The organism is Selenomonas sp. oral taxon 136 (genome assembly GCF_001554015.1).
Lineage (GTDB): Bacteria > Bacillota > Negativicutes > Selenomonadales > Selenomonadaceae > Centipeda > Centipeda felix.
On record NZ_CP014239.1, the window covers coordinates 842,501 to 950,425 of the forward strand.

Consider the following 107,925-nt stretch of genomic DNA (forward strand, 5'->3'; position numbering starts at 1 on the left):
TTCGAGCGGGGAGAGTGCGCCATGCAGGACGTGGTACACGCCGTCATAGTCGTTCATGCGCTCCATCGCCGCAACATCCTGCGGCTGCTCGACGACACAGATCGTCGTGTGGTCGCGTTTTTCCGCCATGCAGATGGCGCACGGGTCACTGTCCGTGAGGTTGAAGCAGACGGAACAAAAGCCGATCTTCTCCTTCGCCCCCGTAATGGCAGCGGCAAGACGATGCGCTCGCTCCATATCCATGTCCAGGATATGGTAGGCGAGCCGCGTCGCCGTCTTTGCCCCGATGCCGGGGAGGGTGCGCAGCTGCTCGATGAGCTGCGCGAGGGGTGCGATCTGCTGCATATTAGAGCAGTCCGGGCGGCAGGCCGAGGCCGCTCGTCAGTTTGCCCATCTCCTGCGCCATCATGTCGTCCACCTTTTTCGTTGCCTCGTTGAACGCCGCCGAGATGAGATCCTGCAGCATCTCGATGTCCTCAGGATCAACCGCCGCGGGAGCGATAATAAGGCTCTGTACCTGCTTCTCGCCATCCATGACGACCTTTACCGCGCCGCCGCCTGAGGAGACCTCGACCGTTTTCTTGCGCAGCTCGTCCTGCATCTTCTTCATGTCCGCCTGCATTTTCTGGACTTTCTTCATCATGCCGGCCATATTTCCGCCGCCGTTAAACATAGTATCTCTCCTTTATCTTATATCCTATGGCGTGAATTCTTCTATTGCTTCCCTAGCCTAGCAAAATCCGTCCGCAACGTCAAGCCTGCGTATCGGGTGGAAGCTCATCATCAAACATCTCAGCTTCCTCATCGGGCGTCGGCTCATACGGCTCGTAGTCACCCTCTTCCGCTGCGCTCTCCTGCGGGGGCGTGGCAGGTTTCTTCTGCGCCGCACGCGGCGGCGCCGTCACTTCCTCCACACGAGCCTCCTCGCCTGCGACTTCGAGCAGCGCCGCCACAGGCGCAGGATAGTCCGGCTCTTTTGGGGGCGGAGGTGGCGGGACATCCTCCTCGCCACCCGTACAGACGACGGCGAGCGGGCGTCCCGCGAGTTCCGTCATCACCTCATCAAACACGGCACGATGGCGTTTCTTGATATAGTCACGCGCCATATCCGAGGATGGACGGATGAAAAAATGTGTCTCCGTCATCCCCTCGTATGCTGCCCCCGAAAGAAGCGATGCCGCGAGCCGATTCCGCTCCTTGAGCCGCACCTGAAAGCTCTGCCAGACCTTCATGTCGAGCTGACGCGGCGCACCGTCCGCCACTTCTTTTGCGGCAGACGATATCGCTTTCTTCGGCGCAGTTTTGGCTGCTGCGCCGTCCGCCTTCGCTGCATGTGGGTGCAGCGAAGGTACAGCATTCGCTGTGGCAGAAGCGGAGGCGGATACAGGCGTGACACCTGTGGCAAGGCGCGCCGCCAGCTCCTCGACCTGTGCCTCGAGCCGCGCGATCCGCGCAGCATCCGCGCCGCCCGTAGGGGGCGCAGTCGATTCTCCCGAAGGAGCAGCCCCCTCCGTATGGCAGAGGCCGATCAGCAGCGTCTCCACCGCAATGCGCGGCTGCGGCGAGGTACGCAGCTCCTGCATCGTCTCATTGAGACGACGCAGAATCGACATGATCTCCTCCTGCGTGAACTGAGCCGCGTCCATGCGCAGCTCCTCCGCATCGCCCGCGCAGAGCTCCGCTGCGCTGACCGCGCCGCCGACGCCCGCGATCATCAGCCGGCGGAAGTACTGCGCGAGCTCGGCGAGCACCTGCTTCAACTCGCGCCCGCTCTGCAGGAGCTCACTGAGCTGTGCGATCAGTGCCGCCGCATCGCGCGCAGCGATCTCTCCCGCCATGTGCCGAATCCACGCACGCCCGACAAGCCCCAACGTCTCCTGCACGCGCTCCGCCGTCAGCGTCCCCTCCGTGAGTGCCATACACTGGTCGAGAATCGAGAGTGCGTCGCGCATCCCGCCGTCCGCCTGCTCAGCGATGATACCGAGCGCATCCTCCTCCGCCGCAATGTCCGATTCCTTACAGACATAGATGAGACGGTCGCGGATCTCCGTCACCGTAATGCGGTGAAAGTCATAGCGCTGGCAGCGCGACTGAATCGTCGCGGGCACTTTGTGCGGCTCCGTCGTCGCGAGGATGAAGATCACACGTTCGGGCGGCTCCTCCAACGTTTTGAGAAGAGCGTTGAACGCCTCCGTCGTGAGCATGTGCACTTCGTCGATGATGTAGATCTTATAATGCCCCTCCGTCGGAGCGAACTTCACCGACTCGCGCAGATCGCGGATCTCGTCGATGCCGCGGTTGGACGCTGCGTCGATCTCAAAGACATCCATCGACGAGCCGTCGCTGATGCTGCGGCAGGAGTCACAGATGCCGCACGGCGTGAGCGTCGGCCCCTCGGCGCAGTTCAGTGCGCGCGCGAGGATCTTTGCCGTGCTCGTCTTGCCCGTGCCACGTGGCCCTGTAAAGAGGTAGGCGTGGCTGGTCTGCCCGCTCGTCACCGCACGGGAAAGCGTGCGGCTGATATGCTCCTGCCCCACAAGATCGGCAAAACTCTCCGGCCGCCACCGCCGATAGAGTGCAACGTATGCCATCGCGCACCTCCTTTTTGACAAACAAAAAACAGCCCACACGGGCTGCGCTGTTCCGATTTCTCCCACGGCAGACCGCAGTTCCCAGGCACCCTCGCGGCACATGAAACGATCCGCTTACCGCTGCTTCCTTCCGGACCTGACGGGGTTCACAGGGCTCCATTGCGCGAGACCAAGGCACTGCAGCCCGCCCTGAGAAAAATCAATAAAAATGGCGGAGAGTGAGAGATTCGAACTCTCGGTACGGTATCACCGCACACACGCTTTCCAGGCGTGCTCCTTCAACCACTCGGACAACTCTCCACAGTGCTCTCACATGAGAAGCTATTCATTTATGGGATAACAACATAGGGTAGTCTACATGGTTTACGGAATCTTGTCAAGAGGAAAATAAAGGACTGCGGCACATGGGCACCGCAGCCCCTCAAAAGCATCATTATGCCAGCACGCGCGAGAGCCGCACGAGCTCTGGATCGAGTGTCTTGCTGTTATTGACCGCCTCGAAGAGGTTGACCCCCACGACCTGCCCCTCGTTAAAGCTGTAGACCACGTCGGTTACTCCCGAAATGATCGCGAGTGCCGCCTTCTCACCGAGCATCGACGCCTTGATGCGGTCCTCCACCGTCGGCGAGCCGCCGCGCTGAATGTGTCCGAGCACCGAGACGCGCGTATCGATCTGCGTCTTTTCGCCGATGATCTTGCCGATTTCAACGCCCGAGCCCGCGCCCTCTGCAACGACGATGATGCTGTAGCGCTTGCCGCTCTCGTACATCTCCTTCAGCTCAAGACTGATCTCCTCGAGATCGAATGCAACCTCCGGTACGAGGATATACTCCGCACCGCCCGCGATGCCCGACATCATTGCCAGCCAACCCGAGTGACGTCCCATGACCTCGACGATGATGATGCGGCGATGTGCCGACGCCGTATCGCGCAGCTTATTGATCGCATCGACGATCGTATTGCACGCCGTATCGCAGCCAATCGTATAGTCCATGCCCCAGACATCGTTATCGATCGTGCCCGGCAGCCCGACGATCGGCATTCCCGTCTCCTTGCTGAGGAGTGAGCCGCCCGTCAGCGAGCCGTCGCCGCCGATGATCACAAGTCCCTCGATGTTGCGTTTGCGGAGATTCTCGTAGGCCGTCTTGCGCCCCTCGGGCGTCATGAACGTCTTGCTGCGCGCCGTGCCGAGGAATGTGCCGCCGCGCTGGATGAGATCGCTGACGCTGCGCGATGTGAGCTGCTCAATATCATCGTGCACCATACCGCTGTATCCGTTGTGCACACCGTAGACATCGACGCCCTCATAGAGCGCCGTACGCACCACAGCGCGTGCCGCCGCATTCATGCCGGGGCTGTCTCCCCCCGACGTGACGACCGCGATTGCCTTTTTCAGCATAAAACCATCCCCCGTCTCGATCCTGCGCTCACGCGCGTATTGTTCTTGCTCTCTATTCTACGAAAGCACGCATCAAAAGTAAAGACTTTCATAGAAAAAAGAAGGAGGAACTGCCGCACGAAGTTTTCGCTTCGCAGAGCGCTCCCCCAAATATTTTATTCGTATTTCTGTGCGCGGAACTCATCCTCGTTCCATGCCATCACACCGCGCTGATTGGGGAGAATGGCCGGATCAAAAATTGGATTCTTCCCTGCCGCCTTCTGCGCGAAATAGTCCCGCAGTGCCATCCGCGCATAGGGCGCGAGCCGCGTAATCGCGTAGAGGTTCGTGAGGCAGATCATCGCCATGAAGAGATCCGCGAGGTTCCAGACGAGCTGGAACGCAGCGACGCAGCCGAAGAACACCATCGCGACCACGGCGGCGCGATAGAGATTGAGCGCCGTCTTTACATTCGCACCGAAAAAGTGGATGTTGATCTCGCCGTAGTAGTAGTTGCCGACGACCGAGCTGAACGCAAAGAGGAAGATCAGAATCGAGAGAAGCGACGAAGCCCACGTGCCGAAGACGCTCGCGAGCGAATCCTGTGCAAGTGCGATGCCACTCACGTCACCGCCGACCGTATACTGCCCCGTGAGGAGCACGATGAACGCCGTCGCCGAGCAGACAATCCACGTATCGACGTAGACACCGAACGCCTGCACTAGTCCCTGCTTAACAGGATGGGTCACGCTCGCCGTCGCCGCCGCATTCGGGATCGAGCCTTCGCCCGCCTCATTCGAGAACAGACCGCGGCGGATTCCCGTGAGGATCACCGTGCCGATGCCGCCGCCGACCGCCGCCTGCGGGCTGAACGCATCGTGCAGAATGAGGGCAAACATCCCCGGCACGGCATCGATGTGCATGACGACAATGATGAGCGCGATGAGGAGATACAGCCCCGCCATGATCGGCACGAGGAACGTCGTAAACGTCGCGATGCGGCTGAGACCTCCAAAGATCACGAGCGCCGCCAGCACCGAGAGGGCGATGCCCATGATCCACGTCTCCACGCCGAACGCCTTCTCCACCGACAGCGCAATCGTATTCGCCTGTACCGAGACGTAGATCAGGCCGAACGTCACGGAGATCAGCACGGCAAAGAGCTTCGCCACGGCGGGCTGACCGAGTGCATTCTGGATGTAGTAGGCAGGGCCGCCGTGAAAGAGCCCGTGGCCGCGCGGAATCTTATAGATCTGCGCGAGCGTGCTCTCTACGAACCCCGTCGCCGTCCCGACAAAGGCAATCGCCCACATCCAGAACACCGCGCCGGGGCCGCCCGTCACAATGGCGATGGCAACGCCTGCGATATTGCCGACGCCGACGCGCGACGCCGTACTGACGCAGAACGCCTGAAACGACGAGATTGCCTTGCGCCCGCTCGGGCGGCGACCGAGATCCCCCGTGAGGAGGCGCACCATCTCGGGCAGCGCACACAGCTGGACGAGCTTCGTCGAGAGTGTGAACCACAGCCCGCAGCCAACGAGGACGACGATGATGATATAAGTCCACAAAAAGTCATTGATCGTCCCCACGGCCGAATTGAGAAAATCCATAGTATCACCCTTTCCTATAAAAACAGTCTCCATCATACGCGAAAAAAAAGCCTCTTGTCAAATTGCATCCGTGTATTCTTCTTCAAAAGGAACAGAACATAACACATACTTCTTTTCTCATTGAACTCTTTATGGCAATATGCTAGGATAACTCTGTAAGAAAATTTGATAGAAAGAGAGCGTATTCTTATGCGGAAAAACGTCCTTGTAGCCCCTATTGTAAAATGGGTCGGTGGCAAGCGTCAACTCATAAACGATCTAACCCCGCTGTTCCCTAAGAGAATCACCTCCTATTGTGAACCATTCGTGGGCGGCGGTGCTGTTTTGTTCTCATTGCAACCTAAAATTGCTTATATCAACGATATAAATGCAGAGCTTATTAATATCTACGAAGTGATCCGAGATGATGTAGACGCACTTATTACCGCATTGAGCGAACACAAAAACGAGGAGAAATACTTTTACTCTGTCAGAGATTGGGACAGGAATAGTGAAACCTACCTCCAACGTTCCAGTGTGCAACGTGCCGCTCGTATCATCTATTTGAACAAGACCTGTTATAATGGACTTTTTCGTGTAAATAATGCCGGGGAATTTAACGCGCCATACGGTCATTACAAAAAGCCAACCATTGTAAGTGCGCCTACATTAAGAGCCGTCAGCAACTATTTCCAAAGTGCACAGTTAACCTTCACCAATATAGACTATGCCGAAGTCCTGTCTACTGTACCTAAGGGAACCTTTGTTTATTTAGACCCCCCATACGATCCAGTCTCTGATACCGCTAACTTCACAGGATATACAAGAAGTGGATTTGATCGTACGGAGCAGATTCGCCTGAGAGAATGCTGTGACGAACTAACCCGACGCAAAATTAAATTTATGCTCTCCAACTCAGCAACAAAGTTCATCCGTGAACAATACGCCGCTTACGACATCACTCCCGTTCGTGCAAAGCGTGCAATAAACTCCAACGCCTCTAAGCGAGGTCACGTTGATGAAGTGGTGATAAGAAATTATGAGTAACACTACCGGTAAACAAAATGACCGTGCATGGGAATCCTTGTTTCAAGAATACGAAGTTCTTTCGCATATCGAGAAGAACGGTTCTTTTATCGTTTCAGCTGCTCAGATGAGAACTTTCCGTGAACCTAGACTTATGGCAAAAATAGACCATAAGATCAATTTGCCACAGATATTCACGGACAACAATCTGGCGATTTTACCGATATCACGCGGTGAATACATCATCGCTCATATGGAAGCCTATCAACCATTTCAAACACTCGATCGTATGATAACAAAGGCATCCCTGCCAGCTCATATACAAAGTCTTGATGCCTCTCATATTTCAAGCGAGGCAATTGCAATAAATTGTGCACTCGCCTCCGGCATACTTGCAGATTTCTTAGAAGATGAAGATCTCATCGCTACCGTATCGGGACGCATGGGTTCTGGAGAGTTCTCATTTGGAATACAAAATACAAGCAGTGATGCCGTCAACCAACTTACTGTAGCAAACGCACAAGTCGAAATTGATGCAGCATTTGAGGGTATTCATAGTTTATCCATCATTGAAGCAAAGATGGACTTGGCAGAAGACTTTCTGATACGTCAGCTATATTATCCCTATCGCATTTGGCACAGCCGTATCAGCAAGCCTGTTCATCCAATCTTTTTCGTGTATTCCAACGGAATATACCATCTGTATAAATATCAGTTCCAAAATCCGACCTATTATAATTCCTTGGAGCTTATCAAACACAAAAGCTATTCATTCGAAGATACAAACATTCAACTTTCCGAAATACAGGAAATTGCAACCAAGGTGCAAATAGTACCGGAGCCGCATATACCGTTTCCACAGGCAAATAACTTTGATCGTGTCATCAACCTATGTGAAATACTTGACACACACGAATTATCATGCGAGCAAATTACAGAGGAGTATGCTTTCGATTTGCGGCAAGCAGATTATTATACCAACGCCGCAAGATATCTTGGACTTGTTGATAAGCGTTGTAGCGACGGTCTGCCATCTCTATTTTACTTAACTGCAAAGGGTAAAAAAATCATAAATTCAAATTACAAACAACGTCACTTGGCTTTTTGCACAGCAATCTTACAACACGAAGTCTTTAGGAAAGTATTTATTCGTTATATGGATTGGGGCGTGACTCCAACCATTCAAGAAATTATGAACATTATGCACCGTTCTCATCTTTACAATCTCAAGAGTGAAAACACATACAAACGCCGTTCATCCACAGTGATAGCATGGGTAACTTGGATAATCAGAGTGACACAATTATAAAAATTAATTGTTTCTTGAACTGGATGTGAGAGCATGGTATTCTATTAATATCGAAAGAGCGTGATTATTTAGGATCGGAGGTAGATTTGTATGCTATGTAGACATTGTAAAAAACCGTTAAATGAGTCTCAAGTCATTGGAGACTATAAATCCTGTCCCAGTTGTTCTACAAACAGCAAAGTAGGGGAGCACATTTTCTATCCCAAGGATGCCTTTGGATTCACAGAAAAAAGAGAAACGACGACGAACCCTGACGGCATTCATAGTTGGTGCACCCGATGCCGAAGCAGAAGCAATAACATTGGGCCTCATCCAGGAGGTATAAAATGCAGTGATATGCCGCTCGCTCCACAAATGGCTGTGTAAATTAGCTTATCCCTTCCTTTACTTCTCCTTAAGAAGAAACGTTCACGCAAGGAGGCGATATAACAAATCATAGAGCGAACCGATAACCACAATAACGACGGGGCTTTACAAGAATAACACAGTATTTTTTACACAAAGACGAAATAGCTATACAGAAAGGCGAATCATGGTGTTTTGTAGACAAATTGTAGACAAGAAAAAGGGGACGGCGCACGAAACGCTGTCCCCTTTATTCTTTTATAACGTCACCACTCCGCGACGTTATACATGACCGTCGCGCCCTTGTACTTGCCGCCGTCGAAATGCGCAAGGGCTTCAAATCGCCCTTGCTCGTAGCCAACGGACATGAGTGCCTTGCCGTCAATCATCGTTGCCCCCGCCTTGATGCGGTGATCTTTGCGCAGGTTGATCTTATACACATCAACCTTCTGCTGATCTGCTGGCAGGTCTTTTCCGTCCACATCCTTAGTAATCGGCGTGACGACGGTGCGGTCGGAATTCTCCCGCGCTGCCATAGGTAGTGCCGCATCATCCGTGCGTATCTGCCGCTCTACCACCTGTGCCGCCCGCTCCACTGTAGGGGCGGTAACGTAGTACATCGTTGTCGGCGCACGCTGCCCCGCTTGTATCGTCGTGATGCGCTTTTCGAGCGCGTTGGCGTTCGCCGTGGATATGTCTAGGCGGTTTTTCAGTTCCTTTACGTCCTGCGTCTGCTCCTGCGTCATGAGGGCGGGCTTTTCCGTCGCCGTCTGCTCCGCTGCGGAGTATCTGCCAACGGCATACGCAAGCCCGACGATCAGGAGACACAGGATCACCAGCAGGCCTGTTTTGTGCGTTGTAACCGTCTGTTTGACTCGTTCGAGCATGTTTTGCACCTCCTCTGCGCACTATGCGTAATCCGTCACCCCACGTGCAATGGCGCGGGCGAAATCGTCCTGCCTGTCTCTCAGCAGCTCCTCATCCTCCGCATTACTGATAAAGGCAAGCTCCACGAGGACGGCGGGCATGTCCGTTGCATGGAGGACGGTGAGTTCTGGACGCTCTTTGAGTCCACGGTCAACGGTGCCGAGGCTGTCTACAATCTGCCGCTGGATACAGTCGGCGAGACGCTCAGCACGTCCGCCCATGTTGTGCACGAGTGTCTCCGTGCCCTGTGCGCTTGTACTGCCCGCACTGTTGCAGTGGATGGAAATGAAAATGTCCGCCGGCCACTGATTGGCACAGTCGCACACGGAGCAGTCCTGCCGATCTGCGTAGTCGCTGTCCCAGTTAAGGTTATCGCTCTGCCACATGCGAACTTCGTAGCCGACGGCTTCGAGGTAGCCTTTGACAAGCTCCCCGACTGCCGCCGCGACGTCGCACTCACGCAGTCCCGTCACGGGGCTCACGGCTCCGCTGTCATGCTCAAGGTCATGCCCGGGATTCAAAAATACTCTCATTTGTCTCCTCCTTTTCCGATGCCTTCCCGACGACGCGCCATGTCAACGAGCTCTCCTGCTTCCTTGATGCCCGCCGTCTGCATGTTTTCGAGGATGGAGATAAACTCTGTCAGTGATAGATACCCGATGACAAGCGTCGTGGCAAAGGCGGGTGCGTGTGCTTTGAGAAGGATAAAGTCAAGTACCGCCGCCGCGCTGACGACGCCGAAGTAGGTCAGTATCTTCGGGACAAAACGCTTCCGCATGATGTCACTTTTGATATACCCTGCACGACGTGCCGCCTTCATGTTCCAGATTGCATGCCAGAGGGACGGCTCATCTGCCCCCGTGTCAACGAGATGTTGACGCGAGAGGGAAAGCCATTTTGTCACGAGATCAGCGCACACGAGCACAAAGAACACCGCGAAGATCTGTGCGTGATCTTCGTAGGCGATGGTAACGACAAGTGATACGCCGAGTTTTTCCGCCCATCCGTCCACAAGGCGGTCAAGGACGGGCATGATATATTCTAGCAAGTTGCATCTCCTTTCCGTGCACAGAAAAAGCCGCCACGCGTTATGACGGCTATTCTGCGCTTCTCATCATCCTACGGGGTGCTCAACGATCCACTCTGCGACCTTCTCGCGATACGTCTCCGGTACAACGCGCAGGTTCTTCGGGTTGTCCTCCGGGGACAGTGCAAATTTTCCTCCCTGCACGAGGACGCCATAAGCGACGACGATGTAGCTATAGATTGTTGCTGCCATTGTTATTTTCCTCCTTTGAGTTTTGCGAGTTCTGCCTCAAGAGCCGCGATGCGGCTCTGCATATCTACCATGCCCTCCATGACGGCAAGCTCTGTTTCGGGTACGTTTGCCGTTGGCTCTTCTGTTGCCTGCACAGGCGGAGCCGGAGGAGCGGAGACTGGCTTTCCTGTCTTTGGGTCGCGGAGGTAGCCCGTACCGTTGTCGCCCATCCCTCGATTACCAATGTAGTGCTGGTAGTCTTCATCGGAGATGGGGATGTACCCATCGTCAATGTACGCCTGACGCTCTTCGTCGGTCGTGTAGTGCACACCGCTGACGACTGTTGTCTCACGACACCCAGAGGAATTAAATTTAGCAAGATATTCCGTTTTCATATGTCCTTCCTTTCTATATCCGATTTCACACACCAATTGCGATATATGTAGGCTTCGTTCTTCCAACATCACCGGGGGAAAAATATTGATGGAAAAGCACAGCTCTTTCTCTCTCCACTGTTGCTACCTGCCACATAGAATCATTATGGCTTCCAGACGCCGAAAGTATCGTTCCAGTAATTAGAGAAAAACATCCTCTTGAAAACGTAATTGGGAAAATTACAGTCTGAGCATCCTCCGATGTCTGTTCCGAGCCCATCCCCTACTGAACGATTAACCCATTGGCAAACTTGACCCAGCCATTTTGCTCAAGATTTCCTGCAACAATCCCTGTTTTTGCGGCATTGATCTGATCGACGATCCATTGTAGGGATTGCCCGCCAAGATGGTCTGCATTTCCTGCATAATCTGCTTTCCCTTTGAGATTCGAGTGCAGCCCCTCTGGCGTAAATAGATGCCCGATAAAACCGCCTTCCCCGTCTGCGACGCGGATTTCATACATGGTTTTTTTGCGTGGAGGCGGGAGGGTGTCATATGCATGTACATATGTAGTACTCCCATCAAACAATCTGTGATAATAGTGCGCGGGGAAGATACTCATTTCGGTGTTCTCGTTTTCATCGAACTTGAGCGCACCCGTAATCGTATCGCCGGACTTGCTGACCTTACCCGCCAGCGCATTTGTCACTGTCGCCGCAAAGTTTGCATCATTACCAAGCGCCGCAGCGAGTTCCTGCAAGGTGTCAAGAGCTCCCGGTGCAGAGTTCACGAGCGCGGCGATTGCCTGTGCGACAAAGGCGGTGCTTGCGATCTGTCCGTTATTTGTCCCACGCCCCGCCGTCGGTGCAGTAGGTGTGCCCGTGAGTGCAGGGGATTCGTATGCGTCCTGATGCAGGTGCTTTTTATGCACGGATTTCTCCGGATGGTCGAGTTCGGGGGCGGTACGATGATCGTCGAATTCGATTCTTGTGGCATATGCGCCGTTTTGCGTCTCGATGGTGACGTGCGTAGCGTTGCCAATGACGATATGCAGGTCAATGATCTCGCTGTCGATCGGCGTGTCCTTGCTCGGGATATAGTCAGCATAATTCCCGGCGTTCGTGTATGCGTAGAGTTTTTCCTCACCGCCCTCGATTTTCGCGACAATCCCGACCTCACGGTTGAAAAAACCAGACGTGAGCGCACTGTTGTCGACCACGAAGCGCAGACGTGCCTTGCCGTTGCCCTCATTCAGATACCCTTGCAGGGGCAACTGCATAACGCGGTGCTTCAACGCATGCAGCATCTCAACGGATTCCGCCTCTCCAAGCTGCCCATCGCCGAGCTCAGCACGGACAAAGATGAGTTTTCCTCCACCTTGACTCATACCAACCAAATCCTGCCCTGCGCGTGTCAAACGCAGAATTGGGAATTGTGCCATATCATTCACTCCTTATCACAATGTGTTTGGTCCGTTTGACCATCCCTGCAAATCCCAACTGTGCACCGGGCACGTTGTAGGAAATATCCCCGCCGGAATCGATGACGGTGATCTTTTTGCGCGCCACATAGCCCGCAAAGTACAAATTCTCCGTAACAGCTACCATACTCGAGATATTGACCGTGAGATTCGCAGGTACGATGACGCGGGCAAAGCGCCTCGCCTCGTTCGCGCGGAAGATGTGTGCGCGTGCGATGTCAAGCCACAGCTCGTACTTTGCGAACACCTCGCTCGGCAGGGCAACGCCCGCGCCAAACATCGCATCCAGCATAGAGCGAAAGGCGCGTATACTATACGGCGTCATCGCATTGATTCGGGCGAGGATTCGTTGCCTCCGCGTCTCAAGGGGGAGATTGTCGCCGCGAATCATGCGCAGCACGTCCTCCCAGCGTGCGGCGCCGACTTCGTCGATCTCATAGACAAATGTATTCGCAAAGCGCCGCCACAGATGTTCCCACAGCACTTTATACTCGGGGTTCTCGATGCCGGCGAGCGTCTTAAACTCGTCAGACGGTGCGACAACGGACGGATAATAGCGCTCAACGCGTACATCTCGCACAATCTTATCCATTCTGCACCGCCCCCCGTACTGCCAGCTCATCAAGTCCGAGCGTCAGATTCTCCTCATGCCCGTTCAGCGTCGTGTGCTGGATGTCCTCGATGCCGGAGATCGCAAGGATGCGGCTCTCGATCTGAGAGATGCGGATCGTGATGCCGCTGTTGCTCACGTTGTTAATCTCTGCCCGCTGCGTCGCCTGCCAGCCTTTGTTGAGTTCCGCAAAATACGTATCTATTGTCTCCTCCACCTGCCTCTGGTGCGTCGGATATGCGGTGCCGAGTGCAAAGGACAGGTGCAAACCGATGCGCACCGCTGCATTCCTCGCTCCCTCGACCGTGACTGTGTGCCCAATCGGTGCGATGCCGATGCCATCCCCGTGATTGCGTTCGGGGTCAATCGCCGTCTGTACCTTTTGCACGAGTTCTGCCGTCGGCGGCTTGAAATCGCTCGTCATGAATGTGATGCGTACCGTCCCGCCACCCTTCCATACGGGGTAGACCTTCACGCCGCCAACACCGTGGATCGCGTTCACCTTGAGCCGATAGTCGGCGATATTTCCGCCGTATGCCTGACTGTCAAAGCTCGCCAGATAACGCGCGCGGAAATGCTCCGTCTCCTCCTCGGGCTCGTCCGGAATCGTAATCTCAACAAGATCTGCCGTCTGCAATCCCTCAACGTAGTCAATCGGCACAAGCCGTCCCGCAGGAAGATTCCCTTCTGTTCCGACCGTCTCACAGGTCAGCAGGTATTCTCCGCTCGTCAGTTTCTCCGTCACGGCGTAGTTCACCGCTCCGCAGGAGTAACGCGTACCGAGCGGGATATTCAGCGTCGGCGGGGTAAACTTTCCCTTTACGACGGCAGATGTCGCCCCCTTCGGCTTTAGTCCGCGCTCGCGGGCACGCTGGATGAGATATATCCGTTCTGCTGTATCGCCGAAGGTGTTCTTCAGGAAATAATCCAACTCCGCATAGAGCAGCATGAACTCAATCGATGCAGGTGCCGCCGCGTCAAAGATAATGCTCCCCTCACGCTTATCCACGTCGCGTGGGACGTTTTTCAGCATCCGCGCAAGGATTGCCTCTTGTGTCTCTTTTTCATACATTAGATGCTCACCCCCTTCTCCATGGCGATGTCCCCGTAGATGCTCCGCACCCTAAAACGTGCGAGCACATCACCGCGCCGCCCCTGCTCATTACTGCGCACATAGCGGATGTCAAAATCCGTCACATCATTGATGCGGTCATCCTGCACCAGTGCCTCACGGATGCGGCGCGGAATCTCCGAGAGGACATACGGGATTGGCTTGCCGAATAGCTCAGCGAGCTCCACACCGTAGTTCCAGCTATAGATGACGTATTCATATCGCTCCGTATTGAGGATTTTATACGCCGCCTGTTCGACCGCCGCGAGTCGTTCCGTGAGTGCGCCTTGAATCCGCTCCTCTTCGATCTGCATCCGATACGTCGTGTTCGGCTGCAAATCAGCGCCCGCGAGTGTCTCGCCGAGGCTTGACGTACTCGTATCAGGTAGCAGTGCCATCGTATCACCCCCATTGTCCCGAAAGATTCGTATGGTCGCGGTTGCGCGAAAGGACAACAAAGCTCTGCCCTCCCGACTGCCGCAGGAGAATCACCGTCTCACCGACATGCAGGCCGTTGTACACGGTGATTTTCTTGCGCCCCTTGTAATCGTGGTTATGACTCGCGAACTCCGCAAAACCGCCGCCTCCTGCGCGGTTTTCCGTCGTGTGGCTGACGGATATGTCCACATCGTAGTCGCGCACGGCGTCGGTCAGCTCGAGAAATTCCTCCGTCACTTCGTCCTTGCCCTCAATGCGGATCGTCAGCGGTGCGACGCCGATCACCTCACCGAGGCACCAATCCGAGAGGTCGCTGCTCCCCTGCGTCTGCTGGACAAGCCGTTGCATCGTCTGTAACAGCTGTGCGCTCATCCCGTAATCACATCTCCCTTCACGGTCAAGTCCATCGTGTGATGACCCTGCGTCAGCGTGTGTTTCACGTTCTCGACGATGATGCGCTTTGTCAGCGTCTGATCGCCGAGCCGCAGACTGATGTAGAGCATCGAGCCGCCGCGCACACGCAGATCACCGAACGCGTTCTTGATTGTGAGCGTACGCTTCACGCGGTCGTACATCTTGAGCTTTGTATCTGCCATCTGCCCAAAGTTCATCGCCTTCTGCGGATTCACAGATTCGGTCAGCTGCAGCACGCCCCAGCGCTTGATATCCGCGCTGTTAACCGCCATCCACACGTCGCGCTTGCCCGTGTCTTTGTTATCATAGTAGAGCTTGATGCGGTTGTACGTGTCCTTGTCAATCGACGTCTCATACGCGAAATCCTCGGCCGTCTCCGCGTCGATCAGGAGGTCAATCTTCATCGTCTCCAAGTCCTTGACGGTGAGTTTGCCAAAATCGTCATAGAGCACATAGAGCCGCCCCGTGTTCTCCGTAGTCATGTCAAGAAGCGACTGCATGATGTCCATGAGCGTCTTGTTCGCCCCGCGAAATTTCGGAATGGTGTAGCCTGTATCGGCCAGCTCGCCAACGGCCAGCTGAAAGTCCTCCGCGATGCGCTTGATCTCCTTGCCCGCCGTTAGGTTGACGAAATTATAGGTGTCCTTGTTTTTGAGATAGCGCATCTGGTCGTAGGCAGTCACATCAATCACGTTGTCCTTGCTGTGCTTCTGCGCGAATACATAGCCGTGGAAGAAATTCACGCCGCCATAGTTCGCCTGCACAACGTCGCCCTCATGGAAATCGAGTGCCTCGTCCTTAACGACCTTGAACGTGAGTTTCCCCGGCTGTCCCTTCCAGCACGTCTCCCAGCACACATCATCGAGCACCGCAGGCCAGTAATACTTATCTGTCTCCTTATTGTGGATGATGAGCTGGAGCTGTTTGTCATTTTTGGGAGTAGCAGCACCGAGAGACGGCTTGTCTCCCGAGACAAAATCAGCCAATGTGCATCACCGCCCCTGCAGGAAGCCCCGCAACAGGATTCGAGATCCCATTGCTACTCATGATGTCGCGCCAGTCGATACCGCCGTTCGATATCCCCTTTGCAACCTCCCAGATGGATTTTTCATTGCGCACTTTGTACGCCGTCGGAATCGTCCGCCCGATGGCAGGGCGCGTCTCCTTCACCGTCAAATGTTCAACGCCGTTCTCATCCTTCGTCACCTCGCACTCTTTCGTCCCGTAGGGGCGGTATTGCTTGAATTTTAGTGGGCACGTCACATCGAGCCCGTCCTTTGCGTCCTCGTTGATGCTGTAGTCCTCAAGCGTCACAAGCATATTCGTGTCAAAGAGCATGGAAAACGCCCCCGACATGCGGCAGATAATGAGCTGCATCGGATACTGCGTTTCCTTCGCTTTTTTGAACGCCGAGAGGAAATGCGACGCCTTTTTGAAACTAAAACTGCTTCCGAAGAGCATCCCTGCAAGGGAGTCCGTGAGTGATGTGTCGTAATCCGCATACGGATAGGGACGGTTCGGCAGACGCGCATCAAAGGCGATCTCCGTCAGCCCGGTTTTTTTGATGATGTTGACCTCGCCCTCGTTGATGAGGTTGATGGTCTTGTTCTTCCCCTTGATCTTGATGGACATCTTTGCGGGCGGCACGGGGAGCATCGTGTCACCGACGAAAAAGTAATAGCTCATGTCGGATGCACCCCCTCCGCGCCCGCCGCCATCGCCTGAATGAGGCTGTCATTCATATAGGTCATCATGCCGTCCACATCAACGCCGCTCGCGATATTGTTGCTCACGCCGCCCATGTCGATCTGCACCGTCGCCGTCGTATACTTATTGATCGCCTCCTGCTCTGCTGCCTCGCGCAAGTATTTCAGATCCTCCTCCGTGATCTCCATAGCGTCCTTGATGGCGCCCGTATTGTCTGCCGTCTCCTTGCCCGCTTTGCCGATGTCGCCCGTCGGGTCAAACGGTGTGCCGCCCGCAGGGGTATATCCCGAGGCGTCAGGCGTCAGCCCATCGGAAATCCAGGGAATATAGTTATGGATGTCAAAGTTCTGCACAAAATCCCCTGCATCTTTACTCCATTGCCCCGGATCGGCGCGGTACTCAATCTCTCCGACGGCACCGATATTTGTGCCAAAGAGCCCGTTGATGCCCTCTGCCGCCTTGTTGATCAGCTGAATCAGATTGTTGATGCGGTCAATCATAAAGTTCACGGCGTTTGCAACAATCCCTGCCATCGCGCTGAATGCGCTCGCGAGTGCATTTCGTAGCCCGTATGTATGCATGACCCACGCAGCGAAAACGCCAATCGCAACGAGTACAAGCCCTATGACGAGCCCGATCGGGTTCATATACATGATGATGTTCAGGACACGCCACGCGGCGCTTAATCCCTCCGTCACAAATGCCCACGCAGCGGTAGCCGCAGTGGCAAGCGTAGTGCGTAGATTGATGATTGCCAAAACGGCAGCATACGCCGTGCTTGCCGCGTGGAGTGCCCACTGTGCCGCCGTAGCCGCGAGCTGCGAGAGAACATAGGAATCAATCAATACATTTGTTGCTATCCAGTACCCCGCATAGACAGCAAGCCCCGCTATCGCGAAATCAATGAATGCCTCGAAAGACTGGTACGCAATCATGAAGCCTGCGCCGAGCCACGAGCCAATATACGCACCGACTTGATAAATCACATTGCCGAGCCATTCGATATTATTGATGATGCCGAAGATTGCCGCCGCTGCAACGCCAAGCCACCAGACAACGGCGTTAGCGAGCCGCTGCGCCCCCTCTGTATTGGCAAGACGATTGATCTCTACCAGTACAGGTGTAAAAGCACGAAGCCCTGCATTCCTTATGACCCGCATATTCTGTTCCCACGTGCGCCCCATTGCGCCGAACTGGTCATTGATGAGGTCGAGGTTCGTGAGGATTGAATTCTTTAGGATGTCAGCGGTGATCTTCCCCTCGCTCGAGATTGCCTTTAGCTGTCCAGGGTCAATCTGCATGTACTTCGCGACCATCTGCTCAATGAGCGGCGCGGCTTCCGCGATAGAGCGGAATTCGTCGCCCTGCAGCTTACCTGAGCCGAGTGCCTGCGTCAGCTGCAGCATGGCGTCTTTCTGCTGCTCTACCCCCGTGCCGCCGATGACAAATAGCTTCTGGATCCCCTCCATGAATGGAACAACATCATGCGCATCGGGGAATGCCTTCTTCGCCGTCATGGCGATCTTCGAGACAGAATCTGCCATCTCCTCATAGCTGCCGCGTGCCCGCTGCGCCGATGCGTAGATGAGATCATTGAGTTCTGCCGCTTGCTGGGCTCCGCCCGCCACCATGCGCAGACGTGCTTGTATGCCTGCGTATGCGTCGCTCGCACGTACAAGCCGATCAGGAAGTCCCGATATGTAGCTGAGTGCAGACATAAAGGCACTCGCTGCAACCGTCGCAAGCGCGAATTGTCCGACCATACCCGATAGTCCCGATTTGATCTTGCTGAATGAACCGTCACCGACACTGCGTATCTTTTGCCCCAATCCGTCGACGAGTCCGCCGAGCAAGTGAATCGGGGATGCCGCACGCTCCGCGCCCATCCGCACACCGTTCGCGCCGACCTCTGCCGCCGTCTCCATGCCCGAGGCGGCTTTTGCCGCACGGTCGAATTTGCCGATGGTCTTATCCACCGTACGGTCAATCTTATTCAGCACGGGTGACACACCGTCGATCAGTTCAAACATTTGCTTGATTGTTGCCACAGAACCCCTCCTTTCAAAATGTGTGCATCAAAAAACCCGCCCAGATTGAGCGGGTTCATGATGAAGTTATTGTTTACTGCTGATTGCGCTTGCGGCGGGCGCGTTCCATGCGCTTGCCCATGATGACGCCGAGCGTATAGCTGCGCATCATCTCCCAAACATCAATCGGGCGTTTCTCATCAATCAGACCGTAAATCTCTGACATTGTGTTATCATCTGGAAGAAACTGATGCCCAAGCAGTTCTGAGGTCGTCATAACTACGCCGCCTCCCGTCCAAAAATCTTTTCAAACACAGGAATAACACTCTCGTAGTACCGCCACGTCTCGACCTCCTTGACGCTGTGCTCCGACTTGCTGTAGAACAGCTTGCCGTACGCGTCAGTCTTGAGGTTGTGCTTGTTGGCGACTTTGCCGATCTTGTTTGCCGACACGCCGAACATCGCACCGATTTCCGTCGCGGAATAGGTCTTGTGCTCTGCAACGGGCAACGGAAGAATCAGCTCACCTGTAACCATCTCGGCAGCTTTCGCGTTGCACACGGCTTTGTATTCGGGAATGTTCGTGCGCTCGGCAATCTTGAGAAGCAGGTTTGCTGCGCGGGTGCGGGCATTGCGTTCCATAACTTCAAGCCGCTTGGACTGCATCGCATCATCGGGCTTCGCGTGTTTCGCAGTGTAGCTGCCCGTCTTGCGGATGGAAGGTAGCACTTCCGATGTGACCCAACGCTTGAACTTCTTCACGGCAGGAAGTTTCGAGGAGAGAATGAGCGAGTAAAGCCCCGATTCGTTGATGATGGTTGCCGTCTGTGTTCCGCGAGACGGGGTGGTGATTTGCCACCCCGTCTTATCTTCCTCGTCGACGTGGGCTTTCAGTGCGTTCACAGTGTCTTTATATCCCAGAATCTCCGCAACGTCCTTCCCAACAAAATACGGTTCATCCTTCACAATAACAGTCCGCACCTTGCCGAACTCGACATTCTCAAAAATCTGTACTTCGTTTGCCATTATGCAATTCTCCTTCCATTTTCCTCGAAAGGATGCTATAATGATTATGCAATCCTTTCGAGGTTGTGAACATATAGAGTGAGTTGTCTCGTTCAAAAGCAAACTCACTCTATTTTTTTGTGTTCAGAGGCAAATACGCCTCCTCTCTCGGCACGTCTTCCATCCACTGCGGATAACGCTTTTTCAAGTCGTCATACACTAAATTTCCGACATACTCCGCCGTTGAAATCCCATTCATAGCACTGTGAGCTTTTGCAAGCCCGCCAAGTCTGAGGCTCAATCGGACATTCGGTCTTATGATTTTCATTTTTCTCACCTCTTTTCTATGTATAAAATACACTATGATTCTTTTTATGTCAATAGTGTATTTATTTTGCGTTTGATTTTTTTCTTCTGGTAGTTATAATACATGGTAGAGAGGTGATGTATATGTCGTTCGCTAGTACTCTAAGATCACTGCGAAAAAAACATAATTTGACTCAAAGTGACCTTGCAAAAGAGCTTGGAGTAACACAGAGAACTATCAGTTATTATGAATCTGGAAAGGGAACTCCTAGCGACACAAAGATTCTCAACGCATTGGTAAAGCTATTCAATGTGACTTTAGATGAACTTCTTTTAGATTCACAGGGCGTTTCTAAGCTCACTTTGCTAGTAAACAAGTTAATTGATGACACAAAAAACAACAAACTCGAATGGGAACCTTTTGTTCTAGCAAGAAATGAGTACACTACAGACAATGGCTTTCATGGTTTTTCTCTCTATGCAGATATATTCCATCTAGATAGTTTTTCTCAATATGATAACTATAGTTTTCTGATATCCGATTCTTTTTTTGCCTCCTATAAGGATGGTGGATATTTAGTTGCAAAAATCTTATCACCAACAAACGATATAGACATTGCCTTGTTTATTCTCCATAATGATAAGTTCTCATATATAGCAAATAAGGACTCAATCAAGCAGTTAGATGATTTATACTTCATCCTTACCAATCCATCACTTGGGGTTTCTACATTTATTGACGAATATCTAGGTGACGACTTATCCAATAAAGGCTCTTCTCCTACATCAGTCTTTGCTCCCGATAAAGATTGCCCCTTCTAAACTACCCAAAAATTTCTACGCGAAATTTCTGCCTAACCACAGAATCTATATATAAAAACCGCCTCGTTTGTGCGAAGCGGTTTTCTTTCCTACTACTTCTTTTTAGGAATTTTGGGGGTAAATCTGTTCCCGCAATGGCGGCAAAGGCATTTCACATCCTTATATCCAATCCCGCCAGCCAGAGCACCTAACGGACCAAAAAGAACCACACCCGCAATCCCCTTTCCAAAACCATACCCCTTCCGTTCAATTTCAATATTTGTCGATTTGCAGGCAGGACAAGTCAACGGAGGGGTTTCTTCTTCCGGAGAAGCCTCCGTAGGTTCTTGATATTCTGCAACCCTCTTCATAAAATCTGAGTCCTTGTAATGAGCATCAACGAAAGAGGCGATCTCTTTAGGTTTTGCATTCGTGAGCGTGCCTATTTCGATTGCAATTGTCATTCTTCCCGTAAACCCTTTATGCGCCGCAAATATCGGCACAGGATCGAACGAGACACCGTTCAGCGTCTCCTGCGGAACGACAGGAACAGCCGCCGATTCGCCTTCCGTTGGATGACCACAGTTGCTGCAAAACTTGCCCGTCACCTCAGTGCCGCAATTGATACAGAACTTACCCATCATCGTCACTCCTCTCGTCGATACTATAGTAATTCGACGAAAAAGAGCGGCTTCCTGCAAACAAAAAGACAGCACCGCGCTGTCCTATATGATATAATGTCTTTAGGTGCTATCGATACGGTAGGCGGTCGATTCTGAGCCCCTGAAAGGGGGCGATGCCCATGACGATCAACGATTTACTCGCGTTGCTCCTTGTAACGCTGTTTATCCTCGTCGCCATCAAAGCATAAGAAAACCCGCCTGCTCCTGACAAGTTCGGGCGGGTTTTCTCGTTCAACCAATGGGGCTGACCGTTTACACGATAGCACCTTTTCTATGCCTATTATAGGATAAAATCCCGTCCACGTCAAATCTTTCGCCTTGCCTCTGCTGCCGCTTTCTTATCCGCCTTTATCTTGAGCGAAATTACCGCATAGACAAAGGCACGCTCGTTCTCCGGCAAGGAGAATAGAACGTGCGGCAGGATATGAAACTTTAGGAGCGCGAAATATGCCATGTTGGCATAGAACTCGCCCTCCTTAATTAGTTTTTTACGGCTTTGATCTTCTCATCCATGCCCGCCTCAAAGTTGTTCGCCTGCATGACCGCCTGAAAGAGGTCACTGTACTCGCCCGGCGTCAGCATGAGCCGTACGAGCTCACCAGCTCCGACAGCATTGTAGGAGTTCTGCAGCTCCTCACTGTTGAGGTTCGGATAGGTCACACACGCACAGATGAGGTCGTTCACGTACTGATCCTGATCGAGATGCACCTGCGTCTCACGCGTGCCGGGGACGAACGACTTCTTGCGATTGCGGTCAGCGATTGCCCTGTTCTCGTCGTTGGAGATCGGCGTGATCTGCCATGCGATTGGCTTGCCGTTCGCGCCCTTGAACCGTTTCGATGCCACGAACTCCACGCATGCGGGCTTGATCGCGTTTTCGGAAAGAAATCCTGTCAGTGTCATGTTTTCCATTCTGTTTCTCCTTTACTGCATACCGTCGAGCATCTTGAACTGCGTCGGCTGCTCCACGTCCTCAAAGGTAAAGTCTACGTCCTGCTCGAGCCATTCGCCGTCAGCGTCAAATGCGGCAATAATGCCGCTGTCAATGTTGCAGTCCTTGAGGATGGTCACCTGCCGCCCTGCCTCCGAGGTCGGATCCTCGTTTGTGATCTGCAGGTCAAAATAGGTATCCTTGCCCGTGGACTTAAATTCGAGCAACATCCGATCAAAGAGCGGCGTGTTCTTGTAGATCGTCATGCTCCCCGTGCCGTTGACGCTCGTCGCCTTGTGCCCCTTTGCCATACGCCCGAGGATGGCAACCTCCTCTTTCTTCTTCTCGAGCTTTGCCTCGAGTTTTTTTGCCTGAAAGAGCAGGAACCGCTCTCCCTTAACAGACACGTACGCAGATGCGAGTTTTGCCGAGATGACATCCTTCGCGTGCATCGTGCGGATCGCACTTAGTGCCATAGTGTTTCACTCCTTTCCTTATGCTACCTCGATGGTCATATAGAGGCGTTCCATACAGCACGTCGGCTGCACAGAGTAGTTCATGAGCACGTCCGTCTTTTTCTCGCCCTGTGTCGGAATCGGCACGTCTTTCGGGTCGAAGTTCTGAATGGCACGCACACGCTGATACTCCTTGTGCAATGCAACAATGTCGCCCCAGAGTGCCGTGCGCCCGTCCTCATCGTTCTGCTCCTTGCCGAGATACGTCCGATTAAAGAGACGCGCCACGTCGATGGCGATCTGATCGAGGACGCGGATGACCTGATTCAGAGCGAAATCAGCGTTCTTCTTTTTCGAGAAGCTCGTAAATGTGTTGATGTCGCTGAGAACATTTGTCTTGCCGACCACATCCCCCGAGACCGAGTCCGCGACGTTGTGGAACATCATCATGCCCGAGACCATCGCACGTTCGAGCTCCGACTGACTGTACTTCGTGTTGATCTTGTACTCGCCGTCATAGGTCTTGTTCGTGCACGATGCATTGACCGCGCAGCTTGCCTCCGCGCCCGTCAGCCAGTAGACCGCTGCGCCCGGCTGTGCGCCCTCGTCGCGCACAGCGTTTTTGAGCGAGATGACGCCCTCATAGTCGACATTCTCACGGCCGTGGATGATGAGCTGGAACTTCGCGCCCGTCGCCTCGCGCATCCGCTTCGTGAACTGGATCAAAAGCTGCTGGATCGTCGCGTCCGAGCCTGCATAGCCCATGATGTTGAAATAGTACGGCTCGATGGCGTCAAGATAGCTCTGATATTGGAGCCCCGTGACCGCCGCACCGTTTGTGCCGCCCTTCAGCTTCTCGCCCGCCTTCGCCTCGAGATTCCCCGTACGCGTCCATGTCACATAGTCGTTATCCGCAACATCCGCCCATGCCTTGACGTTCTTTTGCTCACCCACCTTTGCGGGCGAGCCGTCAACGATCATATAGGTTGTCACGTCAAATGCGCTCGTGTTGTCAACGTTTGCCGCTACAGACACCGTGATGTCATTCCCTCGTTTGCCCGGATACTTTGCCTTCGCCAGTGCGCAGGATGCCGCCACCGCGCCGTTGTCGAGGCGGTAGAAGTACCCCGTTTTGAGGTTGAGGAAGAGATCACGCAGGGACTTGAGCTCCGGCGCGGTATATGCATAGCCGAAGATCGAAAGGCTGCGCTCCTGAAAGTCCTCTGCCGTTACGGCAAACACACTGCCAACGGGGCCCCAGTCCAGCTCAAGCGGCATCGTTGCATAGCCGCGATCTGCAATATCCGTCGATGCGCGCACACGCGACACAAAATTGATATACGTCCCAGGCAGTTTCTTGTTTTGAAACAGCCAAGTACCGCCGCCCAGTGCCATAAAATCACTCCTTTCCGACCGTCGCCTCAGTGACAGTCCTGCCGTTAAACTCCTCCACCATCTGATCGACCTCGGTGAAGGTGTATTCCTTCCCCTCCTCGAGGAGGATCATGAGCGCGTCGCAGCACGGGCGATACTTCGCCGATGCCGCAAGTGCCTCACGTGTATAGCGTGCCTCCTTCTGCACTGCTTTCTCTTCGTCCATATATTCATCATCCTTTCACGCGCTGACGCTGCGTCAGCGTCTCCATCGGCGGGACTTTCTCACGCTCACAGAGGACGAGCACGTCATAGTCCGCCATGAAGTGAAGCACGCCGTCATGTATCTCTGCCTCCGTGCGGGCTGCGCGGATAAGATCGTCGCCCATACGGATGTATTCGAGCCCCATGAGAAGCATATCTATGACCTCCTGCATCTCCTCGGACGCGCCCTCCGTGCGTGGGAAATAATGCACATCAAAGCTGTGTCGCCGATAATAGCGGTTGCCGAGCTTTGCCTCCTGCGCCATGCGAAGCGGCAAAATGAAAAAGCAAGGTTCTTCAAACCCCTGTCCGATTTCATCCCGATGCACTTCAATATCGGGAAACAGCTCGCCAAGACGGACGGCGATCCCGTCCACAATGTCATTTCCCATGGATCCTCTCCTCGAAATACCGCTGAATCTTTCGCGCCAGAATCGCAGGTGCCGTACTCTCCACCTCGCGGGCAGAGAGTGTCATTGGAAATTGACCCTCCACCCATGCCGCCTTAAGGCGCTTCCCGAGGGCGGGCACATACCGCCCCGGTGTCTGCCGATGTCCGTATTCAACATAGGAGGCATATTCTGTGTTATTGACGAGCTCAACCCGATAGGTATTGCCGATCCTCTGCACGCGAATTTTGCCCTTGAGCAGCATCGACCATCCGCGCCGCAGTGTCCCACCGCCTGAGAGCCGTCGGAGCTTCACTTCGCCTTTGCGCTTTCCGCGCCGATGCGTTGCGGGACTTCCGTCCTTTTCCCTCATCGGCTCATAAGCAGTTTTCCCGACGGGCGTGCGCTTGATGACCTTCCGCAGAAAACGCGCTGTAAGATCGCCGAGGCAGTCCTCGTAGAACCGCTGCCGCTCTGCAGGTGCCGCGATCTGCTGCAGCTGTGCCTGGAACTTTTTCAGCTCGCTTGTGTCGATCTTTGCCATTACGGATGCTCCTCCCACCTTGTCAGCGGAACCTCTTGATGCGACTCGTAGACCGCAGGAACGCCCGCGCAGGAAAAATGCATCGTGTGCCCGCGCTGCACAACGGTCACGCGGCTGCCGGGCTTGATGTCAATATCAGGCGCGGTAAAGAGCGTGATCGTCTGCGCGGTGCTGTCCACCGTGTCCGACCGTCCCGCGGGAGCGATGGTCTTATAGCTGACACGGCAGGGTACATCCTCAATGACTGCACTCCATACGAGCGCGGTGATGTTCTTTGCATTCTTCTCCTTGCGCGCCTCCTCAACGGTCATTCTGCCATCATAGAGATGCTCTACCGCGCGTCTTACCAGCGAAATTTTCGGTAACATGAGAGATCACGCTCCCTTGTGAGCACCTGCACGAGCGCATCATACCGCTGTTCGGGCGTTGTTCCGCCGATCTCAACGGTTGTATCCCCTTCGCGGATGGACTTTACGACGTCAAGCCCGTCCGCAGCGAGAATCACGCCCTTTTGCAGGGCGAGAAATTTGCCTGCCGTCAGTTCATCCAGAACCGTCTGCAAGCCCTCGGGGATCTCTGCCACGTTGCAGTCATTCTTGATGTGCTGCTCAACGTCGCTGTAGATGTACGATAGGACGGGCAGGTCAATATCCTGCACCTCGTAGCCAACGGATGCCTTAATCAGCATCCGTACATCGGCGAGCATTATTTGCCGCCCTTCTTGCCATCGGCGGGTTCGGGGTTCTCCAGCGCAGGATTCGGCTCAGGTATTGTCTCCTCCGTTGGTGCAGCGAGATCCTCCTCATGGAAGCCCTGCGCCATCAGCCCTGCGACTTGATGCTCCGTCTCTGCGTACTGCACCTCGTTCAGCCGTACCAGTCTTGTCATGATGTACCTCCTTACGCACCGAGATTCGCCCAGACGCCCGCGAGCTTATTCGTCGGGATCCAGATATCGTGGAATTTGCGATAGTCGAGCTTCCACGCGTCCGCCTTCTGGTTGACGTCAGGTGTGAAAATGCGTACCTTGTCCGTCTTGGAGATCGCAATCGGCGCACGCCGCGAGATGATGATCCAGTTGATGGACTTCGCACCCGTATCCGCCTTGAATCCGCCTGCCTCCTGCCCTGTCGTCTTGCCGTCTGCAAAGACATATGCTGTCTTCATGCGCAGCGAGGGCACAGAGAAAATCGGGATCTCGTTGTATGTCTTGACCCTCGTGTTGATTTCCCCCGCCTTGAACTGCGTCACGTCAAGACGCCGCTCGATATTCTTCACGTTGTTGAGCACCGTGCGGATCGGCGTCGCCATGAGGATCACCAGCTGCTCTGCCTCGCCGATGGCATCCTGCAGGTCGGTGATCTCCTTGTCAAGCTGCGCAAGGATATTCGTCTCGCTCGGCGTGAATCCGTCCGTCGTGCGATGCGCGTTCTTCGCGAGCGCGGCAATGCGGCTGTAGCGGTACGCATCGACCTCGGGGACAACCTGCAGCCGCTGGAACTCGCCCATGACCGTCCCTGCCGAGGCGATAAAATTGCTCTCATCCACGTCCATGGAGTCAAGCTGGAACGTGCGGCCGCGATCCTGCGTCAGCTTGTAGTCGTCATAGGTCAGCGTCACAGAGCCCTGATTGAATCCGTTGTCGCGATCGTACTTCGCCATGCCCGTGGTCGAGATGCGCGGCATACGCACCGTGTCGCCGCCGTTGTACTTCACATTCTGTGCATTGCTCTCCATCCAGCCCGATGTCGCCTCGATGCCCATCTGCTTGTCGAGCGACTGCTGGAAAATCTTTGCCATCTCAAGCGTATTGATTGCCATAAAATTTACTCCTTTCGCTTACAGCCCCATCGCTGTCTCAAACTGTTGCTGAACCGTCGGTGCGGGCGTACCGCCGCCGTTGCCACCGGGCGGGTTCAGCCCTTCTACCCGCACCGTGCCCTCTGTCTCAAAGAGATACGCATCGGATTCTTTGAGCTTTTTGATCTGATCGTCAAGCCCCTTGATCTTGCCGTCCTCCGCCTCTGCGCCCTCGAGCTTCAGGAGTGCACGCACAGCGGCGGTGTTCTTCGCCTTCGCCCCGAGCAGGGACTTTTCAACGATGGAATCAATCTCCATCGCCTTGACCTTCGCTGCGTGCTCCTTGTCGCGTGCATCGGCGGCCGCCTTGAGCTCGTCGATCTGCTTGACGAGTTCGGCGTTGTCCTTGTGATCCTTCTTCAGCTTGTCGAGCTCCCCGCGTGCGGTCTTACTCTCGTCCTTGGCCGCCTTGAGCTCGTCCTCCTTGGCAGTGAAGCGGCTCTTTTCGACGTAGTTCTTTTCGTAGTCCTCCGCGACCTTCGCCGCCTGTTCATCGGAGAGCCCGAGAGCCTTGAGTTCGTCTTTTGTCATAGATTCCTCCATTCTGCTAGATTGCTATATCGGTATGATTCAGTGCGCCACGGCACCACCTCCTTGAAAATTGGGCATAAGAAAAGCACTCACGACGATTCGTAAGTGCTTTATGCGCCGGGAATGATATCTTTGATTCCCTTGATAACGCGGTACGCCTTCTTCATGCTGCTGTTTTCCTCGAGGTAGTCAATGCCCTTCGGCGTGATGTTGACTGCCTCCGTAATGCGCGGCTGTGCGTTGAGCCGACCGAGGACAGAAACGAATGAAAGCCCCTCGATATAGCCGTCATCCGCCAGATGTTTCAACACATAGTTCCAATACCGCTCATTCACTTTCACGGCGGCGTGCGCCTCGTTCCAATACACCTGCTCAACGTCGGGCGCCTCGCCGCGCCGCAGGCAGTCATAGAGGTATGAGAGCAGCTGATAGGCGAGAACGTGGTAGTCATCTTTCGACATAGTATGCCTCCTCTCCGTCCGGTGTCAAAAATTGGATGTACTTGATACCGAGATCAAACCCGAATATTTTCATGTGCGCCCTCCTGCATTGCACGCTTGAGTTCGGCAGTAATATTCCCTATAACCTTGCCCACATCCACCTGCGGCGATTCTTCAAGGCGAAGGATCGCCGCTATTTCGTCCTTCGTCCCTTCAATGATGATTCGCATGATTACCCCCTATTGATTTTCAAATTGGACTATTGTATAATACAAGTAACAGGAGTGAGCACGACCCTCTGCCCATATTGGCGGGGGGGGGGGATGGGTTCACTCCTTCTTTGTGTATTTTAATACTTGCACGATAGCATCATCTTTCCCAATGATGAGCTTCAAAATGGGCATAAGAAAAGCACTTACAATGATTCGCAAGTGCTTTGTGTTTGATTGTCAAGGAATCAGAGGATTCTCCGCATCTACGAGTTTTCTCTGTTCAGGTGTCAGCTTCTCATAATCCTGAAACAGGTTATACTCTCGTTTCTTGTCGAAACTAAAAACGAACTCACCAATAACCCCAGGAATATTCTTCCACCAAATTTTACTGCCCTTGTATCTTTTTTCCCAAACAGACGTATCATTTGACATTTCCAGTAACCCCCTTCATCTGAGCGTTCACATCCGTATTGATATATCCAAGGGTGCTCCTTATTTCCGGATTATTTAAGAAAGAATCTATTTCAATAAGTATCGCACGGCTCGCAACAGTCTTTTTACACCCAAACCGACGATATAGGCACGCCGCAACATTGCCGTATCTATCAAAACGATTCCATCCGTTTTTTACGTGACCTGTTGTTTCCGGTGATTGTAATTCCAGATATTCAAGAACCCCATTCAACCGCCTTATAATTGACGCATGCGCCCCCGCAATTAAGCAGTACTCCTTCCCGTCAACGACCTCATTTCCTTTGAGATATTTGGCCAAATCCGTTGCGCATCTCTTAAGGGTAATTTCCCTTGACACAACACCAGAAAAATGCGCTATGTTATTCAGGTTGTAATATCTTGAGAAAAAGCTTTGACTCAGCCCGCCCCTAAAATCGATTACGTCTAATCCCGCCTTATTTCCTGCGTATGCGAGCGCAAGTGACGCACAAGAGCCCTTGGTTTTATCCCCACCGGCCAATCGTGATATGATTTCATCATCGGTCGGCAACTTAGCAAATGTGCTGACGCTCCTATATTCAACCCCGCTCGCCTTAGCAGAGTTCATAATGTACTTGTATCCGCTAGACATTTGCCAACCATTTGGCGTACTCCATAGGTTTGATTTTATTGTACCACTTTGCGCACCCGCATTCAATGTACCGGGAGCATTTGTCGCCTGTGAAGCGACATTTTCTTTCCACTCGTCAAGCGTCTGCGTCTTGTCGACGAAAATGTTCTTCCAGTTTTCATACGTCAGCCTACTATCCACCTGCACGGTCTTCCCCGTCTCAGGATCGCGCGCCGCCCGTGTCTCTCCCTCCGTAAACTCATCATCGAAGTACGGGCAGGTGGTTGATCGGCAGTGACAGTGGAGCGGCGGGGCGGTGATGCCGGGTTTGAACTCTGATAGGGGAAGCACCTTGCCGTCCATCTCGCGGCATGTCTCTGATGTCCTGCTGTCGAGCGTCGCCACGAACTCATATTGCTCTACGCCGAGGTCGCGGAATGCGTCCAGCTGTCCCCGCGAGGAGAAAAAAGCCGCCTCCGTCTCTACAAGCCGCGCCGCCGCGCTGCGGGCGACACCCATGCGCCCCGCGATCCGCTGTGCAATCTTGCCGTATGGCTCGCCGCGTATCAGTCCGCGCGTCAGCTCTCCTTGCAGGGTATTCAGCAGGCGTTCTTTGTCGCGCCAAATGCGGTCGGAGAAGTTCAGCCCATCGGATACCCACGGTTTCTTTAGGATGCGGTCAACATCTGCCTCGGGGATGCGGGCGAAGGGTTCAAACCCCTTTTTCTTTTGCACCTCGTACGCTGTGCGCATCTGCGCGTCGGGGTAGATGTCGCGCAGCACGTCCGTGAGGCGTGCATTCCCCTTTGCCGCAAGCTTTTCGACGTGCTGTGCCATCTGCATCCGTATCGCCTCGAGGCGGTCAATGTGGACACGCGCGGAGGCATTCTTTAGCTTCTGGATATATGCCTCGGAAAGATCCGCTTTCTTGGCATATTTAATGTATTCGTCCACCGTCCAGCGGAACTCAGCAAGTTCTCGCCCCGTCAGTACACGCCGTGCCTCGGCAAGGCTCATTTTGTTCTCAGCGGCGAATCGTGCATACCAACGCTGAATATCGTCATTCAGGTCTTGCGCGGTCTGTCGGTACTCCTTGACCATCTCCGCGCTGAGATCGTCCGCCTTGCGCAGCTCCGCCTCCGTCAGCTGCTCGAATCGCTCTGCCCAGTACTTATCGTGCTCCATGCTCCTCACCTACCGGATACATGCCCCGCATCTCCTCCGCCTAATCGGCGCGCTCTTTTTTGAGACGCTCGAGCTCTGCTTTCGTATCCTTCGTCCACGGATGATTTGCGATGATGGTCTCCCGACTGATTACGCCCTCGGAATCACGACAGTCCGCAATCGCCTCCGCCTCGTTGATGAGGATGTCGCGGTTAAAGACAAACTCCACCGCGCCGGGCTCGACCTTTTTCAGTCGCAGAGCAACACCGACAAACCACATCAGACGCTCCAACGCCGCTTGAAATTCAAGCTCCATATCATTGGCGTCAAGGTCGATATCCGAGTACATCGACTGGATGTTCATCTGATTTGGATTGTTCGATAGACGGTCATCCTTCGCGTCGAATCCGCAGCCGTTCTCGATGATGGCGCGCTTGAGGAGACGCAGGACGAGCTCATAGTTCTGCGCATTGACCTCGATGGAAAGCGTCTCCACGCCGCCCTTGGCGGTCTCAGAGTCTCGAACTTTGATTGCGCCAAAAGTTGAGAGGTTCTTGCGGAATCCGCCGAGCTCCTCGCCGTCATAGTTGTGGATGACGAGGATTGTGCTCCGTGCGTCCTCCTGCAAGTTGTCCGCGAATGTCGAAAGCAGTGTGTTGAGTGCGTCCTGCAAGGATTTTACGCGTGAGATCAACGGACGCTCGGCACTGTTCGCGCGAAACACGATAAGCGGAACGCGATCCCAATTCATCGGCACGCCGCCCACCTGCAAATACGGTGAATCCTCCGCCTCCGCATCCGGCAGGAGCTTGCCCGAATCAAATGTAAAGTACCGCACGCCCTCTTTCGAGAAGTACTGCACCTTGATGCTCTCTTTTTTCGTGCGCCCCTCGTAATAATCGAGGGTGTAGACGCGCAGGAATGAAGCAAGCTCCTCATGCGCATCGTCCATCCAGAACGGCAGAATCTCCTCGGGGGCGAATCGCCGAAAGCGCAGCTCGTTATCCGCAAAGTACGGGTAGAGATACCCGACGCCCGCATTGAGGCAATCCTCGCCGATCTGCTTGAGCGTGCGACGAAATGCCTGGTTGAATACGCTCTGCAGCTGTGCGCCGAACCTATCGTCCTCCGTCTTTACTTCAAAGGGCTTGGCGAGCAGGTAGCTCGCTTTCTGATTGACGAGCTTGCCGTACTGGTTGTCGATGATGATGTTGTTCGGCAGATTACGCACGGTGGTCTTTTTGCCGCCGTCACCGATCGCGCTGCGGGTCTTGTAGAGCACATCATGCTCTCCGCGCGCATACGCCTCGCCGATCATCATCTGGCGGCGTTTTTCAGATGCCAGCCATGCCGCCGTCTCGACCTCGATAAATTCATCCTCGCTCATGACGGACTCAGCACCGCGACGAATGATGTATCGTACCACGTCCATAAAGGACATTGCCCCACCTCCTTACTCAAAACTATACAGATCACCCGCGCCAATCTTCTCGGCAATGCCTGTTGTCGCATCGGGCGCATCATCGTGCTTGTTCTTGCCCTCACGCTGATACCGTGTCATAGCGTCATAGTACTCCGGCCAGCGGTCACGCCAGTTGGTTGGGAAATAAACATGCTCCATCACCCACGTCGCATTGGAGAGAATCCGTGCTGCCTTGTTCCGCGACTGGTGAAACGGTCGAATGACAGTTTTGTTGCTCCCGAACGTCTCGCGCAGATGCCGCTCCACCGAACGCGCGAATCCGCGCCCGCCCGAGTTGGACTCAATATCAGCGATATTGACACCGTTCTTGTGAAGCATCTGCGCCGCCAATGGCTCCGTCTCCTCCATCGGGGCTTTCGTATAGAGAACGTCGAGCACATAGGCCTCCTTGGCGTATGCGCCATACACGATGGCGCATAGGTAATCCTCGCCCGTGTCCGCTGTGTCGACATACGCCTTGACCGACGTGAAGAGCGGATGCCCGCAGGTGTTACGCGGCACGTCATCGTATGTCTTGAGCGTACTGTATAGCCGCCCTTTGATGTCGATCGGCTCCTGCTGATAGTTCGCAGAGGCAATATCCGCGCCCATCGCCCGTACTTTGTCCTCGTAGGACTTGCGCGAGAGAATTTCATCGCAGAGCATCGTCCCGTCGCCCTGCAGTGCCTTCATGGAGATGTGGCGGATGCGGCGGTCAGCGAAATGTCTGAGCACATTGCCCGCAAGGTCATCCGATGCCCAGCGCGTCATAATGACGATGATCTTGCCGCCCTCCTCAAGACGCGAGAGCATGGTATTCGTGAACCAATCCCAATACTTTTCCTTGACCGTCTCGTTATATGCCTCTTCCGCGTTCTTGATGAGGTCGTCGATGATCATCAGCGAGCAGCCGAAGCCCGTCGCTGTGCCCGTCGGAGAGGTCGCAAGATAGCTGTTATAGCCGCCCGCAAGACTCCATAGATTCATCGCCGCGTCACCCGCCTTTATCGCTACGCCAGGAAAGATGTCACTATAGACGATGCGTGCTGCGTCCGCCTTGATCTCCTGAATACTGTTGCGAACGTTCTTCGAGAACACCGTCGAGAGCGTTTCGTTGTACGATCCTGTCATGATCTTCTCTTTCGGATTCCTGCCGAGGATCCACTCCACGAACAGCCCCGCCGTGCGGCTCTTGCCGTGACGCGGCGGCTCGTTGATGACAAGTACCTCATCCCCGCCCTCGTAGAACTCCTGCAGCGCATCACAGAGCTCACGAAGATAGGAACGCTCGGGCTTATAGAAATCGGGTGCACGCAGACAGCAATAAAAAAAGAACTCGCGCCGTGCAAGTTCCAGTTTTGCTTGAAGAATCAGCCTGCTATCCACTGTCGATCACGTTCCGAAGCTCCTCCGTCGAAAGCCCTGCAAAGGGATTCTCAACGGTCGCCTTGACCTCGAGCTTGTCGTTAAACATACCGATGTGCCTCCCCAGAAGCTCAAGTGCCTTGATCTTGTCGTGCAGCTTTAGTTCAACCCCGTTGGCCCCTTGTTTGATGCTTGCAATAGCCGCGCGCTGGTCAGCAGAAAGCTCAGCGGTCTCCTTGTGTACAGCCAACTCGAGCGGAACCTCTATGTCCCCCCTATTGATTATCCGGGTCTCGACTTGTACAAAGTCCGTCGCATCCGCAAAAGCAACGCGTGCAAGCTCCTTGACAACGCGCTCTTGCGTCACCTCTGTGCGTCGTTGGAGGTCTTTTTGACGACGCGAAATTTCGGCTTGGATGTTATCTTTTGTCAACAGTCTGCCCGCAATACTTCTTGCCGAGCGTTCGCTGTATCCTGCACGAATTGCCGCCTGTGTCCCGTTGAAGTCAATTAACCACTCATCCACGAAACGATCCTGCATTGGTGGCAGCTTCACGTCGTCACCTCCTTTCCACTCATGCAAAAAGGGCACTGCCGCAGCTATGCCCTCAAAATTTATACTTCCCACAAACGAAACATAAAAAAAAACAGAGAAATTTATATCTCAACCTCCGCCCAACAGAAAAGCCGCCTCGCATGAGACGGCTCTGTGTTAGGGAAGGGATTGAAGGAAGTAGTGGCGGCTCGTTCCAAACCGGCCACATTAACAGTATAGCAGGTTTTTCTGCGAAAAAAAGGAAGTAAAACAGAACAAAAACCCGGTTAAAAATACCGTTGGGAAGGCAATTGAGTTATCCACAAGGCAACTATTTGAAGAAGTTTATTATGGCGTTTATTATCCCCCCTGATATGTGTTGTTCGCTTATTTTTATATTTCTTCCTTCAATTTCCCCAACATACCAAAAGCAAACTGTCATTCCCATAATGATAAAAAGCACACCATTTGATATCAATAATGGTATAGCTGATGCTCTTTTATTCTCGTCACGAACCAAATGGTTAATATAGTAAAAAAGTCCAAAAAGAATATTGATTAGCACCACCCCTATAAGAGAGACAACAAAAGCTAACCTATAAATACTTGCCTTGTCGATATTTTGAAATACTGAGTTGGAAAAAGTAATGCCCGCAGTAAATGACAGCATAATTGCTGCAAATATTCCAAGAATGGCAATATATTCTTTCTGCAGACCTCTCAAACGTATCTCAAGCTTTTTTGCCTTTTCTCTGGTTTCAGTTGATATAGCATTAAGTTGTTCAGAAAAGTTCTTCTCTGTGCATTGCATCTGTTCATGTAATCTAATATATTCTTCACCACCAGAAGCTTTCCAAAATATTTCTTTTGAATAATTAAGTCTTGCTATATCTAAATTAACATGATCATATAATTTTCTTAAACAATCTGTAATATCGATGAACATTTCATCTTGCTTTTCTGGTTTATAATTAGCACGCAACAATGAAAGATTTTGTCCCAAAATATCTATATTTCCTAAAGCCGGATCACGTGTTATTTGAGCTAATATCGAAAAAATTTCGGAATATAAATGATGAAATTTTTGACTATTAGGTGGAGAATAATATATCCTCTCCAGACGCTCATATATAGCCTTTTCCCTATCTGATGTTTGTAAAATATCTTGTGTCTTAGCCAAATCAAATAAGAGCTTCCTCAAATCCTTTTGACGAATCTCTTCTTCAACAGAATCCATTCTTATCCTCGCTCCACAATCATTTTAACAGGAATGACATCACTAGCGCCTCTTCCATCTCGATAAATTGAATCCCATGCACCATTGGGTCTATGTGTATCTTCTACCATTTCCCATGGATTCAACGATCTCTTTTCTTCTACTATTGAATCAATTAACTTTTCGTCATCCTTGCCAATTTTTATATTGTACTGCATCAAAATAGGCATTGAACCCGCACCACTAAAAAAGTAATAAACTCTTGGGACAACAGGTCCAAACTGCCACGCCTCTATACTATCATTAAAGGCAATAGTTCCCCGTTTATGTAAAAACTCTTTTTGAATATAATATAATATTTTCTGAAGTTGTAAATTGCTAATTGGTACATTTTCCTTAGTGCATTTAGAAACAATATATTTCGCCAAGTCCATTGCTGCATACATGATATTCCCTCCCAACTTGTCGAATATATGCCTGCTTCTAGGCATATATTCGTCGAAAATACAAGAATCCCCTCTTTTTCTAGAAAAAAATCTTCAACTGTACCGGTCTCACTTCCACCCCAAACAACATCAGTGCCACATCCCGCAGCACCTTCCCGCCTTTCTCCTGCGCCCACTTCTCTGTATAGTTCAGAACATCCGCGATCTCTATCCACGACTGCCCCCGCATATACCGCCCTTGTACCAGCTCCACATCTGCATCATCCAGCGACTCAAAGGCTCGATCAATCGCCCGTATCGTGCGCTCTATTTCATCTCTGCGGATCCGCATATCCGCAATATGCCCCTCAAGCTTAATGCGACGTACAGCGGCCGCCTCTGTTGTAGTCAATTCCCTTGTCCCGCCGCTGATACGATTGTCTCCGTACTGGATGGAGGATATGGATTCATCACGCAAGACCATCTCCTGCGCCTTAATCTCCTCTGTGAGATTCGTGACGGCGACCTTCATTTTGTTGTAGTTCTGCAAGAGCCGCTTTGTCTCCCTGATATAGTCGCCATACTCTCTCACGCTATTTCCTCCTGTCTATCTGAACGCACCAAAAGAGCGGTGATATGGCGCTCTTTTTTTCTTATCCCTCAAAACGGAATCTCCTCATCCGGCACAGGTGTCCCGGGATAGTCGCCCGATGCCTCCCCAATAGATAAGTGTCGAATATCCCGAGTTTTGGATGTTATTCAGTGTTTTCAACCGCATTTTTGCGATTGTAGTTGTTGTTCCTCCGGAAATTTCATAAACACCAGCCAGATTGTCTTCCCCCTCCGGTTCCCGAACAACGGTCGCACGGGGAGAAGTTTCAGAACATCCGCCGTAGAAATCTGATCTTCCGACCATTTGAAGATCAATACGCCGTAATCTTTTAGGACGCGCATACGCTCCTCGAATCCTCGACGCAGGTCATCTTGCCATGTACTTTCAAGCACTCCGTACTTGATGCCAAGCCATGAAGTCTTTCCTGCTCTGCACAGGTGCGGCGGGTCAAATACGACAAGACGGAAACTCTCGTCGGGAAATTGTATCTCTCGGAAGTCCGCGATCAGATCGGGCTTTACCTCGAATCGCCGTCCATCACAAAGGTTTTGGGCAAAGCTGCGATTGTCCATAAACACGGCCGCAGGATTTTCTTTGTCGAACCAGAACATTTTGGATCCGCAGCAAGCGTCAAGAATTGGTTTCATTGCTCACCTCCACAATCCTCCGAATCACATAGTCCGCGCAGAGCTGCGCCATGCCGTTGCCGAGTGCCTTGTAGCGCGCCGTATCGCTTCCGCCCTCGGTGTATCCGTCCTCTAGTCCCTGCAAGCGTTCACACTCCGTTGGTGTGAGACGACGCACCTTTCCTTCCGTGAGCACGACAGGTACTTGATTTCCTCCCGTCCCCATGCGGGCGTTGAGGGTTGGAGCGATGTCACCACGCACAGGGCGCATAACCTCATCCGCGTGTGTCATATCGTAGACTGCAATTCGAGCGCAATCCTCAGCTCCTCGGGCAGCTTCTTCCCCCGTTCCTGTGCTCGCCGCAATATCCCCTTGCACGCTCTTTGACTCAAATAGTATTTCTCCGGCACATCTTCCAGAGGCTGCAAAATCCGCGACAAGACAGATTCTACGGCGGCGTTGGGGGACTCCCCAATATTGCGCGTCGAGGACGCGCCATGCGATTTGACACTCTTGCAGTTCTGCCAGTCCTGCGTTTGCCCATTTTCCATTGGAAGGTATTGGAATTTCGGTCTGTCCGATTTCCTCAAGCACGGCTCTAAAATCAGCTCCTTTATTGCTCGAGAATGCACCGGGGACGTTCTCCCAAACAAAGAATCTCGGATACTCCCCTGCGGTACGCTCCCACATTCGTCGAACAAGGTGAGCTGCTGTGCGGAATAAGCCGCTGCGTTCACCGTTCAGCCCCTTTCTTTTTCCTGCAATACTCAAATCTTGACACGGGCTTCCCGCGCAGATAATGTCCACGGGCTCTATCTCGTCGGGATTGATCTGTGTAATGTCTCCGAGCTGCTGCACATCGGGGAAGTGCCGCGCCGTCACCGAACACGGGAACGGCTCGATTTCACTCGCCCATATAGGCGTAACCCCCGCATGACGCGCCGCAAGTAAGAAGCCGCCGATGCCGTCAAACAGACTGCCGAGCGTCATTACTTTACCTCCCGAAAAATGATATTCTCGTCCCTCATCTTGTAGAGAAATAGCTTCTTGCGTAGCAGATAGTCACGCGTACGTACGCCCTTAACCTCGATCACCTCATTGCGCCCGTCGGCGTAGGTGACAAGGAAATCCGCTGTGTAGGTAATCGGTCTCTGCTTCTTGCCCGTGTTGTCACGGAATCCCTCAAGAAGGGTGTAGGATGGCTGCAAGCCGATGCGGAGAACCTCGCCGTGCTGCTTTCGTGAGAGTAGGTCAAGATAGATTTCTGCCTCTCTCCTACTGTCAAACGTGTACCCGCACACCGTTGTCTTGCGTGCGTTGTACTTGTTCCTGTTCTGCGCCCGCACAAGGCGCATCACGTTCCCGATCGCCTCCCGCGCCGTCGGGTCGGACTTTTTGCAGGGATGATACTCGTCCATCTCGCCGCCTCCTCAGAAATACCCGCGTTCCTTGTTCTTCTCGTTCACGCGCCGCTGCAGGTCGCCGCGCATCGCTTCGTCATAGCCGAGCGCGGCAATCCATGACGTACAGACCGTGGTAATATACGTGAGTTTTTCGGCGAGAGCCGCTTCATCCGCACGCTCTACACAATCAAAAAACTGATCCATGTATATCACATCTCTAACGACATCATACATGTGCTTGCCCAGTTCCTTTGCCCACGCCTCACCATCCGCAACGTCAAACATGTTGCACGGCTGCGGCTTTGTCATATCGAGCACCTGCTTGTTATCTTGCTCTTCCAACAAGCCTTTCAAGCGCTTGTTCTCCGCTTCCAGTTCACGTACCCTTTCTGCCATCTGCGCTATCCATTTCAAATCCATCTCAGCACGCTCCTTTCATGCGCCAATCGGCGCCCCTAATCTCTACCCGCTCGCACATCCCGTAGATGCGCGACATAATCCGTTGCCCCTGCATATCGTCAATCACGTTGCCCCGCGCGTCCACCGTTGCCATGTGGCGGATGATCTGCGTCGGGCTGTAGTTGCTCGTGACGACCGTCGGCAGCTGCTCGTTGTACCTGTGATTCACGATGCAAAAGAGCTGCTCGCCAACCCACTCCGTCATTTTCTCTGCGCCGAGATCGTCCAACACGAGAAATGGCGTCTCCTTAACCGTCTGTACCCGCTCCGACGTTCCGCCGCTCGCGAACGATGCGCGGATGTCTGCCATGAGGTCAGGCACAGAGGCAAAGAGCACAGGCTTTCCCGCGCCCGCCCGCTCGTTGGCGATGATTGCCGCGAGCTTTGCCTTGCCCGTGCCTTTCTCGCCGTGGAGAAACAGCCCCTTGATCTCGTCTGCGACCATCATGTGTGCCGCATCGACGGCGTCTTTGTTCGCCTCCGTGACGATGTAATCCGCGAACGTGTCCCCTTCGTACGCCCTAGGGACACGGGCAGAAGCAAAGAGTCGTAAGATGCGCAGACGTACCAGACGGTTTCGCTCGTGACGGCATCGCCTGAGAGCGTAACAAAACCGCCCGTCATGGACTTCGACGACGGGAATCATGCCCTGAGAAGGTTGTTTGCAGACCTCTCCCGTGCATCCCTTGCATCTTTCCTGCGCACGCTCAATGTCCGCAATCTCCTCCCGATGCCGCCTGATCTCCTCCGCTGGAAGATCGTAGCTTCCACGGAGGGATGTAGTTGCGGTCGGCTTCGGCGAAATCTGAATACCGTTCTTCAAGAGCCTCGCGGCTATCGTTCCTGCCTGTTCCATGCTGTTTCACCCCTTTCCTCGGTGCCTTGAACCCGTCACGCTTCCACCGCTCAAGAACGGCTTTCATGTATCCCATGCTGCGTGCGTTGTATATCACCGCCTCTTTGACAGCGGCGATCACCCATGGCGCACTGTAGTCGTCTACAAGGTCAATGAGCGTATCACTCTCTATGTCACCGCCAAGAGGGTGGATGTTTTCCTCGAACACGCGCACTGCTTCTGCAAGGGCACTGTCCCCCTCGCACGCGCGCGTTGCAGCAGCAGCTATAGTCTTTTCTTGTCTAGTCTTTTCTTGTCTATATTGGTCTGTCATATAGGCGCCCGATACGCCAGCCGATGCTACAGTAGTTCCTACAGTAGTTACGCCAGTAGTCGGGATAATTTTGAGCTTGTACGTGCCCGCCTTTCCTTTGGCAGTACCTTTTCTGTACTCGACAAGTCCCATTTGGATTAACTGATTTCTTGCTGTGATAAGTGTTTTCTCGCTGTTAATCCCTGCCTCTGTCATTAGCCGAGAATTCGAAGCGTAGAAACGTTCCGGCCAGCCAAGCCCGTTATCAATCAGAATCAATCTGAGATAGAGGGTTTGAGCCGTTGCCGAAAGGTTGTCAATGCTGATTCTTCCGAATGCCGTCAGCTGGGTAATCATGCTAAACACTGTTCACCACCTCGCTCTATGGTCTCGGGAGCTTGCTCCACACAATCACATCATCATGCAGCATCTCAGAAAGCTCGTCGAATGCCCACATAACGGGGTAGACGGTTTTTATATCCGTGGCTAATTCTGCTTCACAACAAACCACAATTTCATTCTCTCTTTCGCCATCAGCATTCACAATGAGTGCCAGAGATGCGGAAGCAGAATCATATTGTGATTCGCCTATCTCCTTCCGATAGATCGCCCTGCCCTTAGAGTTTGTATATCCAGTGGTTTGAAACCCGTACTCCTTCAGCCGCTCCAAGTCTTTGACAACAAACATATCTTCACCTCGCTTTCAGTCGATGCACTTTCGCGATCCGCTCGTCAATTCGCACAGGCTCGAGGAAGTATCTCCTCAGAAAATCTTCCTGCCCTACCGCGTGTATCTCCGTGTGATGTTCCCTACACAGGGGCAGCGCACGCATCCCGATGTGACATATCTCCTTGCGGTTGCGCCCCATGCCGACCACGCTACCATTGCAGTGATGCAACTCTGCTTTTCGCCCACACACCGCACACCGCTTGTTCATGAGGCACGCCCACACATAACGCGGGATGTCCTCTGAGAGCTGATACAGCGGCTCTCCTACGTCAACACCATGGAGGATGCAGAAGTCAATCAAGTAGGTGATAAACAGCCTTGCGGTCGTCATATCGCAGTCAGACAGCGAGAATGTCCTTCTGAGCGTTTCCGCCTCACCGACGAACATGAGCTTTAGCATTTCCTTCATCGCTTCGAGTGGTGTATACCCCCACCACGCGGCAATGTAGGAGATCAGCACATAGGCTTTTTTACGCTGATCTGCCGATATATGACGCTTATCGACAAGCTCCACACCAACAAGGGGTTGATACCCCTCCGGCTTTTTCTTGTCATGAGGGAACGGGACAAAGACAGTAACGCCATCATCCCGCTCCTCCACAACATTACCTAAGAGCACCATCAGAACGGAATATCGTCATCGTCAGTGCCATATCCGTTGCGCATCTCCTGCTCGATGCACTTCTTTTCGGGTGGCGTAATTGCCTCAATGCCCTCAATCGGCAAGATTGCGATGCATTTTGTTGATGTGTAGATTTTCCCGTTGTAGATGTACTCTTCCTCACGGAACTTGCCGCCAAAGAGTTTGCCGACAAGGCTCTGCTCGTTCCAGTCCCATGTGTAGCCGGGATTGAACTTCTCGATGTTCTGGAGCATTCCCTTGAACCGCCCCTGCTGCTCGCCAGCCGTGAGCTGGTAGTACATGCCGCCCCACTTTGCATCAGCATTGCTTGCCTTGCGCCCCTCGTACTGTTTGCGGTAGTAGCCCGCATACTTGCCGCTCTCGATATCAAAGGCAATCGTCAGCATCGCAGCTCCGCTCTTTGACTCTCCCTTCTGAACCTTCACGATGCGGCACTCATAGCCGCCCGGCGGCAGAGGAATGTATTCCCCTGTGATTGCGGGGGTCGTGTCCCAGTCACTTGGTTTCTGCATCATTGTCATCGTCCTCCTCGTACTCCTTGAGTGCCGCGATTACCGCAGCCATGTCATTCGGAATCTCCTTCTCAAAACAATCCATCGGGCTTTTCGCCGTGGAGTGATCTGCCTGTGTGACAAATACATACCGCCCGTCCAGCGACTTCGCCCAGAGCACCGTTGTAAACTTGGATTCAAGAACAATCTTATCGAGCTTGCGTCCACCTGTCTTGACGTGTGTCCACTGGTAGCCGCTCTCGTCATGTTCCGTGAGTGAGTGAGCGATAAAGACGACCGTCAGATTCTCACGCAAGAGGTGCGCATCCGACACGATGTTCCACACGCATTGCGCGAGGTTGACGAACTTATCGAATCCGCGTTCCTTCGCTCTGCGCATCTCATCGTCCACCATGATTGTGGTAAGACCGTCAATGACGAGCGTGTCGAACTTATCCGCCCATTCTCCCTGCATCTTCTGATAGATAGCTTCGATGGTCGGGACGCTTGAGGTCTGCGTGTAGTTCTTCTTTGCGCCGTTGTACTGCTTCTTCCAGCCCTTCCACGAGAGCCCCTTACGATCAGCATCAACGATAAAGGTGCGCTCGGGGTCGAGCGTGCGGAGTGATGTTGTCTTACCACTCCCACTTTCCCCATACACCAGAATTGCTCTGCTCATTTCGCCACCTCCACATAGAAGCTCGGTGCACCCTGCGTGACCGTCATTCCTTCGATGATCTGACCGTCCGACGTGGCGACGCGTCCGTCCTTCATAACGTTGAGCGTCTTCTTGTAGTCGCCCCAGCGCACGGATTCCTGCACCTTCACGAAGGAATCATCATCCTGCTTGACAAAGGCAAGGAGAGCGGGGGTTGTCGCTTCGACCTTCTCGTCCCCCATCTTCCATATCTCACCGCCCGCCCGGAATCCGACGCGCCCAGAGGGCAGCTTCACGGACTTCTTCTTGCCGTCCGCGATCTTCTCTGCCACCCACGGCTCAAGCAAGCCTTTGAGATGTGCATCGCTCCCGTCAATCTCTGCCAGCGCGTCCGCCCGCCACTTCTCATAGCGTGCGGTCATCTGCTTGTATTGCTCGTCGATGAGGGCACGCGTCTTCTCGTTCTCCTCGAGTTTTTCGAGGCACCACTCCGCGCTTGCCTCGTCCGTTACCTCAAACGGCTTCTTCTCTGCGTTCTCTGTCATGATGCCAACACCGCCTTCCGGAAAATATCAAAACTGCGGCGATGAGAGCTGAGCTGCTCCTTGAAGCTCTTATCTTTACGGTCATACGAGAGGGAGAACTCCGCCGTAATGAGGTCGGGGGAAATCCACTCGTGGGGCTGTGTAAGGGTCAGGCTGATAAAAGCCCGCCCCCTTGCGCGGCTCATTGATGCCGCAATCAACCTAGCACCGTCCCGCTCCATGCGGGACACGTAGTCTGCCAGCCTCTTTGGCAGTCGCTTTGGTACGCGCATGTTATTCATCCTCCATCATCCCGTGGATTTCAAAGTCCACAATGTATCTCATTTGATTTACCTCCTATTCCGTGATATACTCACGGTGAAAACCTTATTTCTCTGCGCCCTGTGCGGTTGCCGCCGCATCGGGCGTTTTTTCTTTACTCATCTTCCTCGGGTGCATCCTGCGGTGTTTTGCCTCCTGCAAGCTGGACGATCTTTTCTTTCAGCTCGGCGTTCTCTTTCTTGAGCCGCTCCATCTCGTGATAGTATTCCGCCCTCTTATCATTTGCCTCGCTGATCTTCTGACGCGCTGTTGCAGACTCCTGTACGAGATCCCGGTATTCGCTCAGAGTGATCTGCACTGTGAGTTCCCCCGGACAGATAAAATTATCCGTCCATTCGGGTTTGTAGCCTTGACACTTCCCAGAAAGGATTTGATTCTCCGTTGACTTCTCATTTTCCATTGCTATACACTCCTTCTTCTTGTGTGTTGAGTTTGCGCGCCCCCCCGCGAGTGCCTCATCCCATTCCTTCACGCGAACTCGTACCAGACGAGTTCGGGGGTATCCTCCCAGCTCTCCGGGTCGGGGCTGTCCGTCGTGCCCCACTTTCGGTGGAGCACTGCCGCCCCCTGCGTCGTCTTGTGGACGACCTCTGCGGACTCGCTGTGTACGGCGCGCCCGCAGTTGTGGTTGTCGTAGGCTTCCCACTTTTCTCCTACCGCCGCCGCCCGTAATTCGGCGTAGTTGACTTCGACAGGCTCGCCGCACCCGTTGTAGCTGCTTCCCTGCAGCACGAATGCGGCAGCTTCTTTCTTTACTTCCATTTTCATTTTGTTTCCTCCTCACCCTTGACCCAATAGGTCACCTTGATCTCATCGCCGGGATAAATCATCCCGTCCCTATCGAGGAGCCACGGATTCAGCTCCTCCATCCCCGACTTGTATTCGAGGATGTACCGGCGCGTGCCGGTGTTCTTTTTGACGTACTCCTCGGCGATGCCCCAGAGCGTATCACCGGGGCGAACGGTGTAGATCTCCTCGATGAGGACAGCATGTGTGTCCTCATGCGTCGCCATTCCAGCGCAGAGGATCGCCGCTCCTGCTAGAACGCACCCAGCAATCAACTTCTTCATGTTGACACCTCCTTCTTTTCCCTGAGTTTGCCCGTATAGCGCTTGAGAGAGTGAATGTACTCCACCACCCACGAATATGGGACTTTCCGCTGATTGCTGCTCGGGTCAAGAAGCACATAGGCCAGGTTGCCGCTGTCCATCAGCTGCTGTGCGGCACGCGGCGAACACCTGAGCATCGCCGCGACCTGTTTCACATCAAGCAGTCGCTCCTCCGGAACGTCTACAGGCATCGGCGGCAGTGCCACCACCTTTGGCAGACGCTCGACAATCCGCTGCTCCAACGCATCAACCTTCTCGGTCAGCTTCTCATCAGCGATCCTGTCAAAACCCACCATGAGCCCTGCAACGAAAGCATCCGCCGCCGCATCCGTCGCTGTCTTTCCCATGACCTCACCTCCTATCTATGAGGAAACGCCCCGCCATCTTTGCTATCTACCATGATTCGCCTCGGAACGGGCGGGACGTGACCTGCCATCATCAGCGCAGGGAGGTCGTTCCCCGCGGACGGGCTTGCGCCCGTTTCGGCTATACAACATATTGTGAGAACACTTGATTTATCCAACTATATGTTGTAAAACATCAACATAATTGGAAGAATATCCGTCACAGTTCATCTTTGCTCAGCTGCATTGCCCCCCTTAGTTTCCTCAGTTCTTCGACGGTGAACCCTCCGCCTTCATTGAGCATTTTCCGAGAGAACGTATCTCGCCCAACGCCTATGATCTCTCCTGCCTCCTGATAGGTCAGCCCGTTGTATCTCAGCTTCGCCTTGAGCAGCTGCATATCCGCCATAGTTCTCCCCCTTATTTCATGACAGAAAGGATGTTGTAAAATGCTCTACCTCATTACCTACGACCTGAATGCACCAAGGCAAGATTACCAAACATTATGTTCAAGCCCAGCTTCCGGATGACCAGTGCAAATGGATTCAGGACGCCATGTCAAAGGGGGTTATTTGACAGGATCAACAGGCGGCTGTGATTTCTGCTTATTCAGCAAGCAGTATTTCATCTCACCAACAAAAGAAATTCTTCGCTGCACCTCCAGTTCCAATAGAAGCGTAACGATTTCCTTGACATCACCTTTGATGATGACCTCCATCCCCTCACCTCCTCTCTGCGCGGATGCCGTTTGACTACGTGCTCGGGGTTGTTGTTGTTGATTTACAATCAACTCAATGGGCAAAAAAAATCTTCTGTTGCTCAGCAAGGTTGCTGAGATTCAACAGTTCATACAGTTTTGAGATTTCGCTTGCCTTGAACTCCGTGATGTTATTGACCTTCTGATACAGCCCCATCTCAGAAATACCAAGGCTTTGTGCAACCTTTTTCTTTGTAAGCCCTGCGCGTTTCAGCGCAATCTCAAACTCTATAGTATCTGTCATCCTCTCCCCTCCTTTGTTGAATATAAATCTACACTCGTATAATACCATTGCGTAGATTATATGTCAACATTTTTATTTGCAAAAATAAATAAATGTTGATTTTCAAGAAACGATATAGTACACTGAACATACACTATAGTTTATATCTAGGTGGTGTTTATATGTTGGAGATATATAAAAGGATTCGTACCCGAAGGGAAGAACTCGGCATATCACAAGAGGAACTAGCAAAACGCATGGGGTATAAGTCACGTTCTTCCATCAACAAAATTGAAAAGGGCGAGAACGATATACCACAATCTAAGATAGTAGCTTTCGCCCAAGCGTTACGAACAACGCCGGAGGCTCTTATGGGTTGGGAGCAATCCCCCGCCTCGGGCGATCTGCCCGATCTTCCCAACATTTTCCCAATTCGGACAAAGAAAGTCCCCCTCCTCGGTACGATTGCCGCAGGGGTTCCCATATACGCCGATGAGAATTTTGACGGATACCGCGAGTGTACGGAGGACATTGACGCTGATTTCTGCCTGAAGATACAGGGGGACAGTATGATCGGCGCGCGTATCAATGACGGTGACATTATATTCATCCGCAAGCAGGAGGATGTGGATAACGGCGAGATCGCCGCCGTCCTGATCGAGGATGAGGCAACGCTAAAGCGCGTCTACAAGGAGAAAGATTCTCTTATATTGCAAGCTGAGAATCCGAAGTACGCCCCCATCGTCTATACGGCAGAAAGCTATGTCGAGTGCCGCATCCTCGGAAAAGCCGTCGCCTTTCAGAGCGATATTGTGTAGGGCATAAAAAAGACGCCATCGTAGGCGGCAGGAAGGAATCTCTATGGAAATAAAATATGCCAAAGCTGCTGTGAAAACCATTGGAAGTATGGACAAGCCGACAAAACAACGTCTCAAAAAAGCGATTGAGGATTTGCCAAAAGGAGATGTAAACCCCCTCAAAGGAAGTGATTCACTGTATCGGCTGCGCGTCGGTAATTGGCGCATTGTTTTCTCTCTTCCTGATACAAATACGATTCTGATTGAAAAAATCGCCCCGCGCGGGGATGTCTACAAAGGAGGCTTATTGATATGACTGTAAAAGCACAGATTGTTGAAATGATGGATTTTGTTCCTGATCGTGAACTCCCCATTCTTTTGGAAGTAGTCAAACGCTTCATACCGAATGATGCAGATGACCGCATGACAGACGATGATCTGAAAGCCCACAGCCTCGCCATGCAGGAGTATCGAAACGGAGAAACCGTTTCTCATAGCGAGATCAACTGGGATTGACAAAACGGGCATAAAAAAAGACCGCACCTAGGGCGGCAAACAACAGGATCAAATATCGGTATTTTACCATTTAAAATATCCGTAACCCGTTGATTTTATTGACTTTATAGGACAGGATCAAAAGAGGAGGTTTATGTTATGCCGACAATCTCAATGTTCTTCGGGATCATCATTCGTATGTATAACAACGGTGAGCACAATCCGCCGCATTTTCACGCGACCTATCAGGGGCATAATGCCGTATTCAACATGGACGGCGACCTCACCGAGGGCGATATGCCACGCAAGCAACTCAAACTGATTGCCGCATGGACAGAGCTGCACCGCGACGAGCTTCTTGCCAACTGGGAACTTGCGATGAGTGAGCAGCCACTTTACAAGATTGACCCGCTACGATAGAGAAAGGAGTGGACACCATGAAACAGCCTGCATGGATTGTTGAGGGCGTGACGGCGCGTGAGGACTACACTCTGCTTATCACCTTTACCGGCGGCACGCAGCGTATTTATGATGCCCGCCCCCTGCTTGAGAAGCCGATCTTCGCCCCGCTGAAAAGCCTTCCTTTCTTCCTGAGAGCAAGGGCGGCGTACGGCACAGTCATTTGGAGCGATGATGTGGACATTGCTCCGGAACACCTCTATGAGCGCAGCACCCCCGTTGAGGTGGAGAAGATCGCCTGATTCACATCGCAAAACGGGCATAAAAAAGACCGCACCTAGGCGGCAGTAACGCGTCACTTGCATATCATCGGGGGCTTGTGTTATAATGTGTTTGGCAAATGCGATAGCACTTAAGCACACGAAAAGCCCCCAAGGTGCGAACTTGGGGGCTTTTCTGTTCCCATATTGCAGGCAGGGACTAACGCCTAGGCTCGTCGCCGTCGTCTCTCTCATCGAGCCATTTGCTGATGCAGTTGGCGATTACACCAGCCAAGATGGAGAGAAAAAATGCGATAACACTCATACACACACCCCCTCCCATTGCCATGTGTAGGGGCGGCAACGCGTCCAGTATAACACAGTTCAGAGCATTCCGCTATGCTCTAACCGCCTCGCATCCGACACGGTTAAAATACGTCGAAAAATAACGCTATTTAACGGATACCATGACACAATCATGCAATAAAAACCGCCCCCCCCTCTGCGCCAACAGAGAGAGCGGCGAAGCAATATCTTTTTTTAAAGGGAGTGTATTCATCATGACAACTTACTTTCCTATTTTGAAATGGAAACGAGGAGAACAAATCGCATTGCAGAATATAGGGGTTGCTGTGCCTCAATTAATGCCAGTAATCCAAATAGTAGGCGATAGCACACCAAAAGATTTTTGCGATTCCATCAGAACATATTACAATCACCCCATCTACCTTGATACATCCAATCACCCTGATGAAGATGATCATCTTTCTGTATTAAATTCGTATATTCAATATGCACAAGCTAGTGGTTTTGCTATATATCCAATTGTGAATTATCTCGATATCGCCTACATTCCTTCAAATGTAAATAGATGCGCTGTTTACCTTCCCGTCCCACTTGATTTTAACGGACCACAAATTCACCAAATACTCAGCAATATATCTCAATATACGTCCACTCTTCAGTTAGATATATTTTTAAATGCTGGCAACGTCTTTGACCTACAAACGGCCAACATATGTTATTCCCAGTACATATCAATACTACAAGGACTTACTCCACTCAATGCACAATGTGTCATTTGTTCAACGTCCTTTCCTGATGACCTATCCTCCATCGGAAACGGTGGTTCTGCTGAGTATCCTAGATATGACTATCAAATTTTTTCTCAACTAAAACAAGAACCAAGATTATCTCCGATTAGAGGTAACATACACTATGCGGACTACGGTGTATCAAAATTCACTGAAAGTGAAATTGATTTTCGCTTATTGCGTTATGGTGTTCTTCCAAAAATTAGATATACCGCTAATGACCGCTACATCGTTTGGAAGGGCTCTCGAAATCCGCAGATCAACTATCATCAACTATCAATACAAGTCATTAGTTCTGGATATTACTATGGTGCTCAGTTCTCTTTTGGAGACCAAAACATTGATCGAGTAGCACAGGGAAATACAGGTGTCGGTAACCATGCTAATTGGGTAACATACGCGTGCAATCACCATCTTGCTGTTGTATTACAGCAGCTCTCCACGATTCCCTAAGTTTCAGTTGTTCTCTAACAATTAGGGGAATCTGTTCGCGCTCTATATTAGAGGTCAATAATTCCCCTAATTGCTTTCTTGTTTTACTTTTATAGCCTTTTCGAACATCCGTATACATCATCAGTATGTTTATCATCTCATCACGCCATAAAAGTAAAACAATACTATCAATATCAAGATGTGTATTCATTTTTCCTTCACGTCTCGTAGTAATAAAGATTTTTGAATTCTTCTCACTTACACTTTTTACTGACCACCATGCAGGAATTAACTCATATACTTTATCAAGATGATTTTCAAAAACAACAAGTGTCATCGTGTCAAATATTTTATTATAATCTTCCACCTGTCTAGGAAGACGCTCTAAAGTATCTTGCTTGCTTTTTATTTCATAGCCATGCATCTTCCCATTTATAACGGCTATATCAATACGTGACCTACCTGCACAAATATCCATTTCATCAATAACAATAGTTGGAGTCTTTATAAAATCTTCATATTGGCAGAAGTCTCTATGTAAGATTTCTCTTATATCATGATCATATACTTTCATGAGTATCGTCCTTCTTTTGTTGATTTTACAAGTTAATTTTACCATAGTAAGTCAACTAAAAACCGCCCAGTGCTACGAACACCGAGCGGCAGACATGACGCGAATCATGCCCTATTGCACTTCCATACTACCATGATTCGCCTCCTATTTCAAGGAGGTTTTATTTATGTCCAAGATACGTATACGCAAGCGCAGAAATACCTATTCCTATAGCTTCGACATCTCGAAGAATCCGCGCCGCATGAAGGAGAAAGGAGGCTTTGCCACCGAGGATGAAGCATTTGATGCAGGTGTAAAGGCCTACGCCGACTGGAAGAGCGGGAATATCGGTGTCACGTCGGAGAAGATCAAGCTGCGGGACTATCTCGCATCGTGGCTAGAGAACGTCGTGCGTCCAAACGTGAAGCGAACAACGTACAACAACTACCACGATGCGGCAAACTCGCGCATCACACCGCATATCGGGGATATTTACTTGCAGGAGCTGCGCCCGCGTGACATTGATCTATGGGTCAATGAACTCGCCCATGCAGGGCTATCGCAAGGAACCATCCGTCAAACAAAGACGGTGCTCTCCACCGCATTGAAGTATGCCATCTATCCAGCCGAGCTTATTGCCGTGAACCCCACGACGGGAATCAACATCCCTCGAAGTGCGCCGCGCAAAGTAGTTGAGCGTACTGTTATCACACCCGAACAGTTCGCCGCCATTCCCGAAAGCAACAAATTCTACCCGCTGCTTAAAATCCTCTATCACACGGGGCTTAGAATCAGTGAGGCTCTTGGGCTTACGTGGGATGATATTGACCTTGATACGGGCTTGCTTTCCATCTCTCGCCAACGACTACAGGCGGGCTATTTTGACACGCCAAAAACGGCGACAAGTGCGCGGACGTTTTATGTAGATGCGCTCTTTCTCTCCTATCTGCGTGCGCTCAAGAAAGAGCAAACAAAGGGCGAGCTACGTTTAGGGCAGGCGTATCAGATCGCCTACGAGAGCAAGGACGCGGATCGCACGCTTATTCTCCTGCCAAAGCGTCTGCCTCCTCGTGTCGATGCGGAACGCCGCCAACTGCTCTGTGTTCACCCGACGGGGATTCCCTATGCACATGAGAACGTGCGCTACGCGCTTTACAGATTAGTCCTGAACTCTCACAGTTTTCGCCATACGCACGCAACGCGGTTGATCGAATCCGGTGCGAAGCCCGTTGACGTTGCCGCCCGTCTCGGTCATGCGGACGCGACCATCACACAGAATCTCTATGCGCATGACACAGAGGATATGCAGCAGGAGACCGCCCGCATCTTCGAGCGTTTTGTAGACAAGGGGTGTTTGTAGGCAAATTGTAGACAAACGGCGGTCAGAGAAGCGAAAAACCTTGAAAATACAAAGGTTCATTTCTGTTCCTTGTATTTTCCTTAAAAAGAGTGTAGAATATCCATAGATGTAAACTCAGGGACAAAAAAACGGGGGATATGTCATGCTGAAAAAAACAAAAATTATCTGCACACAGGGTCCTGCCACGGATCCGGACGGCATCGTCGATGCACTCATCGAGAACGGGATGAACTGCGCACGCTTCAATTTCTCCCACGGTACGCATCCGGAGCATATGGAGCGCATCAAGAAGGTACGCGCCGCTGCGGAGCGCGCGGGGAAGGTGATCTCGCTGATCCTCGACACCAAGGGACCGGAGATGCGTCTCGGCGAATTCGCTGCCGGCAAGGTGCACCTCGAAAAAGGCAACAAATTCACGCTTACGTACGACGATGCGCCGGGCGATGAGACGCACGTCAGCGTCAACCACAAGAAGCTCTACACTGAGGTCAAGCCAGGCGACAAGCTCCTGCTCTCCGACGGACTCGTCGAGCTCGTTGTCGATGAGGTGCGCGGCAAGGACATCATCACCACCATCCAGAACAGCGGTGCGATGTCCACGCGCAAGCGCGTTGCAGCGCCCGGTATCGAGCTGAGCCTGCCCGCCATCTCCGAGCAGGACGAGCGCGACATCATCTTCGGCATCGAGAACGACATGGATTTCGTTGCGGCATCCTTCATCCAGCGCCCTGCTGACGTGGAGGAGATCCGCCACCTGATCGCCAAGCACGGCGGCCACATGGAGATCATCCCGAAGATCGAGAACCTCGCGGGCGTCAACAACTTTGACGCGATCCTCGCCGTCTCCGACGGCATCATGGTCGCGCGCGGCGACCTCGGTGTCGAGGTGCCCGCTGAGGATGTGCCCGTCATCCAGAAGGAAATCATCCGCAAGTGCAACGCCGTCGGCAAGCCCGTCATCGTCGCTACGCAGATGCTCGAGTCGATGACCGAGAATCCGCGTCCGACACGTGCCGAGGTCTCCGACGTCGGCAACGCCATCTTCGACGGTGCGGACGCCATCATGCTCTCGGGTGAGACCGCAAGCGGCAGCTACCCTGTCGAGGCGGTCAAGATGATGAACACCATCGCCCAGCGCTGCGAGGAGTCGCTTGAGTACGACTCACTCATCCGCTCACGTCAGATCCGCGAGCGTTCCTCCACGACGGATGCCGTCTCCCATGCGACCGTGCAGCTCGCCTACGAGACGAGTGCCACCGCCATCCTCACGCCGACCCAGTCCGGCTACACGACGCGCGTCGTGTCGAAATACCGTCCGAAGGCGACCATCGTCGCCTATGCGCCGAGCCCGATGGTCGCACGCCACATCAACCTGCGTTGGGGTGTCTACTCCATCCAAGGACGCAAGTGGTCGAGCGTCGAGGAGATGATCGAGTCCTGCACCAAGAGTGCTCTCGACAACGGCTATGTCGACCACGGCGACAAGGTTGTCATGGTTGCAGGCATGACCTACAACGAGGGCGGTTCCATCGCCGTCCGCGTCACGACGATCCACTAAACAGAGAAAATTCCCACACTGCAAAACAGTGCTGTGAGAATCGTGAAAGGGCTGGTGTACGAAACAGAACGCTTCGTACACCAGCCCTTATTGATGAAAGGAGCCTCTCTATGGAAATGATTCACAGCGACAACGCCCCCGCTGCCCTCGGCCCCTACAGTCAGGCAATGCGCGTCGGCTCTCTCGTCTACACCTCGGGACAGATCGGCATCGACCCCGCCGTCGGCAAGATCACGGCGACGGACGTCGCAGGGCAGGCAGAGCAGGTCTGCAAGAACCTCGCCGCCGTCCTCCGTGCTGCCGGCACCGACCTCTCGCACACCATCAAGACCACCTGCTTCCTTGCAGACATCGCGGACTTCGCCGCATTCAACGAAGTCTATGCCCGCCACTTCACGGGCAAGCCTGCACGCTCCTGCATCGCTGCCAAAGCACTGCCGGCGGGTGCACTCTGCGAGATCGAGGTTATTGCCGAAGTATAATCGATATAGAAAATGCGGTGATACGAATTTGACGTTCGTATCACCGCATTTTGCGTTATTGCGTTATTGCGTTACTCCATCACCATCGGCTCAATCTGCTCATCCTTCATAAAGTGGCTGAGCTTCTGCACACTCGCCATGAGATCGCGGTAGTTCTCCGGCGTCAGCGACTGCGGTCCATCGGAAAGAGCGCGTGCGGGGTTCGGATGCACCTCGATGATGAGCCCGTCCGCTCCTGCCGCAATGGAGGCGAGGGACACGGGCTTGATCATGCGCCACTTTCCCGTACCGTGACTCGGGTCGGCAATGATCGGCAGATGCGAGAGATGCTTGATCGCAGGAATCGCACTGATGTCAAACGTGTTGCGCGTATAGGTCTCATACGTGCGGATGCCGCGCTCACAGAGAATGACGTTTGGATTGCCCTCATTCATGATGTACTCGGCGGCGTTCAGCCACTCGTCGATGGTCGCAGCCAGCCCGCGCTTCAGCATGACGGGCTTTCCCGCGCGTCCGACCGCCTTCAGGAGACCGAAGTTCTGCATATTGCGTGCGCCGACCTGCAGAAGATCAGCGTAGGCGGCGACCGTATCCACCGCCTCGACCACCGTGACCTCCGTCACAACGGCAAGCCCCGTCTTCTCACGCGCCTCGGCGAGATACTTCAGCCCCTCCTCCTCAAGGCCCTGGAACGCATAGGGCGAGGTACGCGGCTTATACGCACCGCCGCGAATGAACTGCGCTCCGCCCTCCTTGATAAGCTGCGCTGTCTCCATGAGCTGCTCACGCGACTCCACCGCGCACGGCCCCGCCATGACCACAGGCGTCCCGTCACCGATCTTGATGCCGCGGATATCCACCACCGTCGAGGCGGGATGGAACTCGCGGCTCGCGAGCTTATAGCTCTTCGAGATCGCGACCGTCGTCTCAACGCCGTGCATCGCATCCAGCGGCGTTGCGGCAAGTTTCGTCTTATCGCCGATCACACCGACAATCTTCTGATGCGCGCCCTCCATCACCTTTGCCTCGAGCCCTTTCTCCTCGATAGCACTGATGACCCCCTCAATATCAGCCTGCGTGGCATCTGCATGCATAATAACGACCATCGTAAAACTCCTTTATCCCCGAACCCCTAAAAATAGCGGTGCTCCCTATTCATTGCGGGCGAGATGCACCGGAAATCGTCCCAACTCCTTCAGCCAGATGCTCCGCCGTGCGACGGCGGCGATCGCCTCCGCTGCGGCATCGCTGTGCGCATCGAGATCAAAAAAGAAAAGATACGCGCCCAGCTCCGTCCGTGCAGGGCGAGACTCAATGCGCGTGAGATTCACCTCGCGGCGGGCAAACTCACCGAGGACATTATAAAGTGCCCCCGGACGCGAACCGTCGATCTGTGCCACCAGCAGGATCGTATCAGGTGATGCGGGCGGCGGGATCTCCCGCGCACGCACGACCTCAAAGAAGCGCGTGCAGTTCGCTCCGCTGTCCTCGATCCTGCCCGCGATCTCCACCAGACCATGCAGAGCCCCCGCACGCCGCGTACAGATCGCCGCCGCCCCCGCGTCCAGAGGTGCTGCCCCCACCATCTCCGCCGCACGCGCCGTACTCGCCGTCTTGATGAGCTCCGCCTGCGGGCAGTGCTGCAGGAGAAACGTCCCGCACTGTGCGATGGGCTGTGCATGGGAGTAGATCGTACGGATCTCCACATCTGCGCGCCGCGCCATCAGATAGTTGTGGACAGGCCAGATCACCTCACGGTTCACACGCAGAACATCCGTGTGTGCGAGCACATCGAGCGTCACGGCGATTGCCCCCTCGAGGGAATTCTCCACAGGGACAAACGCCGCATCCACCGCGCCCGTCTCCACCGCATGAAGACACGCCCCGATATCGCCATAGCAGACAATCTCGCGGTCGAGTTGCTGCCACTCCATGAGATAGCGTGCCGCCGCCTCGCTGTGCGTCCCCACGGGACCGAGCACGCCCATTTTCTGACTCACACACATTCCTCCTCATAGGAATTCCCGCTTCCTATAGTTTCTTATCATACTATATGCGCGGCGTGTTGACAAGGGCAATGGGAAACACTTTCATTTCAGGTGCATTTCCCTCACGCTCCACATGTGCTATAATAGAGACACTTTCTCAGATACAAAAAGGAGCAACGATGACCCCGAAAGAATATCTCGCCGTCATGCACTGTATCGCCGGACTCAAGGAGCGCACGCGTCACGCGTGGATGAAGTCGGGGCGGCAGGAGAGCGTCGCCGAGCACAGCTGGCGGATGGCGCTGATGGCGTACTTCCTGCGCGACGCATTCCCGAGCGCCGACCTTACGCGCGTCCTCCTCATGGCACTCCTGCACGATATGGGCGAGGTCTTTACGGGCGATATCCCGACCTTTGAGAAAACGAACGCTGACCGCGCACATGAGCATTGTCTGCGTGACGCGTGGATTGACTCCCTCCCCGCCCCATATGCGGCTGAGGTACGCGACCTCTTCGCGGAGATGGACGCGTGCGAGACAGAGGAGGCACGGCTCGTGAAGGCACTTGACCGCATGGAGGCGGTCATCACACACAACGAGGGCGATCCTACGACGTGGCTGCCGCTCGAATACGACCTTCAGCGCACCTACGGAATCAAAGAGGCTGCATTTTCACCTGCGCTGAAAGAGCTGCGTGCAGAGGTCAACAACGAGGTGGATGCGGTCATTGCACTGCTTGCAAAGGAGAAGAAGATATGAAAACGAACTATGGTAACTGGATCCCCATGTCGATGATGAAGACACTCGTCGCCATCGCCGCTGTGCTCTATGTGCTGACAGTGCTCTACGCGCTCGTATACGACCGCGTGACGGCCCCCTTCTTCATCCTCGCGATTCTCGCCGGCGTCGCGACCATCGTCGTCCTCTATATGTACTATTGCCGCCGCGTATTCTCATTCGAGGGCGGAGGACTCATGCGCCGCATCCACGCCTATCTGCTCGATCAGCTGCCGTGGGATGGACTCGGCAGGGCACTCGACGTTGGCTGTGGCTCGGGCGCGCTCACGATTGCAACGGCAAAGCGCTTCCCGCTCGCCGAGGTGCGTGGCATTGACTACTGGCCCGCAATGTGGAACTACGGGCAGGAACAATGCGAATCGAATGCCGCTGCCGAGGGCGTTGCAGAGCGCTGCACATTCCAGCATGGGGACGCGGCAAAGCTCGACTTTCCCGACAATCACTTCGATGCCGTCGTCAGCAATTTCGTCTTTCATGAGGTGCGCACGCAGAAGGACAAGTTCATGCTCGTTGAGGAGGCGCTGCGCGTGCTGAAAAAGGGCGGCGCATTCGCCCTGCACGACACCTTCGGGTACAAGAATATGTACGGCGATATGGACGTATTTGTCGCCTATCTCAAGGAGCAGGGCATCGCGGATGTCTCCTACATCCCGAACACCGAGCGCAATATCGAGATGCCGCCCACCGTCCGCTTCATGCTGCGCGGTAGTGGTATGCTCTATGGAACAAAGTGACTTGCCATAGACGAACGTTTTACTGTAAATTTCGAAAGGAAACGGTCACCGCATCCATAGAAAGGACGATCACCATGAAACTCTCCACACTGCCCGCTGCCCTCGCTGCCGCCGCTCTCCTCTGCGCCCCCCATTCATTCGCTGTGCCTGCGCCCGCATCAAAGGACAGTGCACCAAGCATCCCGCGGCCTGCGTTCCCTGCCGAACTCCCGCAGACGAAAGTGATTGACGCGAAACTCGCTGCGAGTCTGCCCTTTGCTCTTCCCGCCCCACATCTCGACATTCTCACCGTCCCCACACAGCCCCCCGCCGAGGTCACCATCCTCGGTGAGCCCACTGCATCCGAGGAGCAGATGCTCGCCTGCCTCCTCGCCCGCAACCCAAAGCCAAAGCTCACGGGCTCTCCCAAGGAACTTGTCCATGCCTACTACGAGGAAGCAGAGCGCGAGGGCATCCGCCCCGACGTCGCCCTCGCACAGGCGTACAAAGAAACGGGCTTCTTCGCCTACGGCGGCGACGTGGACTGGCGGCAGAACAACTTCTGCGGACTCGGCGCAACGGGGAACGGCGCAAAGGGACTCTCCTTCCCCGACATGCGCACGGGCGCGCGCGCGCACATCCAGCATCTCCTCGCCTACGCAAGCACAACGCCGCCGCACAGCCCCATTGTTGATCCGCGCTATGACCTTCTCCGCACAAAACGCCCCGACATCTTCGGCAAACTCACGCACTGGGTACAGCTCAACGGCGTCTGGGCCGTCCCCGGCACCACCTACGGACAAGGCATCCTCGCCATCCGTGACCGCGCTGCTCTCCCTGACGGCTCCGACATCGCCCTCCACGCCGCGAATGCGCGCATCATGCAGGCAGCCGACGCTGACAGCTACATCTATCGCGGCCTCGTCTACCTCCACCGCGGCGACCTCCCCGCCGCGCGTGCCGACTTCACTGCCGCGCAGAAACGCAGTACGCGCCGCACCGAGCCATATCTCGGCATCGCCCTCACCCATACCGCAGAGGGCAGCACCAAGGAAGCCCGCCGTGCCTACGAAGCATACCTGAAGCGTGCGCCCGACGATGCGGGCGCACGCTACAACTACGGACTCACCCTCCTCGCAGAAAACGCCGCAGCGAAGGCAATCCCCGTCCTGCGCGACGCCATTCACCGTGACGCCGCGAATGCCGACGCACAGAATGCCCTCGCCGTCGCTCTCATCCACACGAAAGACTACACAGGCGCTTGGAAAGCCCTCGCAGGCGCCGCTGCCATCGCCCCCGCAAACACCGACATCCTCGTGAATCAAATTCTCCTGCAGGCATGTCTAAAGGACATAAGCGACAAGAAGGGGAAAAAGAAATAATATCCTTGAGAATTACTGATAAAATGAAGTTCGTCAGATTAGCGAAGATTTTTTCCTGTCAAGGAGACAAACTGGACGCATAGCAGAGGCTAAAAAGAACCGTACCAAGGTGTTTCCCTCGTGTACGGTTCTCTTTGTTCTCGGTGCTTTTACTCCACGAGCCGCAGGAGTCCCGGCTGCTCGATGTTCCACTTATCGCTGCGTTTGCTGAAGAGTGCGGGCATATCGACGCTGACGTGGTCGTAGGTCGTGCCGGCCTCATAGCGTGCAGCAAAGGTCTCCTTCATGCCGCCGGTCTCATGCAGTTCCTGGTCATAGGGGAACATGGGGCTCGGAACAACGGCAAAGTCGTCCGGCTGCCCCGGGATGTCATACGCCCAGAAGGTCGCCTCATTGAGGTCCTCGACCTCCTCGAACTTCGGCATCGCCTTGCCGTTCTCGACGGCGGCGTGATCAGAGCAGACGAGGAGATGCAGCCCGTACTTCGTGATGATCGGCATACACAGCTCCACGCCCTTCGCACGGTCGAAATTCTCGCACAGGGCATGATAGTCGTCAAGGAGATCCTGCCATATCGGCTTACTATCGAGCAGTGTGTCGAGGTCGAGATCGTCGTCCTCCTCTTCCTCCGGTTCGGGTTCGGGTTCAGGCTCCGGTGCCGGGGCCGGCTCAAGTTCTGGCTCTGGTTCGGGCAGCTCCGGCTCTGGCTCCGGTGCCGGCAGCTCGGGCTCGGGCTCAGGGGCAGGCAGCTCCGGCTCCGGTGCGGGCTCCTCGGGCGGCGGTGCCGCAGGCCGCTCCCCCGCCTCCGCCAGCGCCGCCTCAAGCTGTGCGATCTTTTCCTTGAGCTGCGTGATCTCGCTCGCGGTCATGCTGTCCTTTGCCGCGACGCTTTTGATCTCGTTCGAGAGACGCTCCGCCTCTTTGCGCAGCCACGCGACATCCTTTTCCACCGCGTCAATCGTGCCGCCCGACTGCCGCCACGCATAGTACGTCGCCACGGAGGCGATCCCGACACTCGCGACGACGAGGACGAACGACAGGATGGTCATAACATCCGCCATCACAGGATGAATAAAGCCTGCCGTCTGCACTGCCGCAGACGCCGCTTCTGTTTCCATACATTATCATTCCTTTCCCTTGCTCAGTATATAGGAAGCACTGATAAATTCGGCACAGCCATCTTGACGTATCTTTTTCGCCCGCTTTTCGTTAGCAAATCCTCCACATAGCCCTCGCTATGCGTCCGGTTTGCTGCCTCAATCGGACAAAAAATCTACGCCAATCTGGCAGACCTCATTTTATCAGCGATTCCTATACACCCCTCATGTATATCTTGTTAATTTCTCTATCATGTGGCAAAATTCCTGCAACAACTCCATAGAAAAAGAGCCGCCCCGCGCGAAGCGACTCTTCTCGTCAAAAATATGATCAGGGATACCGATCAGCATGCACCGGCGATGGCTGCGCCGAGCTTCTTGCTGCCCTCGAGTCCCTCGTCGTCCGGCTCGTTCTCGACGATGAAGGTATCGACGAGGTTTGCGCCTGCATCCTTCGTGCGCTCAGACCACGTCTCCATCCAAGCACCTGCGCCCCAGCCCCACGAGCCGAAGAGCACAACGGGCTTGCCGGAGAGCTTGCCGCTGTCCACCGCAGCCGCGAAGAACGGCTCGTACGAGCCCTCCTCGAGCTCCTCTGCGCCCATCGAGGGGCAGCCGAGCGCGAGACCGTCAAAGCCGTCAATTTGATCGACGGAGAAGCTATCCACCTCGAAGCACTCGACCTCAGCACCTGCGCCCTTTGCGCCCTCGACGACAGCCTCTGCCATCTTCTGCGTGTTGCCCGTGCCGGACCAGTATACAACTGCTACCTTTGCCATGTGAAATCCTCCTCATGAAAATATCCCCTCTGCCCCGCTGCGGCAGGAGCTGCCATACGGTGCAGACACTCAAGCAGAATCATTCTATGTCTATTATAGCGAAAATACGCATCACTGACAACCGAATCTTTCCTATCTCTAAATAGATAAAATTTTTCAGGAAATAGTTTCTGTGTATCAGAGCGCACAGCATCTGCCCACTAAGGTATTCCTCCTTGCAAAATCCCCCTCTCTCATGTACAATACGGATAAATCTCAATCCGAATTTATGGGGTCAAATCTATGGGAGGTATACTATGTTCACTACGCAGTACATGCGCACAATGCTTGCCGCAGTGATGCTTAGCTTGCTCGTTCTGACGAGCGGCTGTTTCAGCGGCGACGTGAACGTCACGGTCAACAACGACGGCTCTGCCGATCTCAAGACGACGCTCGTCAGTGCGCCGATGCTCGCCCAGATCGTCGAGCAGAGCAAGGCGTCCATGCTGGCAAAGAACCCCGACGCACAGGTCGCGCCCGTCATGAAGGAGAACATGTCAGGCTACGAGATCACGGAGCACTACGACTCGGTGGACAAGCTGTCCGATCAGGAATTCTTCGCCGCACATGACGGCAAGAACACGGGCATTACAGTGAAGAAGAGCCTCTTCTACACGGACTACAATTTTGACCTCCTGTTCGAGGGCAGCCAGAACGGCGGCGGTGCAGGTGCATTCGCGAGCAACATCACGTTCACCTATCAGATGACGCTCCCATCCGCACCATCGAGCTCCAACGCCGACCGCGAGGAAGACGGCGGCAGGACGCTTACGTGGAACCTTGGCAAGACACTCGTCACGGGCGAATCTTCGCCGATTCAGGTCTCGTTCCGCATCTGGAACAAAACGGCCATCATCGGTACGGTCATCGCCGTACTCGTTCTGGTCGCCGTGATCGCCTTCCTGATCTGGCGCCGCCGCAAGGGATCCGAGCCCGAGGAGCAGAAGCTGATCGACGGCCCGATCATCGATGTGAAGGCGGAAGAAAAGCACTGATCGCGAATTGAGGAAGCACTGATAAAATGAGGTCTGCCAGATTGGCGTAGATTTTTTGTCCGATTGAGGCAGCAAACCGGACGCATAGCAGAGGCTATGTGGAGGATTTGCTAACGAAAAGCGGGCGAAAAAGATGCGTCAAGATGGTTGTGCTGAATTTATCAGTGCTTCCTTGGATATGAAAACATCCCTGCCGCTTGGCAGGGATGTTTTTTGTTAGTCGTAATGTCCGCGACAGGCAAAGATCAAAATGCTCTCGTCCTCGACAAGATAAACCAGTCGATGCTCACCATCAATGCGCCGACTCCAAAATCCTGCAAGATTTCCTCGCAGAGGCTCCGGCTTTCCCATGCCGCAAAAGGGATCGCGAACCACTTCTCAGATGAGTTGATTGATACGCTTTAGGATTTTCTTGTCGTTTCTCTGCCAATCGGGATAGTCTTCCCACGCATCAAAATCCCACTGAAGCCTACGCTTTCTCATCATCAATTCTCAATGAGATCATGTTCGGCAAAGCGCAGCTTTCCCGCTCGGTATGCTTCCAGCTTTTGTTCGAGATAGTGCAGATTCCGCTCATCATAAAACGGATCCACAGAGACATCAAATGGGATTCGGCGTTCCCGTCCCACTTTCTTGGCAAAGATCGTAAACGCCGCACTCATGGAGAGCCCAAGTTCTGCACAAACCTGCTCCATGTTCTTCTTTACCGCTGCGTCCAGTCGAAAGTTTACATTAACTGCCTGTTCCATCGCACTCACTCCTTTACAAGGATAGAATACGCAAATATAATGATTTTTGCAAGCGTTTTTCTTTATCTTTCATCCACACTGCAAAATCAATCGGACGTGATGAAAGTTCCGCGCAGCAAGGTCTTCCTTCCGAATCCAGAAGTAGATCAGACCGCAGTCGCCGTACATAAGCTCCGTTTCACCGTCCTCGACGGTGCCCATCTGAAACAGCAGCCCCCAGCGATCTGCAGCATTTCTCACAAGTTCCGCTTCCTCCTCTTCGGAAAGCTCTTCCTGCATGTCTCCGTCAATGCCCCTGCTGTAGAGTTCGCACTCCGGCTCCATTTCATTCTGAATCTCGTCGGCATAGCCGAGCATCTTCATGGGATTGTCCTCGTGAGTGGCAGCATCGTATCCGAACTCCGCCCGCAGTTCGTTGTAGGTATCCCAATCCACCTCTTTGCCGCAGCTGCGGCTGTATGCAAAAGACGACAGAAGACTGACGGCATCCGCAAAGGTCAGCGCCTGCTCGCCCACGCTCCACTCCTTCGTTTCCTCCGGAATCTGTGTCGGGACAAGCCCCTCCGTCTCGGGGAAATAATAGACGCGTGCATATCCCTCAGACTTTAGTTCAAATCCCCACTCCATCGACACGGTCTCATAGAAGAAGCTGAGCACGCCCGTCTTCGGCAGGAGACCTGTACGGTCACACGGCGCGGCTTCGCCAAGGTTGATCTGCGCGAGAAAGGCAAGCGGGCGGTTCTTCGTCACGCCTTCGAAGTCCGTTCCCTTATAGTGCGGCCAGTCAAAATCTGCGGGCAGATCGGGCGTTCCGTAGAACTTGCTCGCACCGACGGGGAGTTTTTCCTGTGCAGGATGATGCGAGATCGCAATCTCACGCCGCTGCGTGCGTTCAAAGAACGCCGTCACCTCACGGCGCACACGCTCGCGCTCTGCCTCAGCCTCACGCACGAGCTGCTCCACACTCATAGAAACGGGCTCCTCCGCATACCAGCCGTGCTTGTTTTCAACCGCCTCTTGGCACCGCGCCGTCATGCCGCCGGGCTTTCCATAGAAGACGCGCTCGATCTCCGCCTTGCTCTCCGCATCCTCGTCTGCACGCTCCAAATAGCCGAGAGCCAGACGCAGAACACAAAGCTTCGGATACCGATTGACCGCAAAAAAGTACAGGGCATAGCCCATGCGATAGTTCCAGAGCGCATCGCGCTCGGCTTCCGGAACTTCGTACAGTGCCTTGACCGCATCGAAGAAGCTGCGTTCCTCGATGTATTCCTGTGCCGTCTTCATGCTGCCTCCTTCGCCCGCCGATACTGCATGACGAGAATGACGACGAAGAGAGCAAGTCCAACGAGGTCGGTGGTGCTGCCCGGCGCGATCATGAGGAGCCCTGCAGCGATAAGAAGCAGCCGCTCATAAGGGCGGCAGTGATCGGCAAGGAAGCCGCAGAGCGCGGAGCTGACGGCGATCATGCCGAGGAGGGCAGAGATCGTGACTGAGACGAGTGCGAGCGGCGTCGCATCAACCATGAGGAGGACGGGCGAGAGGACGAATACATACGGGATGATGAATGCCGCTATCGCCAGTTTTGACGCGTGCACGCCTGTTTTCAGCGCATTTCCTCCGCTGATGCCCGCCCCCGCGTACGCAGCGAGGGCAACAGGCGGCGTGACATCCGCGATGATGCCGAAGTAGAACACGAACATGTGCGCAGCGAGCACAGGGACGCCCATCTGCTCGAGCGCAGGCGCGGCAATGGTCGAAGTGATGACGTAGTTCGCCGTGGTCGGCACGCCCATGCCGAGCACAATCGCCGTAATCATGGTGAAGAACATCGCAGGAAGGAGCATCCCGCCTGCGAGATCAATCAGTCCCGATGCGAGGCGCAGGCCGACGCCCGTCTTCGTAACGACGCCGATGATGATGCCCGCCGACGCGCAGGCGACGAGCACGCCGAGCACGCCTTTCGCGCCGCGCTCAAGGCCGTAGACAATCTCGATCGGCTTCATGCGCGTCGATTTGCGCAGCATGGCGCAGAGGATGGAGAGGAAGATGGCGACGAGTGCCGCACGCATGGGCGTATAGCCCGAAACGAGCAGATAGACGATCACGGCGAGAGGAATCGCGAGATGCCCGCGTTCCTTCAGGAGCGTCAGCGGATTCGGCAGCTCGGCGCGCGGGATGCCCTTCAGCTTCTTGCGCTTTGCCTCAAAGTGAACGCCGAGCCAAACCCCTGTGAAATAGAGAAGCGCGGGGATCGCCGCCGCCTTGACGACATCGATGTAGGGGACGCCGACGAATTCCGCCATGAGGAACGCCGCCGCGCCCATGACCGGCGGCATCAGCTGTCCGCCCGTGGAGGCCGCCGCCTCGACCGCCCCCGCAAAGTTCGCGTTGTAGCCGAGTTTTTTCATCATTGGGATGGTGAGCGAGCCCGTGCCGACGACGTTCGCGACTGAGCTGCCCGAGACCGTGCCCATCAGCCCGCTCGAGAGAACGGCGACCTTCGCCGGGCCGCCGCTCGCCCAGCCCGCGACCGCATTGGCGAGGTCGATGAAGAACTTGCCGAGCCCCGTGCTCTCAAGATAGGCACCGAAAAGAATGAAGAGGAAGATAAACGTCGAGGAGACGCCGAGCGGGATACCGAAGATGCCCTCCGTCGTAAAGTAGAGATGTCCGATGAGCTGCTCCGGACTGAGTCCGCGGTGTGCGAGCACGCCCGGCATGTAGGGACCGAGGAAGGCATACGCGATGAAGGCGAGCACGACGGTCACCATCGGCAGCCCCACGACACGCCGCGTCGCCTCGATAACGAGCAGGATGCCGAGTCCGCCGACGACGGCATCCGTGGTCGATACGATCCCTGCACGTGTAATCAGCTCACGGTACTGGATGACAAGATAGGCGGGCGTCGCCGCGCCGAGGACGGCGAATGCGATGTCGATCGGGTGGAAGTAGTGATCCCGCGTCCACGCACGCCGAAAGGGATAGAGGAGATAGGCAAGCGCGAGCCCAAACCCGAGATGAACAGCACGCTGCAGCTGTGCATCGAGCACGCCGAAGATCGCCGTGTAGAGCTGAAAGATGGAAAATGTAATGGCAATCGCCGCAATGATCTTCTTCGGCCAGCCCGTATAGTGGGCGGTGTTGGATTCGCGGTCATACGTTTTGAGTATTTCTTCCGCATTTGCAGCATGGTCAGTCATAGCGTGTTCACATCCTTAAATAATTCTTTCGGCAGGGGCAAGCCCCGAAGATTTTCACGATACATAAAATATTTGCGGAAAAAGAAATACGAGGCCACGATCCGCAGCCCCGGAAATCTTATAATAGGCTTGTATAGAGCGGTGCAGCGACGAGGTCGATTCGCGTGCCGTCAGGACAGCGCTCATAGAGGGGATAGTCCGTGCCGCCCACCGTAATGGTCAGCTCCGTCCCCACACCTGTGCGCAGGCTCAGCGTGTCATAGTCGCGATCCATATCGAGGATGAAATGCCCATCCTCCTCGTGAAACGTCCCCTCCTCGGGGAGAAAGGGAAGCCCCACGCCGTGTGACTGGTAGCGCGTGCCCGTGAGGTGGAAATGTCCGTCCGGATAGACGGTGAGGAACTCCTCGACGGGCGTCTTCTGCACGGAGTGGATGAACCGCACGGTGAGCGGCGTCCCCTCTCTGCCGATCTCCCGTACGAGGACAGTCGTCTCTCCGCCCGCGTGCATGAGGAGCGCCGGCGCAGAGAGAATATCAAATGCGATGAGGAGCACCGCCGCGGCGAGAGCGATCAGATAGGCTCTCATTTCTCGTTAAAGTACTTCTCCGCCCCCGCATTCATCGGCAGAGACATTCCATCCTCCGCCGTTGCCTTTGTGATCTGCTTGCCGACAGCGTGCGCGGCCTGCAGGCGATCGAGGTTCGAGAAGATCGCCTTCGTGATGCTGTAGCCCATGTCGGCATCCACCGAGGGCCCCGCAACGAGCATCGCCATGACAGAGACCGAGGGGATGTCCTCATTGAATCCGCCGTACGTCCCCGCAGGGATCGTGGTCTTCGTGTAGAACGGATACTTTGCGATCAGCGCATCCGCAGCCTTGTCCTCCACGGGGAGGAGACGTACGGGGTTCTGTGAGGCGATATCCTGCACAGACGCCGTCGGATAGCCCGCCGTCAGCACGGCAACATCCACGTTGCCGTCCTTCAGCGCGCTCGCCCCCTCGGCGAACGAGAGGAACTTCGCATCAATATCATCGTAGGAGATGCCGTATGCTGCGAGGATCTGGCGCACATTTGCCTCAACGCCCGAGCCGGCCGCGCCGACCGCGACACGCTTGCCCTTCAGCTCCGAGATGTTCTTGATGCCCGAGGACTGGAGCGTCACAAACTGGCAGGTCTCGGGGTAGAGCGAGGCGATCCCCTGCAGTCCGTCCACCTTCTTGCCGTCGAACATCTCCGTGCCTGTCACGGCATAGTATGTAATATCGTTCTGCACCGTCGCAAGGTCGATCGCCTTGTCGCGCAGCATATTGATATTCGCCACCGACGCGCCCGTGCTCTGCGCACTCGCGTTCATCCCCGGGATCTCCTTGTTCAGAATCTCGGCAATCGCGCCACCGATCGGGTAGTAGGTACCCGCCGTGCCGCCTGTGCCGATGTTCAGGAACTTCTTGCCCGATGCAGAGTCGCCGCCGCAGCCGGTGAGGAGTGCAGCAGAGAATACAAGGACTGCACCTGCCGCAAAAAACTTCTTTACGGTAGAGATGTTCATGTTCTTTCCCTCCTAAAATGAGCGATTTTCCACAAAAAAACGGAATAACAGAAATATAGTAACATAAACGCCGCCCTGCACGCAAGCAGGGCGGCGTTTGTATCGCGGTATACAATCGTGTTCAGAGGGTCTGCCGGCAGGAATCCGGCGTAAAGATCAGCACGCGGTTCGCAAACGAGCACTTGGCATGCATCTGCTCAAAAAGCGCGCCGTCCTTGCGGAACTCCGCCGTCCCTATCAGCAAAAAGCCGGTACCCATCCCGCGACGGCCCTCGACCTCGTGGCTGCCGAGCGTCAGTGCGAGGCGCGGATGCTCCGCCGCATTGCGCTCCGTCTTGCGGAACCCGTAGCATGGGATCAGAATCCGCTCATCCTCCGTCACGATGATGTACTTATTCCACGTATTCGCGATATGTGCCTCGTTCTCGGGCGTCACCGACGCCACCGACACAATGCCGTCGTGTTTCAGGCATTCAAAAAATACATCTGTCAGCATCGTTTTCTTCCTTCTTCAATTCTTCACAATCTCTGCCGGCTCGCCGTTCGCCTTGGCGCGCGCAATGCACTCCTTCAGGCGCGCGATATTCTTCACGTGGAGGTCGATCGCAAAGCGGATGCGCTTCTTCTCCTCCTCGGTGAATACAGGGTCCTCGTAGGCAGCGCGGATGCGGACGAGGCGTGCCTCCACGTCGCGCAGCTCATCCTCCATCGGCCGTACATGCTGCAGCGCACAGCCGTAGACCGTGCGCATCGCATCGAGGACGTACTGGGCGTAGCCCGGTTCGCCCGAGGCTTTCTCCAGCCACTGTGCGACGTGATAGATCACGTCATAGGGTGACTCACCGCCGTGGATCATGGAGACGATCTCCATCTTTATCTGCTGCTCTTTTCCGTGCGGTTGGCGGATCAGCTCCTCCGCATCCGCCATCAGATGACCTTCTCGCCGTGGTAGCGTTCGCCGCCAATCTCTGGATAGACGCCGTACTCCACCGACCATTCGCATTTGTACTTGATCGCTTGGGCATGGATCGTCTTGATGCGGTCGATGTTCTCACGCACGATCTTGCCCGGGACGCCCGCGACGAGCGAGTTCGGCGGAATGACGGCATTCTCCTTGACCACGGCGCCCGCCGCGATAATCGAGCCGCGCCCGATCTTTGCCCCCGTGAGGACAATCGCGCCCATGCCGATCAGCACGTGATCCTCGATCTCACAGCCGTGGATGCACGCGCTGTGCCCGACCGTCACATAGTCGCCGATGATGCACGGGTTCTCATCCGCGACGTGCAGACACGTGAGATCCTGAACATTGGAGCAGACGCCGACCGAGATATAGTTAACATCGCCGCGTGCAGCAACCCCCGGCCAGAGGCTCGCGTACTGTCCGAGCCGCACATCACCCGAGAGGAACACCTGCGGCGCGACGAACGCCTCCTCGTGAATCTGCGGCGTAATGCCGTGAAAGGCATGGAATCCGTCTCCTTTGAATGTAAACATAGCAGCTCCTTTCAAACAGATGCGCACAATTTATTTTATCGCATTTCGGACAAAAAGAAAAGCTGGCGATTCTCACCAGCCTGTATTTCCTGCCATTTGGTCGTCGATGCACGACGCGCTGTGCGCGTCTCCCCCGTGCAGACACTAATCATCCCGCCAAGTCTCAAGGTATCCCTCGCCAAGGCCAGCTAATTCTTCCAAATGTGCCGTATGCCGTTCCCCCATTCCCTTTCGAATGCTGGCACACGTATAAGAAATACGAGTGATAATTTACCATATCCGCCGTGCTATTGCAATAGTTCTGCACCCTCCGGGAAAATTTAATAGAACACAGCATTACGAAAAGACAGACGATTATTCCTTCAAAGTGCAGGCCAAAAATTGCGCTGAATTTATCCGTGATTTCCACATCTCCGCTTGACTTCATCCCACTTCTGCGTCATAATCAACGTATGAATAACTGTTCATATAAAAACAGAAAGCGGTGAGCCATCATGGATTCAGCAGCACAATCTCATGAATGCGGGTGCGAATGCACGCATGCACAGACGGAGCGGAGCGCGTACCTGTCCATGCGCACGCGCATCGCGGCGGCAGCGCTGCTCTTTCTCCTCGGCATGCTCTGCGGCGAGGGAACGGCGGGCACCGTTCTCTTTCTCGCGGCATATGTCCTCGTCGGCGCTGATGTTCTCTGCCGTGCCGCCGTGCATCTGCATCGGGGGCATATCTTTGGCGAGCACTTTCTCATGAGCGCCGCCACGCTTGGTGCCCTCGCGCTCGGCGACTATGCCGAGGCCGCCGCCGTCATGCTGCTCTACCAGCTCGGTGAGTTCCTGCAGGATCGTGCCGTTCAGCGTGCACGCCGCTCCATCACGGCGCTCATGGACATCCGCCCCGACACGGCGCGCGTCCTCATGGACGGGCGCGAGGAGATCGTACATCCTGCGGCGGTTGCCCTTGGCAGCACGATCCGCATCTATCCGGGCGAGCGCGTGCCGCTCGACGGGACGGTGACCGCAGGCGAGAGCACGCTTGACACTGCCGCGCTCACGGGCGAGTCCCTGCCGCGCACCGTGCGTATGGGAGATACGCTGCTCAGCGGCTGCGTCAACATCACGGGTGCGCTCACCGTACGCGTCACAGCCGCCTATGCGCAGTCCGCTGCGGCGCGCATTCTGGAGCTCGTGGAGGAGGCGTCGGATAAGAAGTCGCGCACGGAGGCATTCATCACACGCTTTGCGCGCATCTATACGCCCGTCGTCGTATGCGCCGCTCTCGCCATCGCCGTCCTGCCTCCGCTCACCATGGGAGACGTCTTCGCGCCGTGGGTCTATCGTGCGCTGACCTTCCTCGTCATCTCCTGCCCCTGCGCCCTCGTCATCTCCGTCCCGCTCACCTTCTTCGCGGGACTCGGGGCAGCATCCCGTGCAGGGCTCCTCGTCAAGGGCAGTTCCTATCTCGACGCGCTCGCCCGTACGGACACCATCGTCTTTGACAAGACGGGCACACTCACCGAGGGCAGCCTCCGTGTGACGCGCATTCTCCCCGCCGCAGGCACTACGGAAAAGGAGGTGCTCGCCCGCGCCGCCGCCGCAGAGCAGCACTCGTCCCATCCGACGGCGCGGGCCGTCATGCGTGCCTTCGCGGAATGCGGCGGCACCCCTGCGGCTGTCCATGACATCGAGGAGCGGGCGGGACGCGGCATCACCGCATGCAGCGAAAAGCGCGTCATCTGCATCGGCACACACGCATACCTCAGCGAGAGAGGTGTCGCCGACCTCCCGTCTGCCGCACCTGCGGGTGCGATCTGGCTCGCCGTGGATGGAGCGTATGCGGGCATGATCTGCGTCGCCGACACCGTCAGGGCAGGTGCTGCGGACGCCGTCCGCGCGCTGAGAGAGCACGGCATCCGCGAGACCGTCATGCTCACGGGCGATGCCCGCCCCGCCGCACAAGACGTCGCTGCGGCAGTCGGCATCGACACGGTATACGCCGAACTCCTGCCGCAGGACAAGGCGGCGCATCTTGAGCGTCTGCTCGCCGCCGAGCGCGCGGGCAGGACACTCGCCTACATCGGCGACGGCATCAACGACGCGCCCGTCCTTGCACGTGCCGACATCGGCATCGCCATGGGCGGCATCGGTGCGGACGCCGCCATCGAGGCGGCGGATGTCGTACTCATGACCGACGAACCGCGCAGGCTCGTCTCCCTCCTCGCTCTCGCACGCCGCACCGTCCGCATCGCACGGGAGAACATCGCCCTCGCCGTCGGCATCAAGGCGGCCGTCCTCCTCCTCGGTGCACTCGGCTGGGCAAGCCTCTGGGCGGCGATCTTCGCCGACGTGGGCGTCACCCTCCTCGCCGTCCTCAACGCCATGCGTGCCATGCGGGCGCAGAAGGACTTCATCCATATTTAAGGAGACACTGATAAATTCAGCACAACCATCTTGACGCATCTTTTTCGCCCGCTTTTCGTTAGCAAATCCTCCACATAGCCCTCGCTATGCGTCCGGTTTGCTGCCTCAATCGGACAAAAAATCTACGCCAATCTGGCTGACCTCATTTTATCAGTGCTTCCTTAAGCAATCTCCCCTCCATACGATATGATAGATAAAGAGATAACTCTCTGCGGAGGTGCTGATCATGCAAACACAGCGTATCGATGAAAAACTTTCCTTTCTGCACACGGATGCGCATCCCGCGCGTCAGACCGCACGTCAAACCACGGGACAGACAGCAGGGCAAAACGCAAAAGCTGCACCGACCATCCTCTCCCGCGCCGCCGAGGTCTATATCAGCGCGAAGGGACGCGAACTGAGCGCAATGGATGCCCCCGATGACCGCCTGACCCCTGCCGAGACGGCACTCGCCGCCGAGCAGAACGAGCTGGATGAGAAACGCGCGAAAAAGGACGAAGCCGCCGCCATCGAGCAGCGCATCGCGACCGACGAAAAGCTCACAGACGACGATAAGGCGCTCCTGCAAAAGGAAGCGGACAAGCTGAAGCGGGCGGGAATGACCGACGAGGATAAACTCAGTACGCTCTACAAAGAAAAATACCAACTGGAGAAGCAGATCACGGACGGAACGCTGACCGCAGGTGAGATCGTGAACACCATGCGTGCGAAAGATGAATCCATCGCCAACCTCCAAAATATCATCAAGGAAAAAGCAGAGCATACCGATGCCCTGCGGCGTCAGTCCGTGCAGGAGCGTGCCGATCTCGATGCTGCGACGGCAAAGGAAAAGGAAAACGCCGCCCCCAAAGAGGACAATGCGGCGGCGAATGCCGTCACCTCCCTCACTGCCGCACTGACGAAGAAGGCACTCGAGGATGCGGAGAGCAAAGACAAGGTCGATGCAGGGCACAAGGATGCAGCCCGCAGCGAATAAAGGAAGCACTGATAAATTCAGCCCTGCCATCTTGGCGCATCTTTTTCGCCCTGCCATTGTCGACAAATCCTCCACATAGCTTTGGCTATGCGTCCGGTTTGTCTCCTTGACAGGACAAAAAATCTACACCAATCTGACAGACTTCATTTTATCAGCGATTCCTAAATCTTGCACATGATGCGGCTCTCTGATATAATAGGGACATAAAAGAGAACCGCTCGATAGAGCGGCTACCTTCATCACGGATATGGATTTAACCGCACCGTTTCTCAGGCAGGGCGGTTATTTCTTTTTTACAGCGAGGATGTAACCCGTAGCGAATAGATCTTGCACGTTATACGGCTCTCTGATATAATAGAGACATAGAGAAGAGACCTTGACAGGACGTCTACTTCTACACCGATAAGGTATAACCGCTCAGTGTGGCAAGCAGAGGGCGGTTATTTCTTTTTTATCGCAACAATGTAGCCAGTGACGAGAATCAACGCAAAGATGAACTCGTAGTAACCCATGTGCACCACCTCCTTTCCCGTAGGATAATGGAAGTGGAGAAATAGACGCCCTGCCTGTTAAGGTCTCTATTCTTATTATACAAACATCTGTTCAAATCCGCAACTGGAATCTCACACAAAAGCCCCCGACCATCGTCGGGGGCTTTCGTCTATTCTCTTACGCTTCTCCGCGTCGTCCGTGGTAGAGACACCACGGCTCCTCCGCCATGAAGTCGCCGCCGTGGTAGTACGCGGCGCGTGCACGGCAGCCGCCGCACGCCTTCTTATAGCTGCACGAGCCGCAGCCGCCGCCGTAGTCGAGCGTGCGCAGCTCCTTGAACACCTCGTTTTTCGCCCAGATCTCATCGAACGGCGTCTCGCGCACATCGCCGAGCTCGCGGTTGAGATAGGCACACGGCTGCACCTTGCCACGCGGACTGATGATGCAGTACGTCAGCCCCGCGAGACACCCGCGCGAAAAGCGCGTATCCACTCCGAGCTGGTCGGCAATGCGCAGGAACTGCGGCGCACAGGTCGGCTTCAGCTCGATGTCCACCGTCTCCTGCTTCTTCATGATGCGCGTGAGCACATCCTCATACGCCTCTGCGCGCAGCGACTCCTCCTCGATCGTCTCCGCGCGCCCCGTCGGCACGAGGAAGAAGAAGTGATGCGCCTTTGCTCCGATCTCCACGGCGAAATCCGTCATTGCCTCAAGCTCGTGCGCATTCCAGTCCATCACCGTCGTGTGGATCTGAAACGGCAGACCGACGGCACGGCAGTTCTCCATCCCGCGCACCGCGCCGTCCCAGCCGCCCGGGAACGAGCGGAATGTATCGTGCTTCTTTTTGTCGAGCGAGTCGAGCGAGATGCCCATCCCGCATGCGCCCGCCTCCTTCAGCGCCTTTGCCGTCGGCAGGTCGATCAGCGTGCCGTTCGTGCCAAACACGGGGATCAGACCCAGCCCGCGCGCATAGGCGACTAGCTCAAGAATATCGGGGCGCGACAGCGGCTCACCGCCCGAAAAGATCATGATACGGAACCCCGCCTTTGCGATCTCGCGCAGGAGCTTCTTGCCCTCCTCGGTCGAGAGTTCCTCGTCCGCGCGGCAGCCCGCGTCACGATAGCAGTGCGCACAGTACATATTGCAGGCGTTCGTCACGTTCCACGAGATGATCTTCACCCCGCCGCCAGCGACGCCCTTCGGGTGCCCGCCGGGGTGACCGCCCTGTCCCATGCCATGCGGATGTCCACCGGGATGCCCCATCCCATGCGGATGTCCTGCCGGGGCACTCTGTGCGGCGTGCGCCGCTTCCATCGGCGCGCTCACAGTGCCGCCCCCGTGACGCCGATCTCCTCATCCGTCAGATAGCAAGACGGATCGGACGCCCAGAAATCCCCCGTCCGTGCCTCGGCACGCGTGCGGAAATTTCCGTTGCACCAGTCGAGATACTGACAGCGCGCACAGCGTCCCTTCAGGAGCGGCTTACGATCCTTCAGCCCCGCCATGATCGGATTCGTCACATCCTGCCAGATATCGCCGAACTTGCGCTCGCGCACATTGCCGAACGTATGATGCTGCGTAAACTGATCGGGGTGCACATAGCCCATCGGATCCACCTCACCGAACGCGATCCCGGAGCGGTTGCCGCCGTTCGCGCCGATCAGCTTCTTGATCTGCTCCGCGCCCGCGTCGTTGCCCTCGGCGAGTGCCTTCAGATACATATAGACCCCGTCGCAATGATTGTCCACCGTCAGGATTTCCTTCTTGAGACCGCGCGCCTCAAAGTCCTTCGTCCGCGCGATAATCGTATCCATCGCCCGCCGCGACTCCTCGGGCGTCACATCCTCATCCATCATCTGCCCGCCGCGCCCCGAGTAGACGAGGTGATAGAAGCAGACGCGGTTGATCCCCTTTTCCTCAATGAAATCGAAGATCTTATCGAGCTCCATGATGTTGTGGTGATTGATCGTAAAGCGCAGCCCCACGCGCTGACCGACGGCGACGCAGTTCTCGATGCCCTCCATCGCCCGCTGGTACGCGCCGTCCACCCCACGGAACATATCGTTCACATCCGCCAGACCGTCGAGCGAGATGCCGACATAGCCCACGCCGAGATCCTTGATGCGCTGTGCCACATCGCGCGTGATGAGCGTCCCGTTCGTCGAGAGTGTCGGACGCACGCCGCGCTCTGCCGCGTGCTCCGCGAGCTCGAAAAAGTCAGGACGGATCAGCGGCTCGCCGCCCGAGAAGAGCAGCACGGGTACGCGGAACTCCGCGAGATCGTCGATGAAGCGCTTTGCCTCCTCCGTCGTCAGCTCCCCGTCGTACTTCTGCCCGTCCGACTCCATATAGCAGTGGCGGCAGCGCAGATTGCACGTACGCGTCGAGTTCCAGACCACCACGGGGCCCATGCCCTCTGCTGCACCGCTCTTCATCCGATGCGCATTGTGCGAGTAGCGCAGCGCATCACCATAGTACTCATCCATAAAAAGTAGTTTCGTTACACTGATCATTGGTACTCCTAAATACACAGATTGGAACACGGCTCGCGCCGTCACTCCGTAGGGAAAACAACACTCAGCCCTCTGACTGCCCGTCCCGCCTGCGGATGCCGTCGAGGAGGAGGCGCGTCTTGAGCGCGATATTCTCCTGAAAACTCAGCTCCAGCTGGCTGAACGCCGCCGCCTGATACAGCGAGTGGAACATCTCCGCGATCAGATCGACAGGAACGTCGCTGCGGATCTCGCCCGCCTCCTGTCCCTCGCGGATGATCTCGGTAAAGACGCGCTTCACCTGCGGCGCCATACGGCTCGGATGCGGCTTATCCTCCGCCCCCTCCTGCGGGGGCATGCCCTGCGCCTTGTGCTGCGAGGCAGAGAGAAAGAGCGGCATCACAAAGCGGTTCTCATCAAGAAATTTCGCCGTCACCCGCGCGCCGACCTCGAGCAACTCCAGCGAACTGCGCTCCGCCGCTCGCGCCTCAGCGAGCGCGATGCGGATCGTCTCGCCCAGCCGTCCGAGCAGAGAGAACAGCAGCTCCTCCTTCGAGGCGAAGTAATTGTAGAACGTCCCGATGCCGAGATCTGCCGTTGCCATGATGTCTGCGACCGACGTCTCCTTGTAGCCCTTCTTCGAGAACTCACTGATCGCGGCTTCGAGAATCATCTTGCGCGACTGCAGCTTCTTGCGTTCACGACGCCCCATCTTTTCTTCCAAACGAATCGCACCCTCTCTCGTTAGTAATACTATTATAACGAAAAAAATGCCATTTGAAAAGAAAAATATGAATCTCGTTCATATTTTCATTCTCAATGACAAAAATATCATCAATGCATAAAAAAACGCCGATCTTCATCGGCGTCTGCGTTCAAAATGGTGACCCAGGAGGGATTCGAACCCCCGACCCTTTGATTCGTAGTCAAATACTCTAATCCAGCTGAGCTACTGAGTCACGTGTCTTGCGACGGTGACTATAATATCATCTTTGGGGAGGGCTGTCAAGGGGGATTTTTGAGAAGTTCGTATTTCTGTATGACTGGCTCTTTCACTTCCTCCGCCGAAGCCCCCTCACCCTAGGCTCGCTCGCCCCAGACGCCATCGCGATAGAGGCGCACGAGGCGCATCGGGACGATCGCGCCGCGTGGGACGGTGGCATCCGTATAGACGCGGATGTACGTCCCCGTCAGCCCGTCCGTCACGCCATTCTCCTCCGTCTCAAAGAGCACCCCCTCCACCGTGCCGAGTGCCGTGCGGTGATAGGCCTCCGCCAGCTCCTCTGCGACTGCCTGCATCCGCGCCGCACGCTCCTTGCGCACCGTCGGGGGGATCTGATCCGTGCGCCGTGCCGCGGGCGTCCCACGCCGCGCCGAGTAGGGGAAGACGTGCATCCGCGCAAAGTTCATCTGACGCACAAAGGCGAGCCCCGCCGCAAAGTCCTCCTCCGTCTCTCCCGGAAAGCCGACGATGATGTCCGTCGAGATCGCCACCCCCGGCACTGCGCGGCGCACATCCACGAGGAGCTGCGCGAACGCCGCCGTATCGTAGTGGCGGTTCATCGCGCGCAGGACGTTGTCGCTCCCCGCCTGCAGGGGCAGATGCAGATGCGGAGCAAAGCGCGGCTCCGTCCGCACGAGCGAGAGGAGATCCTCCGACAGCTCCACCGACTCCAGCGAGCCCAGCCGCAGCCGCCGCAGCCCCTGTGTGCGGAGTACGGTGCGACACGCATCGGCGAGCGTTGGCCGCTGCGGGAGGTCGATGCCGTACGCGCCGAGGTGGATGCCCGTCAGCACCACCTCGCGAAACCCCGCCGCCGCGAGTTTCTCCATCTCGCGCGCCACCGCCGCAAGCGGACGCGACTTCACGGGGCCGCGTGCATAGGGGATGATGCAGAACGAGCAGAAATTCTGGCAGCCATCCTCGATCTTGAGAAAGGCGCGCGTGCGGTGCGGTACGCCATGCAGAGGGATGTCCTCAAAGGCACGCGCCTGCATCACATCTGTGATCTCCTCCACTACGCCGTCCGCACGAAGCGCCTCCTCCACATAGTCCACGATGCGCGCGCGCTCCTCCGTCCCGATCACGACGCGCACCCCCGCAAGAGCACGCACCTCCTCAGGCGACACCTGCGCATAGCAGCCCGCCACAGCGATGCACGCCGACGGATTTGTGCGCGATGCACGGCGGATGATCTGGCGGGACTTGCGGTCACTCAGATGCGTCACCGAGCACGTATTGATGACATAGACATCCGCCCGCTCCTCGAACGGCACGATCTCATAGCCGCGCGCACGAAACAGTCCCTCCATCGTCTCCGTCTCGAACTGATTCACCTTACAGCCAAGCGTCATAAATGCAGCCTTCAACGTATGCCCTCCTCCCTACCTAAATTCATACGGAGCGTTTGATAGAGCGGCGTGCCCCTATAAGTGAACCCTAGTGAAGCAAGTGAGTAAAGGGGGCGTTCTGCCCCCTGCGGACTTCTTTCGTTCAAGCGCAGCGCGTTTAAGAAGTCCGCAGGTATTTAGGCAGATAAGCACACGATCACTTGCGTAACGAGGCGTTCACGTTAGGGGTTGCCGCTCAGGCAACAGTTTTTATATTGTATCACAAATCAAACGCTCCGCAATAAATTTTTCTCCCAAAACTAATGACATTTTCGCAAAAAACGATATAATATACATAGGAAATTATTCCCATAACATGAATGCCATGACCACGGAAGGAGAAAATCTATGGCAACGATTACACAGATGACCAGTGCGGCGAGCAGCATCTACCGCTCGCTCTACGCCGGCAACTCTCGCACGGATGCGACGCGTGCCATCTTCGGCGGTCCCATGCAGCGGCAGGGCAACAGCAGTCTCTACGCCGCACAGTACCGCGGGCAGGACTCGAGCGCAGAGGAGCTCAGCTCCATCCTCGCCATTGCGAATCAGGCGGCAAAACTGCGCAAGACCTATGCGGAGACCAGCTCCAAGTTCTATGCTGAGTACGACGGCAACATGAAGGATCTGCGCAAGGCGGCACGTGCCGTCGAGAACACGGACTTCAAGTTCAGCCGCAGCGACATCACGACGAATGCCGACGGCTCACGCTCCTACAGCGACCGTCTGAAGAGCGCGATCTCGGACGTGAAGGACCTCGTCAGCAAGTACAACGAGACGAGTGACTTCCTGCGCGAGAACAAGGAGCTCGGCAAGGGCGTGCAGGCACTCTCAAGCGAGTTCTCCGACACCACCTATATGGCGGGGTCGTATGCGAAAATGGGCATCTCCGTCGACGGCGCAACAGGCAAGCTCCGCGTCAACGAGAACCTGCTCGCCGACGCACTCATCGACTCCCCCGCGCGCTCCGAGGCGATTCTCGGCCGGGGCGGACTCGCGGGACGCGCCGACCATCACGCAGAGGCGGCACAGTTCTCGCGCCGCAGCGTCATCCCGACCATGGAGCAGGCGATCGGCGGACAGCTCAGCTACGCGTCGAACATCCTGAACGGACGCTCCCTGCCCACCATGTCGCGTTACTCGAACATGCTGAACCTCTTCAGCATCTATGTCTAAGATAGGAGAATAGCGTATGGATATTGCACAGCTTTCCGTCAGCATGGCGGCACAGCAGACTGCACAGAGCGTCGGCATCGCCGCCGCAAAGATGGCGATGGACGCGAGCAGTGAGGCACTCGACCTGATCGAGCAGAGCACCGCGAGCCTCGACCCGGGCCTCGGCGGCAGCATCGACGTATCCGTGTAACAGAGTAGGGGCTGTGCAGCAGCACAGCCCCTTTTTTATGAGGAAGGAGTGTCACTATGTTTGTCACTACCGTTGACTTTCACGCCAATATGGATAAATACTTGGCTCTCATTCCACATGAGGATATTTTCCTCACCGTCGAGGGAAAACCCGTCGCGCACATGGTTGCTCCAAAAATGAGTGCAGCGGACCATCTATATGGCCTGCTAAAAAACGCTCCTGCGGAAACAACGGCAACGGACATCCGCGAAGGAAGGCTGCAGCGTCATGAACATCCTATGTGATACAAACATCATTCTCGACGTTCTGCTCGTCACGTGTGCCAGTACTCACGCCACAAGCTTTTCTAAAAAATTGGCCTTAATAAACACAACACAAAAATCCCCCTCCCGCAGGAGGGGGATTTTATTACGTATTGATCTGCCGCTGACCGAAGAATCGATCAGAAGAAGAACTCAACCGTGCCGTAGAGCTTCTGAACCTTGTCGTTGCTGCCGCTCTCGAGCTTCTTGCCGTTGAAGTACTTACCCGTCAGAACAACGTTCTTGAGCGGTGTGTAGTCCGCACCGACCTCAATGCCCTTCGTGTAGAACTGTGCACCATCCGTTGTTGCAGCAACCGATGCACCGCCGAGGTAACGATAGGAGAGGTATGCGCCCCACGAGCCCTTGTCTGCCTGATCTGCACCCTTGTAGGCGTAGGTCACCTGATAGGACTTCTTGTACTTATTGTCTACATCCAGCTTGTTCGCATGTGCATAGGCACCCGAGAGGAAGCTGTTCTTGTCGAAGTGATAGCCGAGGTCCACGCCCCAAACGTTAAGCGTATCCTTGCCGTTCGATGTGTAGGAACCGATATCCTTCGAGTTGAGGTGGTAGTAGCCTGCACCTGCGACAAAGTTGTTCTTCTCATAGTTGAGCTTCGCACCATAGTAGTTCGCACGCTCGCTGAGGTTATCCTTATTAAGGAATGCCCCCTTGTAGCGGCCAGCCTCGAGCGTTGCCTTCAGATCACTGCCGAACATGACCTGTGCGCCAGAGAAGTTGTCATCGAGGACGAGGGATCCCGGTGCCTGATAGCCCTCTGAGGAGAGGAGCGCCATCTTGCCGAGACGAACCTGGAAGTTCGTGTAGTCACCCTGCACGTAGGCACGCTTCAGCGTAACCTTGCCATCCTTGCCCGTGTCATCTGCAACGTTGAGGTCGGCGTCGAGACGTGCGATCGCATGCCAGTGATCGTTGATCTCAGCCTTCGGCTCGAGACGGAACTTCACCTCATTCGTGGTGTCCTTTGCCTCTCCCTCGGGACGGAGACTCTCATACTTATACTGGAGCTTGCCGTTCCACTTTACCATGTCAGCGTTGCGCTCGAGGTTCGAGACGCGGACGCCGAGGTTGTTGAGCTCATCAGCGAACTCTGCTGCGAGGCGGTCAACGAGCGCACGATCCGATGCGGACATGTCGCCCTTTGCCATCGCCTTTGCCACCATCTGCGCCATCTCGTAACGCGTGATGTTGCGGTCACCGCGGAACGTGCCGTCGCCGTAGCCCTCGACAACGCCGTCAGCAGCGAGCTGCGTCACAGCGTCGTATGCCCAGTGGTCACGGGGCACATCGGAGAACGGGTTCGCAGCTGCGAACGTGGTGGATGCTGCGCCGACAACGAGTGCCGTTGCAAGTGCGGATACGAGTGTCTTCTTCATGAGAAACTCCTCCTTCAATAAATGAGAAATACTCGATTTCCATTCGGAGGAATACACGGGTGAAAGTATCCATGTTTCCTTTGCCCTCTGTATCCTCTCGTTTGGAACGTCTTTATATTACCATGCAGAAAAGCAAAATGCAAGTCCTATTGTGAATTAATTTTATACTAGGTGATGAAATTCAGATTGGATTCAGATTCTGTGCGTGGCTGCTGACTTCCTATGGCAGAGACATCCCCGCGTGCGTGGCGCCCCCTCCGGCACACTGCGTGTGCCACCTCCCCCGCCTCGGCAGGGGAGGCTGGCGTTGGCGTTACGGAGTCAAGTCATGCTCAGCAAAATGTCCATTTCCTGCCTCAATGTCGCGCTTTAGTCCTTCCAGATACTGAATGTTGCTCGGTGAATAAAACGGGTCACTGCTCCGCTCCAATGAGATCTCAAACGGTATTTTGCGCTCGCGTACCGCCGTCTTTGCAAAGACGCAGAACGCCGTTGTCATCGTCATGCCGATCTCCGTGCAGAATTCGTCGAATGCCCGCTTGAGGTCTGCATCCATACGGATGCTCACGCTGGTCTGTGCCATGATTTTACCTCCTCTCATCAGGGTTAAGGCAATTTCATTGTATGAATTTTATCGTGCATTGTCAACGATTTTTGATACAAAGAACGGATGCAGATTGCTCCGCATCCGTTCTTTCTCACAGCATCGCCTTATAGCGTGCCCACTCCGATTTTGGAATGGAGAGTGCCTCCATTGCCTTCTCTGCAGAGAATTTGAGGTTCTGCATAAGGTTTTTGATGGAGGAGAGCCGTTCCGTGTTCTTCCCCTCCATAAGAGCCTGCTCACAGCGCTCCGCATTTCTTTGTTCAATTTTGGGCACAATATAGTCTCGGACATAAGCATCCCACAGTTGATTGCTCATCCTCTCATCTCCTCCCACGTTTCCTTTAAAGTGCCCAACGCGCTCAGCAAGGACTTCGTAGTACATATCCTCAGCGCGTGTACAGCGAAAGTCATGCATCAGACGGCCGAGCGGTGTTGCCCCATCATGGATGGAACTATTGACATAGATGATATGGCTTCCGTCGTCAAACGGCTCGTTCGTTCCGTCAATTCTGCGCTGGATGTGGTAGATCGGCTGCCCGCCCTGCAGGACATCTGTCTCTGTAATAAAGATTACATAGGTCTCCGGCAGGCGATCGTAGTCCTCTCCTGTCTGCAACGCCGCCGCATCCATGATGCTCCCATTGTAACGAGCACGCCGCCGTGCCGCGCCGCCCGCCGCACGCTGGATCTCGATGTTGAATTCCTGTCCGTCGGCAAGTGCATGAATGTCCAGACGAACGCTGTGTCCGTGGAGGTTTTGAATGGTATCCTGCGTTATGACTCGCGTCGCATGGAGGTTTGGATTGTTCAGGACAATCTGGATGACAAGGTCAACACATGCAAGATTGTCTTGAAAGACAACCGTCATAAACGGATCGTCGAGTAGACAAAGGCTTGCTACTGCCTGCTCGAACCGTTGTCGCTCCAGCGCATCGTGCATCATGGTATTCACATCCTCACCCATATTTTATCGTATGGAGGAAGACTGCGCAACTATATTTTCTCACTCCCCCACGAGGGCGAGGGGGACGGGGATGCGGGTGCCGCCCGACGCGCGCAGGAGCTCGACGCGGACGCCGAATACGTCGGCGATGCGCTCCTCGGTGAGCACCTCGGCGGGCGTGCCCGTGGCGGCGACAGCACCGTCACGCACGAGGATGATGTCGTCCGCGTACTGCATGGCGTGTGCCATGTCGTGCAGGACCATGAGGATGGTCATGCCGTGCTCCGTGCTGAGGCGGCGCGTGATCTCCATGACGCGCAGCTGATGCGCGATGTCGAGGTAGGTGGTCGGCTCGTCGAGGAGGAGGAGGCGCGGTTTCTGACTGAGCGCCATCGCGAGGAAGACGCGCTGCCGCTCGCCGCCCGAGAGAGTGTGTACGTCGCGCGCGGCGAATGCGCCGACGTTCGCCATCTCCATCGCCCACGCGACCGCGTCACGGTCTGCCGCCCCCGTGCGCAGGGAGAACCGCCCCGCGTGGGCAAATCGGCCGTAGGCGACGAGCTCGCGCACGGTGAGCCCCGCGGCCGCCGCGCGCTCCTGCGGCAGGATGGCGCGCACGCGTGCCAGCTCCCGCGCCGTATAGCTGCGCAGCTCGCGTCCTGCCAGCTCGATCGTCCCCGTATAGTGTGGGTTCAGTCCCGCGAGGGCGCGCAGGAGGGTGGTCTTGCCCGCGCCGTTCGGGCCGATGATCGCCGTGCGCCGCCCCGCCGGGATCTCGATGTCCACACCGTGCAGGATCTCCTGTCCGGCGGCGGAGACGGTGAGCCCCGCCGCCCGCAGTACGGCGCTCACAGCTGCCTCCGCAGGAGATAGAGGAAGAACGGTGCGCCGATGACCGCCATGAGGATGCCGACGGGCAGTTCAAGCGGGGCAAAGAGCAGCCGCGCCGCTGTATCGCTGAGGGTGAGGACGGCGACGCCGAGGAGTGCCGCCGCGGGCAGGAGCACGCGATGATCCGCGCCGACCATGAGGCGTGCGGCATGCGGGACGATGAGCCCGACGAATCCGAGGAGCCCCACAACGGAGACGGCGCTCGCGGCAAGCAGGGCGGCGAGCGCCGTGAGCATGACGCGCGTGCGCTCGACGGCAAGCCCCACGCCGCGAGCCATGTCGTCGCCGAGCAGGAGGATGTTGAGCCGCCCCGCCGCAAGCAGGGCGCAGAGCCCCGCACCGACGGTGTACGGCAGGAGCATCTCGACGTGCGGCCAGCTCCGCGCGGAGAGTCCGCCGACCATCCACATGAGCGCGCTGTGGACGCGGTCGCTGTAGAGAATCATCATGGCTGAGATGCCAGCGCCGAGGAATGCCGAGACGGCGACGCCCGCGAGGATGACGCGCGTCGGTCGGATGCCGTCACGCCACGCGAGGAGATAGATAAGGAGGGCGGCAAACATCGCCCCGCCGAACGCCGCCGGCGTGATGAGCCATGCCGCTCCAGGCAGGACGAGCATGATAAAGATGCCCGCCAGTCCTGCGCCGGAGGAGATGCCGATGATGTGCGGGTCGGCGAGCGGGTTGCGCAGGATCGCCTGCAGGATCGCCCCCGAGAGAGCGAGGTTTACGCCGACGAGGGCAGCAACGATGGTGCGCGGCAGACGGATGTTCCAGAAGATCTGGGCGTGCGCCGTGTCACGCACGCCGCCGAGGGCGGCGGCGATCTCCGCGCAGGGAATGTCCACCGACCCCTTTGCCGTCGATACGATACAGCCGATGACGGCGAGCGCGGCAAAGAACACGAGGACGAGGATGCGTTTTCTCATGGATAGACGAGCCCCGCCATGTACTTCGCCGCCGCGGGGTAGTCAAGCCCGGGGCTGAAGAGGAACATCTCCTGCGGGAGGTAGTAGACTCTGCCCTCACGGATGGCCGTGACGGTCTGCCATGCGGGGTTATCCGCGAACATTGCCTCCATGGACGCGCGGATCTCCGCCTCGTCGCCCATGCTCGTAACAAAGAGGATGTCGGGGTTCTGTGCGACAAGGGTCTCCATGCTGTAGGGGGCGGCGTCGGGGTTCTTGTCAAGGGCAGGCATGCCCGCCGCTGTGTTCTCCCAGCCGAGCATGTTCGCAATGCAGCCCGCGATGCTGCCGTCGAGCTGGACGGAGAGTCCCTGCCCTGTGCTGTGGATGATGGCGACGCGCTTTTTCTCCTGCGGGATGGAGCGGCGGACGGCGTCGAGGTCGCTGTCCATCTTCCGGACGAGCTCCTCCCCCTTTTCCTTCTCCCCCGTGAGCGCGGCGAGGATGCCGATCTCGCGCTTTACGTCATCGTAGCTCTTGCCGTCGAGGACGAGGGTCTTGATGCCGTTCGCATCGAGCGTGTCGATGAGCTTTTCGTTCATGCCGCGATTGAGGAGGACGAGGTCCGGCGAGAGAGAGATCAGCTTCTCTGTGTCGATCTGGTAGGTTTTTCCGATGGAGGGCGCCGCCTTTGCTGCGTCCGGGATCTTCATCTTGGAGTCGGGGCGTCCGACGACCTCGCCGCCGACGGCGTAGAGCGGCGCAATAAAGGAGGCAGAGGTGACGGCAATGCGCGCAGGCTTTTGGTCAAAGCTGACCGTGCGTCCGTTGTCATCCGTCACGGCGGCATACGTGCCGCCCGCTCCGCTGCCCGTGGAGGGGGCGGGCGCACCGCACGCGCTGAGGACGAGGGTGGCGGCGATGAGGAAAATCGTTCCCAATGCTCTCATGTCAGTTCCTCCGTGCAAGAATAGTGGAAAGGTAGTTCAGCGGTTCGCCGCGCTGTGCGCCAATGTCGCGGATGATCTTCTCATCGTCGAGCCCTGCACGGCTGACGAGGACGGCATCCTCCGCCATGTGGTTTTCTGCGAGAAGGTCAACGATCTCGGGGGCGTTGCGGTAGACCTTCATGACGACAGCGCTCTGCACGGCGGAGAGAATCTTCTCGATGTCTGCGCGGTCCGCCGTGCCGGGAATGATGGCGAGGATGTCATCGCCCTCCACGATGGGGCGATTGAGACGGCTGCCGATCGCGGCAAAGGCGGGTACGCCCGGGATGGTGACGATCTCGACGTTCTCCTGCTCCATGAGACGGAAAACGTAGATGTAGGTGCTGTAAAACATGGGGTCACCGAGGGTGAGAAAGGCGACGTTCTTCCCCGCGTCGAGGAGGGCGAGGATCTCTGCTTTGTTTTCCTCCCATGCTTCGGGATTTTTCGCGAAGTCCTTGACCATGGGGAAGACCTGATAGACGATCTCGACGCCCTCTTTGAGGTAGGGACGGGCGATCTTGAGGGCGACGCTGCCGTCCTTCTTCTCGGTCTTGGGGGCAATGAGGACATCTGCTGCCTCAATTGCCTTGATTGCCTTGACGGTGAGCAGTTCGGGGTCGCCCGGACCGACGCCGATGCCGTAGAATGTGCCGCGCATAAATTTCCTCCCATGATAAAAGCCCGCGCCTTTCTTTTGTCTTGGGCGGTACTTTTCTTTCTTTTCCCACTTGTTCTTATCGGTTCTTCGGTGGAAGTGTGCGAAGAATACAAAAATCCTTCCCCCATAGTACAGAGGAAGGATGATTTTGTCAAATATAGAGTGTTCGCCGCATCCCCCGCTCCGGCGGAGGATGCTTGGGCTTACAGCGAGATGACAGAATGACTCATTACATCAGCATCGCGAGCATCGCACCTGCGGCGACGGCGGTGCCGATAACGCCGGCAACATTCGGCCCCATGGCGTGCATGAGGAGGTAGTTGCCCGGCTTTGCCTTGATGCCGACGATCTGGCTGACGCGCGCCGCCATCGGAACAGCGGAGACGCCCGCAGAGCCGATGAGGGGGTTGACCTTCCAGCCCGTCGCACGGCACATGATCTTGCCGAGGACAACGCCTGCCGCCGTACCAAAGATGAAGGCGACAAAACCAAGGAAGATGATGAGGATGGTCTCAGCAACGAGGAAGTTCTCTGCACTCATCGTGAGACCCGTGCCAAGCGCGAGGAAGATCGTGACCGTATTGATGAGCGCGTTCTGCGCCGTATCGGAGAGACGATCCGTCACGCCGCTCTCACGGAAGAGGTTGCCGAGCATGAGCATGCCAAGCAGTGCCGTGATGGAGGGGAGCAGCAGACTGATGAAGATGGTCGAGACAATCGGGAAGGCAATGCGCTCGAATTTCGTAACATCGCGTGCCTGCTCCATGACGACCTCACGCTCTTTCTTCGAGGTGAGGAGCTTCATGACGGGCGGCTGGATGAGCGGCACAAGCGCCATGTAGGTGTATGCCGCGACCGCAATTGCGCCGAGGAGGTGGGGTGCCATCTTCGTTGCGAGGTAGATCGAGGTCGGGCCGTCCGCACCGCCGATGATGCCGATGGAGCCTGCCTCCTGTGCCGTGAAGCCAAACCACATCGCACCGAGGAGAGCAACAAAGACGCCGAACTGTGCCGCAGCGCCCATGAGAAGGCTCGAGGGACGTGCAATCAGCGGGCCGAAGTCCGTCATCGCACCGACGCCGAGGAAGATGAGCGGCGGGAAGATCTCGTATTTGATACCCATGCCGATCGCGGACATGACGCCCGGCTCCTCAAAGCCGTTGAACGGGATATTCGCAAGGATACAACCGAATGCAATCGGGCTGAGGAGCAGCGGCTCGAAGTCACGGGCAAACGCAAGGTAGAGGAGCACCAGTCCAACGAAGATCATGATGAGGTTGCCGGATGTGAATCCGGAGAATCCACTGCCCTGTACAATCGCCTGCAGGGAGACGGAAAATGCATTGATAAAGTCCATGATGATCCCTCCTTAGCGCATCCCGCGCTCGCGGGCATAACGGCTCCACGAGGGCTGTTCCGCCGGACGCACGGCCTTGATCTGTGCAGGGCTGCAGCCGCAGGCGGCGACGGCGGCTGCGATGACTGCGATGGTCTCCGCGCTGACGCCCTCATCCGCGGCGGCAGGTGCGGCAGCCATAACGGGTGCAACAGGTGCGGCAGCTGTCTGCGACGGCGCTGCCGGCACTTCCTTTTTCTTGGTTGGATCAATCAGATGGACAAGCTCAATGAGCCCCCACACCGCCGTCAGCACAGCAAAGACAATGACCATGTTGATGACCATAATGACGAAGGGGTTGTCCGTGACCGGTTGATGCATACAATCACCTCATCCTTTTCAGCTGCGCATTTCTCCATAGGAATGCGCTAAATCTAATTCGCTGTTTATTATGCGTCATTTCAAACAATTTTACAAGTTTTATTTCGTTTTGTGAGTGAATTCTCACGTATTCGTGCCGCAATTCACGAGCCGATGTGGCTGCCGCCCCCATCAGCTCGCTGTGCTCGCCACTTCCCCCGCAAGCGAGCTACTATGCCGTGATCCTCCAAAGCCTTCCCCGTTATCACGGGGAAGGGGGACCGTGCAAGCGGTGGAAGGGGCACAAAGGCAAAGCTGTTACACAAGATTGTCAGCCTCGTGTAAACCGCGTCCCCTTACTCAGCGCTTGCCGCATCAAACGCGTTCTTTACCTCAGCATAGATGGCCTCGTAGCTCTGGCCCGGCTGTGCCTCGTAGAGTTTCGTGCCGTCCATAAAGATGCTCGGGACGTAGTAGTACTGCCCGGCATAGGGCTGGGTGCGCGCGGGCTCATTGTTCTCGTCGATGAAGGTGAGCGGAACATCCGCGTACGCGCCGCCCTCTGCGCGCAGTGCGTCGATGGCGCGATGGGCATTCGCACAGTAGGGGCAGCCCTGCATTTCGATCATGGTCAGTGTTTTCATGGAAATTTCTCCTTTATTGATAATTGATTTACAGTACGCCAGCTTCCCCCGCCGAGGCGGGGGAAGTGCCGAACGCAGTGGGGCGATGGGGGCGCTTGTGACTTGCGTGGTTATCGCTCGATGCACAGGTATCGCCATCGTCTCCATGGCGCCCCTTCCGGCTCGCGAGGCTCGCCACCTCCCCCGTCGTGACGGGGGAGGCTTGGAGAGGGCAATATTTAGCTTCCCTATCATACCACAGCTTTAAGGAAGCACTGATAAATCCAGCACCGCCATCTTGGCGCATCTTTTTTGCCCGCTTTTTGCCCGCGATCCTCCACATAGCCGCCGCTATGCGTCCGGTTTGCCTCCTCAACCGGACGAAAAATCTACGCCAATCTGACGGGCTTCATTTTATCAGCGATTCCTTACTCCTCAAGCAAAAATGCGGCAAAGACCTCGTTGCCGCGTTTCATGCCTGCCGCCGTCAGCGCAGCACCCGCCGCCGTGCGGCGGAGGAGGCCGAGCGCAGCGTAGTGCGCGATCACCGCGCCATAGACCTCCTCCAAGTCTCGCCCCCAGCGGCGATGAAAATCCGCCGCGTCGATGCCCGCCGTCGTGCGCAGGGCGAGGAAGGCATACTCCTCCATCGCACGCTCTCGTGTGCGCGCGCCGTCCTCGGGCGTGCGGACGCTCGTGCCCGCGCGCATGGCGCGGATGTAGGCGGGGATGTCCGCCTCGTTCGCCCAGCGCTCACCGTCCACATAGCCGTGCGCCGCCGCGCCGAGGCCTAGGTAGGGGGTCATGTGCCAATAGCCGCGGTTGTGACGGCTCTCAAAGCCCGGCTGCGCGAAGTTCGCGATCTCATAGCGGGCGTAGCCGCGCGCGGGCAGCTCCGCCATGAGGAAGTCATACATCTCCTCGGCCGCGTCCTCCGTGGGGAGGTCGAGCCGCCCTGCTGCCTGCATCACCGCGAACGGCGTTCCCTCCTCGACGGTCAGCCCGTAAACGGAAAGGTGCTCCGGCGCGAGGGCGACGGCCGCCGCGACGCTGCGCCGCAGGTGGTCAAGGGTCTGCCCCGGCAGGCCGTACATGAGGTCAATGCTGATATTCTCAAAGCCCGCTGCGCGTGCCGCGTGAAAGGCCTGCGCCGCCTCCGCAGCGGTGTGGATGCGCCCGATGCCATAGAGGAGCGTGTCGTCAAAGCTCTGTACGCCAAGGCTGAGACGGTTCGCCCCCGCCGCGCGGAGTGCGCCGAGGTACGCTGCGTCCACGGTGCCGGGATTCGCCTCGACGGTCCATTCCACAGGCGTTCCCGCCGCCGTGCGGAGCGTCTCCAGCACTCCCATGAGGAGCGGCGCGGGCAGTGCCGTCGGCGTGCCGCCGCCCACGTAGATGGTCGCTGCCGCACCCCGCCGGGCACGAAGCGGCGGCACTTCGCGCAGGAGCTCTGCCGTCAGCGCCGCCGCATAGTCCTCCATCTCCGCCGCACGCGGCGCGGACGGAACGGAGACGAAGTCGCAGTATGCACATTTTTTCACGCAATAGGGGATGTGGACGTAGATGCCCCACGGCTCTCCCTCTGCCCCGCGTACGTCAGTCGTCAATTTTCAGCACCGCCATGAATGCCTCCTGCGGGAGCTCGACACTGCCGACGGCCTTCATGCGCTTTTTGCCTTCCTTCTGGTTTTCGAGGAGTTTGCGCTTGCGCGTGATGTCGCCGCCGTAGCATTTTGCGAGGACATCCTTGCGGCGGGCGCGCACATTCTCGCGCGCGATGATTTTGCTCCCGATGGCCGCCTGGATGGGGATCTCGAACATCTGCTGGGGGATGATTTCCTTCAGCTTGGCCGCGAGCTGGCGGCCGCGTGCGGCGGCACGGTCACGGTGAACGATGGTTGAGAGGGCGTCCACGGGGTCGCCGTTGAGGAGGATGTCGAGCTTGACAAGATTGCTGGTCTGGTAGTCGATCAGCTCGTAGTCGAGGGAGGCGTAGCCGCGCGTGGCGGATTTCAGACGGTCGAAGTAGTCGTAGAGGATCTCGTTCAGCGGGATGTGGTAGATGACGGTGACACGCGCCGCGTCGAGGTAGTCCATGGTCTGGAACACGCCGCGTTTTTCCTGTGAGATCTCCATGACGGCGCCGACGTAGTCCTTTGGCACGATGACGGTCGCCTTGACACACGGCTCCTCGATGTGCTCGATCTCGGTCGCGGGCGGGAGGTCGGCGGGGTTGCTGACCTCCCGCATGGTGCCGTCCGTGCGGTAGACGTGGTAGACGACGGAGGGCGCGGTCATGATGAGGCCGAGGTTGTACTCGCGCTCGAGGCGCTCCTGGATAACGTCCATGTGGAGGAGCCCGAGGAAGCCGCAGCGGAAGCCGAAGCCAAGGGCGATGGATGTCTCGGGTTCAAAGACGAGCGCGGCATCGTTGAGCTGGAGTTTTTCGAGTGCCTCGCGGAGGTTGTCGTAGTCCTTGCTGTCCTCGGGGTAGAGTCCGCAGAAAACCATGGGGGTGACGCCGCGATAGCCCGGCAGCGCCTCGGCGGCGGGGCGCTCGGCACCCGTGACGGTGTCGCCGACGCGCACGTCGCGTACGTCCTTGAGTGCCCCCGCAATGAAGCCGACCTCACCCGTGCGGAGTTCCCCCGTATCGACAGGACGCGGGCGGAAGCAGCCGACGTCCGTGACCTCGAAGGTCTTGCCCGTCGCCATGAGTTTCAGCTTCATACCCTTTTGGATCACGCCCTCCTTGACGCGCACGTGAGCGATCACGCCCTTGTACGCGTCGAAGTAGGAGTCAAAGATGAGCGCACGCAGCGGTGCGTCCGCGTCGCCCTCGGGCGGCGGGATGTAGGCGACGACAGCGTCGAGGATTTCCTTGATGCCGATGCCGGTCTTGGCCGAGGCGAGGACGGCGGCACTCGTGTCGAGGCCGATGCTGTCCTCGATTTCCTCCTTGACGCGCTCGGGCTCGGCACTTGGCAGGTCGATTTTGTTGATGACGGGCACGATCTCGAGGTCGTGCTCGAGCGCGAGGTAGACGTTCGCCAGGGTCTGTGCCTCCACGCCCTGCGCCGCGTCCACAACGAGGAGTGCGCCTTCGCACGCGGCAAGGCTGCGCGAGACCTCGTAGTTGAAGTCGACGTGTCCCGGCGTGTCGATGAGGTTCAGCTCGTACAGTGCCCCGTCCTCGCCGCGATAGTCGAGGCGCACGGTCTGTGCCTTGATGGTGATGCCGCGCTCGCGCTCGAGATCCATGCTGTCGAGCACCTGCGCCTCCATCTCGCGCTCACTGAGTGTCCCCGTGTACTCGATGAGGCGGTCGGCAATGGTGGATTTTCCATGGTCGATGTGGGCGATGATGGAAAAATTGCGGATATGCTTCTGCTCCATAGATTCCCTTTCCTATATAATGACGTCGAATACGTCGCGCTGTGTCTCGGTCACGTGGATCTCCACCGTCCCGTGCTCCGCCGCGAGCTCCGCGCGCAGGAGGTCGGCGAGGACGGGGAGAACGGGGCGCTCCGTGCCGAAATGCCCCGCGTCGATGAGGTGCATGCCCTGCTCGGCGGCGCGCTGTGCCTCGTGGTACTTGACATCCCCCGTGAGGTAGACATCTGCGCCGCGCCGCACGGCTGTGTCGATAAACTCCGCGCCCGCACCGCCGACAACGGCCACGCGCCGTACGGGACGATCGGCGGCACGTACGAGGCGCACGTGGGAGACGCCGAGCCGCTCGCACACGCTATGGGCAAAGTCGTCGATGGCGACGGGGGCGGGGAGCGTGCCGATGCGTCCGAGGCTCTCCGCGCTGCCGTCCGCCTGCGCGACCATGATGAAGCTGCTGAGCTTTTCCAGTCCCAGACGCTCTGCGAGGACGTCGTTCACGCCGCCGCGTGTGATGTCGAGGTTCGTATGCGCTGCCGCGACGGCGATGCCGTGCGTAAGGAGCGCGGCGAGCCGCCGTCCGAGCGGGAGGTCGGTGCGCAGCTGCTTCATGCCGCGAAAGATTGCGGGGTGATGCGCGACGATCATGTCCGCTCTGCGTTCGATGGCCTCGGCAACGACAGTGTCGTCCACGTCGAGCGCGACGAGGATGCGCTCCACCTTCTGTGAAAAGCTGCCGACAAGCAGTCCTGTGTTGTCCCAGTCCTCCGCCAGATGGCGCGGAGCGATGCGTTCGAGGGCGTTCATGACGACCTGACAGCTGAGCATAGGTGACCTCCTTAGATGCGTTGGGTTTTCGATGGGGGGAGTTGCGTAAAATGATGTGCGTTCTTTTGATGCGCTGCGCTATCGTTTTTGGTTTCCGTTGACGGCTCTCTTCAAGGCGCCCCCCACCACCGCAAGCGGTCCCCTCCCCCGTTGTGACGGGGGAGGCTTAAGGAACGCTCGGTTTCTCCCCTGTTCCGACGGGGGAGGCTTAGGAAACGCTCGGTTTCTCCTCTGTTCCGACGGGGCTTAGGGTGTTCGTCGATCCGCATGGATGAGCGCCTGCATTGTCCGCAGTGCCGCCAAGAGTGACACCGTTTCGCGGTACTCCGCACTCCGGCGGGCCTCCGCGCTCCCCTCCATGCCCTCTGCTGCACGGGCGAGCCGCGCCGCCTTGCGCGCGATGTGCTCGCCGAGGAGCGGGTCGCGCTGCTGGACGGGCTGCGTGCCGATGTGGAGCAGCGCCTCATCGGGCATCGCCGTGTGTCCGTGCACGGCGCGGATGATCTCATAGAGATGTCCCCCCGCACGGGCGAGCGTCTCCTTCTCGATCGTCCAGTCATGCGCATAGAGCCAGCGGCGCAGCTTCTCCGCACCGTTCATCGGCTGGAGGACGAGCGTCCCGACATCTCCGAGGATGTTCTGCGCCCCCGCAAGGATAGCGGCGATGAGCGCGCCGCCCATGCCCGCAATAACAATGCTCTCCGCCTCGCCCGGGAGGAGGACGGAGAGCCCGTCCCCCTGCCGCACGTCAATCTGCTGTGTGAGCCGCTGTGTGCCGACCGTCCGCCGCGCCGCCTCGCATGCGCCCGCGCTGAGGTCACCGACGACCGCACGCGGCGCGTGCCCGTGCAGGACAAGCGTCGCTGCGAGGTAGGCATGGTCTGCGCCGATGTCCGCCAGTGTCGTTCCGTGCGGAACAAGCGCCGCAATCGCCGCCAGCCGCGCATCGAGCTGCATAGCCACCCTCCTTGTCGTTTCACTACGCGGGGCACATCCCCGCAAACAAATATAAGAAAGGAGTGTAACCTCTCCGTTACACTCCAAAAATTCAAATGGCTCCTCGAACTGGACTCGAACCAGTGACATTCTGATTAACAGTCAGACGCTCTACCGACTGAGCTATCGAGGAATGTGTCAGACAAGCGTATTATAAAGGCTGTATGCCCCGCTGTCAAGAAAAATGTTGTACCGCAGAGGCTTCTCAGTCATAACGCCCTTTGCACGAAGCAATCTCAAGAAAATCGGAAAAAACACGGTAGATAAGTCTGTTTTTCTCATCAATCCGTCTGTTCCAAAATCCGCTCAGATCTCCTCTGAGTGGCTCCGGTTTTCCCAGCCCCATGTATGGATTGCGCTCTGCATCCTTGATGAGAAGATTGATTCGGCGCAATGTCTTTTTATCCTGCATCTGCCAGTCGAGGCAGTCCTCCCATGCCTCGTCCGACCAAATTTTACGCATCCGCCGTGTCCTCGATCAGTTCGTGTTCTGTGCCCTGCCCCGCATTGAGCTGGGCGATGCTGCGGCGAAGATGTTCCATATTACGCGGGGAGTCAAACGGGTCGGGGGCGGCAGAGAGTTCAAACGGTATCTTGCGGTCACGTGCAACGCGTTTGGCAAAGATCAAAAAAGCCGCAGATACAGGAAGCCCAATGTCCTCACAGACTTGATGCAATTCTTTGGACAGGTCATCCTCCATCTGAATCATCACCTGTGTCATACCGTTCACCTCATTTCCTACTCAAGGAAGTCCCGCAGCACCTTGCTGCGGCTCGGGTGGCGGAGTTTGCGCAGTGCCTTGGCCTCGATCTGGCGGATGCGCTCGCGCGTCACGCCGAAGCTCTGCCCGACCTCCTCCAGTGTGCGCGAGCGCCCGTCCTCAAGGCCGAAGCGCAGGCGCAGGACATTCTTCTCGCGGTCGGTCAGTGTCTCCAAGACCTCCTCAAGCTGCTCCCGCAGGAGCATGAACGATGCCGCCTCCGCTGGTGCGGGTGCCGCCTCGTCCTCGATGAAGTCGCCGAGGTGGGAGTCCTCCTCCTCGCCGATCGGCGTCTCCAGCGACACGGGTTCCTGTGCGATCTTTATGATCTCGTGGACGCGCGCGACGCTGACGCCCATCTCCTTTGCGATCTCCTCGGGGCGCGGGTCACGGCCGAGCTCCTGCAGGAGCTGGCGCGAGATGCGCACGAGCTTGTTGATCGTCTCAACCATGTGCACGGGGATGCGGATGGTACGCGCCTGGTCGGCGATGGCACGCGTAATCGCCTGCCGGATCCACCACGTCGCATAGGTGCTGAATTTATAGCCCTTGCTGTAGTCGAACTTCTCGACCGCCTTCAGGAGCCCGAGATTCCCCTCTTGGATGAGATCGAGAAAGAGCATGCCGCGTCCGACGTAGCGCTTCGCGATGCTGACGACGAGGCGCAGATTCGCCTCCTCCAGACGATGCCGCGCTTCCTCGTCGCCCGCCTCCATGCGCTGAGCGAGGGCGACCTCCTCCTCGGCCGTGAGGAGGGGGACGTGGCCGATTTCCTTCAAATACATACGGACGGGGTCGTCCAGTGAGATACCCTCGGGCACGGAGAGGTCGATCTCGACCTCTTCCTCCTTGTCGGGGCCATCATCGTCTGCCGCGTCCCCCGCCGCCGCCACATCATCGACAATCTCCACGCCCTCATCGCTGAAGCGTTGGTACATATCGTCCATCTCATCGGGGGACATATCCTGTTTTTGCAGCGCGTCGATGAGCTCACCAAAAAGCAGCGCCCCACCGTTCTTCTTACCCTTGGCAAGCAGTCGCTCAATGATGTCGGTGCTCGGCGCTTTCTTTTGCTCCGTCCCCTCTGGCATAGGGCTGTCCTCCTGTCGATGTTGGGTAGGCTCTCCCACCTTACGCGTCAAAATTTCCCTGTAGTTTGCGCAGGCGCACTGGATGTCTGAGTTTCCGCAGAGCCTTTGCCTCGATCTGGCGGATGCGCTCACGCGTCACGCCAAAGTTCTGTCCAACCTCCTCGAGGGTGCGGGAGCGTCCGTCCACAAGGCCGAACCGCAGACGCAGCACCTCCGCCTCACGCGGGGCGAGCGTCGTCAGCACCTCCGAGATCTGTTCCTTGAGCAGCAGCATGGACGCCGCATCTGCGGGGTCGGGTGCCGCCTCGTCCTCGATAAAATCGGAAAGATGTGTGTCCTCCTCCTCGCCGATCGGCGTCTCAAGGGACACGGGTTCCTGCGAGATCTTCATGATCTCACGCACGCGCGCCACACTCAGTCCCATGCGGTGCGCGATCTCCTCCGGCGTCGGGTCGCGGCCGAGCTCCTGCAGGAGCTGACGCGAGACGCGGATATACTTATTGATCGTCTCGACCATGTGCACGGGGATGCGGATCGTGCGCGCCTGATCGGCGATGGCACGCGTGATCGCCTGCCGGATCCACCACGTCGCATAGGTGCTGAATTTATAGCCCTTGCTGTAGTCGAACTTCTCGACCGCCTTCAGGAGCCCGAGATTCCCCTCTTGGATGAGATCGAGGAACATCATGCCGCGCCCAACGTACCGCTTCGCGATACTGACGACGAGGCGCAGATTCGCCTCCTCCAGACGGTGGCGTGCCGTCTCATCGCCCGCCTCCATGCGGCGTGCGAGATCGACCTCCTCCTCTGCGGTCAGCAGGGGAACGCGCCCGATTTCCTTGAGGTACATGCGGACGGGGTCGTCGAGCGCAACACCCTCGGGTACGGAGAGGTCGATATCGACATCGGCGTCCGTCTCGTCCTTATCCTCCAAATCATCGGCGAAATCCGCTGCGTCATCCTCTGCACCGACATCGGCATCGTCGATGATCTCGATGCCCTCATCCATGCAGCGCTGATACAGCGCATCCATTGCGTCGGGGGTCACGCTGTCCTGCGCGAGCGCGTCCATCATCTCACTGCAGGTGAGTGTTCCGCCGTTTGCTCTGCCTTTCTTCAGCAGATCCATGATCTCTACAGGCGTAGCCGTCTGCTCCGTTTCTTTTCGTAATGCCGCGATCTGCACTCTGCCCCCTCCTTTCAGTTCGTATTTTTTCTAAATAGTTACTATTACTTATTATATCGTTCACCGCAGGTCGTTGTTAAAGGAATCTGCATATTTATTCCTGTGTGCCGATGTGGGCAAGCTCATCCTGAATGCGCTTCACTTCGTTTAATTCGTCAACGTAGCCCGCTTTTCCTTCCTGCATCATCGTTTCTGCACGATGTGTATGCTGTGCGAGGGCAGCGGTCAAATGCGCCCGCCGAAATACCGCGAGCGCACCCGCGCGTGCCTCCGACGTGGGCGGCTCCTCGACCAGCGCACGCGTGATCTCCGCGCTCTCCTCCGCCGGCTGCGCCGCGATAAAATCCGCATCAATCACGCCCCCCGCCGCGATCTGCGCGGCAACGGCGCAAAAAATCGTGCCGAAGAATTCATCGGGAAACGCATCGAGCGGCACGGCCGCCGTGATCTGCGCGAGGAAATCGGGATCCTGCCGCACGGCCGCGATGAGCTGTCGCCCTGCGCGCTGCAGGGCACGATCCGCACGTCGTACGGGCGTGCCCGCAGTGGGTGCGGCAGGTTCCTCTGCCGCACCACCGCGCCGCAGCCAGCGGCGCAGAGCGTCGGCAACGACCCCCTCGTCGAGAAAGAGCTCCGCCGCCGTGCGGCGCACGTATGCAGCGCGCTCCACAGGATCCAGCTCCGCGAGGACAGGCAGCATCGCGCGCAGCGCCGTACGCTGTCCCTCGATGCCGTCCGCCATCTGCGCGCGGATATGGCGCAGGTGGAAGGCGGGCGCGGGCACGGCCGTCTCGACGAGGGCGCGGAACGCATCCGCGCCGTGCGTGCGCACGTACTCATCGGGATCCTTGCCGTCGGGCAGGAGGAGGACGCGCAGCTCCGCCGCGCGCCCATGCACCGCCGCGAGCGCGCGCAGGGTCGCCTCCTGTCCCGCGCGGTCGCTGTCGTAGCAGAAGACGATGCGCGGGGCGCGGCGCAGGAGCAGTGCGGCGTGGTCGCTCGTGAACGACGTGCCGAGCGTCGCGACGACGTTGTCAACGCCCGCCTCCCACGCAGCAATCGCGTCCATGTAGCCCTCGACGACGATGGTATAGCCCGCGCGGGCAATCGCACTGTGCGCACGATCCATGCCAAAGAGAAGCTTTCGCTTGTTAAAGACAGGCGTCTCCGCCGTATTGAGATATTTCGGCTGGGCATCGCCGAGCGCACGTCCGCCGAAGCCGACAACGCGCCCGCGCTCATCCGCGATGGGGATGATGACACGTCCGCGAAAGCGATCGTAGATCCCGTCCCCACGCTCACGCCGCACGGCAAGCCCCGCATCGACGAGGACGTGCTCCGCGACGCCGCGCTTTTGGAACGCATCGGAGAGCTTTGACCACGCATCCGGGGCAAAGCCGATGCCGTAGCGTTCGATGGCCACGTCCGTGATGCCGCGCCCCGCGAGGTATGCCTTGCCCGCCGCGCCGTAGCGCGTCATGGTGAGGCAGTTGTGAAAGAAGTCACGTGCGAGCGCGTTTACGCGGCGCAGGTCGTCGAGGGCGCGCAGGCGCGCCTCCTCCTGTGCGTCGCGCTTGCGTGCGGGGCGCTCGATGCCGAGCTGCTCCGCCTGCCGCAGGATCGCCTCAAACGGGGTGATGTGCTCGATGAGCGAGAGAAATTTGAACGCATCGCCGCCCGCATGGCAGCCGAAGCAGTAAAAAAAGCCCTCCGACGGCACAACGGAAAACGATGCGGTCTTTTCGCTGTGGAACGGGCAGCAGCCCCAGTAGCGGTTGCCCTTGCGCTTCAGAGATACATAGCTCTGCACGACGGCGAGGATGTCCGTTCCTGCGCGCACCTGCTGCACGAACGCCTCCATCCTCGGGTCACGCATAGGTTTCTCCTTATATTGGTTTGATGGTCATCTGATCGACGGGCGGGATGTAGATCTCGCGGAACAGCGCGACGGCGTAGCTGTCCGTCAGCCCTGCCACGTAGTCCACGACGCACTGCTCGCGCCCCCACCGCTCCGCCCGCGCGATAAACTCGCGCGGCAGCGTGTCAAAGTACACGGTGAAGTGATCCATCAGCGCACGCAGGACATAGCCCGCCTGTGCGCGCTCGTGCGCGAGCGTCTTGGAATGATAGATGTGCTCGAACATAAAGCTGCGGAACGCATCCATCACATGCTGCACCTCCGGAGAGAGCGCCGCGTCGCCGCGTGCCTCCGAGGTGACGATCATATCCGACACCATGCTTGTGATCATCGCCGACGTATCCGTACCGAACGCGTCGCGCACCTCTGCCGGCAGATCATCCGCCGTGAGGAGCCCCGCACGCAGGCTGTCGTCATAGTCGTGGCAGAGGTAGGCGATGCGGTCGGCGATGCGGACAATGCGTCCCTCAAACGTCGACGGCATCCCCTTTCCCGTGTGGTTCAGGATGCCGTCGCGCACCGCGCCCGTAAGGTTCAGCCCGTGCCCGCCGCGCTCTAGGATCTCCACCATGCGCAGGCTCTGCTCGTTGTGGGCAAAATGCCCGAGGATCTCCTCCATCACCGCCTCGCCCGCATGTCCGAACGGCGTATGTCCGACATCGTGCCCGAGGGCGATCGCCTCCGTCAGATCCTCGTTGAGCCGCAGACTCCGCGCGATCGTGCGCGAGATCTGCGCCACCTCAAGGCTGTGCGTCATGCGCGTGCGGTAGTGGTCGCCCGCCACGATGTAGACCTGCGTCTTGTGCTTTAGCCGGCGAAAGGACTTGGAATGCAGAATGCGGTCACGGTCGCGTTGGAACTTTGTGCGAAAGGGGCACTCCGCCATCGGATGACTGCGCGATGCATCCACGCTGCGCGCCGCCAGCGGCGACAGCAGAGCCGCCTCCTGCTCCTCCAAACGCTCACGTACCGTCATGGCTGCACCTCCTATTTGACGACCATGACGGGGATCTTCGACTCCTCCACCACCTTCTGGCTGACGCTGCCGATAAATACGCCCTTGAGGAGGCCGAGACCACGGCTGCCCATGATGATGATATCCGCCTTCTCCTCATCGGCCAGCTCCAGAATGCACTTGGCGACGTGCCCGCTCTTGACGTGCTTGCGCGCCGTCAGGCTCTCGGGCAGCTTCTCCCAGATACGGTCAAAGACGATATGGCTCGGGATATCCTTGTTGATGTTGCTCGCGACGTAGACAAAATCCAGCTCCGCACCGCATTTTTCCGCGATCGAGAGCGCCTCGTCCACAGCCTTGCAGCCGTTGACCGAACCATCCACAGGGACGAGAATCTTCTTGATGTCACTCATCATAATCCCTCCTAATTTGCTGCATATTGTTAGTTACGTTATCTGTATATTTCGATGATAAAACGGCAAATCCTTTTTCTGTGAAAAAAAAGTATTACGGAATCGCTGATAAAATGAAGTCCGTCAGATTGGCGTAGATTTTTCGTCCGAACGAGGTGGAAAACCGGACGCAGAGTGGTGCTCTGTGGAGGATTTTCCGCCGAAGTGCGGGCAAAAAAGATGCGTCAAGATGGCGCGGCTGAATTTATCAGCGATTCCTTACAACAGCCCCTCCTCGGCAAAGCTGAAGAAACCGTCCCGCGCGACGACGACATGATCCGTCACAGGGATGCCGAGCAGTTTCCCCGCCTCGTACAGACTGCGTGTGAGGCGGTGATCCTCCGCGCTCGGCGTGGGGTCGCCGCTCGGGTGGTTGTGTGCGACGATCACATGCGCCGCGCCGCAGCGGATCGCGGGCTCGAATACCTCGCGCGGGTGCACCAGCGCATTCGTGAGCGTCCCCGTCGACACATCGGCGAGCATCAGCAGCTCGTTCTTTGCCGAGAGCGGCAGGACGAAGAAGTGCTCGCGTCGCTCCGCATGGCAGCGCGCCGAAAGGAGCGTCATCACATCCGCCGCCTCGTTCAGGTGCGGCATCCCGTGCGTCCCCGCGTAGGCGCGTCGGCCGAGCTCTAGGGCGGCGAGTACCGTCGCCGCCTTTGCCCCGCCGATGCCCGGGATGCGTGCAAACTCGGCGGCTGGCATGCGCAGGATCGCCGCGAGCCCCTCCTCCCGAAACTGCGCGACGATGCCGCGTGCGAGATCGAGGACATGCTCTCCCGTCCGCCCCGTCCGCAGGAGAACGGCCAATAGCTCCGCGTCGCTGAGCACTGCTGCCCCATGCGCCAGAAGCCGCTCGCGCGGCAGCTCCCCGTGCGGGAGGTCAGAGAGCGGCATCGTCCGCTGCCTCCATGACGACGCCCGCCGTGCGCGCGAGTGCCGCCACGGCGTAGAGAGGCAGCCCGACGACATTCGAGAACGAGCCGTGGATCTCCTCGATGTAGACGGCCGCGCGCCCCTGAATCGCATACGCCCCCGCCTTGCCCATCGGTTCGCCCGTCGCCACGTATGCGGCGATCTCCGCCGGCGACATCGGCGCAAAACGCACCGTCGTCTCCGTCGCGTCCGTGACTACGCGTCCATCCACGACCCACGCGATCCCCGTCAGTACCGTGTGCTGACGCCCCTCCAGCAGGGAGAGGATGTGGCGCGCCTCCTCGGCGTCACGCGGCTTGCCGAACGACTTGCCGCCGAGGACTATCGCCGTATCCGCCCCGAGGACGGCGTGGTCGGGGTACTCCGCCGCCACCTTGCGCGCCTTCATCAGCGCATTGTAGATCACATCGTCGCGCGGGTGCTCCCCGTCTTTGCGCTCCGCGACGGCGGGCGTGATCGAGACGAACTGCGCCCCGATCTGGCGCAGGAGTGCGCGGCGGCGCGGCGATGCCGATGCAAGAATAAACATAGCTCCCTCCTGCCTGATGATACTCCCTGCCCCGCTGCGGCTGCGTAAACCACAAAGAGCAGGGCATTCCTCGGTCAAAAAGAGAGACACCGAAACTGTGCCGGTGTCTCCCGCAATTTTCCAGTATTTATTTGATTCGCGCAAACGCTCTATTTTCCTGCAAAGAATAATTTTCTTTTATAGGAATCGCTGATAAAATGAGGTCTGCCATATTGACGTAGATTTTTTGTCCGATTGAGGCAGCAAACCGGACGCATAGCAAAGACTATGTGGAGGATTTGCTAACGAAAAGCGGGCGAAAAAGATGCGTTAAGATGGTAGTGCCGAATTTATCAGCGCTTCCTATATTTCAGAGCAAATAGCGCACGTAGACGTAGACCGTCGAGAGGACGATCGTGAGCAGCATGAGCGGGAAGCCGATCTTGAAGTAGCGGACGAAGCTGATGTGTACGCCGCGCTCCGCCGCCATCCCCGCCACGATGAGGTTCGCCGATGCACCGACGAGCGTCCCGTTGCCGCCGAGGCATGCGCCGAGCGCGAGCGACCACCAGAGCGGCTCGAGATTCGTGATACCCATTGCGCCCATGTTCTGAATGAGCGGAATCATCGTCGCGACGAACGGGATGTTGTCCAGTATGGACGAGATGATCGCACTCATCCAGAGGATGAGGAGCGACGTCGCCGTCAGGTCGCCGCCCGTCGCATTGACCGCCGTCTCCGCGAGCTGGGCAATGATGCCGACCTCGATCAGACCGCCGACCGCGATAAAGAGTCCGATGAAGAAGAAGATCGTCGGCCACTCGACCGCATGCATCGCCTTTTCCACGAGATGCTCGCTGCCGCCCGCGAGGAGGAGCAGGAGGAAGCCGCCCGAAAGAGCGATGAGCGAGGACTCAATATGCGTAAAGGAGTGCGTGAAAAATCCGAGGATCGTCAGCCCCAGCACAAAGAGCGAACGCTTCAGCAGGGCGTGATCCGTGATCGCTGCCTTCTCGTCCATCTGCATCAGCTCCGCCTGCAGCTCCGGCGTCGTCACAAGGCTCTTGCGGTAGATCGTCGACATGATAAAGAGCACGACCACCATGCAGATGACGGCGATCGGTGCGAGATGTTCGATGAACATGACGAAGGTCAGTTCCTTGACCGCACTGCCGATCATGATGTTCGGCGGGTCGCCGATGAGGGTCGCCGTTCCGCCGATGTTCGAGGCGATGATCTGCGTCAGCAGATACGGCATCGGATCGAGTTTCAGAATCTTTGTGATGCTGAACGTCACCGGCACCATGAGCAGCACCGTCGTCACGTTGTCGAGGAAGGCGGAGAATACCGCCGTGATCACGCAGAGGTAGACGAGGATACGGCGCGGCTCCGCCTGTGCGGATTTCGCCGCCTTGATGGCGACGTAGTCAAAGAGCCCCGTCTCCTTCGTCACGCCGACGAGCACCATCATCCCGACGAGCAGCCCGAGCGTCTCAAAGTCCACATGGTGCAGCGCGACCTCCTGTGAGAGGATGCCGAGCAGCATCATGAGCACTGCGCCGATCATCGCGGCAACCGTACGGTGGATCTTCTCCGACACGATCACCATGTACATCACGACAAAAATGATTGCGGCCAAGGTTTCCATAGATGCGCCTCCTTTGTCTTTGGAATCACTGATAAATTCGACACCTCATTTTATCAGTGATTCCGTGGGGGTGTTCTACTGACGTGCGGCACAGCCGCCGCACGCACGACTTTGTTCATCTTATCACAAGCCTGTGATTAGTGACAAGTTTTTTCCGTGTACAATTTTTTGTCGTGTTTACGCGTGTTGTGTGGTGTTTTTTTACGAAGCGGGGGTAAACTGTGCGTGTGCCGCACGGGCAAGGGAGCTCTGCGCCTCATTTTACTGTACGCTGCAAACAACCGCCATGGGTCGCGATCACATTCCTATACCAGTGGAACGATTTCTTGCGGTACCGCGCGAGCGTTCCCGTCCCGTCGTCATTTCGGTCGACGTAGATGAAGCCGTAACGCTTGCTCATCTGCGCGGTCGACGTGCTCACGAGGTCGATGCAGCCCCACGTCCTTTGCGCCCAGCCCGTTCTCCACGATGAAGAGCGGCTTCTGCCAGCGGTCATAGAAGCGGTTCAGCACGGAGTTGATCTCGTTGAACGTCAGCCAGTATTTTACCTTCTCCCGATAGCGCGTAAAGATCGTGCGCACGTACCGCTCGTAGAAGCCGATGAGGTCATGACTCATCCAGCCGTTGTATGTTTTGGCAAGGTGGAACGGCGTCTCGTAGTGCGAGATCGTGACGAGCGGCTCGATGCCGTATCGCAGGAAAATACTTCCCTCACCGTGCTGCTTTATCCATACGTCGACCGAATCGACGCATACAAAAAGATGCGGCATAAACACATACATGACACCGGACTCGCTCTTGGCAATTGCTTTGATTAAGGAATCGCTGATAAAATGAAGTCCGTCGGATTGGTGCAGATTTTTTGTCCTGTCAAGGAGACAAACCGGACGCATAGCGAGAGCTATGTGGAGGATTTGCTAACGAAAAGCGGGCGAAAAAGATGCGTCAGGATGGTTGTGCCGAATTTATCAGTGCTTCCTTAAAGCTATAGCCCCTTTTCCCCCGTTGCAGACACGGTCTCAGGAAGGAAGTGTACCTCTACACGGTGTTTTGCTTTGTCCGAAATCCATTCGGTCAGGCGTTGGCGCGACGCTTCGTCCATATCGGCGTTAAGATAGATAAACGCAATCTGGTTTTCCTTCAGATCTGTCGATGTATCCCCTCCTGTTCCGGCAGGTTCGCGTACACTCCCGACGGCGATGCGGGAGATCTCCGGGAAAACGATGCGCGCCTCACGATTCCAGTCCAATATGTACATTCCTTGCTTCTCCCCTTCCTCGCGGGCAGATTTGAGTGCGGTCACGGTCTGCTGCTCCTGAACAGAGGGAATAGCTTTTTTTTCTGTCTCACTGAGTCTCTGATCGATCATCGCCTCCATTTCTTCACTGTCATCCGAAGAAAAGATTTCTAGCTGAAACGGTTTGAGCTGTTTCTTTTGATGCAATTTCTCCGTCAATTCCGCAAAATCATCCTCCGATATTCTAGCGATTGTAAAAACCGTCAGCGTTTTCTTCTCGTTATCCAAGATATAGGAGACGGCAATGTGCGGAGGTGTTTTGAAATTCTCCTCAAAAAATATTTTCGCCTGCTCGTTCTCCAGATTTTCCTGCACGCTCTGATACGCCGCGAAACAGCTGGGCAGCGTGACAAGGATGGCTAAGGCCATCAGATATCTTTTTTGTCTTGAAAATTCTACGGAGTCCCGCTCAATCTTCGATGGGATGTCAATGAGTTTCAGGACAACAAATGCAGTCAGACAGATAAAGAAGCTATTGATGAAGAACAGGTAGAGTGCACCCACGGTGTACGCCATAACGCCCGTAGCAATCCCATATCCTGCGGTGCAGAGCGGAGGCATCAGAGCCGTTGCAATCGCAACCCCCGGAATGACATTTCCGCCCTCCTTGCGTGTTATCCCGATGATGCCTGCCAGCCCGCCAAAGGCAGCGATTAAAACATCCCAGATGGTCGGCGATGTCCGTGCAAGCAGCTGCGAAGTGGGGGCATCGATCGGCGTGAGGAAAAAATAAAGCGTCGATGCAGCAACTGAAATAAGCACTTGGGCGAACAGATTACCTACACCGGACCGTATATACGCGCTGTCATAACGGGCAAGCCCATAGCCAATCCCAAGGATCGACCCCATCAACGGCGAGATCAGCATCGCTCCGATAATGACTGCCGTACTATTCATATTGAGACCGATGGAGGCAATAAAGATCGCCAGTATCAAAACGCTGAGATTCGTCCCCCGAAATCGGATACCATCGTTGACCCGCTTCGTAATTTCCTGTGTCGAAGCAATATCACCACGTAGGTCAAAGAAAATTTTTAGCTGATTCCAAATCAAAATTTATCTCCTTCGCTTTCTGTCAGCTGCAAGTAAAATGGTTGCTGCACGGCCTGTTTTGTTCCCTGCAGCAGCTCCATTGCTGCGCGCTATGCGCTTGTCATACGCAAAAAAGATGCGGCGGACCGCCGCATCAAATGCATCGGTATTTCCTCAAGCATCCGCCGCGCATCTCTTACGCGATCTCGATGCCGTTGTCCTGCGCGAGCTTCTTGATGATCGGCTCGGGCAGCTCCGCCGCCTTGGCGACGACCGCCGTATCAAGCCCTGCACGCAGGCAGTTCATCGCCACGCGTATGACGCCCTGCTTGCGTCCGCGGAACTCGCCCTCGGCGAAGCCCTCCGCCTTGCCGGCCTCCACGCCGTGCTTCCACGCAGTCTCAAGATCGGCTGCGAGCGTCGCACGCATCTCCTCCGTCCGCCGATCCAGCGTCGTGCGAATCAGCTCATCAGCATTTGGCTCTCCCATCGCACATTCCACCCTGTCCTCTCTATACGTGTCCCGCTATTATATTGGCTTCTATGCTTTTGGTCAACAAGCGAAATATCTCCATGCACCCTATTATGCGAGCGCATGCTGCGTGTGCGTCTGTGAGGTCTGCTGCATCACAGGGGGCGTCGTTTCCGAACGGCTCTGCGCCGCCAGTTCTTCTTGAAACCATTCCTCAAGTGCATCGTATTCTTTTTTATACGCGGGATCTTTCATCTTTTCTCTATGATAGTCTGCAAAGGTTCTCATCGTGCATGTCTCCTTTGATAGTCATCCCGATACACCTGTGCCCGCACAATCTCCTGCGGCGGCGTACGCTGTGTCTTTTTCACAAAGGCATTCGTCAAAACCGCCGTATTGCCGACAACGAAAAAATACAGCACGCGTGTGATATTTCCGCCGAAGGTGATGCGCAGCTCCATGATGCCGTCTGCGAGCTCCGTTGAGTGTGGGGCGCGGAGTTCATTTCCCATGCACTCGAGCAATCGGATCGACCGTGCGACCTTCGCGTACATCTTCGCATCGAGAGCATCTAAGAAATCCGCAACGGGGCAGGTGCCATCTGCCGTCTCATAAAACACTACGCGCATTGACATCCCTCAGTTCTGCCATTATACCATAATCTGCGCACAAACGACAATAAAGGACGTATGGATACATTCGGCTTGTGGTGCTCTGCGTCCAATTTTCCACCTCGTTCGGAGGAAAAGTCTCCCCCATGCCGACCGCGCTCCCTAAAAAAGCCCCCGCATCGCAGGATGCGGAGGCATTCGGTATATCGTATATCCTGTTATTTTTTCCGATAGATGATCGGGCTGCGCCAGAGATACTCGAACGGTGCACTGAGGCAGTGGACGAGACGCGAGAACGGGAAGAGTATCGCGACCGACATCCACGCGAGCATGTGCAGGCGGAACATGAGCGGCACGTTTTCCATATAGGAGATGTCGGGGCTGAGCGCAAGGACGGAGCGGAACCATGGCGCGATGGTCTCGCGGTAGTCAAACCCGCCCTCCAAGGCGTTGAGCCCCGTTGCCGCACAGCCCGTGAAGATGGCAAGGAAGAGGAAGAAATAGAGGAAACGATCCATCGACGACGTGTTCACCGCCATGCGGTCGGTGCCGAAACGGCGGCCGAGCAGGAGGATAAAGCCGAGGAAGAAGAGAATCCCCGCGGGCGTACCGCCGCCGAGGGCGATCATGTGATAGAGGTGCTCGTTGATGCCCACCGCCTCCGTCGCTGCCTTCGGGATGAGCACGCCGATGATGTGTCCGCCGAGTGCCATGGCGAGGCCGAGGTGGAACATGGGACCTGCGAGCGGGAGGTTCCCCTTCGTGAGGAACTGGCTGGACTTCGTCGTCCAGTTCCGCTCAAAGACGGTGTAGCGCACGATCGTCCCCACGATGAGGAACGTGAACGCAATGTAGGGGAGCGCGCCCCAGACAAACTGTTTCATGATGCCGTCCTCCCTTCCAGATGCGCCGCCCCCGTGAGGACGACATCGAGCAGAAACGCGTAGGGCAGCTTCGCCTCGATCAGACGGTCACGCAGGAGCTCCAGCTTCGGGCGCACCGCGCCGAGGATGTGTGCGGCACGCTCCTCGGGCACGGCTGCCGCAAGCTCAAGGATCGCGGGCAGGTAGTCGGGCAGCTCATGGTCGAGGTCATAGCCCGCATCGAGGAAGAGCTGCTTGTACGCGAGCATCTCCTCGGACTGCTTGCCAAAATCGGTGCAGTTGTGCGTCGTGAGGTAGAGGTTCGTGTTCTGGGAGAAGTCGAAGGCACGCACGTATGCGTCCTCATACTCCTTCGGGTCGCTTTCCTCCACGTAGTCAAAGAACTCCTCAAGCACCTCGCGCGACTGCGGGCGCTCGACGGTATGCGCCTCGGCGGCGCACTCCTTCACATCCCCCCACCATTCCTTGGAGGGGTACTCAAAGAGATAGGAGGTGAGGAGCAGCTCCTTTTGAATGCTGTTTGTCTCCATCATCAGCACCCCCCGGGACAGGCATAGCCTGCCGTCCCCTGCAGCTCGCGCAGTTTATCCTGCGATACGTCCTGCACGCCCGCGGGGATGTTGAACCGATCGCGGCGCTTTGCGATGCCGAGCAGACGGTACATCGCCTCGTAGGTCTCCGCATCGTGCGTGAGTCCCGCGGGCAGCGGCTCGCCCGTCTGCTTCGTGCGCATGTAAGTGCGCAGCTCGAGCAGCACGCCGAGGACGCGCTCGATCGCCGCCGTGTCGCCCGCCGTCAGGAGCTGGGCGAGGTAGGCGACGGGGATGCGCATCTCTGCTGCGCCGGGGAAGAATACCTTCTCCTCGGCGCGCCGTGCGATCGGACTGAGGGGCGGGACGTACCAGATGTTCGGCAGCGTGCGGTACTCCGGATGGAGCGGGAACGCGATCTGCCACTCGGCGATCAGCTGATACGAGGGCGAGTTCTGTGCCGCGCGGATCCAGCGGTCAGGGATGCCTGCCTCGTGCGCCGCCTTCACCGTTGCGGGATCGTTCGGATCGCAGAGCGCATCGAGGTACGCCTTGTAGATGTCCTTCGGATCGGGGGTCGATGCCGCCGCCTTCACCTTGTCCGCATCGTAGAGCAGCACGCCGAGATAGCGCATGCGTCCGACGCAGCCGTCGCTGCAGACGGTCGGCAGCCCGTTCTCAAGGCGCGGGAAGCAGAATACGCACTTCTCCGCCTTGTTCGTCTCCCAGTTGTAGTAGATCTTCTTGTACGGGCACGCGGGGACGCAGTGACGCCAGCCGCGGCAGCCGTCCTGCGAGATCAGCACCACGCCGTCCTCGTCGCGCTTGTAGATCGCGCCCGAGGGGCACGCCGCGACGCAGGCGGGGTTGAGGCAGTGGTTGCAGAGACGCGGCAGATGCTTCATGAAGATGTCGTGGAACTCAAGCGTGATCTCCTGTCCGATCTTGCCGAGGTTGTAGTCCTTGCGTGCGGACTGTCCGTCGGCAAGGTCGTCCTCCCAGTTCGGGCCCCATTTGATCTCCATGCGCTTCTGCGTGATGAGCGAGCGCGGACGCGCCACGGGCTGGTGGTTGCGCCGCTTCGTGTGGATCAGCGTCTCATAGTCGTACGTCCACGGCTCATAGTAGTCGTCCATCTCGGGCTGCTGCGGATGGTAAAAGAGCTTCGCGAGGCGCGAGATCTTGCCGCCGGTCTTGAGGCTCAGCGCGCCGTCCTTCAGCTCCCAGCCGCCCTTCCATTTTTCCTGATTCTCCCACTGCTTCGGATAGCCGATGCCGGGTTTTGTCTCGACGTTGTTGAAATACATATACTCCGCGCCGCGCCGGTTCGTCCAGACGTTCTTGCACAGGATGGAGCACGTATGACAGCCA

136 protein-coding genes, 3 tRNA genes, 2 other RNA genes and 4 pseudogenes (2 of these 145 only partly in view) are annotated in these 107,925 nt (G+C 56.3%); 25 read left to right on the forward strand and 120 right to left on the reverse strand.

What is annotated here, in order from left to right:
• From recR to AXE86_RS03920, 7 genes are all read right to left on the reverse strand, one after another.
• Positions 1–345, reverse strand: the 5' portion of a protein-coding gene (gene recR, locus AXE86_RS03890) for a recombination mediator RecR (protein ID WP_009753195.1). The gene continues 252 nt to the left of window position 1, outside the view; 345 of the gene's 597 nt are visible here — the first part of the coding sequence; the start codon lies at positions 343–345; its stop codon lies off the left edge, out of view.
• A 1-nt stretch (position 346) separates the two neighbouring features.
• Positions 347–673, reverse strand: a complete 327-nt coding sequence (locus AXE86_RS03895) for a YbaB/EbfC family nucleoid-associated protein (RefSeq protein WP_006690478.1) — start codon at positions 671–673, stop codon at positions 347–349.
• 79 nt (positions 674–752) lie between these two features.
• Entirely contained in the window at positions 753–2,591 is a 1,839-nt protein-coding gene (gene dnaX / locus AXE86_RS03900; RefSeq protein ID WP_061944895.1) for a DNA polymerase III subunit gamma/tau, read from the reverse strand.
• 76 nt (positions 2,592–2,667) lie between these two features.
• Positions 2,668–2,767: signal recognition particle sRNA small type (gene ffs / locus AXE86_RS13550), an RNA gene on the reverse strand.
• A gap of 33 nt (positions 2,768–2,800) precedes the next feature.
• A tRNA-Ser gene (locus AXE86_RS03910) sits at positions 2,801–2,891 on the reverse strand.
• A gap of 133 nt (positions 2,892–3,024) precedes the next feature.
• Positions 3,025–3,990 (reverse strand): 6-phosphofructokinase, encoded by a 966-nt coding sequence (pfkA, locus tag AXE86_RS03915; RefSeq protein ID WP_009753197.1) that lies wholly within the window; start codon positions 3,988–3,990, stop codon positions 3,025–3,027.
• A gap of 155 nt (positions 3,991–4,145) precedes the next feature.
• On the reverse strand, positions 4,146–5,582 hold the full coding sequence (locus AXE86_RS03920) for an alanine/glycine:cation symporter family protein (protein ID WP_061944898.1): 1,437 nt from the start codon (positions 5,580–5,582) through the stop codon (positions 4,146–4,148).
• A 189-nt stretch (positions 5,583–5,771) separates the two neighbouring features.
• Here AXE86_RS03920 and AXE86_RS03925 point away from each other — a divergent pair, with 189 nt between their 5' ends.
• Together AXE86_RS03925 and AXE86_RS03930 are read left to right on the forward strand one after the other, a co-directional pair.
• Positions 5,772–6,608: a DNA adenine methylase gene (locus AXE86_RS03925; protein WP_061944901.1), complete on the forward strand. Its 837-nt coding sequence runs from the start codon at positions 5,772–5,774 to the stop codon at positions 6,606–6,608.
• Positions 6,601–7,896 carry a type II restriction enzyme gene (locus AXE86_RS03930; protein WP_198145286.1) on the forward strand — a complete coding sequence of 432 codons (1,296 nt, stop codon included), beginning with the start codon at positions 6,601–6,603 and terminating at the stop codon, positions 7,894–7,896. Before AXE86_RS03925 ends, AXE86_RS03930 begins: the two co-directional genes overlap by 8 nt.
• A 611-nt stretch (positions 7,897–8,507) precedes the next feature.
• On the opposite strand, the gene AXE86_RS03935 is transcribed toward AXE86_RS03930, so the two are convergent.
• The 16 genes from AXE86_RS03935 to AXE86_RS04000 all read right to left on the reverse strand — a co-directional run bounded on the left by AXE86_RS03935 (position 8,508) and on the right by AXE86_RS04000 (position 19,613).
• Complete coding sequence (locus AXE86_RS03935; protein WP_157064399.1) at positions 8,508–9,128, reverse strand: glycoprotease; 621 nt, start codon at positions 9,126–9,128, stop codon at positions 8,508–8,510.
• A gap of 21 nt (positions 9,129–9,149) precedes the next feature.
• The gene (locus AXE86_RS03940) at positions 9,150–9,701 is read right to left on the reverse strand and encodes an N-acetylmuramoyl-L-alanine amidase family protein (protein WP_061944907.1); all 552 of its coding nucleotides are present in this window, start codon (positions 9,699–9,701) and stop codon (positions 9,150–9,152) included.
• A complete protein-coding gene (locus tag AXE86_RS03945; RefSeq protein ID WP_232294920.1) occupies positions 9,698–10,216 on the reverse strand; it encodes a phage holin family protein in 519 nt (172 codons plus the stop codon). The genes AXE86_RS03940 and AXE86_RS03945 overlap by 4 nt, the downstream gene beginning before the upstream one ends.
• Before the next feature lie 66 nt (positions 10,217–10,282).
• Entirely contained in the window at positions 10,283–10,447 is a 165-nt protein-coding gene (locus tag AXE86_RS12600) for a CD1375 family protein (protein WP_157064400.1), read from the reverse strand.
• 2 nt (positions 10,448–10,449) lie between these two features.
• Positions 10,450–10,821 carry a hypothetical protein gene (locus tag AXE86_RS03950; protein WP_061944910.1) on the reverse strand — a complete coding sequence of 124 codons (372 nt, stop codon included), beginning with the start codon at positions 10,819–10,821 and terminating at the stop codon, positions 10,450–10,452.
• Positions 10,822–10,846: 25 nt separating this feature from the next.
• Positions 10,847–11,080: a gp53-like domain-containing protein gene (locus AXE86_RS13555; protein ID WP_442983643.1), complete on the reverse strand. Its 234-nt coding sequence runs from the start codon at positions 11,078–11,080 to the stop codon at positions 10,847–10,849.
• 3 nt (positions 11,081–11,083) lie between these two features.
• Positions 11,084–12,241 (reverse strand): hypothetical protein, encoded by a 1,158-nt coding sequence (locus tag AXE86_RS12860; protein WP_061944913.1) that lies wholly within the window; start codon positions 12,239–12,241, stop codon positions 11,084–11,086.
• Between the two features lies 1 nt (position 12,242).
• Positions 12,243–12,872, reverse strand: a complete 630-nt coding sequence (locus AXE86_RS03960) for a putative phage tail protein (RefSeq protein WP_061944915.1) — start codon at positions 12,870–12,872, stop codon at positions 12,243–12,245.
• Positions 12,865–13,962 (reverse strand): baseplate J/gp47 family protein, encoded by a 1,098-nt coding sequence (locus AXE86_RS03965; protein ID WP_061944917.1) that lies wholly within the window; start codon positions 13,960–13,962, stop codon positions 12,865–12,867. Before AXE86_RS03965 ends, AXE86_RS03960 begins: the two co-directional genes overlap by 8 nt.
• Positions 13,962–14,399: a DUF2634 domain-containing protein gene (locus AXE86_RS03970; RefSeq protein WP_061944920.1), complete on the reverse strand. Its 438-nt coding sequence runs from the start codon at positions 14,397–14,399 to the stop codon at positions 13,962–13,964. Before AXE86_RS03970 ends, AXE86_RS03965 begins: the two co-directional genes overlap by 1 nt.
• A 4-nt stretch (positions 14,400–14,403) precedes the next feature.
• Positions 14,404–14,811: a DUF2577 domain-containing protein gene (locus AXE86_RS03975; protein ID WP_061944921.1), complete on the reverse strand. Its 408-nt coding sequence runs from the start codon at positions 14,809–14,811 to the stop codon at positions 14,404–14,406.
• On the reverse strand, positions 14,808–15,839 hold the full coding sequence (locus AXE86_RS03980; protein ID WP_232294921.1) for an XkdQ/YqbQ family protein: 1,032 nt from the start codon (positions 15,837–15,839) through the stop codon (positions 14,808–14,810). Before AXE86_RS03980 ends, AXE86_RS03975 begins: the two co-directional genes overlap by 4 nt.
• Positions 15,832–16,539 (reverse strand): hypothetical protein, encoded by a 708-nt coding sequence (locus AXE86_RS03985; RefSeq protein ID WP_061944924.1) that lies wholly within the window; start codon positions 16,537–16,539, stop codon positions 15,832–15,834. The genes AXE86_RS03980 and AXE86_RS03985 overlap by 8 nt, the downstream gene beginning before the upstream one ends.
• Positions 16,536–18,608 carry a tape measure protein gene (locus AXE86_RS03990; RefSeq protein WP_157064401.1) on the reverse strand — a complete coding sequence of 691 codons (2,073 nt, stop codon included), beginning with the start codon at positions 18,606–18,608 and terminating at the stop codon, positions 16,536–16,538. The genes AXE86_RS03985 and AXE86_RS03990 overlap by 4 nt, the downstream gene beginning before the upstream one ends.
• A 73-nt stretch (positions 18,609–18,681) precedes the next feature.
• A complete protein-coding gene (locus AXE86_RS03995; protein ID WP_061944931.1) occupies positions 18,682–18,864 on the reverse strand; it encodes a hypothetical protein in 183 nt (60 codons plus the stop codon).
• A gap of 2 nt (positions 18,865–18,866) precedes the next feature.
• A complete protein-coding gene (locus AXE86_RS04000; protein WP_061944941.1) occupies positions 18,867–19,613 on the reverse strand; it encodes a BRO-N domain-containing protein in 747 nt (248 codons plus the stop codon).
• A gap of 429 nt (positions 19,614–20,042) precedes the next feature.
• On the opposite strand from AXE86_RS04000, the gene AXE86_RS04010 reads away from it, so the two are divergent.
• The gene (locus AXE86_RS04010; protein WP_071884678.1) at positions 20,043–20,720 is read left to right on the forward strand and encodes a helix-turn-helix transcriptional regulator; all 678 of its coding nucleotides are present in this window, start codon (positions 20,043–20,045) and stop codon (positions 20,718–20,720) included.
• Between the two features lie 92 nt (positions 20,721–20,812).
• Here the strand turns inward: AXE86_RS04010 and AXE86_RS04015 are convergent, their stop codons facing one another.
• The 43 genes from AXE86_RS04015 to AXE86_RS04210 form a co-directional block, all read right to left on the reverse strand.
• The gene (locus tag AXE86_RS04015; protein WP_157064402.1) at positions 20,813–21,343 is read right to left on the reverse strand and encodes a zinc ribbon domain-containing protein; all 531 of its coding nucleotides are present in this window, start codon (positions 21,341–21,343) and stop codon (positions 20,813–20,815) included.
• A 343-nt stretch (positions 21,344–21,686) separates the two neighbouring features.
• Positions 21,687–21,836 carry a hypothetical protein gene (locus tag AXE86_RS12605; RefSeq protein ID WP_157064403.1) on the reverse strand — a complete coding sequence of 50 codons (150 nt, stop codon included), beginning with the start codon at positions 21,834–21,836 and terminating at the stop codon, positions 21,687–21,689.
• A gap of 26 nt (positions 21,837–21,862) precedes the next feature.
• Positions 21,863–22,294: a phage tail assembly chaperone gene (locus AXE86_RS04020; RefSeq protein ID WP_061944950.1), complete on the reverse strand. Its 432-nt coding sequence runs from the start codon at positions 22,292–22,294 to the stop codon at positions 21,863–21,865.
• A gap of 12 nt (positions 22,295–22,306) precedes the next feature.
• A complete protein-coding gene (locus tag AXE86_RS04025) occupies positions 22,307–22,789 on the reverse strand; it encodes a phage tail tube protein (protein ID WP_157064404.1) in 483 nt (160 codons plus the stop codon).
• 18 nt (positions 22,790–22,807) lie between these two features.
• A complete protein-coding gene (locus AXE86_RS04030) occupies positions 22,808–24,163 on the reverse strand; it encodes a phage tail sheath C-terminal domain-containing protein (RefSeq protein ID WP_061944953.1) in 1,356 nt (451 codons plus the stop codon).
• Between the two features lie 4 nt (positions 24,164–24,167).
• On the reverse strand, positions 24,168–24,368 hold the full coding sequence (locus tag AXE86_RS04035) for a hypothetical protein (protein WP_061944956.1): 201 nt from the start codon (positions 24,366–24,368) through the stop codon (positions 24,168–24,170).
• A 7-nt stretch (positions 24,369–24,375) separates the two neighbouring features.
• On the reverse strand, positions 24,376–24,798 hold the full coding sequence (locus tag AXE86_RS04040; RefSeq protein WP_061944959.1) for a phage tail terminator family protein: 423 nt from the start codon (positions 24,796–24,798) through the stop codon (positions 24,376–24,378).
• Positions 24,788–25,339, reverse strand: a complete 552-nt coding sequence (locus AXE86_RS04045) for an HK97 gp10 family phage protein (protein WP_061944962.1) — start codon at positions 25,337–25,339, stop codon at positions 24,788–24,790. Before AXE86_RS04045 ends, AXE86_RS04040 begins: the two co-directional genes overlap by 11 nt.
• Positions 25,339–25,650 (reverse strand): hypothetical protein, encoded by a 312-nt coding sequence (locus AXE86_RS04050; protein ID WP_061944965.1) that lies wholly within the window; start codon positions 25,648–25,650, stop codon positions 25,339–25,341. Before AXE86_RS04050 ends, AXE86_RS04045 begins: the two co-directional genes overlap by 1 nt.
• Positions 25,651–25,682: 32 nt before the next feature.
• A complete protein-coding gene (locus tag AXE86_RS04055; RefSeq protein ID WP_061944968.1) occupies positions 25,683–26,045 on the reverse strand; it encodes a hypothetical protein in 363 nt (120 codons plus the stop codon).
• Positions 26,045–26,227, reverse strand: coding sequence for a hypothetical protein (locus tag AXE86_RS04060; protein WP_061944970.1), 183 nt, complete (start codon positions 26,225–26,227; stop codon positions 26,045–26,047). The genes AXE86_RS04055 and AXE86_RS04060 overlap by 1 nt, the downstream gene beginning before the upstream one ends.
• A gap of 11 nt (positions 26,228–26,238) precedes the next feature.
• Positions 26,239–27,159, reverse strand: coding sequence for a hypothetical protein (locus AXE86_RS04065; protein WP_061944973.1), 921 nt, complete (start codon positions 27,157–27,159; stop codon positions 26,239–26,241).
• Between the two features lie 18 nt (positions 27,160–27,177).
• Positions 27,178–27,729 (reverse strand): phage scaffolding protein, encoded by a 552-nt coding sequence (locus tag AXE86_RS04070; RefSeq protein WP_061944976.1) that lies wholly within the window; start codon positions 27,727–27,729, stop codon positions 27,178–27,180.
• A gap of 110 nt (positions 27,730–27,839) precedes the next feature.
• A complete protein-coding gene (locus tag AXE86_RS04075; RefSeq protein ID WP_061944980.1) occupies positions 27,840–28,190 on the reverse strand; it encodes a YjcQ family protein in 351 nt (116 codons plus the stop codon).
• A 53-nt stretch (positions 28,191–28,243) separates the two neighbouring features.
• A complete protein-coding gene (locus AXE86_RS12610; RefSeq protein WP_157064405.1) occupies positions 28,244–28,399 on the reverse strand; it encodes a hypothetical protein in 156 nt (51 codons plus the stop codon).
• Positions 28,400–28,618: 219 nt separating this feature from the next.
• Positions 28,619–28,813 (reverse strand): DUF7675 family protein, encoded by a 195-nt coding sequence (locus tag AXE86_RS04080; protein ID WP_061944982.1) that lies wholly within the window; start codon positions 28,811–28,813, stop codon positions 28,619–28,621.
• Positions 28,803–30,629, reverse strand: a complete 1,827-nt coding sequence (locus tag AXE86_RS04085; protein WP_061944984.1) for a minor capsid protein — start codon at positions 30,627–30,629, stop codon at positions 28,803–28,805. The genes AXE86_RS04080 and AXE86_RS04085 overlap by 11 nt, the downstream gene beginning before the upstream one ends.
• A 40-nt stretch (positions 30,630–30,669) precedes the next feature.
• Positions 30,670–32,049 carry a phage portal protein gene (locus AXE86_RS04090; protein ID WP_157064406.1) on the reverse strand — a complete coding sequence of 460 codons (1,380 nt, stop codon included), beginning with the start codon at positions 32,047–32,049 and terminating at the stop codon, positions 30,670–30,672.
• Positions 32,050–32,061: 12 nt separating this feature from the next.
• Positions 32,062–33,456, reverse strand: coding sequence for a phage terminase large subunit (gene terL / locus AXE86_RS04095; protein ID WP_061944986.1), 1,395 nt, complete (start codon positions 33,454–33,456; stop codon positions 32,062–32,064).
• Entirely contained in the window at positions 33,449–33,991 is a 543-nt protein-coding gene (locus tag AXE86_RS04100; RefSeq protein ID WP_198145287.1) for a terminase small subunit, read from the reverse strand. Before AXE86_RS04100 ends, terL begins: the two co-directional genes overlap by 8 nt.
• Before the next feature lie 310 nt (positions 33,992–34,301).
• Entirely contained in the window at positions 34,302–35,207 is a 906-nt protein-coding gene (locus tag AXE86_RS04105; protein ID WP_061944988.1) for a hypothetical protein, read from the reverse strand.
• Between the two features lie 2 nt (positions 35,208–35,209).
• The gene (locus AXE86_RS04110) at positions 35,210–35,632 is read right to left on the reverse strand and encodes a Panacea domain-containing protein (protein ID WP_061944991.1); all 423 of its coding nucleotides are present in this window, start codon (positions 35,630–35,632) and stop codon (positions 35,210–35,212) included.
• A gap of 79 nt (positions 35,633–35,711) precedes the next feature.
• A complete protein-coding gene (locus AXE86_RS04115; protein WP_061944993.1) occupies positions 35,712–36,203 on the reverse strand; it encodes a hypothetical protein in 492 nt (163 codons plus the stop codon).
• A gap of 176 nt (positions 36,204–36,379) precedes the next feature.
• Positions 36,380–36,871 carry a class I SAM-dependent methyltransferase gene (locus tag AXE86_RS04120; protein WP_061944994.1) on the reverse strand — a complete coding sequence of 164 codons (492 nt, stop codon included), beginning with the start codon at positions 36,869–36,871 and terminating at the stop codon, positions 36,380–36,382.
• Positions 36,855–37,841 carry a DNA cytosine methyltransferase gene (locus AXE86_RS13100; protein WP_061944995.1) on the reverse strand — a complete coding sequence of 329 codons (987 nt, stop codon included), beginning with the start codon at positions 37,839–37,841 and terminating at the stop codon, positions 36,855–36,857. Before AXE86_RS13100 ends, AXE86_RS04120 begins: the two co-directional genes overlap by 17 nt.
• Complete coding sequence (locus AXE86_RS04130) at positions 37,841–38,269, reverse strand: DUF1064 domain-containing protein (protein ID WP_061944998.1); 429 nt, start codon at positions 38,267–38,269, stop codon at positions 37,841–37,843. The genes AXE86_RS13100 and AXE86_RS04130 overlap by 1 nt, the downstream gene beginning before the upstream one ends.
• A 12-nt stretch (positions 38,270–38,281) precedes the next feature.
• Positions 38,282–38,650, reverse strand: coding sequence for a hypothetical protein (locus AXE86_RS04135; RefSeq protein ID WP_232294923.1), 369 nt, complete (start codon positions 38,648–38,650; stop codon positions 38,282–38,284).
• Between the two features lie 25 nt (positions 38,651–38,675).
• Positions 38,676–39,359 carry an ATP-binding protein gene (locus AXE86_RS04140; RefSeq protein ID WP_232294924.1) on the reverse strand — a complete coding sequence of 228 codons (684 nt, stop codon included), beginning with the start codon at positions 39,357–39,359 and terminating at the stop codon, positions 38,676–38,678.
• Between the two features lie 61 nt (positions 39,360–39,420).
• Positions 39,421–40,218: a DnaD domain protein gene (locus tag AXE86_RS04145; RefSeq protein ID WP_198145288.1), complete on the reverse strand. Its 798-nt coding sequence runs from the start codon at positions 40,216–40,218 to the stop codon at positions 39,421–39,423.
• Positions 40,219–40,243: 25 nt separating this feature from the next.
• A complete protein-coding gene (locus AXE86_RS04150; protein ID WP_061945004.1) occupies positions 40,244–40,549 on the reverse strand; it encodes a hypothetical protein in 306 nt (101 codons plus the stop codon).
• 4 nt (positions 40,550–40,553) lie between these two features.
• On the reverse strand, positions 40,554–41,213 hold the full coding sequence (locus tag AXE86_RS04155; RefSeq protein ID WP_061945007.1) for a putative HNHc nuclease: 660 nt from the start codon (positions 41,211–41,213) through the stop codon (positions 40,554–40,556).
• Positions 41,213–41,749, reverse strand: coding sequence for a DUF669 domain-containing protein (locus AXE86_RS04160; RefSeq protein WP_061945010.1), 537 nt, complete (start codon positions 41,747–41,749; stop codon positions 41,213–41,215). Before AXE86_RS04160 ends, AXE86_RS04155 begins: the two co-directional genes overlap by 1 nt.
• Positions 41,730–42,404, reverse strand: a complete 675-nt coding sequence (locus AXE86_RS04165; protein ID WP_061945013.1) for an AAA family ATPase — start codon at positions 42,402–42,404, stop codon at positions 41,730–41,732. Before AXE86_RS04165 ends, AXE86_RS04160 begins: the two co-directional genes overlap by 20 nt.
• Positions 42,401–42,928: a host-nuclease inhibitor Gam family protein gene (locus AXE86_RS04170; RefSeq protein ID WP_061945015.1), complete on the reverse strand. Its 528-nt coding sequence runs from the start codon at positions 42,926–42,928 to the stop codon at positions 42,401–42,403. The genes AXE86_RS04165 and AXE86_RS04170 overlap by 4 nt, the downstream gene beginning before the upstream one ends.
• Complete coding sequence (locus AXE86_RS04175) at positions 42,925–43,200, reverse strand: hypothetical protein (RefSeq protein WP_061945017.1); 276 nt, start codon at positions 43,198–43,200, stop codon at positions 42,925–42,927. The genes AXE86_RS04170 and AXE86_RS04175 overlap by 4 nt, the downstream gene beginning before the upstream one ends.
• A gap of 143 nt (positions 43,201–43,343) precedes the next feature.
• The gene (locus AXE86_RS12615; RefSeq protein ID WP_157064407.1) at positions 43,344–43,547 is read right to left on the reverse strand and encodes a hypothetical protein; all 204 of its coding nucleotides are present in this window, start codon (positions 43,545–43,547) and stop codon (positions 43,344–43,346) included.
• A gap of 170 nt (positions 43,548–43,717) precedes the next feature.
• Positions 43,718–44,017, reverse strand: a complete 300-nt coding sequence (locus AXE86_RS04185) for a hypothetical protein (protein WP_061945021.1) — start codon at positions 44,015–44,017, stop codon at positions 43,718–43,720.
• Positions 44,014–44,319 carry a LysM peptidoglycan-binding domain-containing protein gene (locus AXE86_RS04190; protein ID WP_061945023.1) on the reverse strand — a complete coding sequence of 102 codons (306 nt, stop codon included), beginning with the start codon at positions 44,317–44,319 and terminating at the stop codon, positions 44,014–44,016. The genes AXE86_RS04185 and AXE86_RS04190 overlap by 4 nt, the downstream gene beginning before the upstream one ends.
• Entirely contained in the window at positions 44,316–44,705 is a 390-nt protein-coding gene (locus AXE86_RS04195) for a hypothetical protein (protein ID WP_061945025.1), read from the reverse strand. Before AXE86_RS04195 ends, AXE86_RS04190 begins: the two co-directional genes overlap by 4 nt.
• Before the next feature lie 76 nt (positions 44,706–44,781).
• Positions 44,782–44,846, reverse strand: an RNA gene (locus AXE86_RS04200) — hammerhead ribozyme type II.
• Between the two features lie 76 nt (positions 44,847–44,922).
• A complete protein-coding gene (locus AXE86_RS04205) occupies positions 44,923–45,111 on the reverse strand; it encodes a hypothetical protein (protein ID WP_061945027.1) in 189 nt (62 codons plus the stop codon).
• A gap of 159 nt (positions 45,112–45,270) precedes the next feature.
• On the reverse strand, positions 45,271–45,420 hold the full coding sequence (locus AXE86_RS12620; RefSeq protein WP_157064408.1) for a hypothetical protein: 150 nt from the start codon (positions 45,418–45,420) through the stop codon (positions 45,271–45,273).
• Positions 45,421–45,493: 73 nt separating this feature from the next.
• Entirely contained in the window at positions 45,494–45,703 is a 210-nt protein-coding gene (locus AXE86_RS04210) for a hypothetical protein (protein WP_061945030.1), read from the reverse strand.
• A 161-nt stretch (positions 45,704–45,864) separates the two neighbouring features.
• On the opposite strand from AXE86_RS04210, the pseudogene AXE86_RS13475 reads away from it, so the two are divergent.
• From AXE86_RS13475 to AXE86_RS11955, 7 genes and pseudogenes are all read left to right on the forward strand, one after another.
• Positions 45,865–46,038: pseudogene (locus tag AXE86_RS13475) on the forward strand (helix-turn-helix domain-containing protein); the annotation flags it as partial.
• 15 nt (positions 46,039–46,053) lie between these two features.
• On the forward strand, positions 46,054–46,500 hold the full coding sequence (locus AXE86_RS04215; protein ID WP_061945032.1) for a LexA family protein: 447 nt from the start codon (positions 46,054–46,056) through the stop codon (positions 46,498–46,500).
• 43 nt (positions 46,501–46,543) lie between these two features.
• Positions 46,544–46,795, forward strand: coding sequence for a type II toxin-antitoxin system RelE family toxin (locus AXE86_RS04220; protein ID WP_061945034.1), 252 nt, complete (start codon positions 46,544–46,546; stop codon positions 46,793–46,795).
• Positions 46,792–46,995 carry a hypothetical protein gene (locus AXE86_RS04225; RefSeq protein WP_061945036.1) on the forward strand — a complete coding sequence of 68 codons (204 nt, stop codon included), beginning with the start codon at positions 46,792–46,794 and terminating at the stop codon, positions 46,993–46,995. Before AXE86_RS04220 ends, AXE86_RS04225 begins: the two co-directional genes overlap by 4 nt.
• Before the next feature lie 138 nt (positions 46,996–47,133).
• Positions 47,134–47,394, forward strand: a complete 261-nt coding sequence (locus tag AXE86_RS04230) for a DUF4160 domain-containing protein (RefSeq protein WP_061945038.1) — start codon at positions 47,134–47,136, stop codon at positions 47,392–47,394.
• A gap of 17 nt (positions 47,395–47,411) precedes the next feature.
• Positions 47,412–47,675 carry a DUF2442 domain-containing protein gene (locus AXE86_RS04235; RefSeq protein WP_061945040.1) on the forward strand — a complete coding sequence of 88 codons (264 nt, stop codon included), beginning with the start codon at positions 47,412–47,414 and terminating at the stop codon, positions 47,673–47,675.
• 518 nt (positions 47,676–48,193) lie between these two features.
• On the forward strand, positions 48,194–49,180 hold the full coding sequence (locus tag AXE86_RS11955) for a beta family protein (protein WP_071884681.1): 987 nt from the start codon (positions 48,194–48,196) through the stop codon (positions 49,178–49,180).
• On the opposite strand, the gene AXE86_RS04250 is transcribed toward AXE86_RS11955, so the two are convergent.
• Complete coding sequence (locus tag AXE86_RS04250; RefSeq protein ID WP_061945046.1) at positions 49,110–49,733, reverse strand: sce7726 family protein; 624 nt, start codon at positions 49,731–49,733, stop codon at positions 49,110–49,112. The two genes, AXE86_RS11955 and AXE86_RS04250, sit on opposite strands and share 71 nt — an antisense overlap.
• Positions 49,734–49,899: 166 nt before the next feature.
• On the opposite strand from AXE86_RS04250, the gene AXE86_RS04255 reads away from it, so the two are divergent.
• The 3 genes from AXE86_RS04255 to AXE86_RS04265 all read left to right on the forward strand — a co-directional run bounded on the left by AXE86_RS04255 (position 49,900) and on the right by AXE86_RS04265 (position 53,112).
• Positions 49,900–51,072 (forward strand): tyrosine-type recombinase/integrase, encoded by a 1,173-nt coding sequence (locus AXE86_RS04255; RefSeq protein WP_061945048.1) that lies wholly within the window; start codon positions 49,900–49,902, stop codon positions 51,070–51,072.
• 142 nt (positions 51,073–51,214) lie between these two features.
• Positions 51,215–52,630 carry a pyruvate kinase gene (gene pyk, locus AXE86_RS04260; RefSeq protein WP_061945050.1) on the forward strand — a complete coding sequence of 472 codons (1,416 nt, stop codon included), beginning with the start codon at positions 51,215–51,217 and terminating at the stop codon, positions 52,628–52,630.
• Between the two features lie 110 nt (positions 52,631–52,740).
• Positions 52,741–53,112: a RidA family protein gene (locus AXE86_RS04265; RefSeq protein WP_061945052.1), complete on the forward strand. Its 372-nt coding sequence runs from the start codon at positions 52,741–52,743 to the stop codon at positions 53,110–53,112.
• A 71-nt stretch (positions 53,113–53,183) separates the two neighbouring features.
• On the opposite strand, the gene aroF is transcribed toward AXE86_RS04265, so the two are convergent.
• Together aroF and pheA are read right to left on the reverse strand one after the other, a co-directional pair.
• Complete coding sequence (gene aroF / locus AXE86_RS04270; protein WP_061945055.1) at positions 53,184–54,218, reverse strand: 3-deoxy-7-phosphoheptulonate synthase; 1,035 nt, start codon at positions 54,216–54,218, stop codon at positions 53,184–53,186.
• Between the two features lie 45 nt (positions 54,219–54,263).
• The gene (gene pheA, locus AXE86_RS04275; protein ID WP_061945058.1) at positions 54,264–55,112 is read right to left on the reverse strand and encodes a prephenate dehydratase; all 849 of its coding nucleotides are present in this window, start codon (positions 55,110–55,112) and stop codon (positions 54,264–54,266) included.
• A 167-nt stretch (positions 55,113–55,279) separates the two neighbouring features.
• Here pheA and AXE86_RS04280 point away from each other — a divergent pair, with 167 nt between their 5' ends.
• The 3 genes from AXE86_RS04280 to AXE86_RS04290 all read left to right on the forward strand — a co-directional run bounded on the left by AXE86_RS04280 (position 55,280) and on the right by AXE86_RS04290 (position 57,992).
• Positions 55,280–55,858 (forward strand): HD domain-containing protein, encoded by a 579-nt coding sequence (locus AXE86_RS04280; RefSeq protein ID WP_061945060.1) that lies wholly within the window; start codon positions 55,280–55,282, stop codon positions 55,856–55,858.
• A complete protein-coding gene (locus tag AXE86_RS04285; RefSeq protein ID WP_061945061.1) occupies positions 55,855–56,631 on the forward strand; it encodes a class I SAM-dependent methyltransferase in 777 nt (258 codons plus the stop codon). Before AXE86_RS04280 ends, AXE86_RS04285 begins: the two co-directional genes overlap by 4 nt.
• A 74-nt stretch (positions 56,632–56,705) precedes the next feature.
• A complete protein-coding gene (locus tag AXE86_RS04290) occupies positions 56,706–57,992 on the forward strand; it encodes a glucosaminidase domain-containing protein (protein ID WP_061945064.1) in 1,287 nt (428 codons plus the stop codon).
• A 149-nt stretch (positions 57,993–58,141) separates the two neighbouring features.
• Here AXE86_RS04290 and AXE86_RS04295 read toward each other — a convergent pair whose 3' ends face one another.
• From AXE86_RS04295 to AXE86_RS04300, 3 genes are all read right to left on the reverse strand, one after another.
• Positions 58,142–59,110, reverse strand: a complete 969-nt coding sequence (locus AXE86_RS04295; RefSeq protein WP_061945066.1) for a hypothetical protein — start codon at positions 59,108–59,110, stop codon at positions 58,142–58,144.
• Between the two features lie 23 nt (positions 59,111–59,133).
• Positions 59,134–59,265, reverse strand: coding sequence for a secretion protein HlyD (locus AXE86_RS13110; RefSeq protein ID WP_071884682.1), 132 nt, complete (start codon positions 59,263–59,265; stop codon positions 59,134–59,136).
• Between the two features lie 168 nt (positions 59,266–59,433).
• Positions 59,434–59,868 (reverse strand): flavodoxin, encoded by a 435-nt coding sequence (locus AXE86_RS04300; RefSeq protein WP_050342559.1) that lies wholly within the window; start codon positions 59,866–59,868, stop codon positions 59,434–59,436.
• 296 nt (positions 59,869–60,164) lie between these two features.
• Between AXE86_RS04300 and AXE86_RS04305 the strand changes: the two genes are divergently transcribed.
• The gene (locus AXE86_RS04305) at positions 60,165–60,902 is read left to right on the forward strand and encodes a hypothetical protein (RefSeq protein WP_061945068.1); all 738 of its coding nucleotides are present in this window, start codon (positions 60,165–60,167) and stop codon (positions 60,900–60,902) included.
• 50 nt (positions 60,903–60,952) lie between these two features.
• Positions 60,953–61,084 carry a secretion protein HlyD gene (locus AXE86_RS13115; RefSeq protein ID WP_071884683.1) on the forward strand — a complete coding sequence of 44 codons (132 nt, stop codon included), beginning with the start codon at positions 60,953–60,955 and terminating at the stop codon, positions 61,082–61,084.
• Between the two features lie 34 nt (positions 61,085–61,118).
• Here the strand turns inward: AXE86_RS13115 and AXE86_RS04310 are convergent.
• From AXE86_RS04310 to AXE86_RS04350, 9 genes and pseudogenes are all read right to left on the reverse strand, one after another.
• Positions 61,119–61,388, reverse strand: a pseudogene (locus AXE86_RS04310) (Txe/YoeB family addiction module toxin).
• Complete coding sequence (locus tag AXE86_RS04315) at positions 61,388–61,651, reverse strand: type II toxin-antitoxin system RelB/DinJ family antitoxin (RefSeq protein ID WP_061945070.1); 264 nt, start codon at positions 61,649–61,651, stop codon at positions 61,388–61,390. Before AXE86_RS04315 ends, AXE86_RS04310 begins: the two are co-directional and overlap by 1 nt.
• A gap of 69 nt (positions 61,652–61,720) precedes the next feature.
• Complete coding sequence (locus tag AXE86_RS04320) at positions 61,721–62,938, reverse strand: YwqG family protein (RefSeq protein ID WP_061945072.1); 1,218 nt, start codon at positions 62,936–62,938, stop codon at positions 61,721–61,723.
• Positions 62,935–64,854 carry a TRAP transporter permease gene (locus AXE86_RS04325; RefSeq protein WP_061945074.1) on the reverse strand — a complete coding sequence of 640 codons (1,920 nt, stop codon included), beginning with the start codon at positions 64,852–64,854 and terminating at the stop codon, positions 62,935–62,937. Before AXE86_RS04325 ends, AXE86_RS04320 begins: the two co-directional genes overlap by 4 nt.
• Before the next feature lie 118 nt (positions 64,855–64,972).
• Complete coding sequence (locus AXE86_RS04330) at positions 64,973–65,443, reverse strand: DUF1850 domain-containing protein (RefSeq protein ID WP_061945076.1); 471 nt, start codon at positions 65,441–65,443, stop codon at positions 64,973–64,975.
• Positions 65,440–66,408 (reverse strand): TAXI family TRAP transporter solute-binding subunit, encoded by a 969-nt coding sequence (locus AXE86_RS04335; RefSeq protein WP_061945078.1) that lies wholly within the window; start codon positions 66,406–66,408, stop codon positions 65,440–65,442. The genes AXE86_RS04330 and AXE86_RS04335 overlap by 4 nt, the downstream gene beginning before the upstream one ends.
• Positions 66,409–66,529: 121 nt before the next feature.
• Positions 66,530–66,904, reverse strand: coding sequence for a pyridoxamine 5'-phosphate oxidase family protein (locus AXE86_RS04340; RefSeq protein WP_061945080.1), 375 nt, complete (start codon positions 66,902–66,904; stop codon positions 66,530–66,532).
• 15 nt (positions 66,905–66,919) lie between these two features.
• Positions 66,920–67,336, reverse strand: coding sequence for a hypothetical protein (locus AXE86_RS04345; protein WP_061945082.1), 417 nt, complete (start codon positions 67,334–67,336; stop codon positions 66,920–66,922).
• Positions 67,336–67,905 carry a gamma carbonic anhydrase family protein gene (locus tag AXE86_RS04350; protein WP_061945084.1) on the reverse strand — a complete coding sequence of 190 codons (570 nt, stop codon included), beginning with the start codon at positions 67,903–67,905 and terminating at the stop codon, positions 67,336–67,338. Before AXE86_RS04350 ends, AXE86_RS04345 begins: the two co-directional genes overlap by 1 nt.
• Before the next feature lie 572 nt (positions 67,906–68,477).
• On the opposite strand from AXE86_RS04350, the gene AXE86_RS04355 reads away from it, so the two are divergent.
• Both AXE86_RS04355 and AXE86_RS04360 read left to right on the forward strand, forming a co-directional pair.
• Positions 68,478–70,322: a heavy metal translocating P-type ATPase gene (locus tag AXE86_RS04355; RefSeq protein ID WP_061946939.1), complete on the forward strand. Its 1,845-nt coding sequence runs from the start codon at positions 68,478–68,480 to the stop codon at positions 70,320–70,322.
• 226 nt (positions 70,323–70,548) lie between these two features.
• The gene (locus AXE86_RS04360; protein ID WP_061945086.1) at positions 70,549–71,298 is read left to right on the forward strand and encodes a hypothetical protein; all 750 of its coding nucleotides are present in this window, start codon (positions 70,549–70,551) and stop codon (positions 71,296–71,298) included.
• Here the strand turns inward: AXE86_RS04360 and AXE86_RS13125 are convergent.
• From AXE86_RS13125 to mtaB, 6 genes and pseudogenes are all read right to left on the reverse strand, one after another.
• Positions 71,299–71,421 (reverse strand): annotated as a pseudogene (locus AXE86_RS13125) (secretion protein HlyD); the annotation flags it as partial.
• A gap of 546 nt (positions 71,422–71,967) precedes the next feature.
• A complete protein-coding gene (gene nirJ2, locus AXE86_RS04365) occupies positions 71,968–73,104 on the reverse strand; it encodes a putative heme d1 biosynthesis radical SAM protein NirJ2 (RefSeq protein WP_009753225.1) in 1,137 nt (378 codons plus the stop codon).
• 8 nt (positions 73,105–73,112) lie between these two features.
• Positions 73,113–74,303 (reverse strand): putative heme d1 biosynthesis radical SAM protein NirJ1, encoded by a 1,191-nt coding sequence (gene nirJ1, locus AXE86_RS04370; RefSeq protein ID WP_009753226.1) that lies wholly within the window; start codon positions 74,301–74,303, stop codon positions 73,113–73,115.
• Positions 74,304–74,367: 64 nt separating this feature from the next.
• Positions 74,368–74,994 carry a TetR/AcrR family transcriptional regulator gene (locus AXE86_RS04375; protein ID WP_061945088.1) on the reverse strand — a complete coding sequence of 209 codons (627 nt, stop codon included), beginning with the start codon at positions 74,992–74,994 and terminating at the stop codon, positions 74,368–74,370.
• A gap of 169 nt (positions 74,995–75,163) precedes the next feature.
• Positions 75,164–75,241, reverse strand: a tRNA-Arg gene (locus AXE86_RS04380).
• Positions 75,242–75,362: 121 nt separating this feature from the next.
• Positions 75,363–76,652: a tRNA (N(6)-L-threonylcarbamoyladenosine(37)-C(2))-methylthiotransferase MtaB gene (gene mtaB, locus AXE86_RS04385; protein WP_061945089.1), complete on the reverse strand. Its 1,290-nt coding sequence runs from the start codon at positions 76,650–76,652 to the stop codon at positions 75,363–75,365.
• A 369-nt stretch (positions 76,653–77,021) separates the two neighbouring features.
• On the opposite strand from mtaB, the gene AXE86_RS04390 reads away from it, so the two are divergent.
• The 3 genes from AXE86_RS04390 to AXE86_RS04400 are packed head-to-tail and all read left to right on the forward strand — an operon-like array spanning position 77,022 to position 78,323.
• Positions 77,022–77,849, forward strand: coding sequence for a hypothetical protein (locus AXE86_RS04390; protein ID WP_061945091.1), 828 nt, complete (start codon positions 77,022–77,024; stop codon positions 77,847–77,849).
• Positions 77,850–77,865: 16 nt separating this feature from the next.
• Positions 77,866–78,039 carry a YjfB family protein gene (locus AXE86_RS04395; RefSeq protein WP_061945093.1) on the forward strand — a complete coding sequence of 58 codons (174 nt, stop codon included), beginning with the start codon at positions 77,866–77,868 and terminating at the stop codon, positions 78,037–78,039.
• Between the two features lie 56 nt (positions 78,040–78,095).
• Positions 78,096–78,323 (forward strand): hypothetical protein, encoded by a 228-nt coding sequence (locus tag AXE86_RS04400; RefSeq protein ID WP_061945095.1) that lies wholly within the window; start codon positions 78,096–78,098, stop codon positions 78,321–78,323.
• A gap of 158 nt (positions 78,324–78,481) precedes the next feature.
• Here AXE86_RS04400 and AXE86_RS04405 read toward each other — a convergent pair whose 3' ends face one another.
• From AXE86_RS04405 to AXE86_RS04525, 24 genes are all read right to left on the reverse strand, one after another.
• Entirely contained in the window at positions 78,482–79,741 is a 1,260-nt protein-coding gene (locus AXE86_RS04405; RefSeq protein WP_061945097.1) for an S-layer homology domain-containing protein, read from the reverse strand.
• A 313-nt stretch (positions 79,742–80,054) separates the two neighbouring features.
• Positions 80,055–80,324 (reverse strand): type II toxin-antitoxin system RelB/DinJ family antitoxin, encoded by a 270-nt coding sequence (locus tag AXE86_RS04410; RefSeq protein ID WP_061945099.1) that lies wholly within the window; start codon positions 80,322–80,324, stop codon positions 80,055–80,057.
• Between the two features lie 115 nt (positions 80,325–80,439).
• Positions 80,440–81,291 (reverse strand): PD-(D/E)XK nuclease family transposase, encoded by an 852-nt coding sequence (locus AXE86_RS04415; RefSeq protein WP_061945101.1) that lies wholly within the window; start codon positions 81,289–81,291, stop codon positions 80,440–80,442.
• 60 nt (positions 81,292–81,351) lie between these two features.
• Complete coding sequence (locus AXE86_RS04420; protein WP_061945103.1) at positions 81,352–82,143, reverse strand: ABC transporter ATP-binding protein; 792 nt, start codon at positions 82,141–82,143, stop codon at positions 81,352–81,354.
• A complete protein-coding gene (locus AXE86_RS04425) occupies positions 82,140–83,111 on the reverse strand; it encodes a FecCD family ABC transporter permease (RefSeq protein WP_061945104.1) in 972 nt (323 codons plus the stop codon). Before AXE86_RS04425 ends, AXE86_RS04420 begins: the two co-directional genes overlap by 4 nt.
• Complete coding sequence (locus tag AXE86_RS04430; RefSeq protein ID WP_061945106.1) at positions 83,108–84,040, reverse strand: ABC transporter substrate-binding protein; 933 nt, start codon at positions 84,038–84,040, stop codon at positions 83,108–83,110. Before AXE86_RS04430 ends, AXE86_RS04425 begins: the two co-directional genes overlap by 4 nt.
• 1 nt (position 84,041) lies before the next feature.
• Positions 84,042–84,740: a precorrin-2 C(20)-methyltransferase gene (gene cobI / locus AXE86_RS04435; protein WP_061945108.1), complete on the reverse strand. Its 699-nt coding sequence runs from the start codon at positions 84,738–84,740 to the stop codon at positions 84,042–84,044.
• A 229-nt stretch (positions 84,741–84,969) separates the two neighbouring features.
• The gene (locus AXE86_RS04440; protein ID WP_061945110.1) at positions 84,970–86,097 is read right to left on the reverse strand and encodes a sodium ion-translocating decarboxylase subunit beta; all 1,128 of its coding nucleotides are present in this window, start codon (positions 86,095–86,097) and stop codon (positions 84,970–84,972) included.
• 12 nt (positions 86,098–86,109) lie between these two features.
• Positions 86,110–86,457, reverse strand: coding sequence for an OadG family protein (locus AXE86_RS04445; RefSeq protein ID WP_061945112.1), 348 nt, complete (start codon positions 86,455–86,457; stop codon positions 86,110–86,112).
• 335 nt (positions 86,458–86,792) lie between these two features.
• The gene (locus AXE86_RS04450) at positions 86,793–87,080 is read right to left on the reverse strand and encodes a hypothetical protein (protein ID WP_061945115.1); all 288 of its coding nucleotides are present in this window, start codon (positions 87,078–87,080) and stop codon (positions 86,793–86,795) included.
• A gap of 407 nt (positions 87,081–87,487) precedes the next feature.
• A complete protein-coding gene (gene hemW, locus AXE86_RS04460; protein WP_061945119.1) occupies positions 87,488–88,666 on the reverse strand; it encodes a radical SAM family heme chaperone HemW in 1,179 nt (392 codons plus the stop codon).
• A complete protein-coding gene (gene lepA / locus AXE86_RS04465) occupies positions 88,656–90,455 on the reverse strand; it encodes a translation elongation factor 4 (RefSeq protein ID WP_061945121.1) in 1,800 nt (599 codons plus the stop codon). Before lepA ends, hemW begins: the two co-directional genes overlap by 11 nt.
• Before the next feature lie 12 nt (positions 90,456–90,467).
• Entirely contained in the window at positions 90,468–91,277 is an 810-nt protein-coding gene (locus AXE86_RS04470; protein WP_061945123.1) for a Nif3-like dinuclear metal center hexameric protein, read from the reverse strand.
• A 246-nt stretch (positions 91,278–91,523) separates the two neighbouring features.
• Positions 91,524–92,234 (reverse strand): tRNA (adenine(22)-N(1))-methyltransferase, encoded by a 711-nt coding sequence (locus AXE86_RS04475; RefSeq protein ID WP_061945125.1) that lies wholly within the window; start codon positions 92,232–92,234, stop codon positions 91,524–91,526.
• A 96-nt stretch (positions 92,235–92,330) separates the two neighbouring features.
• A tRNA-Asn gene (locus AXE86_RS04480) sits at positions 92,331–92,406 on the reverse strand.
• Positions 92,407–92,478: 72 nt separating this feature from the next.
• Positions 92,479–92,736 (reverse strand): Txe/YoeB family addiction module toxin, encoded by a 258-nt coding sequence (locus tag AXE86_RS04485; protein ID WP_061945127.1) that lies wholly within the window; start codon positions 92,734–92,736, stop codon positions 92,479–92,481.
• Positions 92,729–92,995 carry a type II toxin-antitoxin system RelB/DinJ family antitoxin gene (locus AXE86_RS04490; protein ID WP_061945129.1) on the reverse strand — a complete coding sequence of 89 codons (267 nt, stop codon included), beginning with the start codon at positions 92,993–92,995 and terminating at the stop codon, positions 92,729–92,731. Before AXE86_RS04490 ends, AXE86_RS04485 begins: the two co-directional genes overlap by 8 nt.
• Positions 92,996–93,012: 17 nt before the next feature.
• On the reverse strand, positions 93,013–94,125 hold the full coding sequence (gene rpoD, locus AXE86_RS04495) for an RNA polymerase sigma factor RpoD (protein ID WP_061945131.1): 1,113 nt from the start codon (positions 94,123–94,125) through the stop codon (positions 93,013–93,015).
• A gap of 40 nt (positions 94,126–94,165) precedes the next feature.
• Entirely contained in the window at positions 94,166–95,311 is a 1,146-nt protein-coding gene (rpoD, locus tag AXE86_RS04500; protein ID WP_083501149.1) for an RNA polymerase sigma factor RpoD, read from the reverse strand.
• A 94-nt stretch (positions 95,312–95,405) separates the two neighbouring features.
• The gene (gene dnaG / locus AXE86_RS04505; RefSeq protein WP_061945133.1) at positions 95,406–97,187 is read right to left on the reverse strand and encodes a DNA primase; all 1,782 of its coding nucleotides are present in this window, start codon (positions 97,185–97,187) and stop codon (positions 95,406–95,408) included.
• A gap of 10 nt (positions 97,188–97,197) precedes the next feature.
• Positions 97,198–98,205: a deoxyguanosinetriphosphate triphosphohydrolase gene (locus AXE86_RS04510; protein ID WP_050342496.1), complete on the reverse strand. Its 1,008-nt coding sequence runs from the start codon at positions 98,203–98,205 to the stop codon at positions 97,198–97,200.
• An 11-nt stretch (positions 98,206–98,216) separates the two neighbouring features.
• A complete protein-coding gene (locus AXE86_RS04515; protein WP_170950735.1) occupies positions 98,217–98,600 on the reverse strand; it encodes a universal stress protein in 384 nt (127 codons plus the stop codon).
• 255 nt (positions 98,601–98,855) lie between these two features.
• On the reverse strand, positions 98,856–99,533 hold the full coding sequence (gene radC / locus AXE86_RS04520; protein ID WP_009753256.1) for a RadC family protein: 678 nt from the start codon (positions 99,531–99,533) through the stop codon (positions 98,856–98,858).
• Positions 99,520–100,101 carry a Maf family protein gene (locus AXE86_RS04525; RefSeq protein WP_061945135.1) on the reverse strand — a complete coding sequence of 194 codons (582 nt, stop codon included), beginning with the start codon at positions 100,099–100,101 and terminating at the stop codon, positions 99,520–99,522. Before AXE86_RS04525 ends, radC begins: the two co-directional genes overlap by 14 nt.
• A 221-nt stretch (positions 100,102–100,322) precedes the next feature.
• Here AXE86_RS04525 and AXE86_RS13560 point away from each other — a divergent pair, with 221 nt between their 5' ends.
• Positions 100,323–100,463 carry a secretion protein HlyD gene (locus AXE86_RS13560; protein ID WP_071884684.1) on the forward strand — a complete coding sequence of 47 codons (141 nt, stop codon included), beginning with the start codon at positions 100,323–100,325 and terminating at the stop codon, positions 100,461–100,463.
• On the opposite strand, the gene AXE86_RS04530 is transcribed toward AXE86_RS13560, so the two are convergent.
• Entirely contained in the window at positions 100,451–101,728 is a 1,278-nt protein-coding gene (locus AXE86_RS04530) for an SLC13 family permease (RefSeq protein WP_061945137.1), read from the reverse strand. The genes AXE86_RS13560 and AXE86_RS04530 overlap by 13 nt on opposite strands.
• Before the next feature lie 256 nt (positions 101,729–101,984).
• Positions 101,985–102,621: pseudogene (locus AXE86_RS04535) on the reverse strand (family 1 glycosylhydrolase).
• On the opposite strand from AXE86_RS04535, the gene AXE86_RS13140 reads away from it, so the two are divergent.
• Complete coding sequence (locus AXE86_RS13140) at positions 102,562–102,711, forward strand: secretion protein HlyD (protein ID WP_071884685.1); 150 nt, start codon at positions 102,562–102,564, stop codon at positions 102,709–102,711. The pseudogene AXE86_RS04535 and the gene AXE86_RS13140 overlap by 60 nt on opposite strands.
• A gap of 2 nt (positions 102,712–102,713) precedes the next feature.
• Here AXE86_RS13140 and AXE86_RS04540 read toward each other — a convergent pair whose 3' ends face one another.
• The 7 genes from AXE86_RS04540 to narH all read right to left on the reverse strand — a co-directional run.
• Positions 102,714–104,078, reverse strand: coding sequence for a DUF389 domain-containing protein (locus AXE86_RS04540; RefSeq protein WP_061945139.1), 1,365 nt, complete (start codon positions 104,076–104,078; stop codon positions 102,714–102,716).
• 175 nt (positions 104,079–104,253) lie between these two features.
• A complete protein-coding gene (locus tag AXE86_RS04545) occupies positions 104,254–104,547 on the reverse strand; it encodes a hypothetical protein (RefSeq protein ID WP_061945141.1) in 294 nt (97 codons plus the stop codon).
• A 93-nt stretch (positions 104,548–104,640) separates the two neighbouring features.
• Positions 104,641–104,817, reverse strand: a complete 177-nt coding sequence (locus AXE86_RS12640; protein WP_157064409.1) for an XRE family transcriptional regulator — start codon at positions 104,815–104,817, stop codon at positions 104,641–104,643.
• Positions 104,814–105,158 carry a type II toxin-antitoxin system RelE/ParE family toxin gene (locus AXE86_RS04550; RefSeq protein WP_061945143.1) on the reverse strand — a complete coding sequence of 115 codons (345 nt, stop codon included), beginning with the start codon at positions 105,156–105,158 and terminating at the stop codon, positions 104,814–104,816. Before AXE86_RS04550 ends, AXE86_RS12640 begins: the two co-directional genes overlap by 4 nt.
• Before the next feature lie 200 nt (positions 105,159–105,358).
• A complete protein-coding gene (gene narI / locus AXE86_RS04555; protein ID WP_061945144.1) occupies positions 105,359–106,024 on the reverse strand; it encodes a respiratory nitrate reductase subunit gamma in 666 nt (221 codons plus the stop codon).
• On the reverse strand, positions 106,021–106,554 hold the full coding sequence (narJ, locus tag AXE86_RS04560) for a nitrate reductase molybdenum cofactor assembly chaperone (protein WP_061945146.1): 534 nt from the start codon (positions 106,552–106,554) through the stop codon (positions 106,021–106,023). The genes narI and narJ overlap by 4 nt, the downstream gene beginning before the upstream one ends.
• Before the next feature lie 2 nt (positions 106,555–106,556).
• Positions 106,557–107,925, reverse strand: the 3' portion of a protein-coding gene (gene narH, locus AXE86_RS04565) for a nitrate reductase subunit beta (protein WP_061945148.1). It continues 50 nt past the right edge of the window; the window shows 1,369 of its 1,419 coding nt (coding positions 51–1,419); its start codon lies off the right edge, out of view; the stop codon is at positions 106,557–106,559.

What these genes read in the sequence shown, in the direction of transcription:
- AXE86_RS04295 (WP_061945066.1), bottom strand. Translation starts at nt 59,110, where the DNA reads ATGGAAACAGAAGCGGCGTCTGCGGCAGTGCAGACGGCAGGCTTTATT.
- AXE86_RS04360 (WP_061945086.1), top strand. Translation starts at nt 70,549, where the DNA reads ATGCAAACACAGCGTATCGATGAAAAACTTTCCTTTCTGCACACGGAT.
- AXE86_RS04050 (WP_061944965.1), bottom strand. Translation starts at nt 25,650, where the DNA reads ATGACCGTTGAGGAGGCGCGCAAGGAGAAGAATGCAAAGAACATCACC.
- radC (WP_009753256.1), bottom strand. Translation starts at nt 99,533, where the DNA reads ATGCCGCTCTCTGACCTCCCGCACGGGGAGCTGCCGCGCGAGCGGCTT.
- rpoD (WP_061945131.1), bottom strand. Translation starts at nt 94,125, where the DNA reads ATGCCAGAGGGGACGGAGCAAAAGAAAGCGCCGAGCACCGACATCATT.
- AXE86_RS04225 (WP_061945036.1), top strand. Translation starts at nt 46,792, where the DNA reads ATGACTGTAAAAGCACAGATTGTTGAAATGATGGATTTTGTTCCTGAT.
- AXE86_RS04020 (WP_061944950.1), bottom strand. Translation starts at nt 22,294, where the DNA reads ATGGAAAACATGACACTGACAGGATTTCTTTCCGAAAACGCGATCAAG.
- AXE86_RS04335 (WP_061945078.1), bottom strand. Translation starts at nt 66,408, where the DNA reads ATGAACATCTCTACCGTAAAGAAGTTTTTTGCGGCAGGTGCAGTCCTT.
- AXE86_RS04325 (WP_061945074.1), bottom strand. Translation starts at nt 64,854, where the DNA reads ATGACTGACCATGCTGCAAATGCGGAAGAAATACTCAAAACGTATGAC.
- AXE86_RS04265 (WP_061945052.1), top strand. Translation starts at nt 52,741, where the DNA reads ATGGAAATGATTCACAGCGACAACGCCCCCGCTGCCCTCGGCCCCTAC.
- pfkA (WP_009753197.1), bottom strand. Translation starts at nt 3,990, where the DNA reads ATGCTGAAAAAGGCAATCGCGGTCGTCACGTCGGGGGGAGACAGCCCC.
- AXE86_RS04060 (WP_061944970.1), bottom strand. Translation starts at nt 26,227, where the DNA reads ATGACAAGACTGGTACGGCTGAACGAGGTGCAGTACGCAGAGACGGAG.
- AXE86_RS04290 (WP_061945064.1), top strand. Translation starts at nt 56,706, where the DNA reads ATGAAACTCTCCACACTGCCCGCTGCCCTCGCTGCCGCCGCTCTCCTC.
- cobI (WP_061945108.1), bottom strand. Translation starts at nt 84,740, where the DNA reads ATGCGCGGCACATTCTACGGCATCGGCGTCGGTCCGGGCGACCCCGAA.
- AXE86_RS04390 (WP_061945091.1), top strand. Translation starts at nt 77,022, where the DNA reads ATGGCAACGATTACACAGATGACCAGTGCGGCGAGCAGCATCTACCGC.
- AXE86_RS04255 (WP_061945048.1), top strand. Translation starts at nt 49,900, where the DNA reads ATGTCCAAGATACGTATACGCAAGCGCAGAAATACCTATTCCTATAGC.
- AXE86_RS04405 (WP_061945097.1), bottom strand. Translation starts at nt 79,741, where the DNA reads ATGAAGAAGACACTCGTATCCGCACTTGCAACGGCACTCGTTGTCGGC.
- narJ (WP_061945146.1), bottom strand. Translation starts at nt 106,554, where the DNA reads ATGGAGACAAACAGCATTCAAAAGGAGCTGCTCCTCACCTCCTATCTC.
- AXE86_RS04025 (WP_157064404.1), bottom strand. Translation starts at nt 22,789, where the DNA reads ATGGCACTAAGTGCGATCCGCACGATGCACGCGAAGGATGTCATCTCG.
- AXE86_RS04085 (WP_061944984.1), bottom strand. Translation starts at nt 30,629, where the DNA reads ATGGAGCACGATAAGTACTGGGCAGAGCGATTCGAGCAGCTGACGGAG.
- AXE86_RS12605 (WP_157064403.1), bottom strand. Translation starts at nt 21,836, where the DNA reads ATGGCATATTTCGCGCTCCTAAAGTTTCATATCCTGCCGCACGTTCTA.
- AXE86_RS03985 (WP_061944924.1), bottom strand. Translation starts at nt 16,539, where the DNA reads ATGAGCTATTACTTTTTCGTCGGTGACACGATGCTCCCCGTGCCGCCC.
- AXE86_RS04440 (WP_061945110.1), bottom strand. Translation starts at nt 86,097, where the DNA reads ATGGACTTTATCAATGCATTTTCCGTCTCCCTGCAGGCGATTGTACAG.
- AXE86_RS04515 (WP_170950735.1), bottom strand. Translation starts at nt 98,600, where the DNA reads ATGATGAGTGACATCAAGAAGATTCTCGTCCCTGTGGATGGTTCGGTC.
- AXE86_RS04110 (WP_061944991.1), bottom strand. Translation starts at nt 35,632, where the DNA reads ATGTATGCAGCAATGGACTTGGCGAAATATATTGTTTCTAAATGCACT.
- AXE86_RS04330 (WP_061945076.1), bottom strand. Translation starts at nt 65,443, where the DNA reads ATGAGAGCCTATCTGATCGCTCTCGCCGCGGCGGTGCTCCTCATCGCA.
- AXE86_RS03935 (WP_157064399.1), bottom strand. Translation starts at nt 9,128, where the DNA reads ATGCTCGAACGAGTCAAACAGACGGTTACAACGCACAAAACAGGCCTG.
- AXE86_RS04220 (WP_061945034.1), top strand. Translation starts at nt 46,544, where the DNA reads ATGGAAATAAAATATGCCAAAGCTGCTGTGAAAACCATTGGAAGTATG.
- AXE86_RS04530 (WP_061945137.1), bottom strand. Translation starts at nt 101,728, where the DNA reads ATGGAAACCTTGGCCGCAATCATTTTTGTCGTGATGTACATGGTGATC.
- AXE86_RS04445 (WP_061945112.1), bottom strand. Translation starts at nt 86,457, where the DNA reads ATGCATCAACCGGTCACGGACAACCCCTTCGTCATTATGGTCATCAAC.
- AXE86_RS04510 (WP_050342496.1), bottom strand. Translation starts at nt 98,205, where the DNA reads ATGACGGTACGTGAGCGTTTGGAGGAGCAGGAGGCGGCTCTGCTGTCG.
- AXE86_RS04490 (WP_061945129.1), bottom strand. Translation starts at nt 92,995, where the DNA reads ATGACACAGGTGATGATTCAGATGGAGGATGACCTGTCCAAAGAATTG.
- AXE86_RS04230 (WP_061945038.1), top strand. Translation starts at nt 47,134, where the DNA reads ATGCCGACAATCTCAATGTTCTTCGGGATCATCATTCGTATGTATAAC.
- AXE86_RS04000 (WP_061944941.1), bottom strand. Translation starts at nt 19,613, where the DNA reads ATGGCAAACGAAGTACAGATTTTTGAGAATGTCGAGTTCGGCAAGGTG.
- AXE86_RS03975 (WP_061944921.1), bottom strand. Translation starts at nt 14,811, where the DNA reads ATGAGCGCACAGCTGTTACAGACGATGCAACGGCTTGTCCAGCAGACG.
- AXE86_RS04315 (WP_061945070.1), bottom strand. Translation starts at nt 61,651, where the DNA reads ATGGAACAGGCAGTTAATGTAAACTTTCGACTGGACGCAGCGGTAAAG.
- nirJ1 (WP_009753226.1), bottom strand. Translation starts at nt 74,303, where the DNA reads ATGATCAGTGTAACGAAACTACTTTTTATGGATGAGTACTATGGTGAT.
- AXE86_RS04140 (WP_232294924.1), bottom strand. Translation starts at nt 39,359, where the DNA reads ATGATTCCCGTCGTCGAAGTCCATGACGGGCGGTTTTGTTACGCTCTC.
- AXE86_RS04545 (WP_061945141.1), bottom strand. Translation starts at nt 104,547, where the DNA reads ATGGGAGAGCCAAATGCTGATGAGCTGATTCGCACGACGCTGGATCGG.
- AXE86_RS04145 (WP_198145288.1), bottom strand. Translation starts at nt 40,218, where the DNA reads ATGATTACCCAGCTGACGGCATTCGGAAGAATCAGCATTGACAACCTT.
- AXE86_RS04340 (WP_061945080.1), bottom strand. Translation starts at nt 66,904, where the DNA reads ATGCTGACAGATGTATTTTTTGAATGCCTGAAACACGACGGCATTGTG.
- AXE86_RS04285 (WP_061945061.1), top strand. Translation starts at nt 55,855, where the DNA reads ATGAAAACGAACTATGGTAACTGGATCCCCATGTCGATGATGAAGACA.
- AXE86_RS12640 (WP_157064409.1), bottom strand. Translation starts at nt 104,817, where the DNA reads ATGAGAACCTTTGCAGACTATCATAGAGAAAAGATGAAAGATCCCGCG.
- dnaG (WP_061945133.1), bottom strand. Translation starts at nt 97,187, where the DNA reads ATGCGTGACCCGAGGATGGAGGCGTTCGTGCAGCAGGTGCGCGCAGGA.
- AXE86_RS04475 (WP_061945125.1), bottom strand. Translation starts at nt 92,234, where the DNA reads ATGCAGCTCGATGCGCGGCTGGCGGCGATTGCGGCGCTTGTTCCGCAC.
- AXE86_RS04040 (WP_061944959.1), bottom strand. Translation starts at nt 24,798, where the DNA reads ATGGGAAATGACATTGTGGACGGGATCGCCGTCCGTCTTGGCGAGCTG.
- AXE86_RS04065 (WP_061944973.1), bottom strand. Translation starts at nt 27,159, where the DNA reads ATGGCAATCAATACGCTTGAGATGGCAAAGATTTTCCAGCAGTCGCTC.
- AXE86_RS03930 (WP_198145286.1), top strand. Translation starts at nt 6,601, where the DNA reads ATGAGTAACACTACCGGTAAACAAAATGACCGTGCATGGGAATCCTTG.
- AXE86_RS03920 (WP_061944898.1), bottom strand. Translation starts at nt 5,582, where the DNA reads ATGGATTTTCTCAATTCGGCCGTGGGGACGATCAATGACTTTTTGTGG.
- AXE86_RS04160 (WP_061945010.1), bottom strand. Translation starts at nt 41,749, where the DNA reads ATGATGCAGAAACCAAGTGACTGGGACACGACCCCCGCAATCACAGGG.
- AXE86_RS04395 (WP_061945093.1), top strand. Translation starts at nt 77,866, where the DNA reads ATGGATATTGCACAGCTTTCCGTCAGCATGGCGGCACAGCAGACTGCA.
- AXE86_RS04165 (WP_061945013.1), bottom strand. Translation starts at nt 42,404, where the DNA reads ATGAGCAGAGCAATTCTGGTGTATGGGGAAAGTGGGAGTGGTAAGACA.
- AXE86_RS04195 (WP_061945025.1), bottom strand. Translation starts at nt 44,705, where the DNA reads ATGGGAAAGACAGCGACGGATGCGGCGGCGGATGCTTTCGTTGCAGGG.
- lepA (WP_061945121.1), bottom strand. Translation starts at nt 90,455, where the DNA reads ATGGAGCAGAAGCATATCCGCAATTTTTCCATCATCGCCCACATCGAC.
- AXE86_RS04450 (WP_061945115.1), bottom strand. Translation starts at nt 87,080, where the DNA reads ATGAAAACACTGACCATGATCGAAATGCAGGGCTGCCCCTACTGTGCG.
- AXE86_RS04135 (WP_232294923.1), bottom strand. Translation starts at nt 38,650, where the DNA reads ATGGCAGAAAGGGTACGTGAACTGGAAGCGGAGAACAAGCGCTTGAAA.
- AXE86_RS13555 (WP_442983643.1), bottom strand. Translation starts at nt 11,080, where the DNA reads ATGGGCTCGGAACAGACATCGGAGGATGCTCAGACTGTAATTTTCCCA.
- AXE86_RS04055 (WP_061944968.1), bottom strand. Translation starts at nt 26,045, where the DNA reads ATGCTCGCCGATGTACGGATGCTGATTAAGGCATCCGTTGGCTACGAG.
- AXE86_RS12620 (WP_157064408.1), bottom strand. Translation starts at nt 45,420, where the DNA reads ATGGAGGTCATCATCAAAGGTGATGTCAAGGAAATCGTTACGCTTCTA.
- nirJ2 (WP_009753225.1), bottom strand. Translation starts at nt 73,104, where the DNA reads ATGGAAGCGGCGCACGCCGCACAGAGTGCCCCGGCAGGACATCCGCAT.
- AXE86_RS04185 (WP_061945021.1), bottom strand. Translation starts at nt 44,017, where the DNA reads ATGAAAATGGAAGTAAAGAAAGAAGCTGCCGCATTCGTGCTGCAGGGA.
- AXE86_RS04250 (WP_061945046.1), bottom strand. Translation starts at nt 49,733, where the DNA reads ATGAAAGTATATGATCATGATATAAGAGAAATCTTACATAGAGACTTC.
- AXE86_RS03995 (WP_061944931.1), bottom strand. Translation starts at nt 18,864, where the DNA reads ATGACGACCTCAGAACTGCTTGGGCATCAGTTTCTTCCAGATGATAAC.
- AXE86_RS04400 (WP_061945095.1), top strand. Translation starts at nt 78,096, where the DNA reads ATGTTTGTCACTACCGTTGACTTTCACGCCAATATGGATAAATACTTG.
- AXE86_RS04300 (WP_050342559.1), bottom strand. Translation starts at nt 59,868, where the DNA reads ATGGCAAAGGTAGCAGTTGTATACTGGTCCGGCACGGGCAACACGCAG.
- pyk (WP_061945050.1), top strand. Translation starts at nt 51,215, where the DNA reads ATGCTGAAAAAAACAAAAATTATCTGCACACAGGGTCCTGCCACGGAT.
- AXE86_RS04485 (WP_061945127.1), bottom strand. Translation starts at nt 92,736, where the DNA reads ATGCGTAAAATTTGGTCGGACGAGGCATGGGAGGACTGCCTCGACTGG.
- AXE86_RS03895 (WP_006690478.1), bottom strand. Translation starts at nt 673, where the DNA reads ATGTTTAACGGCGGCGGAAATATGGCCGGCATGATGAAGAAAGTCCAG.
- AXE86_RS12610 (WP_157064405.1), bottom strand. Translation starts at nt 28,399, where the DNA reads ATGCGAATCATCATTGAAGGGACGAAGGACGAAATAGCGGCGATCCTT.
- AXE86_RS04320 (WP_061945072.1), bottom strand. Translation starts at nt 62,938, where the DNA reads ATGAAGACGGCACAGGAATACATCGAGGAACGCAGCTTCTTCGATGCG.
- AXE86_RS04355 (WP_061946939.1), top strand. Translation starts at nt 68,478, where the DNA reads ATGCGCACGCGCATCGCGGCGGCAGCGCTGCTCTTTCTCCTCGGCATG.
- AXE86_RS04350 (WP_061945084.1), bottom strand. Translation starts at nt 67,905, where the DNA reads ATGTTTACATTCAAAGGAGACGGATTCCATGCCTTTCACGGCATTACG.
- AXE86_RS03970 (WP_061944920.1), bottom strand. Translation starts at nt 14,399, where the DNA reads ATGGCACTGCTACCTGATACGAGTACGTCAAGCCTCGGCGAGACACTC.
- AXE86_RS04215 (WP_061945032.1), top strand. Translation starts at nt 46,054, where the DNA reads ATGGGTTGGGAGCAATCCCCCGCCTCGGGCGATCTGCCCGATCTTCCC.
- AXE86_RS04470 (WP_061945123.1), bottom strand. Translation starts at nt 91,277, where the DNA reads ATGCTCAGCTGTCAGGTCGTCATGAACGCCCTCGAACGCATCGCTCCG.
- AXE86_RS04155 (WP_061945007.1), bottom strand. Translation starts at nt 41,213, where the DNA reads ATGGTGCTCTTAGGTAATGTTGTGGAGGAGCGGGATGATGGCGTTACT.
- AXE86_RS04305 (WP_061945068.1), top strand. Translation starts at nt 60,165, where the DNA reads ATGTTCACTACGCAGTACATGCGCACAATGCTTGCCGCAGTGATGCTT.
- AXE86_RS04105 (WP_061944988.1), bottom strand. Translation starts at nt 35,207, where the DNA reads ATGGATTCTGTTGAAGAAGAGATTCGTCAAAAGGATTTGAGGAAGCTC.
- AXE86_RS04015 (WP_157064402.1), bottom strand. Translation starts at nt 21,343, where the DNA reads ATGATGGGTAAGTTCTGTATCAATTGCGGCACTGAGGTGACGGGCAAG.
- AXE86_RS04120 (WP_061944994.1), bottom strand. Translation starts at nt 36,871, where the DNA reads ATGAAACCAATTCTTGACGCTTGCTGCGGATCCAAAATGTTCTGGTTC.
- aroF (WP_061945055.1), bottom strand. Translation starts at nt 54,218, where the DNA reads ATGGTCGTTATTATGCATGCAGATGCCACGCAGGCTGATATTGAGGGG.
- AXE86_RS04375 (WP_061945088.1), bottom strand. Translation starts at nt 74,994, where the DNA reads ATGGGGCGTCGTGAACGCAAGAAGCTGCAGTCGCGCAAGATGATTCTC.
- AXE86_RS03965 (WP_061944917.1), bottom strand. Translation starts at nt 13,962, where the DNA reads ATGTATGAAAAAGAGACACAAGAGGCAATCCTTGCGCGGATGCTGAAA.
- AXE86_RS12600 (WP_157064400.1), bottom strand. Translation starts at nt 10,447, where the DNA reads ATGGCAGCAACAATCTATAGCTACATCGTCGTCGCTTATGGCGTCCTC.
- AXE86_RS04045 (WP_061944962.1), bottom strand. Translation starts at nt 25,339, where the DNA reads ATGGCAAAGATCGACACAAGCGAGCTGAAAAAGTTCCAGGCACAGCTG.
- AXE86_RS04175 (WP_061945017.1), bottom strand. Translation starts at nt 43,200, where the DNA reads ATGCGCGTACCAAAGCGACTGCCAAAGAGGCTGGCAGACTACGTGTCC.
- AXE86_RS04205 (WP_061945027.1), bottom strand. Translation starts at nt 45,111, where the DNA reads ATGGCGGATATGCAGCTGCTCAAGGCGAAGCTGAGATACAACGGGCTG.
- AXE86_RS04210 (WP_061945030.1), bottom strand. Translation starts at nt 45,703, where the DNA reads ATGACAGATACTATAGAGTTTGAGATTGCGCTGAAACGCGCAGGGCTT.
- AXE86_RS04430 (WP_061945106.1), bottom strand. Translation starts at nt 84,040, where the DNA reads ATGAGAGCATTGGGAACGATTTTCCTCATCGCCGCCACCCTCGTCCTC.
- dnaX (WP_061944895.1), bottom strand. Translation starts at nt 2,591, where the DNA reads ATGGCATACGTTGCACTCTATCGGCGGTGGCGGCCGGAGAGTTTTGCC.
- AXE86_RS04150 (WP_061945004.1), bottom strand. Translation starts at nt 40,549, where the DNA reads ATGTTTGTTGTCAAAGACTTGGAGCGGCTGAAGGAGTACGGGTTTCAA.
- AXE86_RS04550 (WP_061945143.1), bottom strand. Translation starts at nt 105,158, where the DNA reads ATGCGCGTAGTGTTTTATGAGACGGCAGATGGCACCTGCCCCGTTGCG.
- AXE86_RS12860 (WP_061944913.1), bottom strand. Translation starts at nt 12,241, where the DNA reads ATGGCACAATTCCCAATTCTGCGTTTGACACGCGCAGGGCAGGATTTG.
- AXE86_RS04070 (WP_061944976.1), bottom strand. Translation starts at nt 27,729, where the DNA reads ATGACAAAAGACGAACTCAAGGCTCTCGGGCTCTCCGATGAACAGGCG.
- AXE86_RS04170 (WP_061945015.1), bottom strand. Translation starts at nt 42,928, where the DNA reads ATGACAGAGAACGCAGAGAAGAAGCCGTTTGAGGTAACGGACGAGGCA.
- AXE86_RS04410 (WP_061945099.1), bottom strand. Translation starts at nt 80,324, where the DNA reads ATGGCACAGACCAGCGTGAGCATCCGTATGGATGCAGACCTCAAGCGG.
- AXE86_RS04010 (WP_071884678.1), top strand. Translation starts at nt 20,043, where the DNA reads ATGTCGTTCGCTAGTACTCTAAGATCACTGCGAAAAAAACATAATTTG.
- AXE86_RS04425 (WP_061945104.1), bottom strand. Translation starts at nt 83,111, where the DNA reads ATGAGAAAACGCATCCTCGTCCTCGTGTTCTTTGCCGCGCTCGCCGTC.
- AXE86_RS04075 (WP_061944980.1), bottom strand. Translation starts at nt 28,190, where the DNA reads ATGTCGAAAGATGACTACCACGTTCTCGCCTATCAGCTGCTCTCATAC.
- AXE86_RS04280 (WP_061945060.1), top strand. Translation starts at nt 55,280, where the DNA reads ATGACCCCGAAAGAATATCTCGCCGTCATGCACTGTATCGCCGGACTC.
- AXE86_RS13100 (WP_061944995.1), bottom strand. Translation starts at nt 37,841, where the DNA reads ATGACGCTCGGCAGTCTGTTTGACGGCATCGGCGGCTTCTTACTTGCG.
- AXE86_RS04035 (WP_061944956.1), bottom strand. Translation starts at nt 24,368, where the DNA reads ATGGACGAAGAGAAAGCAGTGCAGAAGGAGGCACGCTATACACGTGAG.
- AXE86_RS03940 (WP_061944907.1), bottom strand. Translation starts at nt 9,701, where the DNA reads ATGAGAGTATTTTTGAATCCCGGGCATGACCTTGAGCATGACAGCGGA.
- AXE86_RS04525 (WP_061945135.1), bottom strand. Translation starts at nt 100,101, where the DNA reads ATGTTTATTCTTGCATCGGCATCGCCGCGCCGCCGCGCACTCCTGCGC.
- AXE86_RS04345 (WP_061945082.1), bottom strand. Translation starts at nt 67,336, where the DNA reads ATGGCGGATGCGGAGGAGCTGATCCGCCAACCGCACGGAAAAGAGCAG.
- AXE86_RS04090 (WP_157064406.1), bottom strand. Translation starts at nt 32,049, where the DNA reads ATGTCCTTTATGGACGTGGTACGATACATCATTCGTCGCGGTGCTGAG.
- AXE86_RS04080 (WP_061944982.1), bottom strand. Translation starts at nt 28,813, where the DNA reads ATGTCAAATGATACGTCTGTTTGGGAAAAAAGATACAAGGGCAGTAAA.
- AXE86_RS04030 (WP_061944953.1), bottom strand. Translation starts at nt 24,163, where the DNA reads ATGGCACTGGGCGGCGGTACTTGGCTGTTTCAAAACAAGAAACTGCCT.
- AXE86_RS03950 (WP_061944910.1), bottom strand. Translation starts at nt 10,821, where the DNA reads ATGAAAACGGAATATCTTGCTAAATTTAATTCCTCTGGGTGTCGTGAG.
- AXE86_RS04235 (WP_061945040.1), top strand. Translation starts at nt 47,412, where the DNA reads ATGAAACAGCCTGCATGGATTGTTGAGGGCGTGACGGCGCGTGAGGAC.
- AXE86_RS13140 (WP_071884685.1), top strand. Translation starts at nt 102,562, where the DNA reads ATGAAGTCCGTCGGATTGGTGCAGATTTTTTGTCCTGTCAAGGAGACA.
- AXE86_RS04415 (WP_061945101.1), bottom strand. Translation starts at nt 81,291, where the DNA reads ATGATGCACGATGCGCTGGAGCGACAACGGTTCGAGCAGGCAGTAGCA.
- narI (WP_061945144.1), bottom strand. Translation starts at nt 106,024, where the DNA reads ATGAAACAGTTTGTCTGGGGCGCGCTCCCCTACATTGCGTTCACGTTC.
- AXE86_RS11955 (WP_071884681.1), top strand. Translation starts at nt 48,194, where the DNA reads ATGACAACTTACTTTCCTATTTTGAAATGGAAACGAGGAGAACAAATC.
- AXE86_RS03960 (WP_061944915.1), bottom strand. Translation starts at nt 12,872, where the DNA reads ATGGATAAGATTGTGCGAGATGTACGCGTTGAGCGCTATTATCCGTCC.
- AXE86_RS03925 (WP_061944901.1), top strand. Translation starts at nt 5,772, where the DNA reads ATGCGGAAAAACGTCCTTGTAGCCCCTATTGTAAAATGGGTCGGTGGC.
- AXE86_RS04190 (WP_061945023.1), bottom strand. Translation starts at nt 44,319, where the DNA reads ATGAAGAAGTTGATTGCTGGGTGCGTTCTAGCAGGAGCGGCGATCCTC.
- AXE86_RS04130 (WP_061944998.1), bottom strand. Translation starts at nt 38,269, where the DNA reads ATGGACGAGTATCATCCCTGCAAAAAGTCCGACCCGACGGCGCGGGAG.